The following is a 110,870-nucleotide window of genomic DNA, read 5'->3' on the forward strand; positions in this document are numbered from 1 at the left end:
CTCGGCATCGGCAACGGCCGCGCCACGGTTTGGACATGCGACCTCACCCATGGCTATATCTCGATCAACGCCGATTATCGGAGCTGAGGCATTCCGCTCTGTGTCATCCCGGCGGAGGCCGGGTCTCGGGCGTAGGACCGCCATCCCATGAGATTCCGGCCTCCGCCGGAATGACGCAGTTGGGCCCAAGGAGTCGACATGTCGCTGATCATCTGGGGCCGCCTCAACTCGCACAACGTCAAGAAGGTGGCGTGGGCTGCCGATGAGATCGGCATGCGGCATGTCCGCCACGATATCGGCGGCAGCTTCGGCTATACCGACGCCTATCTGGAGATGAACCCGAACCGGCTGGTGCCGACAGTCGAGGATGACGGATTCGTGCTGTGGGAATCGAACGCGATCCTGCGCTATCTCGCCAGCAAATATGCGTCAGAGCTCTGGCCGTCCCACCTCGAGGAGCGTGCTTCGGCCGATCGCTGGATGGACTGGCAGTTCGGCTATGCCGATGCGCAGCGGCCCGCCTTCCTCAACATGGTCCGATACGCTCCAGCGGATCGCGATCAGGCGGCGGTCGCCGCGTCGGCCAGGCGCTGCGGCGAGATGATGGCGATCCTCGACGCGGCATTGGCGCGCAAGCGCTGGTTGACCGGCGACGATTTCGGGATCGGCGACATACCGATGGGGGTCTATGTCCATAGCTGGTATACGCTCGACATCGAGCGGCCGGACTGCCCGCATGTCGCCGACTGGTATGCGCGGCTGCAGGCGCGGCCCGGCTATGCGGCCAATGTCATGATCCCGCTGACCTGATGCACAGCCTCTACCAGCCCGTCCTCGACCTCATGCGCGCGGTGGCGCGCGACATCATGATGCCGCGCTTCCGCAAGCTGTCGGCCGACGAATATGCGGAGAAGACGCCCGGCGATTTCGTGACGATCGTCGATCGCGAATCGGAAGCGCTGCTGAGCGAGGCGCTGGCGCGGCTGCTGCCCGGGGCGCGGATCATCGGGGAGGAGGCGGTCGCCGCCGATCCCGCGATCGTCGACCGGGTCGGCGAGGGTGTCGCCTGGATCATCGATCCGCTCGATGGCACCAATAATTTCACCGAGGGCAAGCCGCCCTTCGCGATCATGATCGGGCTGGCGGTCGATGGCACGCGCGAAGCCGGATGGATTCTCGATCCGATCGGCGGCCGGGTCTGCCATGCGGTGCGCGGCGGCGGCTGCTTCGTCGACGGCGTCGCGGTTCGGGCGCGGCGCTCGGACGGCCGGCTGCCGAAAGCGGCGATCGCCACCTATTTCATGCCGGAAGACCGCCAGGCGGACGTTCGCCGCCGCGCCGAGGGCCGGATCGAGATCGTCGACATCCCGCGCTGCGCGGGCGAGCAATACCCCCGGCTGATCCTGGGCCAGAACGACATCGCCCTGTTCGAGCGGACCCAGGTCTGGGATCATGCGCCGGGCGCGCTGATGCTCGAGGAAGCGGGCGGCAGGATCGCGCGCAACGACGGCGCGGACTATCGGCTCGACGTTCCGGGTCGCGGGGCGATCGCGGCGAGCACGCCCGAGATGTGGGACCTGGCGAAGGCCGTGCTGTTCGACTGAGAATTAGTTTTTATACGCTGCCGCTAAAACGAACCGCTCATGCTGAGTAAGGACTGAGCTTGGCGAAGCATGTCCTGAGCGCCTGCCTTGGCAGGCAGTCGAAGGGGCCGCATCGAAGTACGTCCTTCGAGACGCCACTTCGACAAGCTCAGTGGCTCCTCAGGATGAGCGGATGATACTATCGAACCATATGATCTGCCCTCCCGTGAAAGGGAGGGGGATAGCAGCGCTTATAGTTCGCTTTCGAGCCAGCCCTTGAGCTGGCTCTTCGGTGCGGCGCCGACCTTGGTGGCGGCGGGCTGGCCGTTCTTGAACAGGATCATCGTCGGAATGCCACGCACGCCATATTTGCCGGGGGCGTCGGGATTTTCGTCGATGTTGATCTTGGCGATGGTCACCTTCTCGCCCAGTTCGTCCGAAATCTCTTCGAGAGCGGGGCCGATCATCTTGCACGGGCCGCACCATTCCGCCCAGAAATCGACGAGCACGGGGCCTTCGGCTGCAATGACGTCGCTGTGGAAGGACGAATCGGTGATGGCTTTGGTCGGCATAGAAAGCTCCTTGAGGTTGATCTGGATGTAGGATGGCTGGAGGTTCGGCTCAACGGCCTGTCCGCTGCTTTTGCTCCTCGGCCCTAAAGCCGGGCTTGTTCGCCTGCAGCAGCGCTTCGGGCAGTTCGATGAGGTTCGGACCGGCGGTGTAGAGCAGTGCGGCCTCGATCGGCCGGCCGGGAAAGATCACGCGCAGCGCCGCCGCATAGGCCGCCATCTGGCGGATATGGTGCGCCGGAGCTGCGGCCAGGTCGGCGGGGGCGCGACGGCCGGTCTTGAAGTCGACGACGAGGATGCGATCGTCGCTCACCAACAGCCGGTCGACCGTGCCGGCGATCACCTCGCCGTCGACGACCGCGGCAATCGGCGCCTCGGCCAGCGCTTCGGAGGAGAAGATCGCGGAAAAGCGCGGGTCGGCGATCACCCGGCAGGCGTCGTCGGCAAGCTGGCGGGCATAGCCGGCATCGTCGACTCCCGCCGAGCCCAGCAGCCAGCGTTCCGCCACGGTCGCGCGATCTGACGGTGCGATTCCGGGCAGCCGCTCGAACAGGGCGTGGAGCAGGGTGCCGCGCCGGGCCGCCTCGCGCAGGGCTGCCGACGGAGGAGGATCGGCTATGTCGTCGGTGCCGATCGAGGATGGCGCCAGCGGCCGGGATGGGCGTGCCTCGACCGGGGCGGGGGCCCGCAGCCAGGCCGGTTCGGCCAGCCGCGGCGCTTCGCCGCGCGGGCGAGCGGGTGCGGCGGCCGTGCCCGGCTGCACCGTGCCATGATAATGGCGCGCACTGGTCCACAGCTCGTCGTCAACAGGATCGCAGCCGAGGCCGGCCATCGCCTGGTCGACCGCCTGGTACCAGCTGGCGGCGGGCGGCACGCCTTTCGCTCTTATGCCGAGCGCGCCGCCGATCACCAGATGCTCCTGGGCGCGCGTCAGGGCGACATAGAGCAGCCGCCAATGCTCCTGCCGCTCGCGGATCCTGAGGGCTTCGGCGTCCTCGCGCAGCGCATCGACCATCTCGTTGCGGCGCGGGCGCAGGATCGGCACCGGCAGCGATTCGTCGTCGAGCGCCCAGTCCAGCCTGCGATCGGGGCTGAGATCGGGATCGGCCGTGGCGTCGGCGAGGATGACGAGCGGCGCTTCGAGGCCCTTCGAGCCATGGACCGTCATCACCCGCACCGCATCGAGCGGCGCGGAGGGGTCGCGGATGATCTCGACATCGCCGCGGTCGAACCAGTCGAGGAAGCGCTGCAGGCTGGCGGTGGCGGTGCCCTCGAACTGGAGCGCGGCGCCGAGCAGTTCCTCGATCGGATCGCGCGCCTCGGTACCCAGCCGGCGCAGCAGCTTGCGCCGGCCATCGAGCGGCCCGGTGAGCAGATGCTCCAGGAAGCGATAGGGCGTGGTGAAGTCGGCGCGGCCGAGGATGTCGTCGAGGGCCGCGATGGTAGCGGCATCGCCCGAAGCGCGCACCGCATCGATCAACGCGCCCTTGCGGCGAAAGGCGACGCGATAGAGCCCCTCCTGGTCCCAGCCGAACAGCGGCGATACCAGGAGGGCGGCGAGGCTCAGATCATCCTCGCGCTGGACCGCGAAGCGGATCGCGGCGAGGAGGTCCCTGACGCCGAGCGGCGCGGTCAGGCGCAGCCGGTCGACGCCGGCCACCGGCACTTTCTCCGCGTGGAGCCGCGCCACGATCAGCGAGGCAAGGTCGGCGCGCCGCCGCACCAGGATCAGGATGTCCTCGGGCCGGATCGGCCGCTTCTTGCTCGCGAGCCACAGCCGGTCGTCGATCCACTGCTTCACCTGTTTGGCGAGACGGGTGGCGTAGGCGCGGGTGGCGCTGTCGGCGAAGCCCTCCTCGCCCTCGTCGTCGATCGCCTCGTCATGCGCGAGCGGCCGCCACAGCGTGACGCGGCCGGGGATGTCGTGATGTGCGGCATGGCGCTCGGCGGGGTTGAACAGGCCCATCGTCTCATGGCCCAGATCGGTGACGAGCTGGTCGACCAGCTCGAGCACCGCCGGCGCGGAGCGAAAGCTCCGGTCGAGTGACAGGTCGCGAAATTCACGCTCGGCGTGGAGTGCCTTCAACGCGAACTGGAGCCGGGCTCGTTCGAACTCGCGCGGGTCGGTGCCCTGGAAGCCGAAGATCGCCTGCTTGAAATCGCCGACGGTGAAAAGGGTGCGGAGCACCTGGCCGCGCGCGCCCGCGCCGGCGAAGAATTCCTCGGCGATCCGGTCGACGATCGCCCATTGCGCGGCATTGGTGTCCTGCGCCTCGTCGACGAGAATGTGGTCGGTGCTCTGGTCGAGCTTGAAGCGCACCCAGTCGCCCATGCCGGGCGTGTCGAGCAGGCGCACCGCGGCGCGGATCAGGTCGTCGAAGTCGACCAGCCCGGCGCTGCGCTTCGCCTGCGCATAGGCGGCGGCATAGGCTTGGCCGGCGCGCAGGCCGGCGGCGATCGTCGCGGCGAGCGCGGCGCGGATGCGCAGCGACAGCAGCGCGCCGATCTGTTCGGCGAGCCTGCCGCAATGATCGACATAGAGCGGCTCGGCGTCGATCAGCTTCTGCGAATATTTGCGCGGCTCGCCCGATTTCGTCAATGCGACGCCGATCAGATCGTCGAGCATCGCGGCGCGCGCTTTGGGCGAGGCAGCCAGGAAAGCGGCGACGATATCGGCATGCTCCAATCCGCTCTTGGTGCCCCAGGCGGCGTTGGCGGCGGCGAGCTTCTGCAGGCAATCGAGATCGAGTTCGGCGCAGCCCTTCTCGATCGCCTCCTCGACCTCGCCGAGCGGCGCGCCTAGCGCCCAGCGCAGCCGCGGTTCGATCGCCTCGCGCGCGCCGAGCCCGGCCAGCGCGTCGGGCGCGCGGGCGCAATCGAGCAGATAGGCTTCGACGCCGGCCTCGCCGAGGCGGAGGCTCAAGGCTTGCACGTCGCGGATCAGGGGAAGATCGCCGCCGCGGGTGGCGGCATCGAGCATGTCGGCGAGGGTGCGGCGCGCCAGGGCCGCTTCCTCGCGGCCTTCGATCGGGCGGAAGCCGGGGGTGAGCCCCGCCTCGGCCGGGAAGCCGGCAAGCAGCGTCTGGCAGAAGGCGTGGATGGTCTGGATGCGCAGCCCGCCGCCGGGCGCGTCGAGGACCCGCGCGAACAGCCGGCGCGCGCGCTTGAGCGCATCGGCATCGCTGTCCTCACCCAGGCGGGTCAGGTCCTGCGCGAGCTTGCGGTCGTCCTTCAGGCCGGCCCAATGCGCCAGCCGGCGGTGGATGCGCTCGGCCATCTCGGCGGCGCCGGCCTTGGTGAAGGTCAGGCACAGGATCGATTCGGGCGCCGCGCCGCCGAGCAGCAGCCGCAGCACCCGTGCGGTCAGCACATGGGTCTTGCCGGTGCCGGCCGACGCGGACAGCCAGACGAGCTCGCGCGGGTCGGAGGCGTCGCGCTGCTGCGGCTGGAGCGGATCGAGCGGTTTCAGGCGCGCGCTCATGCCCCAGCTCCTTCGCCGCGGCCTGCGTCGGCATCGCGGCCATACCATTCGTCGAGCCGCATCAGCTGGTCATAATCGGCATAGGGCGCATATTCGGGCGCGATCTTCGCGGTGAAGGGATCGCTGCCGGTCAGCCACCGCTCGACCGCCTGCCGCAATATCGCTTCGGCATGGGCGATGAAATCCTCGGGGGGAATGCCGCTCTTGCCGCCGGCCGGGCTGCGGACCTGCCCGAAGGCGTCCTTGTCCTTGGCGAGCGACCAATATTCGAAGGTCAGCGGCTTGCCCTGCACATCGTCGAACCCGCCGCGCGCGGCGATCAGCCCGAGCAGGCCGAGCTGCATCGCATAGCCGGCCTGGACCTGCGCGGCGCTGGGCGGCTTGCCGGTCTTGTAGTCGACGATCGCGAGCGTGCCGTCGGCGAGCCGGTCGATCCGGTCGACCTTGCCCTTGAGGGTGATGCCGGCGATGCTGGTCTCGCCATCGATCTCCGCCGCGATCGGCTTGCGGCCGGAGAGCGCGGCCTCGACCATCTGCGCGGCGACCCAGCGCAGCGCTTCCATCAGCCGGGGCTCCCACAGCGCACGCATCACCGGGTGCGCGGCCATGTCGGCAAGCATCGCCTCGGCGCGCGGCAGCAGCCTGGCGGAATCGCAGCCGTCCTGCTTCATCCAGGCTTCGAACACTTCGTGGACCGCGGTGCCACGCCAGGCCGGGGTGGGATCGGCGTCGACGGCATCGAGCGGGCGCAGCCTGAGCATGGCATCGGCATAGAAGGCGAAGGGATCGGCCTGCAGCCGGTCGAGCTTGGTGACGGCGATGACGGTCGGGCGGTCGGCAACCGGCGGCGTCGGAGCGGGGCGCCTGTACCACAGCCGGTCGGCCGGGCGGTCGAGCGCCGCCGCCCAGCTCGGCAGGCGATGCTCGCGGGTCATGCCGCCGGTCATCGCTTCGAGCCGCAGCCAGAAGCGCGAGGCTATGGTCGGCGCTCGGGCATCGCGCCGCGCGCGGGTGACGATCACCTCGGGCGCGCCCAGCGCCATCGCGAAGTCATGCGCCGACAGGCCGATGCGCCGCTCCAGGCCGCTCAGGCCCAGCTCGGCGCGGATGCGCGGGGCGAGCCAGGGGTCGGGGCTGGGCAGCGTCGGCCATATGCCCTCGTTGAGCCCGCCGAGCACCATCAGGTCGGCATGCTGGAGCCGCGCTTCGAGCAGGCCCCAGATCGAAAGGCGCGGATGGCCGCCCTGCGGCGGGCGGACCGCGACCGCATCCATCATCAGGCGCAGGGTCGGGGCGAGGCCGGCCGGCTCGAACGCGGCCGGGCCGAGCGGGGCGGCGGCTTCGAGATCGGCGATCAGATCGGCGGCGGCGCGGCCGTCGGGACCCGACCAGCCGGCGTCGCCGGAGAGGGTGGTGACGGCCTCGCGCAGCGCTGCGAGCAAGTTTCCCAGAGTCCCTTCGTCCCGAGCGAAGTCGAGGGACGTTGGCCGGGCGGAGCGTGTCTCGACTTCGCTCGACACGAACGGAGCAGTAAATACCTGTTCCAGCGGCTCCAGCAGCGCTTTCACCTCGGCCCACCAGCTCTGCGCCGGCGCCCTGGCCCGCGCCGAATAGCGGTCGCCATCCGCCAGGAAGCGGGTGATCCCGTCGAGGCCGCCGGGCGGGCGCGGCCCGCGCAGCGCCATGTCCAGCTTGCGCGCGCCATCCAGCCAGGCGCCACGGGCTTCGCCGCGGCGGACCAGCGGATGCTTGAGCAGGGCAAGCAACGGCACCGGCGCAAAGCCCTCGGCGGCGGCTTCGGCGATGGCGAGCAGCAGCGTGCCGGCGGGGGTCACCGACAGCGGCGTCCCGGCGCTGTCGTCGGCAACGATTCCCCAGCGCGCGAGATGCGCGGCGACGCGGCGCGCCAGGACGCGGTCGGGCGTCACGAGCGCGGCGGTGCGGCCGGGGGTCTCGATCGCCTCGCGCAGCGCCAGAGCGATCGTCTGCGCCTCCTCGGAAGGGTTGGCCAGTTCGATCGCGCGCACGCCGGTCAGGCGCCGTTCGGCCGGTGGCAAGCCATGCCATTTGTCGGTGAAGGCAGCGGGCGCCATCGCGTTGGCGATCGCCTTCGCCCGGATCGCCCGCGCGTCGCGTCCGCCGCCCCAGCGCCAGGTCTGGATCTCGTCGAGGCCGACGTCCATCTGGTCGAGCAGCAGCTTGAGCGCATATTGCGGATGGCTTTCGATCGGCCGCGGCGGCCGCGATCCGTCGTCGCGGGGCTGGTGCGGGCCGAGCGCCTCCCATTCCTCGCGCGGCGAGATGGTGTCGACGCCGGGCAGCACCACCATCCCCCGCGGCAGCCGCGCGACTATGCCGAGCAGCCTTGCCACCGCGGGCGTCGTGCTGCTGATGCCCGCCGCGATCACCGGGCCCGGGGGCGGGCTGGCGCGCCAGTTGCGGGCGACGCGGTCAAGCAGGCGGTTGCGGCGTTCGGCGAGGTCGATGCGGCCGCGCGCCTGGAGCAGCTGGGGCCAGCGCGTCAGGATCGCGTCGAGCATGTCGAGCGAGCGCTGCCAATGCTCCGACAGGTCGGGCAGATCGGCGAGGCCGCGCAGCTTCGACGGTGGCACCTGTTCGATCAGCAACTGGTCGAGGGTGCGTCCAAGCTCGCCCGCCAGGCGGATCGCCTCGCCGCCGTCGATCGGATCGCCGGCGGCGGCGCGCGCTTCGCCGGTCAGGCGGGCGAGGATCATCTGCCGTTCGAGCGGATCGATCGCGGGCGGAACAGGGTCTGCCCCGTCGGTGCCGATCGGATCGAGCAGCCCGCCAAGCCGTTCGTCGAGCTCGGGATCGCCGATCGCCACAAGCCGCGGCAGCAGCAGCCCACCCTCCGCACGACGCACGAAGGCATCGCTGATCGCGCGGGCGGCGCGGTTGTTGGGCACCAGGATCGCGGCCCGGGCCAGCTCCAGCGGATCGGGCCCATATTGCGCGATCAGGCCACCCGCGAGCGCGTCGGCGAAAGCGCGATGCGCGGGGATCGTGAAGACGGTGGGGGCGGTCATCGAGGCCACCTTAGGGCCAGTCGCTGTCGGATAGAAAGGGCGTCGACAGCGAACCGCTCGTCAACCGTCGCCCCAGCGAAGGCTGGGGTCCATGTCTGTCCTGCCTTGATGTGCCATCTGATAAGACGACAGAGATGGATGCCAGCCTTCGCTGGCACGACCCCTCATTTTTCAAGAGTGGGAGCTTAGCCGAACCCCAGTATGGCCTCGGTCTTGCCGATCGCGGGCGGCGTGCCGACGTCGAACCACAGGCCCTGGTGGGACAGACCATAAGCCCGGCCAGCGGCGACGGCGCGGTCCCACAGCAGGTTGAACGAGAAGGGGCCGTCCGGCAGGTCGGCGAACAGCCGCTTCGAGACGAGCTGCACCCCGGTGAACACGAAGGGCGCCACCTTGGCGGCCCGCCGCCTGCTGATGCGTCCGGCGGGGTCCATGTGGAAATCGCCGAGCCCGCTATGGCAGTTCGCGCGCGCCAGCGGCACCAGCAGCAGCAGCGCATCCATTTCCGCATCGTCCCAGCGGTCGGCGAGCAGCCGGATCGCATCGACCGGGCCGTCGATCCAGAGATTGTCGCTGTTGGCGATGAGGAAGCGCTCGTCGGCGATCAGCGGCAGTGCCTTGGCCACGCCGCCGCCGGTTTCCAGCAGCAGGCCGCGCTCGTCGGAAATCTGGACGTCCAGGTCGCCGGCCTTGCGCTTGAGGTGCGCCTCGAGCGAATCGGCGAGATAGTGGACGTTGACCACGACCCGGCCGATCCCTGCGCTGCGCAGCCGATCGAGGACATGGTCGAGCAGCGGCTTGCCGGCGACCTCGACCAGCGGCTTCGGGCGGGTCGCGGTCAGCGGGCGCATCCGCTTGCCAAGGCCCGCGGCCAGCACCATCGCGGTGCCGATCGGCGCCTGGACCGGGTTGGGGCGCAACGACATCGGCTTGGCGAAACTCATGCCGCGGTCCCTTGCCAATGCGCCGCCCGCGCCGCCGGCGGGACATGGGCGTCGAACCATGCCTGGACCGGCGCCAGCGCGGGATGCGCCAGATCGCGTTCCAGATAGGCCCACACGCGCGGCTGGAAGGCGAGGTAGCGGGGCTTGCCGTCGCGCTTCCACAGGCGCGTGAAGATGCCGAGGATCTTGGCGTTGCGCTGGGCGCCGAGCAGCGCATAGGCGGCGGCGTCGAACGGGCGGCGGGCGGCATAGCGCGCGATCATGGCCGCCTCCAGCGCATGTGGTACGTCGCGGCGCGCATCCTGGAGCAGCGAGACGAGGTCATAGGCGGCATGGCCGGCCAGCGCATCCTGGAAATCGAGCAGGCCGAGGCTGCCGTCGCCGAGCAGCATGATATTCTCGGCATGGTAATCGCGCAGCACGGTGATCGACTGGTCGGACGCGATCGGCGCAAGCGCTGCGTCCCATGCGGCCCGATAGGCGTCCGTGTCGCTGTCGAGCCCGACGGCGGGCATATACCACTCGGGGAACAACCCTGCCTCGCGCTGGTACACGGCCATGTCATAGGGCGGCAGGTCGCCGGGGCGGGCGGCGTGAAGATCGGCCAGCAGGTCGATCGCCTGGGCATAGATCGGGGTCTCCGCGGCGGGATCGGCTTCGATCACCTCCTTCATCCGGGCGTCGCCGAAATCCTCGAGCAGGATAAGCCCCCGGGCAAGATCCTCGGCGAGAATGCGCGGCGCGCGAAATCCGATTCGGTCGAGGTGGCGCGCTACGGCGAGAAACGGTCGGCTGTCCTCATGTTCGGGTGGCGCGTCCATCAGCACCGCGCTCTGCCCGTCGCGTTGGACGCGGAAATATCGGCGGAAGCTGGCGTCGCCGGCCAGCGGCAGGATCGCGGCACCACGCCAGCCGGCATCCTCCAGGAAGGCAGGGGCATGCGGGGGCGGAATCATCGGGGCGGCCATCGGCCTTCCCATGCCGCGGGCACGTGCCAAGTCAAGCGGCGCGCATCATCGCCGTCGCGCTCGATGCGGAGGCGGAGCGCATCGGGCCACAGCATAGCGCCCATCCGCTCGGGCCATTCGATCAGCAGCGCGCTGTCCTCACGCGCCTCGTCGAGGCCGAGCTCGACGATCTCGCCAGGATCGTCGATGCGGTAGAGATCGACGTGCCAGAGCGGCAGGCGGAGGTCCGGCGGGGCATAGGGGACGACGATCGGAAAGCTGGGACTGGGCACGTCGCCTTCGAAGCCCAGGGCCAGGATCAGGCCGCGCGCGAGGGTGGTCTTGCCGGCGCCGAGATCGCCATCGAGCGCGATCACGTCGCCCACGCGCACCAAGCCGGCCAGCGTGGCGCCGACGGCGCTGGTTTCGGCCGAGCCAGTCAGCCGCATGTCTGATCGGTCATCCCGGCGGAGGCCGGGATCTCGATAGGGGGGCGCGACATCGGCTCCGTCCCGGACGATCGAGACACCGGCCTCCGCCGGGGTGACGGAACGGGCGTGCGATACATCCTAAAGCGCCGCCTCGCCGTGGCGGCGCGGCAGATGGATGGTCACGGTAGTGCCACGGCCCGGCTCGCTCTCCAGCGCGATCGAGCCGCCATGCGCCTCGACCAGCTGGCGGGTGAGCGGCAGGCCGATGCCGATCAGCTGCTTGCCGTCCTCGTTATTGGCGTCGATGCGCGGATAGCTGTCGAAAACCCGCGCGCGCTGAGCGGCATCCATGCCCTGGCCGGTGTCGGAGACCGTCCAGATGATCATGTCCTCGTCGCCATGGACGCGGATCGTGACGCGTCCCTTGGGCGGGGTGTAGCTGATCGCATTGCTCAGCAGATGATCCGCGATCTGGCGCAGGCGGCGCGGATCGCCACGCATCAGGCCGAGTTCGGGCTCGATGTCGACCAGCAGCGATACCGGCTTCGCCTTGGCCGCCTTGCTCGCCGAGGACACCGCCTCCCTCAGCACCACGCCGACGTCGACATGCTCCTCCGAGAGCGGGAGATTGCCGGCGGCGCCCTGAGTGAGGTCGAGCACGTCCTCGACCAGCGACCCTAGCCGCCCGACCGACGACAGGATCGCCTTGACATATTCGCCCGCCACCGGCGGCAGATCGCCCGCATAGCCGGCGTCGAGCAGCTCGGCGAAACCGGCGATCGAGGTCAGCGGCACGCGCAGCTCGTAGCTCATATTGGCAACGAAGGCGGTCTTGAGCTTGTCGGCTTCCTCCAGCGCGTCGGCGCGGCCGCGCAGGGCCTCCTCGATCCCGCGCGAGGCGGTGATGTCGAGCAGGGTGAACAGCGCGTTGCCGTCGGGCAGCGGCACCACTGCGAAATCGAAATAGCGGCCGTCGGCGAGTGCCATCCGCCCGGTGCGGGCCTGGCGGTCGACGGTGGCGATGCGGACCAGGTCGCGCAGCAACTGCGCGCGCGAGGGGTCGGCGAGCTTGGCGGCGACCAGCTCGACCATCGCGTCGACGCGCAGATTCTGGGCGAGATCGGCGTCGGACAGGCCCCAGATGTCGCGGAAGCTCTGGTTCCAGATGTGCAGCCGCCCGTCGGACGCGAACACGCCGATCGCCTCGAACAGATTGTCGAAGGTCGCGGTCCTCACGCGCAGCAGCGTGTCGCGGGCGCTCGACAGCTGGACATGCTCGGTGCGGTCCTCGAAGAACAGCAGCAGGCCGCCATTGGGCAGCGGCTGCGCGACGACGCGCAGATGCTGGCCACCGGGCAGCATCCATGTCTCCTCGATCGCGTCGACCGCGTTGAACCAGCCGCGCCGCTCGGCCTTCCAGCCGGGAAAGTCGCGCGCTTCGGGCAGCCGCTGGGTTTCGCGCATCCGTTCGAGCACGCGATCGAACTCGGGGCGGTCGGCGAGCCATTCCGGGGCGAGCGAGAAGAACTGCAGGAAGGGCTGGTTGTAGAAGAGCAGGCTGCGATCGGGCGCGAACTGGGCGACGCCGGCCGACAGCCGGTCGAACAGTTCGCGCTGGGCCTCCTGGAAACGGCCGAGCTCGCCGCGGGTCTGCTCGAGATCCTGAATGTCGAAGGCGTAGCCGGCGACGCCATGCTCGCCCATCGGCACGTCCACGATCCGCATCGTCCGCCGCTGGCCGGAGAGCGTGACCGGCACGACATGGGTCTTGATCCGGCCGCTGTCGCGCGCGGCGAGCGCCGTCGCGCGCGGCGCACGGCCCTCGGCGGCGTCGATCAGTTCGATCCCGCGGGTGACGACATCCTCGGCGCTGGCGCCCTCGACCGCGGCGACATAGGCCGAATTGACCAGCGCCAGCTTGAGGTCGGGCCCGCGGTGCCACATCGGGAAAGGGGCGGCCTCGATCAGCGCCAGGCAGCTGTCTAGCGCATCGCTGATCGCCGTTGCCTCGGCCGAGAGACGGGCGATGGCGCCTTCGCTTTCGCTATTGTCGAACAGCCAGACGATCACGCCGTCACCGATCGGCGGCGTCGCCAGCCGGCCGCGCGCGAGCAGCACCCGATCGGTGCCGGCGAGATGGAGGGCCCGCTCGAACGGCCTTCCGGCCTGGATCGCGGCGGCGACATCGGCGGCGAGGCCTTCCGCGTCGACCACCGATATGCCGCCGACGCGGAGGTCCTGGCTGCCGGCCATGTCATCGATCGTGGCGGGCTGCCGGGCGAGGCCGAGCCAGTGCGCGAGGCGGGCATCGCCGGCGACGCGGCCGTCGAGCGAGACCCTGAACGGCACGGCCGGGGCGCTGGCGAGGAGGGCCGCCTGGCGCTCGATTTCGCGGGCGCGCGCCTTGGCGACGGCGTCGCGCCGCAGGCCCATGAGGATGGCCGCAACCGCGGCCGCGATCCACAGCGCGACGATGATCGCGAGCATCAGTGCGGCGACCGGGTCGAGCTGGATCATCTGCTGCATGGTCGACGCTTCTAAGGTCGGCATCGGCCTGCCGCAATGGCAACCGATGCAGCCGAAACGTCGCCACCTTCATTCCCGCGCCGGCGGGGATGAAGGTGGCGGTATCGGATATTAGTAGCGGTAATGGTCCGGCTTGAACGGGCCTTCGGTGCTGACGCCGATATAGCCCGCCTGCTTGGGGGTGAGCTTGGTCAGCTTGACGCCGAGCTTCTCGAGGTGGAGCGCCGCCACCTTCTCGTCGAGATGCTTGGGCAGGACATAGACCTGGTTCTTGTAGGTCTCGCCCCGGGTCCACAGCTCGATCTGGGCGAGCGTCTGGTTGGTGAAGCTTGCCGACATCACGAAGGACGGGTGACCGGTCGCGCAGCCCAGGTTCACCAGCCGGCCCTTGGCGAGGATGATGATCTGCTTGCCGTCGGGGAAGGTCACCAGGTCGGTGCCGGGCTTGACCTCGTTCCACGCATAGTTGCTCAGCGCCGCGATCTGGATCTCGCTGTCGAAATGGCCGATGTTGCACACGATCGACATCGGCTTCATCGCCGCCATATGCTCGGCGGTGATGACGTCGGCATTGCCGGTGGCGGTGACGAAGATGTCGGCGCGGGTCACGGCCTCTTCCATCGTCACGACCTCGAAGCCCTCCATCGCCGCCTGCAGCGCGCAGATCGGATCGACCTCGGTGACCATCACGCGCGCGCCGCCGTTGCGCAGCGACTGGGCCGATCCCTTGCCGACATCGCCGAAGCCGGCGACGCAGGCGACCTTGCCGGCGAGCATCACGTCGGTGGCGCGGCGGATCGCGTCGACCAGCGATTCCTTGCAGCCATAGAGATTGTCGAACTTCGACTTGGTGACGCTGTCGTTGACGTTGATCGCGGGGAACGGAAGCTCGCCCTTCTTGGCGATCTCGTAGAGGCGGTGAACGCCGGTGGTGGTCTCTTCCGAGACGCCCTTCAGATTCTTGACGGTCTCGGTCAGGTAGCCGGGGCGGCGGGCGATGAACGCCTTGAGCGCGCGCTGGAACTCGACTTCCTCGTCATTTTCCGGCTCGCCGAGCGTCGCGCCCGCCTCGAGCTTGGCGCCCCACAGCGCGAACATGGTGGCGTCGCCACCGTCGTCGAGGATGATGTTGGCGGTCTCGTCGCCCCAGTCGAAGATCGAACCGACATAGTCCCAATAGTCGGCCAGGCTCTCGCCCTTGATCGCGAACACGGGCACGCCGGTCGCGGCAATGGCGGCGGCGGCGTGGTCCTGCGTCGAGAAGATGTTGCAGGTCGCCCAGCGTACCTGCGCGCCCAGCGCGGTCAGCGTCTCGATCAGCACGGCGGTCTGGATCGTCATGTGCAGCGAACCGGTGATGCGCGCGCCCTTCAGCGGCTGCGACGGGCCGAACTCGGCGCGCAGTGCCATCAGGCCGGGCATCTCGGTTTCGGCGATGTTGATCTCCGCGCGGCCGAACTCGGCGAGGCTCAGATCGGCGATGACATAATCGTTGAATTCAGTCGCAACGGCGGTGGCCACCTTGCTTCTCCTTGGGGCTGTGGCAGCCGGAGTCACCGGCGGCGATGCTCGCGGCCTTAGCGGCAGGGGGTCGGGAATGCAAATATAAAGATATCTTTATATCCGCTGCCACATAAGAAGGAGCGTCCGGCCGGGGTCGATCAGCGCCCCAGTTCCGCCATCGCCTCATGCCCGCAGATCCCGCCGGGCAAGACCGGATTCAGGCCCTGGCGGGCGGCGATCATTTCGAGGCCTTCGCCGGAATTGGCCATCAGCGCCGCTTCTGCCGCTATGCTGCGCGCATCGTCGCACGTGTCGGCATTGGTGCGGCCGGCGCCATAGGCGTTGGCGAGCGAGGTAGCGAAACGGTCATAGGCGGTCTGGCCATAGACCGGCCCGGCCGTGCCGATGAAGAAGGCCTTGAGCTGGTCGTTGGCGGCGCCGATCGCTGCGCGGTTGCCGCGCACAAAGGCGTTATAGTTCGCCGAGATGTCGAAGCCGGTGGCCTGGCAGCGCAGCGTCTCGACCATCAGGAAGGTCTGGAGATCGCGGATATGTGCGGCGCTAACATGCTCCGCCGACCAGCAGCCGGCCGTGACCGGTGATGCCGCTGTCAGTATCGCGGTTACCGCGCACAGGATATTTCGCATCGGAGAACGCCTCGCCTCGCTGCCGGCTGCCCCCGTCGAGCCGCCAGACCATCAGCAAAGCTGCGCGATATTCTTTTCCTTAAGATTGAAGGTTTTGGTTAACGCCCAGGCGAACTCTTTTGAAATCAGTACGTTACCGGAATGAAATAGCTGGTGGGCGCTTTGTAGGTCGACCCGTCACGCCTGGCCGCTGGTGGCGGCGAGCAGGCGCGGGTCGATGCCGGCACGCCGCATCGCCAGCTCCCAGCGGCGCGGCGCGTCATTCTCGAACAGCAGCTCGTCGTCGCCGGGAGTCGCCAGCCAGCCATGGCGCCGCATCTCCTGGTCGAGTTGCCCCTCGCCCCAGCCGGCATAGCCGAGCGCGACCAGCCAGCGCTTCGGGCCCTGACCCTCGCTGATTGCGCGCAGCACGTCGAGCGTCGAGGTCAGCCCCCAGCGCTCGCCGACCTGGAGGGTGTCGCCGCCCGCCCAGTCGGTGCCGTGAAGGACGAAGCCGCGTTGCGGCTCGACCGGACCACCGACATGGATCGCGCAGTCGGGCGCTGCTCCCGGCGGAATGTCGAGCTGGTCGAGCAACTGGTGCAGGGTGATGCCGGGCAGCAGCCGGCCGACCCCGACGCCGAGCGCGCCATGCTCGTCATGGGCGCACATCGCGATCACCGCCTTGGCGAATCGCGGATCGCTGATGCCGGGCATGGCGAGCAGATATTGTCCGCTGAGAGAGGCTGGCGCATCCATCGCCAACTTTTATAGTCCTGCCGATGACGACGCAATCGGGGGAAGAGGCAGGCGCGCCAGGCCGAGCCGTGATGACGGTGGTAATCCCGGCCTATGGGGTTGGCTCGATGCTCGCCGACGCGATCGAATCGGTGATCGCGCAGGACCGGGCAGACTGGACCGTGATCGTGGTCGATGACGGCGACGCGCGGGTGGCGGAGCATGTCGCGCCCTATCTCGAGGATCCCCGGATAAATTTCCTCCAGACCGATAATGGCGGGCTGCCGACGGCGCGCAACCGCGCGATCGCCGCGGCGGACACGCCCTATGTCGCGCTGCTCGACGGCGACGACATGCTCGAGCCTGATTTCGTCTCGGCGATGGTCGCGGCGATCGAAGCCTCGCCGCGGATCGGCTTCGCGACCGGTGACGCCGTCTTCTTCGGCGCCGACCGGGTGGGCGAGCGCTTCTCGGCCTATTGCCCGCAGATCCTGCCCGCGACGCTGGAGCGGGTCATCCGCCGCGAGTTCAACATATTCGGCCTGACCGCGATGCGCCGCGAGGCGATACAGGCCATTGGCGGCTTCGATGCCGGGCTCAAGTCCTCCGAGGACCTCGACGCCTGGATCCGGCTGCTCGCGGCCGGCTGGGACCTCGCCTATGTGCCGCGCCCGCTGGCCCGCTACCGCCGCCGCGAGGGGCAGATGTCGGGCAACACGGCGGTGATGCTGCGCACCGCCCATGCGGTGATGGACAAGGCGCGACACTATCTCGCCGGCCAGCCGGAAGCGGCCGCGGCGGACGAGATGTGCGCGCGGATCGAGCGGGATATGGCGATCGAGGACGGCTTCCGGCGCGTCGCCGCCGGCCAGGTGCGCGCCGGCGTCGCCGACCTGATCCGCCTTGGTGTCGGCACTCGCAGCCCACGCTGGCGCAAGGCGCTCTGGCTGATGCGGATGGCACCCTTCCTGGCACCCTGGCTGCTGCGGCTACGCGAGCGGGTCTAGAACGCGCTTGGGAAGAACGGCTGGTGGTATTAGTCCATAAACTGCAACATGATCCGATTAGCCGCACATCGGACAGACACGAGGACAACATATGACGATCGCCACCGGAGCCCGAATTCCCGCCGCCAGCTTCAGGAAGATGACCGCCGAGGGCCCGGCCGAGGTCACCAGCGACGCGCTGTTCGGCGGCCGCACCGTGGCGCTGTTCTCGGTGCCCGGCGCCTTCACCCCGACTTGCTCGGCGCGCCACCTGCCCGGCTTCATCGACAAGGCCGAGGCTATCCTGGCCAAGGGTGTCGATGAGATCGTCTGCACCGCGGTCAACGATGCCTTCGTGATGGACGCCTGGGGCAAGTCCGCCGGCGCCGGAGGCAAGGTGACGATGCTCGCCGACGGCAATGGCGAGTTCGTCAAGGCGCTCGGCCTGACGATGGACGGGACTGCCGCCGGCATGGGCCTGCGCGGGCAGCGTTTCTCGATGATCGTCAAGGACGGCGTCGTCACGACCCTCAATGTCGAGGCGCCGCGCGATTATAATGTCAGCAGCGCCGAATATATGCTGGGTCAGCTCTGACGCCACTGCCGCACAGGAGGGACGCCTGTTTGCCATCTGCCCAGAGCCTGGCCATCGTCGAACAGCTCGACGCAATCTACCGCACATCGGTCTCCTGCCTTCGCGCCGCGCTGAACCTGTACATCCAGAGCGGCGCGCGGCCCGATCCCGCGCTGCGCGGCAACGGCGCCTTCGCCTATCCCGAGATCAGGCTGCGCTATGACGGCGCGCGGGACCCGGGCCCGCTCGGCCGCGCCTATGGGCGGCTCCAGGCGGCCGGCGACTATGCGATCGCCGTCACCCAGCCATCGCTGTTCGCGCCCTATCTCGCCCAGCAGATCGACCTGCTGATCGACGATTATGGGGTCACCGTGGAAGCCGGTGTCAGCACCACCGAAATCCCCTATAACTATGTGCTCGACGCCGGCGAGGATCTCGACCTGACCGGCGCCTCGCCAGTCGATCTGGCGCGGATCTTTCCTTCGACCGAACTGGCGCAGATCGGCGACGAACTCGCCGACGGCCTCTGGGTCCATGACGGCGACAGCCCGCGCCCGCTCGCGCTGTTCGATGCCCCGCGCGTCGATTTCAGCCTGGCCAGGCTCCGCCATTACACCGGCACGCCGCCGGGCCACGTCCAGGACTATATCCTGTTCACCAACTATCATCGCTATGTCGACGAGTTCGTCCACTGGGCGATCGACCAGCTCGACGGCGACAGCCGCTATACGCTGCTGAGCGGCGCGGGCGGCGTCGAGGTGCGGCCCGGCGATCCCGATCCGCGCGCCGCCATCGCCGACAGCGCGTGGCGGCGGCACCAGATGCCGGCTTATCATCTGGTCGCGCCCGACCGGTCGGGGATCACCCTCGTCAACATCGGCGTCGGTCCTTCCAATGCCAAGACGATCACCGATCATCTTGCGGTGATGCGGCCGGCCGCCTGGCTGATGATCGGCCATTGCGGCGGGCTGCGCCCCAGCCAGCGCATCGGCGACTATGTCCTCGCCCATGCCTATCTGCGCGACGACCATGTCCTCGACAGCGTGCTGCCGCCCGAAATCCCGATTCCGGCCATTGCGGAGGTGCAGCAGGCGCTGACCCACGCCGCCGAGATCGTCTCCGGCGAGAGCCGCGAGCAGCTCAAGCTCAGGATGCGCACCGGTACGGTGGTGACTTCGGACGATCGCAACTGGGAGCTGCGCTACACCGCCTCGGCGTTGCGCTTCAGCCAGAGTCGGGCGGTCGCGATCGACATGGAGTCGGCGACGCTCGCGGCCCAGGGCTATCGCTTCCGTGTCCCCTATGGCACGCTGCTGTGCGTTTCCGACAAGCCGATCCATGGCGAGATCAAGCTGCCCGGCCAGGCCAACCGCTTCTACGAACGCGCCATTGCCGAGCATCTCCAGATCGGCATCGCGGCCGTCGATCAGCTGCGCGGCGAGGGAGCACGCCTGCACAGCCGTAAATTGCGCGCGTTCAACGAGCCGCCTTTCCGCTGAACCCCCGCTAAATCGTTTCTTCCAGTTCCTCGGCGCTCGTCACGCGGTCCCGGCCGTCGAGTTTGGAACGATAGAGCGCCCGGTCTGCGCGTGCGAGCAGGGCGGCCAGCGAGATGTCGCCCGGACGCAGACCGGTCACGCCGAAGCTGGCGGTCATCGTGATCCTGGCGGGGCCGTCGACCGGCATCGCGGCGATGTCGCGACGGATGCGCTCGACGACGTCCAGCGCGTTCTGGGCGCGGGTGTTGACGAGCAGCAGCGCGAACTCCTCGCCCCCTATCCGGCCGATCAGGTCGCCGCGCCGGATAAGGCGTTCGAGTCTGGTCGCAAAATGGCGCAGCGCCCGATCGCCGTTATTATGGCCGTGGCGGTCGTTGATCGCCTTGAAGTTGTCGATGTCGGCGACCACCACGGCGAGCGGTTGGCGCTGGCGCTGGGCGTTGCGGATCGCCCGCTCGGCAGAATCCTCGAAGCCGCGGCGATTATAGATGCCGGTCAATATGTCGGAGGTCGCCAGCTGCCGCATGGTCTCCGCCAGGTCCGCCGCGACCAGGAAGACCGAAAAGATGCCCACGCCGATGAAGGCCAGCGGATAGAGCAGCAATAGCAGGGTGTGGACGATCATCAGGCTTTCGCTATAGCCGGCGGGGCCTTCGCCAAGCGTGACCCCCGCAGCTGCGAAGTCGATCGCGGCGAACATGATCAGCATCATCGCGACCGATCGCTCGGGCGGCGGGGCGGCCTTCAACGACCGCGCGACATTGGCGGCGCTGATCACCAGCATCGCGCCGCCAAAGAACAGCCACGCCGCTTCGCGCACGCCGCGATGATGGATGGCGAAGGTCAGGCCGGTGATCAGCACTCCTGCGGCGCATGCCGCGAGCAGCAGCGGCAGCAGCCGCGCGCTCGCACGCGCTCGTGCGACGAAGCCGACCGCGATCAGCGCGTTCGAGAGGCAGCTCAGGCCGGCGACAAGCGCGAACAGCAAGAGGTCGTCGGCCGCATAGAGCCGCATCAGCAAGCTGAAGAACCACTGTCCGGTGGCGATGGCAAATGCGATCGCCCAGATCAGTGCATGGCGCGGCCTGCCGAAGCTGTACCACGCGATCAGCATCACCGCCGCGAGCATCGCAGCGATGAAGGTCAACGCAATGATGTGGACCATCGCTGCCGTCATCGAGTCCCAAACACAACAAAGCCGAACGGCAAAGGCAGAACACGCCTTCGACGGTCGACACAATTCGATGTCGAATGGATCGCTGCACTGCAGCAGGCGGTTACAAAAGGCAATAGTCTACAACGAGTGCCACGCTCCGTTTCCGGTCATTCGCGCCATTTTGGAGTTTATTTCTGAAAGATTCCAGTGTTTCGCCCCTGCAGCAGTCAACCGTTTCTTGGCCAGTTCGAGTTCCAGGTCGCGGAAGCGGGCCGCTGCCGAATCGCTCCGGCAGCGGCTTCTTGCTCACCAGCCGCAGCGCTGTCCCTTGTTCTGCGCGTTGAGCCACCCGATCAGTGGCTTGAAATAGGCAAGCATTGCGGAGCCGTCGATCCGACGGCTGCCGGTGAACGCCTCGAGCGCGTCGGGCCAGGGCTTCGATGCCCCCATCGCCAGCATCGCGTTCAGTTTTTCGCCGACCTGCTTGTTGCCATAGAAGGAACAGCGATGCAGCGGTCCCTTCCAGCCGGCCTGGTCGCACGCGGCCTTGTAGAACTGGAACTGGAGGATGCGGGCCAGGAAGTAACGCGCATAGGGCGTGTTTCCCGGAATATGATATTTGGCGCCGGGATCGAACGCGTCGGCGTCGCGCGCCACCGGCGGGGTGATCCCCTGATATTGCAGGCGCAGGTCGGTCCACGCCTTCTCGTAGTTCGCCGGCTGGATCGCGCCGCTGAATACGCCCCAGCGCCATTTGTCCATCAGCAGCCCGAACGGCAGAAACGCTACCTTGTCCATCGCCTGGCGCAGCAGCAGGCCGATATCCTTGTCCGCGCTCGGCACGGAGGCGGGGTCGAGCAGGCCGATCTTCACCAGATAATCGGGCGTGATCGACAGCGCGACGAAATCCCCGATCGCCTCATGAAAGCCGTCATTGGCACCGTTCATGTAGAGATAGGGCTGCTTGTTGTAGGCGCGCTGATAATAGTTATGGCCGAGCTCGTGGTGGATCGTGACGAAGTCGTCCGACACCAGCTTCGTGCACATCTTGATGCGCAGATCGTCCTTGTTGTCGATATCCCAGGCGGAGGCGTGGCAGACGACTTCGCGATCACGCGGCTTGGTGATCTGCGATCGCGTCCAGAAGGTCTCGGGCAGCGGTGCGAACCCCAGCGACGAATAGAAGCCCTCGCCCGTCCGGACCATCTTCACCGGATCATATTTCTTCGCGACCAGCAGGTCGCCGATGTCGTAGCCGATGTCGCCGGCGCCCTTCGGCGCGACGACATCATAGATGTTGCCCCATTCCTGCGCCCACATATTGCCGAGCAGGTCGGCGCGGATCGGTCCGGTCTTCGCCTGGACGGCGTCGCCATATTTCGCGTTGAGCCGGGCACGGGTGTAGCAGTGGAGCGCGTCGTAGAGCGGCTTCACCTGGACCCAGAGCTTGTCCATCATCCTGGCGAAGTCGTCGGCGGGCATGTCGTAGCCCGCACGCCACATTGCCCCCAGATCCTTGTAGCCGAGATCGACCGCGCCCTTGTTCGCGATCTCGACCAGCTTGGCATAGTCGCCCTTCATCGGCCGGCCGACATTGTCGTGCCAGCTGACCCACATCTCCCTGAGTTCCGCCGGGTTGCGGTTCTTGCCCATCTCTGCCTCGATATCCGAGCCGTCGATGTCCTGGCCGCGCAGGGTCCCCCTGCCCTTGCCATAAGCGGACTGGAGCCGCGTCGCGATGTCGTTGAGCTCGCGGGCCGCGCCGGGCGTGTCGGGCGCGGGCAGGGTGATGCTCTGCTTCAGCATGTCGAGCTTGCGGCGGGTGTCGTAGCTCAGCCCCTTGAGCTCGTCGAAGCGCGCCGCGCCCTTGGCGAGGCGCACCTGCATCTCGGTCTGGTCGGCGCCGACCTTCGCGTTGACCGCGTCGGTATCGTCGGTGATGTAGGTGGCGTTGATCCAGGCCACCTGCGCTGCGAAGATGCCGTAGTCGTCGAGCTCCTTTTCGGCGGCCGCGACGAAGGCGTCCGCATCGGCCGTGGTGGCAGGCGCGGCAAGCGGGGCGGCTGCGCCGGGACCTTGCGCGGCGGCAGGTGCGGTCGCCAGCAGGACAGCGAGAGCAAGCGCGGACGATGCCGCCTTGATTGCAGATTTCATGGAATGATCCCTCGGTGAAGCGGTTGTGCTGACAGCATTGTCACCAGCCACCGGGGAACGGTCAAGCAGTGTATTGGCCCGCTGATACGCTATCGAAACCAGTCTGCGACCGCATCGCCGAACTGCGGCAGCGTCACCACGCTCATATGATTGCCCGGCACCTCGACCAGCGCGGCATTGGGCAGCGCATCGGCCAGCGCCCGTGCCGAGCCATTGTCGCGGTCCTCGGCACCTGTCAGGATCAGGATCGGCAGTTCGAACTCGGTGAGTGCCGCGCGCGGGATCGCGGGGAAGTGATCGAGCAGCAGGAGCAGCGCCCTGGCATCGCCGCCGGTGGTCTTGAGAAAGGCCTCGGCCATCCATTCCGACGAGAATTTCTGATGGGTGCCGGCGCCTTCCAGCACCGAGCGGAAGAATTCCACCCGGTCGCCGAGATCGAGCAGCCCCTCGAGTCCCATGCCCGCAAGCATCGCCCTGGCCGGACGAGCGCCGCGCAACAGCATGCGCGCGGCGGTGCGGGCGCCGAGCGAGTAGCCGCCGAGATCGTAGCTGCCGGGCGCGAGCCCCAGCTGTTCGATTAGCGCCAGATTGTCATTGGCGAGGATGTCGTGGCTGTAGCCGCCGGCGTCGTGCGGCTTCGCGCTTTCGCCATGCGCGCGCAGATCGGGCATGATCACCCGCCGCCCTTGCGCCACTAGTTTGGCGGCATGGCCATAGCGTATCCAGTTGGTGGCGGCGTTCGAGAACAGCCCGTGAATCAGGATCAGCGGCCGCGCATCGGCCGCCCCCATCTCGTGCCATGCCATCGCCGCGCCGTCGGCGCCCGCGAAGCTGTGGGTGGTGATCTCAGTCGGGGAGTTTGCCAACGGCCTTCATCCAGCGGTCGACGATCGCCGCATTGTCGCCGGTGCGGTAGCGCGGCAGGCCGCGCGTGTCGATCCACGCCTCGTGCAGCCCCTCCGCACCGCTATGATGCGACGGCGCGAAGCGCGACGGATCGTCGAAGCTGCCGATCGTGAGGTCGCAATTCTCGCTGTCCGGAAACTCGAACCCAAGTGGCGTGCCGCAGGTCGAGCAGAATGGCCGGCGCGCGATCGGCGAGCTGTGGTAGAAGTCGGGCTCGCTTTCCCACCGCACTGCCGTCTTCTTCAGGTTGAGGAAGGCGATCGAGACGCCGCCGGTGGCGCGCTGGCACATCCGGCAATGGCAGAGATAGGCCTCCGCCGAGTCGATGTCGGCGCGGTAGCGGATGCGGCCGCATTGGCAGCCGCCGGTCATGGTTTCGCTCATCCGGCCAAGATGGACCGAAATCGCGCCGCTCGTAAATCGAGCTTGGGCGAGATGCCCCGTCCGTGGGATAGTCGCAGCGATATTTCGAAAGGCATGGCCATGACCAAGACGATGCAATTTTCGCTCGCACCCGAAAAGCTTTGGCAGGCGATCAACCCGTGGACCTTATATCAGCAGGGCGCGCGGTTCGGCCTGATCAACATCGATCTGGGCCAGACGCCCCATCCAGAGATCGAGCAGGAGATACTGGACGAGGTGGGCAGCTACGGCCGCCAGCTCGGCCGGATCGGCGACGCGATCGAGATATTGATCAAATATGCGGATCTGTCGCGAATGGATGATGAGGAGAAGGAGGCGATTAAGATCCTCGAAGGTCAGCTCGCGCAGGTGAGCCAGATCAAGCGGCGCGGACAGGCGAAACCCTCCGCATAGCGCCGCGCCTCGGCTGTCGTGCGGATCGCCGGCGCGCCGAGGGCTGAGCAGCGGTGAGAGCGCGATGATCGCGATGGGCGACCATCATTGGGGTTGGCAGGCGGATGCGGAAATCTCGTCCTCGTAACCCCTGCGAAAGCCGGGATCTCCCTTCCCCCTTTGTAGGGAGAAGGAAGACAGATTCCAGCTTTCGCAGGAATGACGCCAAGGGTCCGCTGCCTATCCCTTCTTCAGGTGACGTCGGCCGAGCAGCTCGGCGATCTGGACCGCGTTGAGCGCGGCACCCTTGCGCAGATTGTCGGAGACGCACCACAGCACCAGGCCGTTTTCCACCGTCGGATCCTCGCGGACGCGGCTGACGAAGGTGGCGAAGTCGCCGACGCACTCGACCGGGGTGACGTAGCCGCCGTCCTCGCGCTTGTCGACGAGCATCACCCCGGGCGCCTCGCGCAGGATCTTCTGCGCGTCCTGGGCCGGCAGCTCATTTTCGAACTCGATGTTGATCGCTTCGGAATGGCCGACGAACACGGGTACGCGGACGCAGGTGGCGACGACCTTGACCTTGGGGTCCAGGATCTTCTTGGTCTCGACGACCATCTTCCACTCTTCCTTGGTGAAGCCATCGTCGAGGAAGCTGTCGATGTGCGGGATCACGTTGAACGCGATCTGTTTGGTGAATTTCTTCGGCGTCGCGGGGTCGCCGACGAAGATGTTGCGGCTCTGCTCGAACAGCTCGTCCATGCCTTCCTTGCCGGCGCCCGACACCGACTGGTAGGTCGACACGACGACGCGCTTGATCGTCGCGGCATCGTGCAGCGGCTTGAGCGCGACTACCATCTGCGCGGTCGAGCAATTGGGGTTGGCGATGATGTTGCGCGCCTTGTAGCCGTCGATCGCCTCCGGGTTCACCTCGGGCACGATCAGCGGCACATCCGGGTCCATCCGGTAGAGCGAGCTGTTGTCGATCACGGTGCAGCCCGCTGCGGCTGCCTTGGGCGCATAGATCTTGGTGGCCGTCGATCCGATCGCGAACAGCGCGATGTCCCAGCCGGTGAAGTCGAAATGCTCGATATTCTGGACCTTGAGCATCTGGCCGGTCTCGCCGAACTCGATCTGGTCGCCCTGCGACCGTGCGGAGGCGAGCGCGGCGATCTCGTCGATCGGGAATTCGCGCTCGGCGAGGATGTTCAGCATTTCGCGGCCCACATTGCCGGTGGCACCCGCGACGACGACACGATAGCCCATGATATTGTCTTCCTTGTTAAGGCGTCATCCCGGCGGAGGCCGGGATCTCAGGAGGCTGACGAGACCCCGGCCTCCGCCGGGAGACGCCTCATGTTGGTGATGAACCCGAATGGATAAACAAACGGCCGGTCTCCCTGGGGAGCCGGCCGCTTGCGAGGTTTGGTTTGGTTGCCTGGTCGATCAGGCTTCCTGGGCCTCGGCGGCCGGTTTATTGTCGCGGCGCTCCGCAATTCGCGCCGATTTACCGGTGCGGCCACGCAGATAGTATAGCTTCGCGCGACGCACGACGCCCTTGCGGACGACTTCGATCGAATCGACGTTCGGCGAATAGAGCGGGAAGACGCGCTCGACGCCCTCGCCGAAGGAAATCTTGCGCACGGTGAACGAGCTGCCCATGCCCCTGTTCGAACGCGCGATGCACACGCCTTCGTAATTCTGGACGCGGGTGCGCTCGCCTTCGACGACCTTCACGCCGACGCGGAGCGTGTCACCGGGACGGAAATCGGGAATCGACTTCGATTCCTTGAACTTGGCAATCTGCTCGGCTTCGAGCGTCTGGATGAGGTTCATGGCTCATCGCTCCTTCTTCTGTCGCCGCGCGCCAGAGGGAGACTTGACCCGAGCGCCCTCATGGCGCTCCCAAAGGTCCGGCCTCCTTAGCCTTGTATCGGTCTCGGCCATGGATTTTCGCCATGCCTCGATCCTCGCATGATCCCCAGATCGCAGCACCTCGGGGATCGTGCGCCCTTCCCACTCAGCAGGTCGGGTATAATGCGGATATTCGAGCAGCCCCGTTTCGAAGCTCTCGTCATCCCCGCTATCGGGGGCGCCCATTACCCCGGGAAGCAGCCTTATGCAAGCATCGAGCAGCACCATCGCGCCCATCTCGCCGCCCGACAATATATAGTCGCCGATCGAGACCGGCTCGATCGGCCGCGCCTCGAACAACCGCTCGTCGATTCCCTCGAAACGGCCGCAGAGAATCGTGACGCCGGGGCCGGCGGCGATTTCGCGCACGCGCGCCTGGGTAAGCGGAGCGCCACGCGGCGTCATCGCGAGAACCGGAGAGTCCGGCTGGCGATCGAGGGCGTGATCGACCGCACGCGCGAGGATGTCGGCGCGCATCACCATGCCCGCCCCGCCGCCCGCAGGCGTGTCATCGACCGAGCGATGCCTGTCGGTGGTGAAGTCGCGGATCTGGACCGGCTCGCATGCCCATTTGCCCTGGGCGAGCGCGCGGCCCGCCAGCGAGACGCCGAGCGGGCCAGGGAACATCTCGGGATAGAGGGTGAGGATGGTGGCGGCGAAGGTCATGCCGGCAAAGTCCAGTTCTCAACCTTTAGACCGGGCACGTCCGCGAAGTGCGCCACATTGTCCGTAACAACGACAAGCTCGTGCGACAGGGCATGCGCGGCGATCAGCCGGTCATAGCTGGCGCGCCGAAATGGGAGCGACGCATAGGTCATCGCCGCCTTCAGGTCGAAATCTAGCACCGGGACTTCTTCGAGAAATGCTTTTAGCTGCTCCAAGGCAGGCGGCTTTCCCTGTGCCGAGCCATAGGCGACTTCGGCCAGCGCGATGGCGGAGGTGACTAGGTCACCGTCGTCGCATTCGGCGGCGCGGGCGCGCAGCACATGCCCGGACGCCATCGCAAGGCGGATGATGATGTTCGAATCGAGGAGATATTTCACCCGCGTTCGTCACCCGCGTCGTCAGCTCCCCATAGCGGCCGTTCGTCGAACGTCCGATCGGCCGCATCGATGAGCTGCAGGTCGGTGGCCGAACCCCACACCTTGTCGATCGCGAACTTCCGCTTCGGCGTTTCGACGGGCCAGAACTCGTAATGCTGGTTGTCCTCAACCCTGAGTTCCATTTCGACGCCGGGTTCAAGCCCGAGCCCTGCCGGCAAACGCAGCGCCAGGGAATTGCCCGACTTGAAGGTGCGCGTCCGAAGATGCTTGATTTCCCGCGGCTTCAGCTCCGGCATTGAGCCAGCAATGCTTTCCACAGAGATTCGCTTTACTTCCGTCACGGCTTATTATCCCGATGTATATACAACGCGTATATACTACAGAACCCGCTTCGCGACAATGTCTGTGCAGATCGCCAGCAGCGCCCCCGCGACGAGCAGCATCGCCAGCATAACGCCCCATCCACCGATCATGAAGGCATCCCGCGTCATCAGCAGCGCGCCGAACAGGATCGCCGGCGGCAGCACCACCTGCGCGGTGGCGGCGGCGAAGCGGACCTGGAGCGGCAGGCCGCGCTTGCGCGTGCGCACCACGCCATAGGCGATGATCACCAGATAGACCGCGCCGATGGTCAGGAAGATGGCGGCAGGGTTCATTCGACGAACTCCGGGTCGATCAGCAGGCGATCGGGCTCGATCGTGACGGCCTTTGCGACGGGGACCATGAAGCGCTTGCCGTCGGGCTTCTCGATCTCGAGCACGTCGCCGGCACCGAAATCGTCGATCATGACCGCCGTGCCGACCGGCTCGCCCGCGGCAAGGCAGGGCAGGCCGATCAGGTCGACATGATAATATTCGCCTTCGCCAAGTGGCGGGAGCGCCGACCGCGCTACACCGAGCTCGGTGCCGCGCAGCGCCTCGGCGGCGTTACGGTCGGTGACCTCGGCGAAGCGCGCAACGGCGCCCGCCCCGGCTGGCCGGAGCGATTTGAGCGTGAAGGTTCGCCCGGCGCCCGAAAGCGACGGATAGGCCTTGAGGTCCTCGCTCAGCAGCTTGAGCCGCACCTCGCCCGTCACGCCATGTGCGCCGATGATGACGGCCAGCGTGATCGGGCGATCGGCGGTCATGCCGGCTTAAGCCTCGCTGCTTTCCTCGACAGCGGCTTCCTCGGCGGGAGCTTCCTCGGCGACTGGCGCCGGAGCTGCGGCCGCCTCGGCAGCGGCGTCGAGCTTGGCCTGGCGCTCCTCGGCACGCTCCTTGGCCTTCTCGCCGGGGACGCCCTTGTTCGGGTTGCTGCGGGCAGGGCGTTCCTTGACGCCGGCGGCGTCGAAGAAGCGGGCGACGCGATCGGTCGGCTGTGCGCCGACCGACAGCCAATGCTTGGCGCGCTCGGTGTCGAGCACGACGCGGTTGGCGTCATCCTTGGCGAGCAGCGGGTTGTACGACCCGATCTTCTCGATGAAGGCGCCGTCGCGCGGGCTGCGCGAATTGGCGACGACGATACGATAATAAGGACGCTTCTTGGCGCCACCACGGGCGAGACGGATCGATACGGACATTCGGGAAGTTCCTTTCTGGTAATCTGACGTAAGTGCTTATTTCTTCTTCATGAAATTCTGGAAACCGGGGGGCAGGCCCTGGGGATTGCCGGGCAGGCCGGGAAGACCGCCGCCGCCCGCCATCGGCGGCATGCCGCCGCCCCCGCCGAGCAGGCCGCCCAAGCCGCCGCCCCCGCCGCCGCCGAGCAGCGCGCCGAGACCCTTGAGGCCGCCCATCTTCTTCATCTTCTTCATCACCGTCGACATCTCCTGGTGCATCTTCAGGAGCTTGTTGACGTCCTGCACCGTGGTGCCGGAGCCCTTGGCGACGCGGATCTTGCGCTTGGCGTTGAGCAGTTCGGGGCGGGTGCGTTCCTTGGGCGTCATCGATCCGATGATCGCGTCCATCCGCACCAGCACCTTGTCGTCGGCCGCGCCCGACGCCATCGCCTGCTTGACCTGCTTGATGCCGGGCAGCATCGCGGCGAGCCCCGAAAGCCCGCCCATCCGCGACATCTGGCGCAGCTGGTTGCGGAGGTCGTTCATGTCGAACAGCCCCTTGGCCATCCGCGCGGCCATTGCCTCGGCCTCTTCGACCTTGATCGTCTCGGCGGCGCGCTCGACCAGGCTGACGACGTCGCCCATGCCGAGGATGCGGCCGGCGACGCGGCTCGGCTGGAACAGCTCGATGCCGTCCAGTTTCTCGCCGGTGCCGACGAACTTGATCGGCTTGCCGGTGACCGCGCGCATCGACAGGGCGGCACCACCGCGGGCGTCGCCGTCCATCCGGGTCAGCACGACGCCGGTCAGCGGCACCTGCTCGGAAAAGCTGCGGGCGACGTTGACGGCATCCTGGCCGGTCAGCGCATCGACGACGAGCAGGATCTCCTCGGGGTCGGCGACGCCGGCGACCGCCTTCATCTCCTCCATCAGCGCCTGGTCGACATGGAGCCGGCCCGCGGTATCGAGGATCAGGACGTCATAGCCCTGGAGCTTGGCCGACTGGAGCGCTCGCCGCGCGATATCAACCGGCTGCTGGCCCTGGACGATCGGCAGGGTGGTGACCGAGGTCTGGGTGCCGAGGATCGCGAGCTGTTCCTGCGCGGCCGGGCGATTGACGTCGAGCGACGCCATCATGACTTTCTTGCGGCCCTTTTCGGTGAGCCGCTTGGCGATCTTCGCGGTGGTCGTCGTCTTGCCCGAGCCCTGCAGGCCGACCATCATGATGATTGCCGGCGGACTGACATCGACATTGAGGTCCGACGCTTCCGAGCCGAGCATCTCGACCAGCGCATCATGGACGATCTTGACGACCTGCTGGCCCGGCGTGACCGAGCGCAGCACATTCTGGCCAACCGCCTGTTCGGTGACCTTGTCGACGAATTCGCGGACGACGGGCAGCGCGACATCGGCTTCGAGCAGCGCGATGCGGACCTCGCGCATCGCCTCGCGCACATCCGATTCGGAAAGCGCGCCGCGACCGCGCAAGCGGTCGAAGACCCCTCCCAGCCTTTCGCTCAGACTTTCGAACATGCACTTGCTCCTCTGCGCCGAAGCGCCGAAATTGCTGTCTTCAGGCGCAAAACGCAAAACGCGCCGACGGGCGAAACCTCGCCGGTCAGCGGGCGTCCATGGACGCGATCATTGCTTTGCTGTCTGTAAGACGAGGCGGCCTTTAGGCGCGAACCGGCGCAAAAGCAAGGATCGGCGCAGGCTCAAGCTCCTCTCCCACTTCGTGAAGGGGGGTGAATAGGAAAAGGCCCGGGCTGGAGTACCCCGGGCCTTCACCCTCTCCTGAAGCTTCGATGCTGCCGCCTATGCGGCGAACTGGTTCATCGTGTTGTGCGCGCCGCCGGCCTTGAGGGCCGCTTCGCCGGCGAAATATTCCTTATGATCGTCGCCGATGTCGGAGCCCGACATGTTCTGATGCTTCACGCAGGCGATTCCCTGGCGGATTTCCTGGCGCTGCACCCCCTTCACATAGCCGAGCATGCCGGCCTCACCGAAATATTCCCTGGCGAGGTTGTCGGTCGACAGCGCCGCGGTGTGGTAGGTCGGCAGGGTGATCAGGTGATGGAAGATGCCAGCGCGCTTCGCAGCGTCGCGCTGGAAGGTGCGGATCTTCTCGTCGGCTTCCAGGCCCAGCTCGGTGCCATCATAGTCGACGCTCATCAGCTTGGCGCGATCATAGGCCGACACATCCTTGCCCGCTTCGCTCCAGGCATCGAACACCTGCTGGCGGAAGTTGAGCGTCCAGTTGAACGAGGGCGAGTTGTTGTAGACCAGCTTTGCGTTCGGGATCACCTCGCGAATGCGGTCGACCATCGAGGCGATCTGCTCGATGTGCGGCTTCTCGGTCTCGATCCACAGCAGGTCGGCGCCATGCTGGAGCGAGGTGATGCAATCGAGCACGCAGCGGTCGGCACCGGTGCCTTCGCGGAACTGGTAAAGGTTCGACGGCAGGCGCTTCGGCTTCATCAGCTTGCCGCCGCGGTTGATCACCACGTCGCCGTTGATGCTGTTGAGATCGGTGACCTCCTCGCAGTCGAGGAAGGCGTTATACTGGTCGCCGAGATCGCCCGGCTCCTTGCTGTAGGCGATCTGCTTGGTGAGGCCGGCACCCAGCGAGTCGGTGCGGGTGACGATGATTCCATCCTCCACGCCGAGTTCGAGGAAGGCGTAGCGGCAGGCGCGGACCTTGGCGAGGAAGTCCTCGTGCGGCACGGTGACCTTGCCGTCCTGGTGGCCGCACTGCTTCTCGTCGGACACCTGGTTTTCGATCTGCAGCGCGCAGGCGCCGGCTTCGATCATCTTCTTGGCGAGCAGATAGGTCGCCTCGGCGTTGCCGAAGCCCGCGTCGATGTCGGCGATGATCGGCACGACATGCGTCTCGTAATTTTCCACGGCGTGGAGCAGCCGCTGCTCCTCGACCTGGTTGCCGGCCTCGCGCGCCTTGTCGATCTCGCGGAACATCATGCCCAGTTCGCGGGCATCGGCCTGACGCAGGAAGGTGTAGAGTTCCTCGATCAGCGCCGGAACGCTGGTCTTCTCGTGCATCGACTGGTCGGGCAGCGGGCCGAAGTCGGAGCGCAGCGCGGCGACCATCCAGCCGGACAGGTATAGGTAACGGCGCTTGGTGCTGCCGAAATGCTTCTTGATCGAGATCATCTTCTGCTGGCCGATGAAGCCGTGCCAGCAACCCAGCGACTGGGTGTAACTGGCTGGATCGGCGTCATAGGCGGCCATGTCGCGGCGCATGGTCGCCGCGGTGTGGCGTGCGATGTCGAGGCCAGTCTGGAAGCGGTTCTGCAAGCGCATGCGGGCAACCGACTCGGCGTCGATGCCATCCCAGCTGCCATTATAGCTGCGGATCAGCTGCTGCGTCTGGTTGATCTGATCTTGATAGGTCATCGCGGTGTCCTCGTGCTGTTGTAAGCGTCAGACACCCGAAAACCGCCAATGTCAGCACCGGCACGCCAAAAAATAAGGTGGTCTCGTCAGGTGCGTAGCTGCCTTGTTTTGAAAGCTTGTAAATATCTTACATCATGCGGCGGAGACTTCTGCGTCCCTGCGCGTTCGAAGCGGCATCCCAAAAGACAGGAGAATGTCATGGCCGATCTTTCGCGCATCAAGGAGCATATGGAGGTCATCGGCGCCGATGGCGTCCATGTCGGCACCGTCGATCATGTCGACGGCGACCGTATCAAGCTCACCAAGGCGGATAGCGGCCAAGGCAGTCACCGCGGCCATCATCATTATGTCCCGGGTGGCTTGGTCGCCGAAATCGAGGGCGACAGCGTCCGGCTGACGGCCAAAGCCGATGTCGCGGTCATGTTCGAGGAGGAGGCCTGACAGCGCGCGCCTGACCCGAGCGTTTTCTGCCGCGTTAAACTATTGGCAATCTAGCTTGCCTAGGCTGCGTCTTCGTTGAAATCCGGAGGCGTAATGAAAGGCAGGGCGATCAAGGAGGGCACGCAAGCGGGTCCGCCCGAAGATCGTCGCGACCTGCTGGCCGCCGGCGTGAGCGTTGCCGCGACCTTGCTCGTGATCGCCTCCGGCTGGTCGGTCGTCGCGTCGGTCTATCGATCGCTGCGCGGCGGCCTCTCGGTTTCCGACAATATCCTGGTATCGGTGTTGCTGCTCAACGTCGCGCTGACCGTCCTGGGCTGGCGGCGCTATCGGGCGCTCAAGCACGAGGTCGCGTTGCGCCGTGCCGCGGAGGCGCGCGCCAGCGAACTCGCGACCAGCGATCCGCTCACCGGCCTGCTCAACCGCCGTGCGCTGGGCGAAGGCGGCGCGCGGATGATCGAGTCCACGCTGACGCGCCAGCGCGCCGTCGCGATGCTGATGGTCGACCTCGACCATTTCAAGGCGATCAACGACCTGCACGGCCATATGGCCGGCGATCAGCTGCTGCGCGCCGCTGCCGAGGCGATGATGGCGCCACTGCCCCCGCACGCCATCGCAGCGCGGCTCGGTGGCGACGAGTTCGCCTGCGCCTTTCCGTTCGATCCGGCCATGGCCGCGGCGGTCGACAGCGTTGCTGACGCGATCCTCGCCCGCATGGCCGAACCATTCCTGGTCGGCGGGGTTGAAGTGCAGATCGGCGCGTCGATGGGCATAGCCCGTACCGAGGCGGGCTGTCGCACCATCGATACGCTGATGCGGCGATCGGATATCGCGCTCTACGCGGCCAAGCGCGCCGGGCGGAACCGCCGTGCCTGGTTCGACGGCAGCATGGAACGCGAGCTCGAGCTGCGCAACGAGATCGAGCTCGGCCTGCGTGCCGGCATTCCGACCGGCCAGATCGTGCCATGGTTCGAGCAGCAGGTCGACCTCGCCACCGGCACCCTGCTCGGCTTCGAGCTGCTTGCCCGCTGGGAGCATCCCGAACATGGGCTGATCGAGCCCTCGGCTTTCATCCCGATTGCCGAGGAATCCGGGCTGATCGGCGAATTGTCGATGTCGTTGATCCGCAGCGCGCTCGAAGAGGCGCGGCATTGGCATCCGGCTCTGCTGCTCGGCGTCAATATCAGCCCGGCGCAGATGCGCGATCCCTGGCTGGCGCAGAAGATCGTCAAGCTGCTGCTCGAGATGAATTTTCCCGCCGAGCGGCTCGAGATCGAGATCACCGAGGCGGCGCTGCTGGAAAATCTCGGCTTCGCCAGCTCGATCATTGGCAGCCTCAAGAACCAGGGCATCCGGGTCGCCCTCGACGATTTCGGAACCGGCTATTCCAGTCTGACCCATCTGCGGGCGTTGCCGCTCGATCGAATCAAGATCGACCGGAGCTTCGTGATGCGGATGGCGCGCGATCCGGAAGCGGCCGCGCTGGTGCGGATGATCATCTCGCTGGCCGACAGCCTCGGCATCGCCGCGATGGCAGAAGGCGTCGAAACCGGCGAGATCCACAGGATGCTGACCGGTCTCGGCTGCACGACGGGCCAGGGCTGGCATTTCGGGCGCGCCATCCCGGCCCGTGCCACCCGCGCCCTGCTCGCCGAGCGCGGGCTTCTGATCGCGGCAAGCCCCAGCGCGGTTGCTGGTGAAGTGGTGTCGATGCGCCAGGGCCGAAAGCGGCTCGCTTCGTAGAGCTGAAGCCGCAGCAGGCCTGGCGCCGCACGAAGTTCCCCGCCTTATGGACTTGCCCTGCGCTAGTCCCTAAATCGCGCGGCGATGATGGTCCGCTTTCACAAGATGCATGGTCTCGGCAATGATTTCGTCGTGATCGATGCGCGCGACCGCCCGGTGGAGATCACCGAGGCGCGCGCGCGCGCGCTCGCCGACCGCCGGACTGGAATCGGGTGCGACCAGCTGATCCTGCTCGAGCCGTCGGCGATAGCCGATGCGCGGATGCGGATTTTCAATGCCGATGGCGGTGAGGTCGAGGCGTGCGGCAACGCCACGCGCTGCGTGGTCAGCCTGCTCGGCGGCAGCGCGACCATCGAGACGCTCGGCGGGCTGCTGGGCGGACGCAGCGACGGTGGCACGGTGTCGGTCGAACTGGAGGCGCCGCGGTTCGACTGGGACGCCATCCCGCTGGCCTATGCGATGGACACGCGGGCAATGCCGGTCGCCTGGGAGGATCTCACCGCACCCATGGCCGCCAATGTCGGCAATCCGCACGTGATCTTCTTCGTTCCCGAATGCGATGCGATCGAGCTCGACCGGCTCGGCCCGCTGATAGAGACCGACCCGCTGTTCCCGGCGCGGATCAACGTCAATGTCGCAACGGTCGACGACCGGTCGAACATCCGCCTGCGGGTGTGGGAGCGCGGCGTCGGCCTTACCGACGCCTGCGGCACCGGCGCCTGCGCGACGGCGGTGTCGGCGATCCGCGCGGGTCTCGTCGATACGCCGGTGAAGGTGACCCTCCCCGGCGGCCCGCTGGTCATCGACTGGGCGCCCGGCGGCAGGATCACCATGTCGGGCCCGGCCACCCATGTGTTCACCGCGGAAGCGGAGCTGAGCGCCTTCGGATGAGCGGTCCCGAGCTGATCACGCTGGGCTGCCGGCTCAACATCGCCGAGAGCGAGACGATGCGGGCGCTGGCGGCCGACGGCGACGACCTGATCATCGTCAACAGCTGCGCGGTTACGGCGGAAGCGGTCAAGCAGGCGCGCAAGGCGATCCGGCAGGCGGCACGGCGCAGGCCCGAGGCGCGGATCGTCGTCACCGGCTGCGCTGCGCAGATCGAGCCCGCCAGCTTCGCGGCGATGCCCGAAGTGGCGCGGGTGATCGGCAATGCGGAAAAGGGCCGCCCCGACCTGTTCGGCTTCGAGCGCTCGGATGCCGCCGATATCCATGTCTCCGACATCATGGCGCTGCGCGAGACCGCGCCGCACATGGCGTCTGCCTTCACCGGCCATGCCCGCGCCTTTGTCGAGGTGCAGAATGGCTGCGACCACCGCTGCACCTTCTGCGTGATCCCTTATGGCCGCGGCAACAGCCGCTCGGTGCCGGCCGGTATCGTCGTCGAGCGGATCAAGGCCCTGGTCGAGCAAGGCCATGAAGAGGTGGTGCTGACCGGAGTCGACCTCACCAGCTATGGCCCCGACCTGCCGGGCGCGCCGACGCTGGGGATGCTGGTCGAGCGAATTCTGGCGCATGTGCCGGATCTCCGTCGGCTGCGCCTCTCGTCGCTCGATTCGATCGAGATCGACGACCGGCTGTTCGCGCTGGTGACGGGCGAGGCGCGGATCATGCCGCACCTTCACCTTTCGCTGCAGGCCGGCGACGACATGATCCTCAAGCGGATGAAGCGCCGGCACAGCCGGGGCCAAGCAGTGGCGATGATCGAGCGGCTGAAGGCGGCGCGGCCCGGCATCGCAATCGGCGCGGACCTGATCGCCGGCTTCCCGACCGAAGACGATGCGATGGCGGCGAATACCGCGGCGCTGATCGACGATTGCGACATCGTGTTCGGCCATGTCTTCCCTTATTCGCCGCGCAGCGGGACGCCGGCGGCACGGATGCCCCAGCTCGACCACGCGACGATCCGGCGCCGGGCGGCCCATTTGCGCGAACGGGCGCAGGCGCGGCAGGCGGCGTGGCTCGCCACCCTCGTCGGCAGCGAGCAGTCAGTGCTGGCCGAGCGCGGCGGCGCCGGTCATGCGGCCAATTTCGCGCGGGTGCGTTTCGAAGGCGAACCGCCTGAACCGGGGCGCGTCCTATCCACCATCATCACCGGCATCGATGCCGATGGCCTCAAGGGAAGATCCGCAGGCATGGCCGCATGAGCGACAAGCGCTGGCACGAGAAACTGTTTGGCGGCTTCCGCAAGACCTCCGACCGCCTGGGCGAGAACCTCACCGGCCTGTTCGGCAAGGCGGCGCTCGACGCCGCCACGCTCGACGAGATCGAGGAGGCGCTGATCGCGTCGGACCTCGGCCCGGTCACCTCCCGCCGCATTCGCGACCGGCTGGCCGGCGAGATGTTCGAGAAGGGGTTGGATGAGCGCGCGTTGCGCGAGATCGTCGCGCAGGAGATCGAGAAGGTGCTGGCGCCGGTCGCCAAGCCGCTGGAGATCGAGGCTTTCCCGCGCCCGCAGGTGATCCTGGTCATCGGCGTCAACGGATCCGGCAAGACCACCACGATCGCCAAGCTCGCCCACTGGCTCAAGGAGCAGGACTATGCGGTGATGCTGGTCGCGGGCGACACCTTCCGCGCTGCCGCGATCGGCCAGCTCAAGGTCTGGGCCGAGCGGGTCGGCGTACCGATCATCACCGGCAGCGAGGGCGGCGATGCCGCGGGCCTCGTGTTCGAGGGCGTCAAGCAGGGCACCGAAAAGGGCATCGACGTGCTGATCGTCGATACCGCCGGTCGCCTGCAGAACAAGACTGGCCTTATGGACGAGCTTGCCAAGATCAGGCGGGTGCTCGGCCGGCTGAACCCCGCGGCGCCGCACGACGTTCTGCTGGTGCTCGATGCGACCACCGGCCAGAACGGGCTGAGCCAGATCGAGATCTTCAAGGAGACGGCGGGCGTGACCGGCCTGATCATGACCAAGCTGGACGGCACCGCGCGGGGCGGCGTGCTGGTGGCCGCGGCCGAGCGCTACGGCATGCCGGTCCATGCGATCGGGCTCGGCGAAGGGGTCGACGATCTCAAGCCGTTCGACCCGGCGGAAGTTGCGCGCGCGATCGCGGGCCTGGAGAGGATCGGCAAGTGATGGGCGATGTGGCGTTGAAGAAATCCGAGCCCGGCGCGGGCATGCGGCTGGCGATCGATCTCGGGCCGCTGGTGGTCTATCTGCTGACCTATTGGCTCAGCAAGGACGTCATGATGTCGACCGGCGTCTTCATGGGCGCCACGCTGGTCGCGGTAATCGCCTCCTGGGCGATCTACCGGAAGGTATCGGCGCTGCTGCTGTTCTCGGGCGTGATGGTGCTGGGGTTCGGTGGGCTCACGCTGTGGCTGCACGACCCGAAGTTCATCCAGATGAAGCCGACCGCTTATTATCTGCTGGTCGCCGCCATCCTGGCGTTCGGGCTGCTCACCGGGCGGCCCACCATCAAGACGGTGCTCGGCCATGCCTATCCCGGTCTTACCGACCTCGGCTGGACCAAGCTCACCCGGAACTGGGCGCTCTTCTTCGTCGCAATGGCGATCGCCAACGAACTGGTCTGGCGCTCGACCAGCATGTCGTTCTGGCTCGGCTATAAATTATGGGGCGCGATGCCGGCCACGCTGTTGTTCGCGCTGGCCAATGTACCGATGCTGATGAAGCATGGACTGAACGCGGAAAAGGCCGAGGACGTCGCCCTGCCGCCGCAGGGATAGAGCATCGTGCGAGAAATCTGACGCATTCACAACAGCCGTCGCTGGGGGACGTGGTGAGATGATTCAGATTTCAGGCACGACGCTGTAGAGCGCGCCCTCTCCCCGAAGGGAGAGGCAGGCGGCGACATCAGGCTGCGATCTGATCGCCGCGCCGGACGGCATCACCCTCGATGTTCCGTGAGACGAAGTCCCAGTTGATAACCTGGCCGAGTACGGCCTCGGCGAACTTCGGGCGCTCGTTGCGATAGTCGATATAATAAGCGTGCTCCCACACATCGAGCGTAAGCAGCGGCGTGATGCCATCCTGGCCGATCGGGACGTCGCCATCGTGGAGCGAAGTGGTTTTCAGCGCATCGCCGGCGAGGACAAGCCATGCCCAGCCGCTGCCGAAATGGCCGGTCGCCTCGTCCGCCAGCTTCTCGATCATGGCCTCGTGCGATCCGAAGCTGGCATCGACCAGCTTCGCCAAGGCAGCCGACGGCCTGGTCGAGCCGGCGGGTGCGAGGCATTGCCAGAAGAAGTCGTGGTTCCAGATCTGGCCCGCATTGTTGGACAGTGGCTTGTCCCCGCTGCTCTTGGCGAGCGCGATGACCTCGACCAGCGACTTGCCGCCCAGGCCCTTCTCGTCGATCCAGCCATTGACCTTGTCGACATAGGCCTGGTGGTGCTTGCCATGATGATAGTCGAAGCTCTCGGCGGACAGCACCGGTTCGAGCGCCGCCTTGTCGAACGGCAGCGGGTGAAGCGAGAACGCCATAGTGAAACTCCTTGGTCGTCATGGGGATGGAACCACAACGGGTGCCGGGCCACGCAGGTCCCTGTTCCGAGGAATTTCGTCGGATTTCCGAGCCGCAGCACCGATCTTTATCATAACATGTGACAAACGAACTCGGGATTCCTACAGTGTGCGCCGAAGCGATCCGCAGGCCAAGGGAGCGGACGCAACCGCAGGGGAACGCTATGGACAAGTTTTTCGGTAATCTACATCTGGTGCTCGTCGTCGGACTCGTCGCCGCGATCGCGCTGATCGCCTATATTCACCCTGACCAGACGTTGCTGGTGAACTATGTGCTGCGCTGGCTGCACGTCTTCTTCGGCATAACCTGGATCGGCCTGCTCTACTATTTCAACTTCGTGCAGATCCCGACTATGCCGACCGTACCGGCCGAGCTGAAGCCCGGTGTCTCCAAATATATCGCGCCCAAGGCCCTGTTCTTCTTCCGCTGGGGCGCGGCGTTCACGGTGCTGACGGGCCTCGCGGTCGCGCATGTCACCGGCTATCTGATCGAAGCGCTGACGCTGCAGCCTGATTACCGGCTGATCGGCATCGGCATGTGGCTGGCGCTGATCATGGCGTTCAACGTCTGGTTCCTGATCTGGCCTGCCCAGAAGAAGGCGCTGGGGCTGGTCGAGGCCGACGCCGATACCAAGGCCAAGGCGGCGAAGACCGCGATGATCTTCTCGCGCACCAACACGCTGCTGTCGATCCCGATGCTTTATGCGATGACCAACGCCAATCTCGGCTGATCATTTATCAGCAATAGCGGAAAAATGGGCCGGGGGTGCGAACCTCCGGCCTTTTTCGTGCGTCCCTCCGGCGGAGCGCGGGATGTGGTCGTCGGGGACGGCGTTGCCGTCGCGAACCTCTACTGAGATCCGGCCTCCGCCGGGATGACGAGTGGTTTCAGGACGTTAACTGGGCCTGCGCCGCATCCACGCCCGTTTTGCCCAGCGAGCCACCCGCCGCAACGGCCTCGGCAGGCTGTCTAGCCGGCCGGGCGGGGAGATGTCGGTGCGCGAAGGGCGCTGGTGGCCGAGCTGCGGCCGCGCGAGCCAGGTCGTCAGGTCGGGGCGGCTGGCCCGGAACCAGCTATAAGCGCCGTCGACATGCATCGGGCCGCCCTCGGCGCTGCCGGGCGGGCGTTCCAGCATCGCCTCGAGATAGGGCACCAGCCCGGCTATCGCGCTGCGGCCGAAACCGATCAGGTGGGTGGTCCTGAGTGGCCGGGTGCAATCGGCGAGCAGCAGTGGCGTTGCGAGAGGATCGGCGGCACCCAGGCCCTCGGGGAGGTCATAGCCGCCATAGAAGATATCGCAGCCAAGTTGATCGAGCAGGTCGAGCGCGGGGGGCAGCAGTGCCTCGATGCCAGTGGCGAAGTCGCAGTCGTCCTCGGCGATCAATATCGCGTGGCAGCCGAGATCCCGCGCCTCGCGCAGCATGGCGAGATGGCCGAGGAAGCACCCCCGCGCGCCGGCATTGGGGAAGCCGCCGGCATCGCGCGGCCGGACCGCCGCGAACAGCCTGACTCGCGGGTCCTCCAGCGAGGTGCCGATCCGCTCGAGTTCGCCTGCCATCTCACGGCGGCGATCGTCGCGATCGGGCAGGTTGAGGACATAGAGCCGGTCGAAGCTGGCGAAGAGCCGATCGGCCGCGGTCATCCGGAACGGTCGAGCAGGTCGTGGCGGCGCAGCGCGTGGCGCAGCTGGTCATAGCTGAGCTTGAGCGCGAGCGCGGTCGCGCGCTGGTTGAAGCGGCAGCGCTTGAGCGCTGCCTCGAGCAGTGCCTTCTCGTGCATCAGCACCGCTGCGCGAAAATCGTCGCAGTCGTAATGCGCCGGCGCGGCAGGCGCCGCGGGCGGGGCTGCGGGCAGGGCGACACCCGTCTCCGCGGCGGGCTGGACTGACGGCTCCGTCTTGGCGGGGCGCCACGGGCTGTCGAACGGATCGAACTGGATCGCATCGACGGGCTGTTCGGAATCGTCCCAGCGATAGACCGCGCGCTCGACGACGTTGCGGAGTTCGCGGACATTGCCCGGCCAGTCATGGTCGGCCAGGGCCTGGGCGGCGGCGGGGCCGAAGCCGGGCCAGTGCGGCCAGCCGAGCTCCGATGCCATCCGCCGGCCGAAATGGTCGGCGAGCACCGGCACGTCGCCCTCGCGAGCCCGTAGCGGCGGCAGGGTCACCACTTCGAACGACAGCCGGTCGAGCAGGTCGGCGCGGAAGCGGCCCTTGTCGACCAGCTCGGGCAGATGCTCGTTGGTCGCAGCGACGATACGGACGTCGACCCGCACCGGCCGCGACGATCCGATCCGCGTCACCTCGCCATATTCGGTCGCGCGCAGCAGCCGCTCCTGTGCGCCGATCGACAGCGTCGCCAGCTCGTCGAGGAACAGCGTGCCGCCATCCGCCTCCTCGAAGCGGCCCTGCCGCGCCTTGGTCGCGCCGGTGAAGGCGCCCGACTCATGGCCGAACAGTTCGGCTTCGATCAGGGTTTCGGGAAGGGCGGCGCAGTTCATCGTCACCAGCGGCCCCGCCCAGCGCGGCGAGAGGCGGTGCAGGCGTTCGGCGACCAGCTCCTTGCCGGTGCCCCGCTCGCCGACCACCAGCACGGGCCGGTTGAGCCCGGCGGCGCGGCTCGCGCGCTCGACGGAATCGAGAAAGGCATAGGATTGGCCGATGAATTGCGCTTCGCGGTCCATGGCCGAGAATTGGCAAGAATTCCCAAGACTTGGCAATGGGAAAATCGTGCAGCCGGGCCGGCATAGTCCGAAAATCCCGCAATTCCATCGTTTTTGAGGTTGGCACAGTCCCTGCATTGCATCTCGCAACGCCGCCGCCATCGTACCGAGCGTAACCAAGGAGCTTGAAATGGGAATCTTCTCCCGAACCCGAGACATCATCGCCGCCAACGTCACCGACCTTCTCGACAAGGCCGAGGACCCCGCGAAGATGATCCGCATGATCATCCTCGAGATGGAAGAGACGCTCGTGGAGGTTCGCGCCTCGGCGGCTCGCACCATCGCCGACCAGAAGGAACTGCGCCGGCAGATCGCCAAGCTGGACACCGTCCAGGCCAATTGGCTGGAAAAGGCCGAGCTCGCGCTGTCGAAGGACCGCGAGGATCTCGCCAAGGCCGCGCTGACCGAAAAGCAGAAGGCAGCCGACCTCGCCGACCAGCTGAAGGATGAGGTCATATTGCTCGACGAGTCGCTCAAGGCATCCGAAGGCGATATCGCCAAGCTGCAGGGCAAGCTGCGCGAGGCCCGCGCCCGTCAGAACAGCATCGTCACCCGTCTCGAATCGGCGAACAACCGCGCCAAGATGCGCGAGATGTATGCCGGCCCCAAGGTCGACGACGCCTTCTCGCGCTTCGAACTGCTCGAGCGCCGCGTCGATTATGCCGAAGGCCGTGCCGATGCGGCGGGGATGGGTGCTGCGCCCAAGACCCTCGACGAGGAAATCGCCGAGCTTCGGTCGAGCGACAAGGTCGACGCCGAACTCGCCGCGCTGAAGGCCAAGGCCGCGGGCAAGGAGGGCTGATCCGATGGACAGCGATATCATCATCGCGCCGATCGTCGTCGGGATCCTGTTCATCGGTTTGCCCTGGCTGATCCTCCATTATGTCACCCAGTGGAAGAAGAATGGCGGCCTGACGGTCGAGGACGAGCGCCTGCTCGACAACATGCACGACATGGCCCGCAGGCTCGACGAGCGGCTGGGCACGCTGGAGCGGATCCTGGACAGCCAGGATCCGAACTGGCGGCCCCGACAGGCCGCCGAGCGCAGCCATGATGACGACTGGCGCCGCGACAACTGATCGCCGGCCGCCGCAGACAGACAGGAAGGGAAGTTCGCAATGTCAGCTCGCCGCACCAAATTCTACCTCGACAAGCGCAACAGCAAATGGCTGGGCGTCTGCTCCGGGCTCGCCGACTATACCGGCCTGGACGTCACCTTGATCAGGGTCGGCACGGTTATCCTCACCTTCATGACCTTCCCATGGGTGCTCGTCACCTATCTGGTGGTCAACTGGCTGGCCAAGGACAAGCCAGGCGAGTTCTACGACAGCAGCCGCGAGGACACGAAATTCTGGCAGGCGGTTCGGGCTCGGCCCGGCGCGTCGGTCCGCGATGTCCGCGCCCGCTTCCGTGACATCGATCGCCGCATCGCCGACATCGAGACGCATGTGACCAGCCAGAATTCGGCGCTGGCCCGCGAGATCGACGCGCTGCGCTGATCCGGGGCAGGTCTCGACTCGCTCGGGTTATGTCATTGATCGAAGCGGCAATACCGTTTGTCGAAAAGATCCGCCGACATTAGTGTAAATAATGATCGCCTCCAGCTTTGGGAATCATACGCCATGTCCGCCGAAACTCTTTTCCCCTTCGCGGTGCTCAGCCTGGTTCTGCTGGCGATCGTCGCCAGCGTCGCCAAGAAGTGGCTGGCCATCAAGGAGAAGCAGATCGGCGCAATGTCTGCCGATACCGCCGAGAAGGCCGCGCAATATGCGGCCCGGACCGAGCGGCTCGAACAGCGCGTTGCGGTGCTCGAACGCATCCTGACCGATCGCTCGACCGTGCTGGCCGACGAGATCGACCGGCTGCGCGACCAGCCGATCAACTGACATCCTGTTTCGGAGAGCCGAGATGAACCCGTTCGAAATGGTCGTGCTGATCGTCGCGATAACCGCGATCGCCAGCATCTTTCGCGCCAAATATGGTGTGGTCAGCACGAAGAAGGGCGAAAAGTTCGTCCGCCCCGACAATGGGGACAACGACCGCCTCCGCGAGGAGCTGCGCACGCTCAAGGAGCGGGTCGCGGTGCTCGAGCGGATCGCCACCGAAAACGACCGCGGGCTGACGCTCGATCGCGAGATCGAAGCGCTTCGCCACCGCGACTGAAAGGAAAGAGGAGCAGGACCATGCAGGACCCGATCTTCTGGCTGACGATCAGCGGCGCAGGCCTGGTCGGCCTCGTCATCCTCGCCTGGGCCGCGCTGAGCGGCTGGCGCGGCTGGCTCGACCTGCAGCGGCTGAAGCTCGAGGGCCGTCATGCCACCACCGCACCCGGAACACCATCGCCCGCGGCGCGGATCGAACTGGCCGACCTGAAGGAGCGCGTCCGCAAGCTCGAGGCGATCGCGGCGGGCGTCGATTTATAGGCCGTTCCTCGCCCTCGCCGGGGTGACGGATAGTGGAAAATCGGGTAGGCGCTCGCGCCATGACCGAGCCTGCCCGTTTTTCCGATATCGTCGACGAATATGAGTTCCTCGACAAGGATGACCGCTATCGCCTGCTGATCGATCTCGGCAAGGCGCTCGAGCCCATGCCGGATCCGCTGAAGACCGATGCGACGCTGGTGCGCGGCTGTTCGGCGGCGGTCTGGGTCTATCCGACCGTTCGTGACGACGGCACGCTGCACTTCCTGGCCGACAGCAACGCCGCGATCACCAAGGGGATCATCGCGCTGGTGCTGCTGACCGTGCAGGACAAATCCGCGGCCGAGATCCGCAGCATCGATGTCGCCGCCGCGCTCGAGCCGTTCGACCTGCGCAACCAGCTCAGCTCGAACCGAACCCAGGGGATTCCCAACATGATCACGTTGATCAAGTCGACGGCGGAGCGCTACGCATGAACCGGCGGATGGCAGTCGCGCTGATGGCGGCGGCCGTTGCGATGCAGGCCTGCGCGGCCGAACCGGCATCTACGCCGGCACAGGCCTTCGAAACCGGCAAGCTCACCATCGGCGGCCAGGCCTTCGCGCCGGCCGAGGTGCTCGATGCGCGCGCGCTGCCCGACATCAACAAGAAGGTCGGCATCCTGCTGACGCTGACGCCGCCGGCCGCCGAGCGGCTGGGTGAAATCACCGCGGCGCTGATCGGCAAGCCGATGTCGGTCGCGCTCGACGGCAACACGCTCGGCGGCGAACTGATCCGCAAGCCGCTGACCGACGGTACCATAGAGATCCCCGGCCGCTGGAACCTGACCGACGCCGAGGCGATCGCGCGGCGGATCTCCGGCAAGGATCCGTTGCCCGACGATCTGGGCGAATAAGCGCAGCCTTTCGGCTGCACCGGCGTTCTTCATCGTCCATGCAGCACGCCCCGATAGAGCATCTCGACACCGTCAATTCCGGCCCCGGCATCAGCCGGATCCGGCGCGGCAATGGGTGGCGGTTCATCGCGCCCGACGGTTCGATCATCCGCGACGTCGAGACGCGCATGCGGATCCTGGCGCTCGGCATCCCGCCGGCGTGGCGCAAGGTGTGGATCAACCCCGATCCGCTGGCGCCGGTCCAGGCCACCGGGCTCGATGCGGCCGGGCGCAAGCAATATCGCTATCACAGCCGGTGGCGCGAGCGGCGCGACGAGGAGAAATTCGCCGGGCTGCCCGCCTTTGCGGCGCACCTGCCGCGCCTGCGCAGGGTGGTGCGCAAGGCGCTCGAGAGCGACGATCCGTGGGAACGCGCGCGCGCCGCGGCGGTGCGGCTGCTCGATGGCTTCGCAATCCGGGTCGGATCGGCCGATTCCGCGGCGCGCGGCAGCTTCGGTGCGACGACGCTGCTCAACCGCCATGCCCGGATCAAGGGCGACGAGATCCAGTTGAGCTTCTACGGCAAGCACGGCATCCGCGCCGAACTGTCGGGCCGTGACGCGGCGCTTGCGGCGGCGCTTGCGGAATTGAAGAGCGCGGGCGCAGGGCAGCTCTTTTCGATGCGATCCGGGCTGCGGGTGCGGGCTTCGGACATCAATGAGTGGATATGCGAGCTGACCGACGGCACCGGCACCGCCAAGACCTTCCGCACCTGGCGGGCCTGCGCGGTTGCCGCGGGGATGCTGTCGCGAGGCCGCCGGACGTCGGTGAAGACCATGCTCGAGGAGGTCGCACGCCAGCTCGGCAATACGCCGGCGGTGTGCCGCAAATCCTATGTCGCGCCGGTGTTCGTCGACATGGCGAGGGCCGGGCGCTGGATCGAGACCGTGCCGTCGGAGCCGCGGGCGCTGCGCCCGAATGAACGGGCGAGCCTGGCAATGCTCACGGGCGAGCAGGAGCCATGAGCGGCGCGCTCAGTTGAAATCGGCGATGGTGTCGATCGCCAATTCCAGTTCGCCGAGCGAACAGGGCTTCCGCAGCACCTTGTCCCCGACCTCGGCCGGTACGATGTGCGAGAGGCCGCTGAAGTAGATCACCGGCATTTCCGGCCGCGCCTGGCGCGCCATCGCCGCGAGCTCCTGTCCGTCCGGTCCGCCGGGCATGTGGATGTCGGTGAGCAGCAGGTCGATACCGCCGTCGTCGATCGCCTCTGCGGCGCGGTGCCCGCCGATCGCCTCGATCACGTCATGGCCCAGGTCGCGCAGCAGATCGGCCGTCACGGAAAGCACGAGGCCGTCGTCGTCGACACACAAGATCCGCAATGATCATCTCCTTCCGGACGCAGATAGGTGGGTCGTAGCCGATGTTCGCCCCAGGGGTATTACTGACATCATTGTCATAAGTTAATGCCGGGAGGAAGGCCGGCACTGCAGGCAAGGTCAGCGGGGGCGGCGCTCCTCGGCGCGGCGGAGGATTTCGAACGCTGCCTGGACCGCCTGGAAGCGCACCGCGGCGGCGGCATCGTTCGGCTTCACATCGGGGTGGTTGGCCTTGGCGAGCCGGCGCCACGAGGCCTTGATCTCTTCGAAGCTGGTGTCCACCTCCAGCTCCAGCGTCTCGAAGGCGCGCAGCTCGTCGCGGCTCCAGCGGCCGTCGCCGGGTCCCGCCCAGCCATAATGGGCCTGCTCGGCATAGCCGGCCGAGGTGCGCCGCTCGTCCGACTCGCGCTGGGCGGCTTCCTCGGCGGACAGGCCGGTGAAATAGTCCCAGTTGCGATTATATTCCGCGGCATGTTCCTCGCAGAAATACCAGCGCTCGCGGCTGTTCGGCGATTTCGGCGCAGGGCGGTCGCCGGCCTTCTCGCAGCCATGCCGATCACACAGCCGCACCTTGGTCGCGCCGCGCTCGCCGCCATAGCCGCGCCAGCGGGGAAAGCCCCAGTCATTCGAACGAGAGGATGAACGCGCCATAGCCGGCCGTTGTAACCACTTTGGACCGAACGGGCCATGGCGGATTACCGTCGGCCGCGGCGTCGGGCGAAAATAATTTCCGGATGCGTAACGCGACATTTACCGCACCTGCGCTATGTCGATTCGGGTGAGCGGCGGCTGTCATGCTGCTCACGGATCCGGTCGTATTCGGGGTGTTGTTGCGTATGGCTTATGGAACTCTGCAGGAGGCTGCGCGTCCGCGCGCGGCCGAGACGATTGGCGCGCTGCTCGGCGATGAAGGCGGCAGGAGCCACCCCTATATAGCATGCAATATCTTCGCCCGGGGCCGCGAGGCCGCGCGCGATCTGGCGGATGCGGTGCATTTCATCGCCGACCTGCACGGCCGCCACCCCGGCATGATCGACCTGGCTCGAGAGAAGCCGCCGAGCGACGGGGTCCGCGCCTGGCTCGATGCCGCCGCGGAAGGCTTCGCCGCCGAGCGCGCCTATCTGATGCGCACCGTCGTCGCGGCCGGGCCGACCCCGAGCACCCCGGGCCAGGCCGAGTGCGAGGCCGCGGTCGCCGGACAGCGCCACGCCATCGAAATGCTCGGCCGCTCCGATCGCAACGGTTGCGCGCTGGGCGCGGCGATGGCGCTGGTGCTCGACTGGCGCGCCGCGCGCGGCGTGATCGACGCCGCCGCCCAGCGCTTCGGCGTCACCCTGACGCCTCCGGCGCTGCCCTCGGCGCGGCAGACCCTGGCGATCTTCGACGAAGCCGGCTCGCCCGCGGTAGAGCGCGCGATGCTGTTCGGCGCGCAGCAGCTGCTGCTCCAGCAGCGCGGGCTGTGGGACCTGCTCGAGGCAAGGGCGGCAGCGCGCCTGGCGATGTGACGGGCTGATCGCCCGGTCTCGTCGAAAGGGAAGAGGTGCGCGTGCGGGCTTGCCCGCCGCGCCGCCGCATCCTATCGCCCGACCCGACATGTAGCGGGAGACAGCGGCGTGCGCTTCGACGGGACCAGCAACTATATCGCCACCGCCGACCTCAAGGTCGCGGTCAATGCGGCGGTCACCCTGCGGCGGCCGCTGTTGGTGAAGGGCGAGCCCGGCACCGGGAAGACGGTGCTCGCGCACGAGATCGCCGCGGCCGCCGGCGCGCCGCTGATCCAGTGGCACATCAAGTCGACCACCAAGGCGCACCAGGGCCTCTACGAATATGACGCGGTCGCGCGGCTGCGCGACGGCCAGCTCGGCGACGAGCGGGTCCACGACATCAGGAACTACATCAAGCGCGGCAAGCTGTGGGACGCGTTCACCGCGCCCGAGCTGCCGGTGCTGCTGATCGACGAGATCGACAAGGCTGACATCGAGTTCCCGAACGACCTCCTCCAGGAGCTCGATCGCATGTCGTTCGACGTCTACGAGACCGGCGAGACGATCGCGGCGAAGGAGCGGCCGATCGTCGTCATCACCAGCAACAACGAGAAGGAGCTGCCCGACGCCTTCCTGCGCCGCTGCTTCTTCCACTATATCAAATTCCCCGAGCGCGAGACGATGCAGGCGATCGTCGACGTCCATTTCCCCGGCATCCAGAAGATGCTGGTGAGCAAGGCGATGGACATCTTCTACGAGATCCGCGACGTCCCCGGCCTCAAGAAGAAGCCGTCGACCAGCGAGCTGCTCGACTGGCTCAAGCTGCTGCTCGCCGAGGACATGCCGCTCGAGGTGCTCCAGTCGCGCGACCCGAAAAAGGCGATCCCGCCGCTGCACGGCGCGCTGCTCAAGAACGAGCAGGACATCATGTTGTTCGAGCGGCTGGCCTTCCTGGCGCGGCGCCAGGGGAACTGAGCGGACCGCGCGGTCTTTCTCGCCAAAGCGGATCGACCGCGGGATAAGCACGCTCTCCGAAAGAAAATACCCCTCGTCCACATGCTTGGACGTCATCCTGAACTTGTTTCAGGATCCACTTCGCCACACCGCGCCGTTTCCGAGCGGAATGGTGGATCCTGAAACAAGTTCAGGATGACCAGGCAGCGCAGACATCGCGCGCGATCAGACACATCTAACCGACCCGCTCGACGCTCAGCGTTCCCGCCGGCACCGGGCCGATCAGGTCGCGCGCGGGGACCGATCCGTCAAGCCATCCCGCCCAGTCGCGGCGATCGAGCAGGGCGACCTGGCGGCTGTGATAGGGCGCTACGTCCGGGCCGGGTTCGCAGGTCAGCATGGTGAAGGCCTCGCCGACCGTCTCGTCGGCCTTCCATAGCCCGGCGATCGCGAACCAGTCCTCGCCGTGCCAGCGGAACAGCCATTTGTCCTTGCGCTTCTTCGCCGGATCGGCGGGCGCGGTGAACTCGTAGAAGCCGTCGACCGGGATCAGGCAGCGGCCCTGCTTGGCGCTGTTGCGGAACTCGCGCCCCTCGCCGCGATAATTATAGACCGGCTTGCCGCCCGGCCCCGGCCAGCTCCAGCGGCGGGTGATAAGTTCGGCGTCGGACGGCGCATCGGCGACGGCGCGGACGATGACGGTGGGATCGGTGATCCGGAAGCTGTCGAGCGGCTGCATGTTGGGGAAGCCCTCGGGAAAGCGCAGCTTTATCTTCAGCTCGTTGAAGTCGTTGCGGAGCATGCCGAGTTCGATGCGGCGGGCGGCTTCATTGCACATGGAGAGAAAGTGGCGACGCCCGGCGCGGAGGGCAAGCGGGTGTTGGCTCCGTCGTCCTTCAGGGGGAGGTCGCGGCCCTGGAACGTTGTGCCAGGGCATCGAGCTTTACTCTGACGCACCCGACTCCGCTCATCCTGAGGAGAGACTGAGCCTGGCGAAGGCCTGTCTCGAAGGATCCTTCGAGACGCCATTTCGACTTCGCTCAATGGCTCCTCAGGATGAGCGGGTCAGATTATCCGCTCGCTGCTCTAGATGCGAACGATTCTTAACAGCTCCGGGTGCATGGGGTTGTGTGTGCGTTTTTTATCTTTTCTCGCGCGATGGGGCCTGCGGGGCGATCGGCGGGCGCCGCGCCGATGGCGGATGGGAAGCCCCCGCCCGCACCGCAAAAGGGTCTCGTGAAATATCCTGGTCATGAGAAGGAGCCGCCGCAGCGCGGATATACAGTCTGCGCAACGGGCTATCCCAGCGAACCAGATCCTACGCGTCAAGACCATATGGCGAACATTCTATGGCGGTTGCCGGAGCATTGTGCGCGGGGTTGACGTGAACGGAGGGATCGTCCGAGCATATCCCCGTCATCCCGGACTTGATCCGGGATCTCCTTTCTCTTCCTTGCTCGACTGTCGGGGCGTCGGCGAAAGGCAGCGAGATCCCGGATCGGGTCCGGGACGACGATGGCGCGGAGGGGAGCGCGTTCAGATGAAGCCGTCACCGCAACGCGCGTTACCCGAACCGAGTATCGCGTCCCGAAATCGTTGGAATCGCCGGATTGGGTGGCACCATTCGATTCGGGGTAATTCGGAAAAGTCTTTGGCCATTGCTGCACGGTCGTAGGATGGAGGACAGGAAGATCAGCGCGGCCCGAGGCCGTCGCGCGCCCAGCCAGACAGGGACGATGTGATGTCGGTGTTGAACGGTTCCCGTCAGGCCGCGGTCTGCGGCGCCCGCGATTGGCCGTCCCGTCCCGTGGCGCCGCGGCGATGATGGCAGCGTTCATCCGGCGGACCAGCAAGCGGCCCGGCGGCCATGATCGAACCTGGATGAGCGGAGGTCCACGCTCCGCCTGGAAGCGAAGGAGTATCAACATGCCACAGTTCGTGATCGAGCGGGACATGCCGGGGGCGGGGCGGCTCACCAAGGATGATCTCAAGGGCGCCTCGCAAGGATCCTGCAGCGTGCTGCGGGAGCTCGGCCCCGAAATACAGTGGGTTCACAGCTACGTCACCGATGACAAGATCTACTGCATCTACCGGGCGCCCAGCGAAGAATTGATCCGGCAGCACGCGACCAAGGCTGGATTGCCGGCGAACAGCATTGCGCAGGTCAGGGTGACGATAGACCCCACGACCGCTGAATGATCCACCGATGCGAAGCGGCACGCCGTGGCAGCACGGGGACGCGATCATCGAAGCCGATGACATGAGGATGGTGCCCGGCGGGGGTCACCTCAGATGAAGTCCCCCAGCCCATAATCCTGCGCCGCCGCGAGGGTCCGCAGCTCGACCGCGGAATCGACCGATCCGTTGCCGTCCGCGTCCCACAGCATGATCTTCTGGTGGATGACGGTGATGATCGCCACCTCGTGATCGCCGGCATGCTCGTCGAACAGGCGCTGCGCCAGCGTTTGGGCGCTCCCCACGAAATTGGGGGTGGCACCGGCATAGGGATCGCTGGAGCCCGTCAGGATTTCGCTCGGCAGGAAGCCCAGCGACAGATGGTCCGCGCCGGGCTCGAAATCCTCGACCCGGTCTATGTCGCCCGCGACCGGGCTGGTCTGTGGCCCGAACACGAAGATATCGTCGCCAGCGCCGCCGAGCAGCCGATCGATGCCGCGGTCGCCGATCAGCACGTCCTCGCCTTCGCCGCCGCTCAGCGTGTCATTGCCCTGCCCGCCGCGGAGCAGATCGTTGCCGGCACCGGCGCGGATGTCGTCATTGCCGCGATTGCCGTTGAGCGTGTCATTGCCGTCTTCGCCATGAAGCTGGTCGTTATCCGCCCCGCCGTTGATCCGGTCCGACCCGGCCTCGCCGTGAAGCTCGTCGGCGCCCGCATTGCCCTGGAGATAGTCGGACCCGGCACCGCCATAGAGGGTGTCGGCATCGTCGGGGCCGCCATTGGCGGTGCCGCCATAGAGATGGTCGTTGCCGTCGCCCGCGCGCAGCAGATCGCGGCCGCCGTCGCCGACCAGGATATTATGGCCGTGAAGGTCATAGATGCTGTCGTCGAGCATACTGCCGTTGAACGCGTCGTCGCCCGCGAAGATCAGCGCGAAGGGATCGTTCGGCGCATAGGTCGCCAGGTAGAAGGCCGGCGCACTGACGCTGAACCCGCTGACGTGGAAGACGAGGCTGCCGTTGCGGGCGATTTCGAGGCCGGTGATCGTGCCGGAGACCGGTTCGTCATAGCGGTTGTAGCGGACGTTGGAGCCGGCGAAGCTGTACCGCAGATCGTCAACCCGGATGACCAGCAGGCCACCCTTCTTCGTGACGATGTCCGCGTCGACGTCGGTCAACCGATCAAAGTTGAAATCCATCCGCAGCGCGCTGCCGGCCGCCGCCGTTACCGTGACCATATCGCCAATCTCCGAGACCCCCACCAGGTTCGGGACGACCGGATGAGGCGTCAAGCGCGCGGGCGGGGATAAGGATCGGAAATGGATGCGGTTGGGGCGAGGATGCGCCATCGCGGGAATGGCTGGAACAGGGTCGAAGGGAGAATGTTTGCAGTTAAGTATCGTCTCCCCGGAACTCGTGGCCAGGTTAGCGGGCGGGCGCAATTCCGAATCCCGTCATCCCGGACTTGATCCGGGATCCCACTTTTCTGCGCGGCGATGGAAAAGAAGCGAGATCCCGGATCACGTCCGGGATGACGCCATGGGGGCGGGGTGGTTCGGTTCAGCCTGTCGGGCGATGCGCCATTCACCGGGAACTCTGTGGGAGCGGCCCCTCAGTTGCCGTCCGTGTCGACCATGAACCACATCGGCTTGCCGCGCGATTCCGGCTCCCATCCGGCCAGCAGGGCGGCGCGGATGCCGCGCGCGACGATGGCATCGTTGATCTGGAGCCGGCCCCGCTGGAGGCCTTTCAGCAGGCGCTTGGGCGGGGGAATTCGATGAGGGCGCCGCATTGCATATCCTTCTGCAGCAGCGCGACGGTCATGCCCTGCCAGCCTTCGGACTCGCTCCACTGCGGCTCGCGCCGGAGTTCCCATTCATAGTGGACGCCGTCGACGGCGACGGTGCCGGCAAGCCTGTTAGTGTTGAGCATGGCGAGAGGCGTAGCATGGTTCTGGGTGCGGGGCATCCGATGTTGGACAGCCGCGCGCGGCGATACCTGCTACGCCGGGATGGAATTCCTGATCGCTCCAATCCGGCTCATTCCGGGCTTGTCCTTATTCCCGCCGCTGGCAGATTGATGCTGGGGAGGGGCTGTCATGGACGAAGCATTTCATAACCGGGTAGGAGGCGATCGCATCAATTCACGGCAAATCGACGAGTTGATCGGCTTGGCGCGCGGGCTCGTTGCCGATGGAGAGCTCAATCAGCGCGAAGCCGAGTTCCTGCAAAAATGGTTGGCAGCCAATTTGGGTATCAGCGAGCAACCCTTGATTGCGACCCTTTATAGACGGGTGGCCGAGGTGTTGAGCGACGGGACGCTCGATGCCGATGAGGCGGCAGAGCTTTGCGATACGCTTGATCGCTTTTCAAACCGGGATTTCGAGCTTGGCGAGAGCCTGAAATCCACCAGCCTTCCGTTGTGCGATCCGGCGCCAGTGCTGGTCTTCGATGGCCGATCCTATTGCTTCACGGGCACGTTCAACTACGGCCAGCGAAAGCATTGCGAGGCGGCGGTGCTGGAGCGCGGCGGGCATGCTGGCAGCCTGACGATGAAAACGAATGTGTTGGTGATTGGGGTTTACGCCACCGAGTCCTGGAAACATTCCTCCTTTGGTACGAAGATCATGAAGGCATGCGAATTGCGCAGCTCAGGCATGCCGATCTCCATAGTGTCAGAGGAACATTGGGCGAGGCATCTATAGAAGATCGGCGCGCCCGCTCGACGGTCAACGTGCTCGTTGGTACGGGTGGCTTCAGCAAACTGTCTCAGTCTAACAGTTAAGTATTGTATCCCCGGAACTCCCCCAAATGAGCATCGATCAAACGAATGTTTGTTGGCGCAATTTTTGTAGAGTTGAACGTCGGGCATGGGAAAGGGTTGCCCAGCACGGGTAAGATTGTCCATATTCTGTACGCTCGTACCAATCCACGGGCTTAGTCGGGACTGAGATGGCTGAAATAAAGATATATGCAAAGCCGGCGCAGCTATTCAGATACCGCCCGATGGGGACCAAAGCAGCGCAGGAGATAGCGGCCCTTCGAGATCGTTATATCTATTGCCCCGCGTTTTCGGACATGAACGATCCCATGGAAGGGACGCATCGCCTTTCTAACCGGTTTATCGACAATCCCAACAGCGAAAAAAGCCGTGCCAGAGTGCAGGCTGCTCTAGAAAAAATGGGCATCGCATCGATGTCCGAGGTCCATGATCATGAGCCCATGTGGGCGCATTATGCTGACCAATTCAAAGGCATTTGCATCCAATATAGTTTGAACCGGCTCCTTAAAGGGCTAGACGGAAACACTGCGATCACGCGCATGATGTATTCGGAGCAGGAACCAGTTTTGCTCAACGAATCCAGCAACTCAGTCGACCGGGCAAGGCTATGTTTATCGAGTAAGACAGTGCGCTGGTCGAGCGAACGCGAGTGGAGAATTTTTCGGGCAGAGAAGGGGCGCGCCCAGTACGCCGAAGCGAACGCGGTGACGAAAATATTTCTAGGCTCGCGGATTAGTGACCACGATCAAGAGTTAGTTCTCGACCTAGGAAGCGAGCTTAGCATTCCGATCGCTAAGATGGTTATTGATGCTTACTCGATAAGCTTCAAACCCCTAATTCGTAGGCTGAGACTGATAAAGCGTTGAGGTCGCGTTGAAGCTTCGCGCAGACGCTATTTTTGCAGCCTTGCCAGATTCAGCTTCTCAATGAGGTTAAATTCGATCCCACCATCGCCGTCGAATTGGGAAGTGACAACGTCGATCTGTTCAGCCGTCCACCCGCTATGTTCGCGAGAGACAAATGCGGCCAAAGCACAGATTAGATTGCTAAATCCATACACTTTATCGCCCCGTAGGTTGCGTCGAGCAACGCTGATCGCATCGGTGGTCCGACCTAATCTGTGGAGGCAAAAGAAAATCCCATAAGCTATTTCCGCATAGGGTGAAGCCCTATGGAGATAATGCGTGAGCATTTCTTCAAGATCTATCTTATCAACGTCGCCGAGGGCGGCATGATATCGCATAATACGCTCTAGATTATCCGACTTTAGCGGCTCTGCTTCTCCCGCGGGCCATATTAATGGAGGCACCTGGCCGGAGGTCGTCCATCCCAGGTTGGGTTCATGCTGCACACCAACACTTAGGCTGCCAAGTTTGCCTTCGCGCCGCCCCCGAACGCGATAATTCCGCCGTTCCTCATCCAGCACAAGAATGGCCAGCTTGCGGTGCGGACTCTCCAAATATCGATCTGTCCAATCCCAAGAGAGGATTTCTGAAGGAGCAGGCCTAGAGCGGATACCCATTGCCCCCTTCAATTTCTCCAACATTGGTATCCGCACATCGGGCATTGGCGTCCGACATTCCAACCTGATCTTCGGCAAGTTATAGCGAACGCCCCTGTCATCGACGGCGAAAAGCGAGATCGCCAGTGGGTGCCCGATCCGATTGACTGCACCTTTTAGAAATATACTCGCATTGCCCCATACGCCTTGGTCTGGGAAAACAGGATGTTCTGCTGAATGCAGCCCACCACCCGGCATAGGAAGTGCGAAATATACTTGCGTAGGGCGGGGTAATCGAGGCGTCCTTAATCCGATTGCTAGGATTTTAACCGGCTTATCTCGCCGATTCAGAACATGAAATGAAACGTGAAGCTGCGAAGAATAGGAACCGTCCCGTTGTTTTGCCGGGTACCACCATGACTGCTGATCATTGACGTGAAAGTTGAGCGATTTGCGCGATTCAGATCGAAGTCGCCGCCGCGCCCACCACCATCTGGAAGCATGCATGATTTGAAAGATGGCGATTAGCGAGAACAGACAACCCGTTCCCCATACACAGCCACGCCACGGTCGTATTGCTTCTAGATCGCTCGCCGCCAAACCGAGTCGTTCAGGCGGAAGCAGGAGAAAAAACCAAGACGTCAAGGCAATCGCTGCCGACACCCGTATCGGCATGGTGACGATCTTGGCCAAGTCGCCTATAGCTTCTTTGAACATGATCCCCGGTGTCCCCAATATCACTCCGCCATAGGTTACGCACCACCGGTCGGGAAACGTATCGCTGTCGAAAGCAACTCAATTCATGTGAGTATGGCTATTCAGCAGCCTGTGCACTCCTCGCCCCCGGCTGTAGCAACGGCTTGAGATATTGCCCCGTATAACTCCGCGGCTCCTTCGCCACCTTCTCTGGCGTCCCTTCCGCGACGATCTCACCCCCGCGCACGCCGCCTTCCGGCCCCAGGTCGATCACCCAGTCCGCGGTCTTGATCACCTCGAGATTATGCTCGATCACCACCACCGTATTGCCCTGCTCGACCAGCGCGTGCAGCACCTCGAGCAGCTTGCGGACGTCCTCGAAGTGCAGGCCGGTGGTCGGCTCGTCGAGGATGTACAGCGTGTTGCCGGTCGCGCGGCGGGAGAGTTCCTTGGCCAGCTTGACGCGCTGGGCCTCGCCGCCGCTGAGGGTGGTCGCCTGCTGGCCGACCTTGACATAGCCGAGGCCGACTTCGGCGAGCATCGCCATCTTGTCGCGGATCGGGGGGACGGCCTTGAAGAACTCGACCGCGTCCTCGACGGTCATGTCGAGGACGTCGGCGATGCTCTTGTCCTTGAACTTCACTTCGAGGGTTTCGCGGTTGTAGCGCTTGCCGTGGCAGACGTCGCAGGTGACGTAGACGTCGGGCAGGAAGTGCATCTCGATCTTGAGCAGGCCGTCGCCGGTGCAGGCCTCGCAGCGGCCGCCCTTGACGTTGAAGCTGAAGCGGCCCGGCTTGTAGCCGCGCGCCTGGCTTTCGGGGAGGCCGGCGAACCAGTCGCGGATGTTGGTGAAGGCGCCGGTATAGGTCGCCGGGTTCGAGCGCGGGGTGCGGCCGATCGGCGACTGATCGATGTCGATCACCTTGTCGCAATATTCGAAGCCGGTAACCTTGTCGTGCGCGCCGGCGATCACCCGCGCGCCATTGAGCGAGCGGGCGGCGGCGGCGTAGAGCGTGTCGACGGTGAAGCTCGACTTGCCCGATCCGGAGACGCCGGTGATGCAACAAAAGGTGCCGAGCGGGATCGAGGCGGTGACGTTCTTGAGGTTGTTGGCGCGCGCGCCGTGGACGGTGACCTTCTTGCCATTGCCCTTGCGGCGCTTCTTCGGGACGTCGACCATCCGCCGGCCCGACAGATAGTCGCCGGTCAGGCTGCCCTCATGGGCGAGGATGTCGTCGAGCGACCCCTGCGCGACCACCTCGCCGCCATGGACGCCGGCGCCGGGGCCCATATCGAGGATATAGTCGGCGGTGCGGATCGCGTCCTCGTCATGCTCGACGACGATCACGGTGTTGCCGAGATCGCGCAGCCGGCGCAGCGTCACCAGCAGCCGGTCATTGTCGCGCTGGTGCAGGCCGATCGAGGGCTCGTCGAGGACGTAGAGGACGCCGGAGAGCCCTGAACCGATCTGCGAGGCGAGGCGGATGCGCTGGCTCTCGCCGCCCGACAGGGTGCCGCTGGTGCGATCGAGGTTGAGATAGTCGAGCCCGACATTGTCGAGGAAGCCGAGCCGCTCGACGATCTCCTTGAGGATGCGCTCGGCGATCGCATTCTGCTGCGCGTTGAGATGCTGCGGCATCTCGCGGAAGAATTTGAGGGCGGGGCCGACCGCGCGGCGGGTGGACATGCTGATGTCCTCGCCGGCGATCTTCACCGCCAGCGCCTCGGGCTTGAGCCGGGCGCCGCCGCAGACCTCGCAATGCGCGGCCGACTGATATTTGCTCAGCTCCTCGCGCATCCAGGCGCTCTCGGTCGACAGCATGCGGCGTTCGAGATTGTGGATCACCCCCTCGAACGGCTTCTGCACGTCATAGCTCTTGCGGCCGTCGATGAAGGTGAGGGTGATCACCTTGCCTTTGGTGCCGTGGAGGACGACCTCGCGGATCTCCTCGGGCAGGTTGTGCCACGGTGTCGCGAGGTCGAACTTGTAGGCGCGGGCGACCGAGCTCAGCACCTGCATATAATAGGGGCTGGGCGGGTTGGACTTGGCCCAGGGCACGACCGCGCCCTGCTTGATCGACAGCGCCTCGTTGGGGACGACCAGCTGCGGATCGAAATAGAGCTTCTCGCCGAGCCCGTCGCAGGCCGGGCAGGCGCCCTGCGGCGCGTTGAACGAGAACAGCCGCGGCTCGATCTCGGCGATGGTGAAGCCGGAGACGGGGCAGGCGAATTTCTCGGAGAAGGTGATGCGGTTGGCGGGGATGCCGGCGTTCTTCATGCCGCTCTTGGCCCTCTCCCCTGCGGGGAGAGAGTCGGCGTATTGGAAGCTCGCCGGCATTTCGCGCACGCCTTCCGGTTGCGCCATAGCCTCAGCCACCGTGCCATCGACCAGATCGGCATAGGCCAGGCCGTCGGCCAGCCGCAGCGCGGTCTCCAGGCTCTGCGCGAGGCGGGTCTCGATGCCTTCGCGGATCACCAGCCGGTCGACCACCACCTCGATGTCGTGCTTGTATTTCTTGTCGAGCGCGGGGGCGTCCTCGATGTCGAAGCTGACGCCGTCGATGCGCACCCGGCTGAAGCCGCTGCGCTGCCATTCGGCGAGCTCCTTGCGATATTCGCCCTTGCGGCCGCGCACCACCGGCGCGAGCAGCAGGAAGCGGGTGCCCTCGCGCAGCTGCATCAGCCGGTCGACCATCTGGCTGACCGTCTGCGCGGCGATCGGCAGGCCGGTGGCCGGCGAATAGGGGACGCCGACGCGCGCCCAGAGCAGGCGCATATAGTCGTAGATCTCGGTGACGGTCGCGACCGTCGAGCGCGGGTTGCGGCTGGTGGTCTTCTGCTCGATCGAGATGGCGGGGCTGAGGCCCTCGATATGATCGACGTCGGGCTTCTGCATCAGCTCGAGGAACTGGCGGGCATAGGCCGAGAGGCTCTCGACATAGCGGCGCTGGCCCTCGGCATAGATGGTGTCGAAGGCGAGGCTCGACTTGCCCGAGCCCGACAGGCCGGTGATCACGATCAGCTTGTCGCGCGGCAGATCGACGTCGACGCCCTTGAGATTATGTTCGCGCGCACCGCGCACGCTTATGTGGGTCAGCATCGCGCAGGCGCCCGCTTCGGCATGTGAGTCAGCATCGGTATTTTGTTCCAGATTTGTTCGCGGTGCGCAAGGCGGGAGTCGCTGCCCCGTCCCCAATCTGGTGGGTGGGCCGGCATATCTCAACCCCGCATGGCCGGCGCCTCGACGCTGCGCGCGGAAAAGCTGGATTTCCGCGACGCGGCCTGCGATCCTGCGGCCTCACGTCCCGGTGGGGCAGGGCGATCGGGAGCGACATGGATCCGGAGAAGAAGAAGGAGATCGTCAAGACCGCGATCATCGTCGCGATCTTCATGATCCTGGGACTGGCGGCGGTTCACTATATGATCGGCGACCCGATGCAGTCGGGGCCGAAACCGGATTTGGGCTATTAGATTCTTCCCGTTCGTCCCGAGCGAAGTCGAGGGACCCGCCTGAGCGAAGCGAAGGCTCCTCGCTCAGGCTCGGACGGGTGTCTCGACTTCGCTCGACACGAACGGAGAGGTTTAAGCTAGGTCTGATTCCTCAGCTCGCGCTCAGCTCCAGCTTGCCGTCGCCCTCGTCGATCCGCAGCGTCGAGCCGTCGGGCACGTCGCCGCGCAGGATCGCGTCGGCGAGCGGGTCTTGCAGGTAGCGCTGCACGGCCCTCTTCAAGGGTCTCGCCCCATAGACCGGATCATAGCCGACCCGGCCCAGCCAGGTGCGGGCGCCGTCGGTCAGTTCGAGCCGGATCTTGCGATCCTTGAGCAGCTGCCCGACCCGGCCGACCTGGATGTCGACGATCGGTCCCATATGCTCGGCGGCGAGCCGGTGGAACAGGATGATCTCGTCGAGCCGGTTGAGGAACTCCGGCCGGAAATGGGCGCGCACCACGTCCATCACCTGGTCCTCGACGCTGTCGACATCCTGCCCGTCGGGCAGGTTGGACAGATATTGGCTGCCGAGGTTCGAGGTCAGGATGATCAGCGTGTTGGAGAAGTCGACGGTGCGACCCTGGCCGTCGGTCAGCCGGCCGTCGTCGAGCACCTGCAGCAGCACGTTGAACACGTCGCCATGCGCCTTCTCGACCTCGTCGAACAGCACCACCTGATAGGGCCGCCGCCGCACCGCCTCGGTCAGCACGCCGCCCTCCTCATAGCCGACATAGCCGGGAGGGGCGCCGATCAGCCGGGCGACGCTGTGCTTCTCCATGAACTCCGACATGTCGATGCGGACCATCGCCGACGAGTCGTCGAACAGGAAGCCGGCGAGCGCCTTGGTCAGCTCGGTCTTGCCGACGCCGGTCGGCCCGAGGAACAGGAAGCTGCCGAGCGGCCGGTTCGGATCCTGCAGGCCGGCGCGCGAGCGGCGCACCGCGCGGGCCACCGCCTCGACCGCATCCTTCTGGCCGATCACGCGCTTGCCGAGCTCGGCCTCCATCGCCAGCAGCTTCTCGCGCTCGCCCTCGAGCATCTTGTCGACCGGGATGCCGGTCCAGCGGCTGACCACCCCGGCGATGTCCTCGCCGGTCACCTCCTCGCGCAGCATCGCGCCCGCGGTGGCGCCCTCCGCCTCGGCGAGTTCCCTTTCGAGCTTGGGGATCACGCCATAGCTGAGCTCGCCCGCACGGGTGAGGTCGCCGCGCCGCTGCGCCTGGTCGAGCTCCATCCGCGCGGCATCGAGCTGTTCCTTGAGCTTGGCCTCGGCGTTGATCTTGTCCTTCTCGCCCTGCCAGCGCGTCGTCAGCTCGGCCGACTGTTCCTCGAGCTCGACGAGGTCGGCCTCGAGCGCGTCGAGCCGGTCCTTCGACGCGGCATCGGTCTCGCGCTTCAGGGCCTCGCGCTCGATCTTGAGCTGGATGATCCGCCGGTCGAGATTCTCGATTTCCTCGGGCTTCGACTCGACCTCCATGCGCAGCCGCGAGGCGGCTTCGTCCATCAGGTCGATCGCCTTGTCGGGCAGGAAGCGGTCGCTGATATAGCGGTGGCTGAGCGTCGCCGCCGCGACGATCGCGCCGTCCGTGATCCGCACGCCATGGTGCAGCTCATATTTCTCCTTAAGGCCGCGCAGGATCGAGATCGTGTCCTCGACGGTCGGTTCGCCGACGAACACCGGCTGGAAGCGCCGCTGCAGCGCGGCGTCCTTCTCGACATATTTGCGATATTCGTCGAGCGTGGTGGCGCCGATGCAGTGCAGCTCGCCGCGCGCGAGGGCGGGCTTGAGCAGGTTGCCGGCGTCCATCGCGCCCTCGGACTTGCCCGCGCCGATCAGCGTGTGCATCTCGTCGATGAACAGGATGATCTGGCCCTCGGCGCCCTTCACCTCGTCGAGCACGCCTTTCAGCCGCTCCTCGAACTCGCCGCGATATTTGGCGCCGGCGATCAGGCTGCCCATGTCGAGCGCCATCACCTTGCGGTCCTTGAGGCCGTCGGGCACGTCGCCATTGGCGATGCGCAGCGCCAGCCCCTCGGCGATCGCGGTCTTGCCGACGCCGGGCTCGCCGATCAGCACCGGATTGTTCTTGGTGCGCCGCGCCAGCACCTGGATGGTGCGGCGGATCTCCTCGTCGCGGCCGATCACCGGATCGAGCTTGCCCTCGCGCGCCGCCGCGGTGAGGTCGCGGGCGAATTTCTTGAGCGCGTCATAGCGATCCTCCGCGCTGGCGGTGTCGGCGGAGCGGCCGCCGCGCAGCTCGTTGATCGCGGCGTTGAGCGCCTCGCCGCGCACCCCCGCCTCGGCCAGCGCCTTGCCGGCCGGCGTTGTCGTGGCCAAGGTCAGCGCGAGCAGCATCCGCTCGACCGTGACATAGCTGTCGCCCGATTTCTGCGCGATCTGCTCCGCCTGGTCGAGCAGGCGGGCGAGGTCGTTGTCGATTCCCGGCGTCTGCTGCGCGCCGCCGCCGGAGACGGCGGGGATTTTGGCGAGCGCGGCATCGGTGGCGCGCAGGGCGACGCCGGCATCGCCGCCAGCGGCCTTGATCAGCCCGCTCGCCATGCCCTGCTCGTCCTCGAGCAGCGCCTTCAGAAGATGTTCGGGGGCGATCCGCTGATGGCTCATCCGGATCGCGACGGTCTGCGCCGACTGGAGAAATCCCTTGGCGCGGTCGGTGAATTTTTCGAGGTTCATGCCTGATCCCTGTTTCCTACCGTCGCCGATATGGTGTGGCTTTTGTGCAACACAAGGGTATGGGTTGATCGAATCGAGAGCGTATTAGCCGGATATTGCACCTTGCGCCCCAGCGGCTAGACTGACTCCCATCCTCCCCTTGCGGAAAGCTTCCCCCGATGCGTCGTCCCCTGTTCCGTTCGTTCACCGCACTGATGCTGGCGACCAGCCTCACCGCCCCCGTCATCGCCGCCGCTCCTGCTTCGGTGGCGACGCTGGTGAAGGCGGTCGACATTCCCTATGACAGCTTCACCCTTCCTAACGGCCTGCGCGTGATCGTCCATACCGACCGCAAGGCGCCGGTCGTCGCGGTGTCGATATGGTATCATATCGGCTCGAAGGACGAGCCCCAGGGCAAGACCGGCTTCGCGCATCTGTTCGAACATCTGATGTTCAACGGGTCGGAGAACGCCAACGACGATTTCTTCAAGCCGCTCGAATCGATCGGCGCGACCGACCTCAACGGCACCACCTGGTTCGACCGCACCAATTATTTCGAGACGGTGCCGACCGGCGCGCTCGACATGACGCTGTTCCTCGAATCCGATCGCATGGGCCACCTGCTCGGCGCGATCGACAAGGCGAAGCTCGATAACCAGCGCGGCGTCGTCCAGAACGAGAAGCGCCAGGGCGACAACGAACCCTATGGCCTGGTCGAATATGCCCAGCTCGCCGCGCTGTTTCCGGCGGGTCATCCCTATCATCACTCGACGATCGGCTCGATGGCCGACCTCGACGCGGCCAGCCTGGAGGACGTCAAGAACTGGTTCCGCGCCCATTATGGCCCCAACAACGCCGTGCTGGTGCTGGCCGGCGACATCGATGCCGCGACGGCGAAGGCCAAGGTGGCCAAGTGGTTCGGCGACATCCCGCGCGGGCCCGAGACGGCTAGGCCCGAGGTCGCGGTGCCGACGCTCAAGGCGCCGGTCGATCAGGTCATGAAGGATCGCGTCGCGACCACGCGCATCTATCGCAACTGGGTGGTGCCGGGCGTCAACGATCCCGACCTGATCCCGCTCGACATCGGCATGGACATCTTGGGCGGCCTGGCCTCGTCGCGGCTCGACAATGCGCTGGTGCGCAAGGCGAAGACCGCGGTGTCGGTCGCCGCCGGCGTCCAGCCGTTCGAGAAGATCTCGATGGTCGAGGTCACCGCCGACGTGAAGCCCGGCACCGACCCGAAGCTGGTGGCGAAGCAGCTCGACGACCTGATCGCCGATTTCATCAGGACCGGGCCGAGCGCCGACGAGGTGACCCGCGCCGCGACCAAGCAGGCGGCGGGCGAGATCGCCGGGCTCGAGACGGTCGGCGGCTTCAACGGCAAGGCGGTGACGCTGGCCGAGGGCGAGGTCTATTCGGACGATCCCGAGAAGTACAAGAAGGACCTGCTGGCCACGGCGGCCGTCACCCCGGCGAGCGTGCAGGCGGCCGTGCAGAAATGGCTGGGACGGCCGGCCTATCGGCTGGTGGTCGAGCCCGGCGAGCGGACCCCGTCCGATCTGGCCGCCGCCGGCGGCAGCGCGATCGGCGATTCCGGCGGCATGAGCCCGCGTTATTTTCGCGATCCGAAATATGAGGGCGGGGCCGCCGCGCCGGCGATCTCGATGACGCACCAGCCGCTGGCCGCGGTCGACCGCTCGTCGCCGCCGCCCGTCGAAGCGATCAACGACCTGACCTTCCCGGCGATCGAGCGGACCACCCTGTCGAACGGCATCCAGGTGGTGTTCGCGCAGCGCACGACGGTGCCGACGGTGCGCCTGTCGATGGTGTTCGACGCTGGCAACGCCGCCGATCGCAAGGACAAGCTCGGCACCCAGGGGCTGATGCTGGCGCTGCTCGACGAGGGCGCCGGCAAGCTCGACTCGATCGGCATCGCCGAGGCGCAGGAACGGCTCGGCGCGCAGATCAGCTCGAGCGCGTCGATGGACCGCACCAGCGTGTCGATGTTCGCGCTCAAGGCCAATCTCGCGCCGTCGCTCGACCTGCTGGCCGACATCGTCCAGCGGCCGACCTTCGCGCCGGCCGAGATCGAGCGGCTGCGCGGTCAGATCCTCGCCGGCATCGCCGCCGAGAATGCCCAGCCGCGCGGCGTGGCGCGGCGGACGCTGCCACCGCTGCTGTTCGGCGCCGCCCACCCCTATGGCGTGCCGCTGTCGGGCAGCGGCACCGAGGCGGGCGTCAAGGCCGTCACCCGCGCCGACCTGCTCGCCTTCCACGATGGCTGGCTGCGGCCCGACAATGCCAAGATCTTCGTGACCGGCGACACCACGCTGGCCGAACTCAAACCGCTGCTCGAGGCACGCTTCGGCCGCTGGGCCAAGCCCGCCGCACCCAAGGGCGCCAAGCTCTTCAAGATGGACAGGATGGCGCGCCCGTCGCGGATCGTACTGATCGACCGGCCGCAAAGCCCGCAGAGCTATATCATGGCGGGCGAGCTGCTGCCGACCAAGGGCACCGACGATCCGCTCGCGCTGGTCACCGCCAACGACGTGATCGGCGGCAGCTTCCTGTCGCGGCTCAACATGGACCTGCGCGAAACCAAGGGCTGGGCTTACGGCGCCTTCACCCAGGCGCAGATGCTGCGCGAGACGATGCCCTTCTACGTGATCGCGCCGGTCCAGACCGACCAGACCGGCCCGTCGATCGCGGCGGCGCTGGCCGACATGAAGGCGTTCCTGAGCGACAAGGGCGTCAACGAGGAGGAGCGCGAGCGCACCATCAACAACCAGATCCGCTCGCTGCCCGGCTCGTTCGAAACGTCGAGCGACCTGCTCGGCGCGCTGGTGACGATGGATACGCTCGGCCGTCCCGACGATTATTACACCAAGCTGCCGGCCCGCTACCGCGCCCTCACCGCGGCGCAGCTCGACCAGGCCGCGCGCGCCGCGATCCGGCCGGACGAGCTGATCTGGGTAGTGGTCGGCGATGCCGCCAAGGTCGAGCCGCAGCTTAAGGGCTTGGGTATCCCGGTCGAAAAGGCCATAGCCGGAAAATGACAGCTGAAATCTGGGACTGCATCACCAAGGCGCCGTTCGGCGAACAGGCCTCGGTCTTCACCATCGTCCGCGACGGCAACAGCTTCACCGGCAGCAATGTCGCCGACATCGGCGAGCTGCCGGTGGTCGACGGCCGGATCGAGGGCGACAAGCTCGTCTGGAAAATGCCGACGCGCAAGCCGATGCCGATGACGCTGGTTGGAAAAGCCGTGATCGACGGCGACCGCCTCACCGGCACGATCATCATGGGCGCGTTCGGCCGGGCCGAGATGTCAGGCGTGCGGCGGGGCTGACGAGCGCCCTCAGTCGAAGAACAGCTTCGTCACATGGCCCATCTTGCGGCCCGGCCGTGGCTGGCCCTTGCCGTAGAGGTGGAGGTGGGCCGCGGGGTCGGAGAGGATGATGTCCCAGTCGCCGGCCTGGTCGCCGAGCAGGTTGCGCATCTCCACCCGGACGGCGGCGCGCGTCGTGGCGCCGAGCGGCAGGCCGCAGATCGCGCGGATGTGGTTCTCGAACTGCGAGGTGACTGCGCCCTCGATGGTCCAATGGCCGCTGTTATGGACACGCGGCGCCATTTCGTTGAACACTGGGCCGGCGGCTGTGTCGAAATATTCGATCGCGAGCACCCCGACATAGTCGAGTTCCGCCACGATCTTCTCGGCCAGCGCGCGCGCCGCCTCGACCGTCGCCGGCGCGATCGGCGCCGGCACGGCCGACAGGGCGAGGATGCCGTCCTCATGGACGTTGAGCACCGGATCCCAGGTCGCGATCGCACCATCGGCGCCGCGCACCACGAGCAGCGAGAATTCACGTTCGAACGCGACGAAGCCTTCGAGCACCGCCGGCTGCCAGCCGATCGAGGCCCAGGCCTCGTCCGCGTCGGCGGCGGTCTTGAGCCGCGCCTGGCCCTTGCCGTCATAGCCGAAGCGGCGGGTCTTCAGGATCGCCGGAGCGCCGATCTGGGCGAGCGCGGCATCGAGATCCTCGCGGCTGGAAACCACCGCCCAGGGTGCCGGCCTGCCACCGAGCGCCTGGACGAAAGCCTTCTCGGTCGCGCGGTCCTGCGCCGTCGCCAGCGCGCGGGGATGCGGTGCGAGCGGTACCCGCAGGCCGTCGAGCGGGCCGACCGGGATATTTTCGAACTCATAGGTGATCACATCGACGGTCGCGGCGAAGGCGAGCAGCGCGTCCATGTCGTCATAGCCGCCCTGCACCCAGCGCGACGACACGTCGGCCGCCGGCCCGCTCGGCTCGGGCGCGTAGATCGCACTGCGATAGCCGAGATTGGCCGCGGCCATGCTCAGCATCCGGCCGAGCTGGCCGCCGCCGATGATGCCGATCGTCTTGCCAGGGGGGATCGTCGCCATGGCGTCAGTCATACGGCTCTATCGCGACGTCGGCCGTCTGCTTCGCGCGCCACGCCTCCAGCCGCTGGGCGAGCGCGGGATCATGGTTGGCCAGCATCGCCGCCGCGAGCAGCGCGGCGTTGATCGCGCCTGGCTTGCCGATCGCGAGCGTGCCGACCGGGATGCCGCCGGGCATCTGGACGATCGACAACAGGCTGTCCATGCCCTTGAGCGCCTTGGATTCGACCGGGACGCCGAGCACCGGCAGCCGCGTCATCGCCGCAGCCATGCCGGGCAGGTGCGCCGCGCCACCCGCGCCGGCGATGATCGCCTGCAGCCCGCGCCCGACGGCCGACCTGGCATAGTCGTAGAGCCGGTCGGGCGTGCGATGCGCCGACACCACCTTGGTTTCATGCGGCACGCCGAGCGCTTCGAGCGTGGCGGCGGCATGGCTCATCGTCTCCCAGTCGGAGCGGCTGCCCATGATGATACCGATCAGTGGTGCTTCGGCCATGTGAACCCCCAATCCCTGCTTTGGCTTTCGTGCCGTATTTTCCGTCATTCCGGCACAGGCCGGAATCTCGTGAGGATATGGCGAGCCCTTGCCTCCCGAGACCCCGGCCCCCGGCGGGAAGACGCTCCCTTGGCTATATCAGCGCTCCGACAGATAATAGCGATCCAGGGCGCTGAGATCGTCGGCCAACTCGTACACGATCGGCTGGCCGGTCGGTATCTCGAGCTCGGTGATCTCGTCGTCGGGGATATGCGACAGATGCTTGACCAACGCCCGCAGCGAATTGCCGTGCGCGGAGATCACCACCCGCTTGCCGGCCTTCAGATCCGGCGCGATCCGGGCCTCCCAATAGGGGATGACCCGCGCGATCGTGTCCTTGAGGCTTTCGGTCGAAGGGATCGCGATGTCGGCATAGCGGCGGTCCTTGCCGAGGTCGAACTCGCTGCCGGATTCCAGCACCGGCGGCGGCGTATCGAAGCTGCGCCGCCAGATCTTGACCTGGTCGTCACCATGCCGTGCTGCGGTCTCGGCCTTGTTCAGGCCGGTCAGCCCGCCATAATGACGCTCGTTGAGCCGCCAGTCCTTCTCGACCGGCAGCCAGAGCCGGCCCATGGCCTCGAGCGCGAGGTTCAGCGTCTTGATCGCGCGGGTCTGCAAGCTCGTATAGCACATGTCGAAATCGAGGCCCTTGGCCGCGAGCAGCTCGCCCGCGGCGGCGGCTTCGGCGACGCCCTTGTCGGTCAGGTCGACATCCCACCATCCGGTGAAGCGGTTTTCGAGATTCCAGGCCGATTGACCGTGGCGGATCAGGACGAGCGTCGGCATCAATTCCCCTATCTTCGCGGCGAAACGCGCCTCTTAATGGCCGGCTGCCGGCATGTCACCCTTGCAATGCCATATCGGTGACGCAAATCTGCCGTCCCTCGAGGAGCTCCAAGATATGCCGATTGCCGAAAAATCCATCCGCTACGATCATGGCGGCGTCGCCTTCGAAGCCTATGCGGCATGGGATGATGCGAGCCCCGTGCGGCGCCCGATCGTGCTGGTCGCCGGCACCTTCATGGGCCGAACCGGCTTCGAGGAAGCCAAGGCACGCAGCTTGGCGGAGCTCGGCTATGTCGCCGTGGCGATCGATCTCTATGGCGTCGGCCATTGGCCGGCGGACGCGGATCAGGCGCGCGTCGCGATGGACGCGCTCAACGCCGATCGGGCGCTGCTCAGGGGCCGGTTGCAGGCCGCGCTGCAGGCAGCGCGAGCGGTCGGGGCGCAAGGCGATCCGAGCCGCGTCGCTGCGATCGGCTTCTGCTTCGGCGGCAAGTGCGTGCTCGATCTCGCGCGCAGCGGCGCCGACGTCGCCGGCATCGTGAGCTTCCATGGTCTGTATGATCCGCCGCCTTTCGCGAATGGCGCCATCAAGGCGAGGATATTGGTGCTCCACGGCTGGAACGACCCGCTCGATCCGCCCGAGACGGTGCTGGGTCTGGCGAAGGAGCTGACCGAGGCCGGCGTCGACTGGCAGGTCCATGCCTATGGTCAGACCGTCCACGCCTTCACCAATCCGGCGCGCGAGGGCATGTACAGCCCGATTGCCGACCGCCGCAGCTGGCATTCGATGCGCTATTTCCTCGGCGAATTGTTCGGCTGAACACGCCAACTATGGCATTGACGCCTGATTTATTGCGGCGCAGCATTCGGGTCATGTCCAGCACGCCGCCCATCACGCAAAATCCCGATATCCGCTTCCTTGGCCGCCTGCTCGGCGATGTCATAAAGGCCTATGGCGGCGAACAGATTTTTCGGCGGATCGAATATATCCGTTCGGCCTCGGTCGATCGCGCGCGCGGGATCGTCCATGCTGACGATATCGATTCCGGGCTGGATGCGCTCAGCCTCGACGATACGCTCGCGTTCGTCCGCGGTTTCATGCTGTTCTCGATGCTCGCCAACCTGGCCGAGGACCGCCAGGGCGTCGCTGCCGAGCCGGGCGCCGACGTGGCCGCGGCGCTCGACCGGCTCGAGCGGCAGGGTATTTCGCGGTCGAGCGTCGTCGAGATGCTGGAGACCGCGCTGATCGCGCCGGTGCTCACCGCCCACCCGACCGAGGTGCGGCGCAAGAGCATGATCGATCATCGCAACAAGATAGCCGAGCTGATGATGCTCAAGGATATCGGTCGGGTCGAAACCGCCGATGGCGACCTGATCGACCAGGCGATCTATCGCCAGATCGCGCTGCTCTGGCAGACCCGTCCGCTACGGCGCGAGAAGCTCTACGTCGCCGACGAGGTCGAGACCGCGCTCGCCTATCTGCGCGACATCTTCCTGCCGACCCTGCCGGCGCTCTATTCGCGTTGGCAGCGCGCGCTCGGCCATCGGCCGGCCAGCTTCCTGCGGCCCGGCAGCTGGATCGGTGGTGATCGCGACGGCAATCCGTTCGTCAACGCGGACTCGCTGCGCCTCGCCCTATCGCGGGCGGCCGAGACGGTGATCGGCTATTATCTGCGCCAGCTGCACGAACTCGGCGCCGAGCTGTCGATCTCGACCGAGCTCGCGGAGGTCACCTGGGAGGTCGAAAAACTCGCCGAGGCCAGCGGCGACAAGAGCTCGACGCGCAGCGACGAGCCTTATCGCCGCGCCATCACCGGCATCTACTCGCGGCTGTCGAAGACCTATCAGCAACTCACCGGGCGGCTGCCCGCGCGCTTGCCGGCGACCAGCGCCGAGGAGGGCCCCTATGCCACGCCGGCGGAGCTCTGCGCCGACCTGATCGAGATCGCCCATGCGTTGAACCGCACCGGCGCGGGATCGCTGTCGGGCGGCGGTGCGCTCGGCCGGCTGATCCGTGCGGTGGAAACCTTCGGCTTCCACCTCGCGACGCTCGACATGCGCCAGAATGCCGATGTCCACGAACGCGTGATCGCCGACCTGCTGAACGTGGCCGGCGTCGAGGCCGACTATATGGCGCTCGATGAGGAGGCGCGGGTCGCGCTGATGCGGAGCGAACTCGCCTCCAAGCGGCTGCTGCGCACGCCGTTCGGCGCCTATAGCGAGGAGACGCTGTCGGAGCTGGAGATCGTCGCGGCGGCGGCGGAGGCGCACAAGCTCTATGGCCCGCAGGCGATCACCACCTATCTGATCTCGAAGGCCGAGAGCGTCTCCGACATGCTGGAGGTCAATGTCCTGCTCAAGGAAGCCGGGCTGTACGTTCCCGGCGATCCGCCGACCGCCGCGATCATGGCGGTGCCGCTGTTCGAGACGATCGGCGATCTCCAGCGCGCGCCGGAGGTGATGACGAAGTGGTTCGACCTGCCCGAGGTCGCCGCGTTGACCGCGGCGCGCGGGCATCAGGAGGTGATGGTCGGCTATTCGGATTCGAACAAGGACGGCGGCTATCTGACTTCGGTGTGGAGCCTGCACGAGGCGTCGAGTGCGCTGAAGCCGGTATTCGCCAAGGCCGGCACCGCGATCCAGCTGTTCCACGGCCGCGGCGGCGCGGTCGGGCGTGGTGGCGGATCGAGCTTCGCCGCGATCCTGGCGCAGCCGCACGGCACGGTGCAGGGCCGCATCCGCATCACCGAACAGGGCGAGGTGATCGCCGCCAAATATGGCACGCGCGAAAGCGCCGCGGCCAATCTTGAGGCGATGGCCTCGGCGACCTTGCTGGCCAGCCTGGAGGAAGCCGCGCTAAAGCCGGCTGACGCCACCCGCTTCTTCGCTGCGATGGACGAGATTTCGGGTGAAGCCTTCAAGGCTTATCGCGGGCTGGTCTATGAGACCGAAGGTTTTCGCACCTTCTTCCGACAAATGACCCCGATCGCGGAGATCGCAGACCTCAAGATCGGCTCGCGTCCCGCCAGCCGCACCAAGAGCGACCGGATCGAGGATCTGCGCGCCATACCCTGGGTGTTCAGCTGGGCGCAGGCGCGGGTGATGCTGCCCGGCTGGTACGGCGTGGGGCATGCCCTGAAGGCGCACAGGGATATCGGTCTGCTGCGCGAAATGCTCGAGGCGTGGCCGTTCTTCCAGTCGACCCTCGCGAATCTGGAGATGGTGCTCGCCAAGTCGGACATGGACCTGGCCGAACGCTATGTCGCGCTGGTTGAGGACCATGCGATGGGCAAGGCGATCTTCGGCCGGATCCGTGACGGCTGGCAGATGACCCAGGACTGCCTGCTATCGATAACGCGCCAGACCCGGCTGCTGCAGAAGAACCCCTCGCTTGACCAGTCGATCCGGCTGCGCCTGCCCTATATCGAGCCGCTCAACCTCCTCCAGATCGAACTGCTCAAACGCCACCGCGCCGGCGAGGACGACCCCCGCGTGCGCGAAGGCATCCAGCTGTCGATCAACGCGATCGCGACGGCGCTGCGGAACAGCGGTTAGCAAAGCCTCGGCATCGCCGCTCGACTCGCTGCGGTGCGAGCGGCATATTTTCGAGCATGACGCCGCTCGCTGCCCGCCTCGGTCTGAACCTGCCGATCATCCAGGCGCCGATGGCGGGCGTCTCCACGCCGGCTATGGCTGCCGCGGTCTCCAATGCCGGCGGGCTTGGTTCGATCGGTGTCGGCGCCACCGACGCCGCCGGCGCGCGGGCGATGATCGAGGCGGTGCGCGGCAGCACCAACCGGCCGTTCAACGTCAACCTGTTCTGCCATCGCCCCGCCCGCGCCGACCCCGGCAAGGAAGCGGCGTGGATCGAGACGCTGCGCCCGCTCTTCGCCCGCTATGACGCCGAGCCGCCGGCCCGGCTGACCGAGATATACCGCAGCTTCGTCGAGGACGATGCGATGCTGGCGATGCTGCTGGAGGCCCGGCCGGCGATCGTCAGCTTCCACTTCGGGCTGCCCGATGCTGAAAGGCTGAAGGCGCTGCGCGACGCCGGCATCTTCCTGATCGCCAGCGCCACCAGCCTCGCGGAAGGCCGCACGCTCGCTGCCGCCGGGATCGATGCGGTGGTGGCGCAGGGCTATGAGGCGGGCGGCCACCGCGGCCTGTTCGATCCCGCCGCACCCGACGAGCGCCTCGGCACGATCGCGCTCACCCGGCTGCTGGTCCGCACGCTCGACCGGCCGGTGATTGCGTCGGGCGGGATCATGGATGGCGCCGGCATCGCCGCTGCGCTGGCGCTCGGCGCCCAGGCGGCGCAGCTCGGCACCGCCTTCATCGCCTGCCCCGAATCCTCCGCCGAGGACGGCTATCGCGCGGCGCTGGCGGCGAGCGAACGGACCGAGATGACCTCCACCATATCGGGCCGTCCGGCGCGCTCGATCGCCAACCGCATCACCGCGCTGGCCGTCGATCCCGCGGCGATCCCGGATTATCCGATCGCCTATGACGCCGGAAAGGCGCTTCATGCCGCCGCCAGGACGAAGGGCGAGTTCGGCTATGGCGCGCAATGGGCGGGGCAGGCCGCGCCGCTCGCCCGGGCGTTGCCGGCGGCCCAACTGGTCGCGGAGCTGGCGCGGGAGATGCGAGCGGCAGCGGCGACGGCGGTGTCTGCCTGACGGTCAGGGATGGAATCCCGGCGCCGACTGACGCAAAGAGGACCGGACGAATCCGGCGCCGCTGGAGCGAGGATGGAGGATATCATGCGGGGCAGGGCGACAATATTCATCTGCGCGCTGCTGCTCGCCGCCTCGGCCCATGCCGAAGTGCCGATCGAGCCGGGCGACACCGCCAGCATAAGGTTGAGCCCGCAGGGCCAGCTCGCCTATCCGGTCGCGCTGCCCTTGCCGCATGCCCCCGCCAATCATGGCGCGATCCTGTCGGTCGATGTCGACGAGGGCGGTCGCTACCATGTCGCGCTCGGCGCGCCCGGCTGGGTCGATATGGTCCGCGACGGCAAGGCGCTGGAGCCGGTCGGCGACCGGCCGGGAGCACCCGGATCGGGCATCGCCAAGATACTCGACTATGAACTGGTCCCCGGACGCTATGTGCTGGCGCTGTCAGGCATGACGGCCGGCGAGGTCAGTGTCACGATCGGCCGCTGACCCGGCGCAGCAGGCAGAAGCCGATCCGATAGGTTATGATGCGCGGGCCGGCGTCGAACCGCGCCATCGCCCGGCGCAGCGCGGCCGGCGACAGCGGGCGATAACCGGGGGCGGGGGTGCCCGCGCCGATCGCCTTGAGCCCACGGAGGAAGCTACGGGCATCGTGTTGCGCTTCGGGCATGTCGACGATCTCGATGTCGCCTGACAGGAGCGGCGGGACCAGCGTGTGCAGGGCGCGCTCGTCGGGATAGTCGGGAGTGCCGGATGCCAGGCCCTCGGCGGCGAGCGCTGCGGTCCATTCCGGGAAGCTGTCCGCAGCCATCGTCGTGAAGGCCAGCAGCCCGCCGTCGCCCAGTCGCTCCGCAAGCCGCTTTATCGCGCCGGGTAGATCATGAAACCATTGGAAGGCGAGGTTGGAGGCGATCAGATCGAAGGCGCCGAGCGCCGGATCGACCGCCTCGCCGTCCGCCACCCGGAAGTCGGCGTCGAGATCCAGTGCCGCGCGCGCGCGCTCGACCATGGCGGGGGCGACGTCGGTGACGGTCCACCGCGCGGGCCCGATCGCCTCGGCGACCGCGCGGGTCAGGAAGCCGGTGCCGCAGCCCAGTTCCAGGATGCGCGGCCGTGGCGGCAGTGTTGCTGCGGCGATTCGCCGCCCCAGCGCCACGGCCGCCGCGCGCTGCACGGCAGCGTCCTCCTCATAGCGATGGGCTCGGCCGAAAGCGGCGGCGATCCTGGCCGGACGATCGAGCGGCGTGGCGGTCATCGGCGCGCCTAGAGCATCCGGGCGTCCAGGATGCAAGTCGCGCCGCTAAATACTATTGCAAGTCAGTCGCAATAGCGCTACATACCGAATCACGAGAGGTGCTGAACATGGTCGTCTGTGTCTGCAATGCCATCAAGGAATCGGACGTGCGCGCCGCGGTCCGCAGGGGCGCCAGCTGCCCGCGGTCCGCCTATGAAACGCTTGGCCGCCGCCCGCGCTGTGGACAGTGCCTGCCCTTCGCGCGCACCATCATCGAGGAAGAGGCCGTCGCCGCCTGATCGGTACAGAAAATCGTGTAATTGTCTGCGCATGCTCCTATCGTCGGGAGCGAACCAGATGCGGAGGCGAACATGAAGGGCGATGCAAAGGTCATCGAGATCCTCAACGAGACGCTCAAGAATGAGCTGACCGCGATCAATCAATATTTCCTGCATTATCGCATGCTTGGCCATTGGGGCATCGCGAAGCTCGCCAAGGCCGAATATGAAGAGTCGATCGACGAGATGAAGCATGCCGACCGGCTCGCCGAGCGGATATTGTTCCTCGATGGCCTGCCCAACTTCCAGATGCTCGGGCGGCTGCGGATCGGCGAAACGGTTGAGGAACTGCTCAAGGCCGACCTGGCGCTGGAGAATGAGGCGATTCCGCAGCTGCGCGAAGGCATCGCCTATTGCGAACAGGTCCGCGACTATGTCAGCCGCGACCTGCTCCAGTCGATTCTCGACGGGGAAGAGGAGCATGTCGACTTCCTCGAGACCCAGTTCGAGATGATCGCGCGGATGGGGATGCAGAATTACGTCCAGCTGCAGTCGAGCCCGGCGGGAGAGTAGGGGCTGGAAAGGCGCGAATTACGCCTGCTTGCGGCCAAATCCTGCCGCGACCGCAGGCCGGCGCATCGGCACCATGTTGTTCTTGAGTTCGCGCTCGAAGCAGGCAAGCGTCTCGATCAGCATCGGCCGCAATCGCAGGATTTCGGTATCGAGCGAATCGGGCGCGCTATGATCTTCGACGCAGCGGCGTGCGCTGTGCTCGATATGTTCGGCAAGCTTGCCGAGCGCCTCGCCGCCGAACTGGAGCGAATCGCCCTTCAGCGTATGCGCGGGGCGCACCATCGAGATCGCATCGCGTAGTTTATAGGCCTGCTCGACCGCGACCACGCACTTGGCGGCGTCATCGCGATAATAGCCGAGTATCGTGGCGAACTCATTGCCGATCAACGCACGTGTCTGGGCGAAAGTCGTCCAATTCACTACGCCGTTGCCCATCTGACCCATAGCTGTTCCCTGCTCGCCACCATCAGCTGCGAAGGATGACCATAGCGCAGGGACGTAAACGACAGGTTACCGCGAGAACCTTGTATTATTACGGATTTTTGCGAGTCGTTACGGCGTTGGCTGTGGCATTGGCGCCTCGACCAGCCAGGCGGATGGCTCGTCGGCCGTGGCGACCATCCAGCCCTTGGCCGCCGCCAGCGCGGCGATTTCGCCCGGCGCGATCGGATCGTCGGCGAGGATCAATATCGGCCCGCCAGGCTCGCGCATCGCCCTGGCGAGGCGCAGCACCGGCCACGGGCAGCGCATTCCCCGCGCGTCCAGCCGCCGCGGCGCCATCAGTCGAACGGATTCTTCGGCGCGCGCAAGGTCAGCCGTACCGGCACGGCACCGAAGCCGAGATCGCGCCTGATGCCGTTGACCAGGTAGCGGCGATAGCTTTCGGGCAGCTGGTCGACGCGGGTGCCGAACAGGATGAAGCCCGGCGGCCGGGTCTTGGCCTGGGTCAGGTAGCGCAGCTTGATCCGCTTGCCGCCGGGCGCCGGCGGTGGATTGGCCTCGATCGCCTTTTCGAACCAGCGGTTGAGTTGGCCCGTCGATATGCGCTTCGACCAGGCGTCGCGGCTTTCATAGGCGACCTGGAGCAGCTGATCGATGCCGCGCCCGGTGATCCCCGAGACGGTCAGCAGGGGCAGGCCCTTGACCTGCGCCAGCCCCTCGTCCAGCGCGGTGCGCACCCCCTGGAACAACGAGGGCGGATCGGCGGCAACGTCCCATTTGTTGAGCGCGATGATCAGGGCGCGCCCCTCCTGCAGGACCTTGTCGGCGATGCGCAGGTCCTGCGCCTCGAGCCCGAGCGTCGCATCGAGCAGCAGCACCACGACCTCGGCGAAATCGACCGCGTGGAGGCCGTCGGCCACCGATAATTTTTCGAGCTTGTCCTGCACCTTGGCGCGCTTGCGCATGCCCGCGGTGTCGATCAGCCGAATCGGGCGGACGGTCCCGTCCGGAGCGGTCCAGTCCCAGTCGATCGCGATCGAGTCGCGAGTGATGCCGGCCTCGGGACCGGTGATCATCCGCTCCTCGCCTAGGATCTTGTTGATCAGGGTCGATTTGCCGGCATTGGGGCGGCCGACGATGGCGAGCTTCAGCGGGCCGTTCTCCTCGTCCTCGCCTTCCTCCTCCTCGTCTTCGCCGTCGGGGCGGTCGATATAGGGGAGCAGCGCCTCGAACAGATCGGCCATGCCTTCGCCATGCTCGGCGCTGAGCGGGATCGGTTCGGCAAAGCCCAGTCCGAACGCCTCGATGACGCCGCTTTCGCCGGCCTTGCCCTCGGCCTTGTTGGCGACGACGACCACCGGCGTATCCTCGCTGCGCAGCCAGCGGGCGATCTCCTCCTCGAGAGGCACCACGCCCGCGCGCGCATCGATCATGAACAGCGCGACGTCGGCGCCGCGCACTGCGGCCAGCGTCTGCGCGCGCATCCGCCCCGGCAGGGTCTCGGCATCGTCGGTCTCATAGCCGGCGGTATCGATGATCCTGAAATCGAGCCCGATCAGCGTCGCATCGCCCTCGCGCCGGTCACGCGTCACGCCGGGCAGATCGTCGACCAGGGCGAGCTTCTTGCCGACAAGGCGGTTGAACAGCGTCGACTTGCCGACATTCGGGCGGCCGACGATCGCGACGGTGGGTAAGCGTTTCATGCGGGCGCCTTACAGCGCCCGGATGGTTTTTGTTAGCCCCCGAAGATTCGGGGGCGCCCTCAGACGCCGGGCGGCAGGCATCCGCCTGCCTTGGCTTCGCGCCAATAAGGCGCGGCGGCCGTTCGGCAGCTTCTCGACTACGCCTCGACCGGCACAAAGTCACAGTGGATCGAAGAGGCAAGCGCGTGCAGCGCGTCCGAGCGCTAGCGAGGAAGCCAAGCAGCACGGATGTGCTGCGCCCGGCGTTTGAGGGCGCCGCGCAGCGGCTACCTGTACGCGACCAGCCTGCCGCTGTCGGTCAGCACCAGCATCGTGCTGTCCGCCACCACCGGCGGCTGGTAGATCGGCGTGCCCAGCCGCGTGCTGGTGCCGATCGTGCCATCGGCGACGGCGACGTTGATGATATCGCCCTGCGTGCTCGTCAGGATCAGGCGTCCGCCGGCAAGCACCGGACCGGACCAGCCGATCGGCTTGTTGCGCTTCTTGGCGTCTTTGTAGCGAGCCAGCTGGGTCAGCCAGCGGACCTTGCCGCTGTTGCGCGCGATGCACAGCAGCTTGGAGTCGTCGGTCACCACGAACAGCCATTCGCCCGCCACCCAGGGCGTCTTGAGGCCGGCGATGTTGAGTTCCCACAGCCGCTGCCCGGTCAGGATGTCCATCGACACCATGCGGCCACCCTGGCCGACGGCATAGACGCGGCCCTGCTCGACCACCGGCGAGGCGTCGATGTCGACGAGGCTGGCGACCGAGGTGGTGATGCTGGTGCGCGACAGCGAGTCCTGCCACACGGCGCGGCCATTTTCGTAGCGATAGGCGGTCAGCTCGCCCGAGGAGAAGCCGGCGACGACGGTGCCCTGGCCGATCGCGGGGGCCGCCGCGCCGAACACCGCGGCGTTTTCGAGACTGCCGCTCGCGGTCCAGATGGTCTCGCCATTGGCTTCCTTGAGGGCGAACAGCTGGTTGTCCTGGCTCATCACATAGACGGTGTCGTTGCCGATCGACGGCGCGCCGCGCAGCGGGCCGCCCGGGCGCACGCTCCACAGCTGGTTGCCGGTACCCGCGTCGAACGCCGCGGCGTCGCCCACGCCGTTGGTCGCATAGACCTTGCCATTGTCATAGCTGACCCCGCCGCCGAACAGCGACGGCTTGTTGCCCTCCTTGTCGGTGACCGCCCTGGTCCACGCGGGCGCGCCGGTCTTCAGGTCGAAAGCATGGATCACGGCGTCGACGTCGAGCACATAGACCTTGCCGCCGCCGACCACAGGGCCGGCGCCGAGCCGCGCCTGCTTGCTCGATCCCGGGATCTTGCGATCCCAGGCGACGGCGAGATTCTGGCCGAGCGCGAGGTGGCCCATCGACTTGGCTGCATTGCCGCCCGGCTGGGTCCATTCCGGATTGACCTGCTCGGCGGGCGGCACGACCGGCACGCCCTCGAGGGTGGGGTCGATCTCGGCGCCGGTCTCGGCGGTCAGCACGGCGATGCGCTGTCCCAGCACCGGCGTCTTCGGCTTCTTGCCTTCGCCGCCGCCGAAAATGCCGCAGCCGCCCAGCGTGGTCGTCAGCGCCAGCGCCGCCGCCAGGGCGAAAAACTTCCGGTTCATGCAATCAGTCCTTGTCAGCAATATTGGCCGCCGCAGCCGGTTTGGCGTCGACATCGACACCGAGGCTGGTGGCGAGGCGTCCCGCGCGGGCGCGCAGCGTCGCCGGGGTCCGGGCATCACGGGCAACAGCGGCGAGCAGGCGTCCGGCCTCGGCTGGGCGATTCAGCTGGATCATCGCGATGGCGGTGAGTTCGCCCGCGGTGCCGAAGAAGCCGTTATCCTCGATCGTGAGCGGCTTCAGCCGGTCGATTACCTGCTGCGGCTTCAGGCCGTCATATTCGATCAGCGTCTGGCGGATCAGGGCGAGATCGCGATAGGGCTGGGCGGCATCCTCGTCGGCGGCGATGCCAGCATAGATGGCGGCGGCGGCCTTCGCGTCGCCCTTGTCGGCGGCCAGCGCCGCCTTGGTGAACAGCGCGGTGATGCGATAGCCGGGCCCGCCTTCCGCGATCAGCGTCTCGACCTTCTGGCCGGCGGCGGTCTTGCGGCCAGCCTGGATGTCGGCGATCGCCGCGCTCATCCGCTCGCCCTGCTCCTCGGCCTTGCGGGCGATCTCGGCGCGCCAGAACAGGAAGCCGGCGAAGCCGGCGAGCAGCAGGCCGACCGCGACCAGCGCGAGCGTGCCATAACGCTTCCACATCGTCTGGATCTGCTCGCGGCGCAGCTCATCGTCGACTTCACGCAGAAAGGCTTCTTCGGTGGGCGGCGTCGAGGCCAAGCATCATCTCCAGAACAAGGATCGCCGCCCTCTTAGCTGGCGTAAGCGCGCGGTGCCATAGTCAATAGATATGGTGGATGAACGCGGCCGCGCCGCCGCCGTGCGGCAAAGGGTTACGCCTTGGGCTGGTAGGTCTGTTCGATCGTCGGAAAGCTGCGCGCGCGGACCTCTCCGGCATATTGCGCGACCGCGGCATCGATCTTTTCGGCGAGCTGCTCATATTTCTTCACGAAGCGCGGCACCCGGTCGAACATGCCGAGCATGTCGTCGATAACCAGCACCTGGCCGTCGCATTCGGCCGATCCGCCGATCCCGATCGTCGGGATGTCGATGGCCCGGGTGATTTCCACCGCGATCGGCTCGACCACGCCTTCGACGACCAGGGCGAAGGCGCCCGCATCGGCGATGGCCCTGGCATCGCGCACCAGCTTGGCGCGTTCTTCCTCGCTGCGGCCGCGCGCGCCATAGCCGCCAAGCGCGTTCACCGCCTGCGGGGTCAGCCCGACATGGCCGACCACCGGCACGCCGCGCGCCGCCAGGAAGGCGACGGTTTCGGCCATGGCCTCGCCGCCTTCGAGCTTTACGGCCGCCGCCCCGGTCTCCTTCAGTATCCGCGCGGCCGAGCGGAACGCCTGCGCCGGGCTTTCCTCATAGGCGCCGAACGGCATGTCGATCACCACCAGGCTGTGATAGCTGCCGCGCACCACCGCCGCGCCATGGGCGATCATCATGTCGAGGCTGACCGGAACGCTCGACGGCAGGCCGTACAGCACCTGCCCCAGACTGTCCCCGACCAGCAGCATGTCGCAATGCGGATCGAGGATCTGCGCCATCCGGATCGTATAGGCGGTCAGCACCACGATCGGCTCGCCGCCCTTGGCCTTGCGGATCGCCGGCACGGTCAGCCGCTTCATCGGCGCGGGCGTCGGATTGGCGCGGCTGGTGGCGCTGTCTAGCTGGAAAGTCGACATCTTTGTTTAGCCCCTCAAACGCCGGGCGCCGACATCCGTCGGCTTGGCTTCCTCGCAATAAGCTCGGGCGGCCGTTCGGCCTTGCGGGACATTAGCATGTCCCGACGCCGGGCTCATCCTCCGCCTTCGAGGGGTTCGAAGAGATCGTAGGCGGCCAGCGGACTGCCGGGGGCAGTCTGCAGCCGGAGATCGGCTCGCCGAGCGAGCCGTGCGCGTGCAGCGCGCCCGAGCGATAGCGAGGATAGCCAAGGTCACGGATGTGACCGCCGGCGCCTGAGGCTCAACAAAAATCCCCTTAAATCATACCTAATGCCGCCATGTAGGTTTCGAGGATCATCGCCTCTTCCTCATGCTCGCCCTTCTTCTTCTTGCGGATGGCGAGGATCTTGCGGACGATCTTGGTGTCGTAGCCGCGGCCCTTCATCTCGGACATGACTTCCTTGATGTCGTCGGCGATGCCCTTCTTCTCTTCCTCGAGCCGCTCGACGCGTTCGACGAACAGACGCAGCTCCTGCGCCGCAATGCTGCCGTTGTCTTGGGTCGTGTCGGCTTCGGCCATGATTCGGATACCCCGTGAGATTCGTGAAGGCGCTGGCTGTAGAGAGTGCCGCCGGACCGCTCAACGGGGAATCATTCGAACCGCCTCCGATGCGACGAACCATGACGGAACGATGGCGGAAAGGCTTGCGATCTCTACCATTGCTTTTATCTGGGGCGCCTCCTTCGGCCCGGAGCAGATACGCCTAGTGGACAGCCAGATTACCCCCCGCCTGCGCAAGGTGCGCGTCCTCGCCACGCTCGGCCCGGCCAGCGCCTCGCCCGCGATGATCGCCAAGCTGTTTCGCGCCGGTGCCGATGCCTTCCGCATCAATATGAGCCATGGCACCCATGAGGATAAGCTGCCGGTCATCCAGGCGATCCGCGCGATGGAGAAGGAACTCGGCCGGGCGACGACGATCCTGTTCGATCTGCAGGGGCCCAAGCTCCGCGTCGGCAAGTTCGCCGACGGCAGCGTCCAGCTCGCCACCGGCAAGAGTTTCGTGCTCGACCGGGATCCGGCGCTCGGCGACGCCGGCCGGGTCGAACTGCCGCACCGCGAGATCTTCGAAGCGCTCGAACCGGGCGCGCGGCTGCTGCTCGACGACGGCAAGCTGGTGCTGCGCGTGCGCACCGTCCGCACCGACCATATCGAGACGCTGGTCGAGGTCGGCGGTACGCTGTCGAACAGCAAGGGGCTCAACGTGCCCGACGTCATCGTGCCGATGGCGGCGCTGACCGAAAAGGACCGGCGCGACCTGACCTTCGCCTGCGAACATGGCGCCGACTGGATCGCGCTCAGCTTCGTCCAGCGACCCGAGGATGTCGCGGAGGCGCGCAGCCTGATCGGCGGCAAGGCGGCGCTGCTCGCCAAGATCGAGAAGCCGGCGGCGGTCGACCGGCTCGAGGAGATATTGGAGCTGGCCGACGCGGTGATGGTGGCGCGCGGCGATCTCGGCGTCGAGCTGCCGCCCGAGCGGGTGCCGCCGATGCAGAAGCGCATCGTCGAGACCGCGCGGCGCATGGGCCGGCCGGTGGTGGTCGCCACCCAGATGCTCGAATCGATGATCCAGTCGCCCAGCCCGACCCGCGCCGAAGTGTCCGACGTCGCCACCGCCATCTATGACGGCGCCGACGCGGTGATGCTCTCGGCCGAATCGGCCAGCGGGCTATGGCCCGAGGAAGCGGTGGCGATGATGAACGCGATCGCGATGTCGGTGGAAAGCGACCCCGGCTATGCCGCGCGGCTCCACTTCACCGAAACCCATCCCGACGCGACCACGGCCGATGCCCTGGCCGAGGCCGCGGCGCGGATCGCCGACACCGTGTCGGCCAGCCTGATCGTCTGCTTCACCCTGTCGGGCTCCACTGCCCGCCGCATCGCCCGCGAACGCCCTTCGGTGCCGCTGATGGTGCTCACCCCGAAGCTCGCGACAGCGCGCCGGGCCGGCATCCTCTGGGGCAGCCATGCCGTCCGCACCCGCGATGTCGACAGCTTCGAGGAAATGGTCGGCAAGGCCCGCCGCATGGCGCTGCGCCACAAGCTGGCGAAGGCCGGCGACCGGATCGTCGTGGTGGCTGGCGTGCCGTTCGGGACGCCGGGATCGACGAATGTGATCCATGTCGTGCGGCTGACGGGGGATGAGTTGAAGGGCTATGGGGGTTAGGTTTTCCGGTCAGAACTTGCCGTTATATTCGCCGACCGCCTCCTCCGCCGCCGCCGCGAAACCGGGGTAGGCGGGCAGCGGGCATCGCGATCGGTGCCGTTGCGCGATCAGTGCCGCCGCAGCGCATCCTCGATGCTCACGAAGCTGATGATTGCCGTGAAGAAAATTCCCGCTGCGATGGGGATGACGAAATAATGGTCGCCGATAAATCCTAGCATGTCGTTCCTCCTATGCCTGAACCACGCCTTGCCCCGGTCTGGCGGCGGAGCCATTGATCCCGGTCAAATCGGGTTCGATTTCGGCCCGGTTGCGGCTATGGTCCGGTGATGATGCAGATCGATATCTGTGCCGACTGCGCGGTGCGCGATCAGGCGCTGTGCGGCAGCCTGACCGACGCCGAACTCGCCTCGCTCAACCGCATCGGCCGCCGCCATCGAATCGCGCGCGATGAAACGATCGCCTGGGCTGGTGATGAGAATATCGTCTGCGCAAATCTGCTGTCGGGCGTGCTGAAGCTCGGCGCTACCACCGCCGGCGGTGACGAACATATCGTCGGCCTGTTGTATCCGGCGGATTTTGTCGGGCGCCCGTTCGCCGAGCAGGTCGACTTCAGCGTCACGGCGCTGACCGACGCCGAGCTATGCGTTTTCCCCCGCGCGCCATTCGAACAGGTGCTTGGTGATCATCGGCGGATGGAGCGGCTGCTGCTCGAACGCGTGCTCGCGGCGCTCGGCGATGCGCGTGCGCGGATGGTGAGCCTTACGCGCGGTTCGGCGGCGGCCAAGGTGGCAGGCTTCCTGCTCGACATGGCCGACCGCGCGAAGGCCACCGGCTGCCGCGCTGCGCCGGGCGGGCCGCTGACCTTCGATCTGCCGCTGGCGCGCGGCGAGATGGCGGCAGTGCTGGGCCTGACGATCGAGACGGTCAGTCGGCAGATGACGGGCCTCAAGCGCGCCGGGATCATCGCCCTGCCGGGAGGTCGGGCGGTGACGATCCTCGACCGGCGGGCGCTGCATGTGCGGGTAGAGGATCAGGCGCGCTAGCCTGGATGATTGCCGCCGCGGCCCGACTGGCGGGATAAGTGGCGCCGGCCTTGCGGCTCATGGGAACCGATCGAGGCCTATGCCATATACAAGAGCCTAGTCGATGGAGCGACAGTGCGATGAGCCACCCGCGCCGGTGCATGGCTGACTTCGCGAAGCTGCGGAAGCGCATGGTCGCCACCCAGATCGTGCGCCGGGGCGTGCGCGACAAGGCCGTGCTGGCGGCCATGCGCGAGGTGCCGCGCGAGCGCTTCGTGCCGGAGGGCATGGAAGAGTTTGCCTATGAGGATTCGCCGCTGGCGATCGGGCACGGCCAGACGATCTCGCAGCCCTATATCGTCGCGGCCATGATCGAGGCTGCGGAGATCGACGCCGACGATCGCGTGCTCGAGGTTGGCGCGGGATCCGGATATGCCGCAGCCGTGGTCGGTCGCATCGCCGCCAGGGTGTTTGCGGTGGAGCGGCACGAGACGCTTGGCAGGCTGGCGCGGCAGCGCATCGAGGCGCTCGGCTATGGCAATGTCGAGGTGCATATCGGCGACGGCAGCCTGGGCCTCCCGCAACAAGCGCCATTCGATGCCATCATCGTCTCGGCCGGTGGACCCGAGGTGCCCCGCGCGCTCAAGGCCCAGCTCAAGGTCGGCGGCACCCTGGTGGTTCCGGTAGGCGAGCGGGGAAGCCAGTCGCTGTGCAAGGTGACGCGCACCGGCGCCGGGAGCTACGAGGAGGAAAATCTCGGGGCGGTCACATTCGTGCCGCTGATCGGCGAGCAGGGTTGGTCCGAGGATGAGCATCGCGCAGGCGCGGCGCGGACAAAGGTGCCGGGAGGTGGTCGCTGAAGCGGCGCAGCCGCTGATCCCTTCGCAGAATGATCAGCTTCCGAGCAGGCCCAGCCGCCGCAGCTCTTCCGCCAGCGGCCCTGCGCCTTCGAACAGATGCCCCAGCATGCCCGCCGCCTGCGCGCCGACGACATTCTCCGCCCTGTCGTCGATGAAGATCGCCTCGCCCGCGATGAGAGCGAACCGATCCAGCGCCAGTGCGTAGATCGCGGGATCGGGCTTCACCAGCCGCACCTCGCCCGAGACGAGGATGTCCGTGAACAGGTCGAAGATCGCCGCCTCGCGGGCACGGAATGGCGGCCAGAATTCATGGCTGAAATTGGTGATGGCGTAGAGCGGAATGCCGCTGCCGTGCAGGGCGCGGACAATCGCCTCCATGCCGGGCAACAGGCCGGCGACGGTCTCGGAGAAGCGGGGGCCGAAGGCGGTGATGGCCTCGGCGAAGCGCGGCCAGGCGGCGATCAGTTCGGCGCTGGTCTCGGCGAAAGGCCGGCCGGCATCATGCTGGCCGTGCCAATCGAGATTGACGACATCGCGCAGGAACAGCTCCAGCTCGTGCGCGGGCACGAGCTGTTCAAAAAATTGCCGGAGGTTCCAGTCGTAGAGCACATTGCCGACATCGAAGATGACGGCGCGCGTGCGGCGCTGTGGCAGCGGATCGATTAGCCCTGACGCGCCTTGAAACGGCGGTTGGTCTTGTTGATCACATAGGTGCGGCCACGACGGCGGATCACGCGGTTGTCGCGATGACGGTCCTTCAGCGACTTAAGGGAATTGCGGATCTTCATGGCCGTAACGCCTGCCTTCACTCTGTCTGATATCGGAAAAACGAGGCGCTCCCCTATGGCGGCGGCTGGAGGGAGTCAAGTTTGTTTTGCCCTCAGACGCCGGGCGCAGGGCATCCGCCCTGCTTGGGCTTCCTCGCTTTCGCTCGGACGCGCTGTGCGCGCTTGTCTCTTCGAGCCACGCAGCGTCTCGCTCGCGGTGGTGTTGCAGCGACACTGGCGAGTCCTGAGATCAAGCCCGGCGTCGGAGCCCGGCCAGGGCTCCGCAAGGCCGACCGGCCGCCGCGCCTTATTGGCGCGAAGCCAAGGCAGGCGGATGCCTGCCGCCCGGCGTTTGAGGGGCGGTTGCTTGCAACCATTAAGCCTATATGCAGCGAAAATGTTGCTGATGCGTTTCGATGCTATGCATCGCTGGAGGGATGAATACATGATCGCCAACAACTTCGCCGCCAGGGCCATGATGATCGGAACGGCGCTCGCCCTTGCCGGATGCGCCGCGCAGACGCCAGAGATGCGGGTCACCCGCTTTCATCTGGGCCAACCGATCGCGCCGGGCGCGGTGGTCGTGGAGCCGCGCGATCCCACCCTGGCGAAGGATCTCGAATTCCAGACCTATGCCCGCATCGTGCAGGGCGAGCTCAACCGGCTCGGCTTCAACATCGCCCCGAACCTCGCCACGTCCGAACTGGTGGCCGTGACCGAAGTCAGCCGCTCCTGGCGCCCGGCAGGCGAGGCGCAGCGTTCCTCGGTGTCGATCGGCGTCGGTGGGGGCAGCGGCGGCGGCTGGCGTGGCGGCACCAGCGTCGGGCTCGGCGGTGCGGTGAGCTTTCCGATCGGGCAGGCGCGGCAGCGCATGGACGTGCTGACGCAGCTGTCGGTCCAGCTCAAGCGGCGTTCCGAGGGCACCGTGATCTGGGAAGGCCGCGCCGAAGCGGTCGCGCGCGACGGCAGTCCCCAGGCCAATCCCGAAGCGGCCGCGGCGCGTCTCGCCGCGGCGCTGTTCCAGGGCTTCCCCGGCCAGTCGGGCGAGACTATCACGGTGAAATGACCACTCCCCAAAGCATCGGTGTTTCCAGCGGCTTCGACAGCGGCAACATCGCCCTGATCCGTCGCGACGGCACCGTTCTCGACCTCGCCATCGTCAAGGATCATCAGTCCGATTTCTACCAATGGTTCCACTTCAGGCTGACCGGCGCCAAGGGCCAGCCGGTCAGCCTGCGCATCACCAATGCCGGCGGATCGGCCTATCCCGACGGCTGGAAGGACTATAACGCCTGCGCTTCGATCGATCGGCAGCACTGGTTCCGGGTGCCGACCAGCTTTGCCGACGGCGTGCTGACGATCGCTTTCACGCCCGGGGCCGACAGCGTCTGGCTGGCCTATTTCGCGCCCTATTCGATGGAGCGGCATCACGACCTGGTCGCCAGGATCGCAGCCGCGCCGGGAGTCCGCCATGAACGGCTCGGCGCTACGCTGGATGGCCAGGATATCGACCTGCTGACGATGGGCGACGGCCCGCGGCAGCTATGGTTCTACGCCCGGCAGCACCCCGGCGAGTCGATGGCGGAATGGTGGATGGAAGGGGCCCTCGAGCGGCTGATCGATCCGTCCGATCCGATCGCGCGCAGCCTGCGCCAGCGCGCCACCTTCCACATTGTCCCCAACATGAACCCCGACGGTTCGCGCCGCGGTCATCTGCGCACCAACGCCGCCGGCATCAACCTCAACCGCGAGTGGCACGAGCCCAGCCTCGATCGCAGCCCCGAGGTCGTGCATGTCCTGCGCCGGATGGATGCGACCGGCGTCGATTTCGCAATGGATGTCCATGGCGACGAGGCGATCCCCTATGTCTTCATCGCCGGCTTCGAGGGCATCCCGAACTGGACCGAGGAGCAGGGCCGGCTCTATCATCTGTTCCGCGACACGCTGGCGCGCCGCACCCCCGATTTCCAGACGCGCTACGGCTATCCGGTGGCGTCGGCCGGCAAGGCCAATCTCGCGATGTCGACTAACCAGCTCGCCAACCGCTTCGGTTGCGTGGCCGCGACGCTGGAGATGCCGTTCAAGGACAATCGCGACCTGCCCGACCCCGAACGGGGTTGGTCGCCGGAGCGGTCCAAGCAGCTCGGTGCGGACTGCCTAGGCGCGCTCCACGAAATGCTGGACGCCCTGCCGATGCGCGGTTGATCAGCCCGCCGCGGGCCGTTCGGCGCTCGCTTGCAGCATGCTCACGCTGGCCTCGTCGAGCGGGCGATCGAATCTGCAGCCAGCCTCGCGGCCGTCTGCCCAGACGATGCGCGCGTCGACCAGCCCCTTTCCGGGCAGCGAGATGCGGATCGAGGTATCGGGCGCGAGATCCTGATAGAGCCGCAGCCGCGCACCGCTCATCGATATGTCGATGATCCGGCAGGGCGACCGGGACGCCGAAGAAGCATGGCGCAGGTTGGTGTCGAGCGCGCTGGCATTTCGCGACGCGGCGCGGCGGCACGGCCCCTCGCGCAAAAGCACTTCGGACGAAAACATATGCAAACTCCCCCGGGGCGTGGACGCAAGTCGCATCGCTCGCTCCGGGAAACTACTTAATCGGGAATGGCCAATCGGGCAACGGAGGAGGGGAGGCTCGCCATTATCCGTCACCCCGGCGGGGCCCGGCTCTCTGTCGTCAAGGACGGAGGATTCGATCAGGCCTCGAGTTCGATGTCCCAGTAGAGCCAGTCGCGCCAGCTCTGGTGGAGATAGTGCGGCGGGAAGCTGCGGCCGTTTTCCTGGAGCTGCCAGCTGGTCGGGCGAAACGGCGATTCGAAGAGCCGCATGCGTGCCTGCTGGGGGGTGCGCCCCCCCTTGCGCAGGTTGCACGGCGCGCAGGCGGTCGAGACATTTTCCCAGGTGGTGCGTCCGCCGTGCGCGCGCGGAATGACGTGATCGAACGTCAGGTCCGCCAGCGAACCGCAATATTGGCAGGAGAAGCGATCGCGCAGGAACAGGTTGAACCGGGTGAAGGCGGGATGCTCGGACTGCTTCACATATTGCCGCAGCGCGATCACCGAGGGCAGCTTCATGGAGAAACTGGGGCTGTGCACCTCGCGCTCATATTGCGAGACGATGTCGACGCGTTCCAAAAAAACCGCCTTAATAGCGGTTTGCCAGTTCCACAACGATAAGGGGTAATAGCTCAACGGCGTATAATCGGCGTTGAGCACGAGCGCTGGACAACTGTCCGGATGTCGCATGAGATCGGAATGGTACATGAACGAACCAGAGCCTTCTGCACGAGATGGAGAACTCCACCCGGGCCAGCCCACAGCCTTCCGTTCGCACACCGGAACGCCTATGGCCGAACCGGCCGCGCCCTCGTGGCCACCCTTTCGCTCGAAAGCGTGACATGGGCATGACAGCATTTCCGTCGACTCCTCGTCAAGAGTCCGAATGCACGAAAGTGTAATTTCCCGATTTGCGCCGAGCCCGACCGGACGGCTGCACCTCGGCCACGCCTTTTCGGCGCTGCTGGCGCATGATTTCGCGCGGTCGCGCGGCGGACATTTCCTGCTGCGGATCGAGGATATCGACCCGACCCGCTGCCGTCCCGAACATGTCGACGGAATAATAGAGGACCTGCGCTGGCTGGGGGTGGAATGGGATGGCGAGCCGCTGTTCCAGTCGACAAGGCTGCCGCTCTATCGCGCCGCGCTGGACCAGCTGCGGACAGCGGGCCTGGCCTATCCCTGTTTCTGCACCCGTGCGCGGATTGCCGCCGAGGTCGCGGCGAGCGCGAGTGCGCCGCACGGACCGGATGGACCGATCTATCCGGGGACATGCCGCTCGCTGGGCGATGCCGAGCGGGCGGGACGGATCGGCGCGGGTGAACCGCATGCCTGGCGCCTGGACATCGCCATGGCCGCGGTGCGGGCGGGCCCGCTGACCTGGCATGACGAGGCTGCCGGCGCTGTGTCGGCGACGCCGGAAATCCATGGCGATGTCGTTCTCGCGCGCAAGGACGCGCCGACCAGCTACCATCTCGCGGTCACCGTCGACGATGCCGCGCAGGCCGTCACCGATGTTGTCCGGGGCGCGGACCTGTTCGCGGCGACGCATGTCCACCGCCTGTTGCAGGCGCTGCTCGGCCTGCCGACGCCGCGCTACCATCATCATCGGCTGCTGACCGACGGGAAAGGTGAGCGGCTCGCAAAACGCGCGGGCGCGCCGACGCTGGCCTCGATGCGCGCCGAGGGCGTGGATGCGGCGGCGCTCTGCGCAAGCCTGAGACGTCAGCCCTCGTTGGCATGACGGGCTGAGGAAAACAGCAGGGGTGTAATTCACCGGCTGTCGCGCTACATGCTGTTCATGGGAAACACGCTCTTCTTGATCCTCATCGTCGCGGCCATGATCGCGACCGTCGTGGCGCTGGTGCGGGGGATCATCACCTTCCTGCGAACCACCGAGGCGGACCTGAAGGGCGACGGGATCAGCCAGTCGGGGCTCAAGCAGAACCGCATGATGCGGCAGCGCATCGCGTTCCAGGCGATCGCGGTGATCCTCGTCATCCTGTTGCTGATCATGAGCCGCGGCGGCTGAGCCACCGGCGATGGTGCGCCTCAACAGGATCTACACGCGCGGCGGCGATGCCGGCGAAACCGGGCTGGTCGACGGATCGCGCCTGCCCAAATATGCGCCGCGCATGGCCGCGATCGGAGACGTCGACGAGCTGAATTCGGCGATCGGCGTCGCGCTGACGCAGGCCCTGCCGCAAGAGGCTCGCGCCCAGCTCGGCCGTATCCAGAACGAGCTGTTCGATCTGGGCGCCGATTTCGCGACTCCCGGCCCCGACTTCGCGCCGTCGGACATGGCGCTGCGCATCGTCGCGTCGCAGGTCGAGCGGCTCGAGCGCGAGATCGATGCGATGAACGAAGCGCTCGATCCGCTGCGCAGCTTCATCCTGCCCGGCGGATCGCCTGCAGCTGCGGCGGTCCATCTCGCCCGCGCGACCTGCCGCCGGGCCGAGCGCTCTGCGGTGGCGGCGAACGCCGATGTCGGCCTCAACCCGGTGGGGCTCGCCTATATCAACCGCCTGTCCGACCATCTGTTCGTGCTCGCGCGTTACCTCAACCTTGGCGGCGAGGGCGATATCCTGTGGAAGCCCGGCGCCACCCGGGCCTGAAAAGCCGCCCGATCAGAACTTGACCTGCACGCCGGCATAGAAGCGGCGGCCGAACGGGTCGTAGACGTCGGCAGCGGTGGTCGTTCCGGTGATCGAGCCGAAGAACAGCCCGTCTTCCAGGATCGGCGGCTTGCGGTCGAACAGATTGTCGACGCCCACGAAGAACTCGAACTGCTCCTTGTCGCCGGCGCGGGCGCGAAACTGGACATCGTGATAGAGACGCGCCTTGATGTTGTTGTGCGACACCGCCCGCGCGGCCTGCTCCGGGGTCAGGCCGGCGCTGTTGATCAGGAAGTCGAGGGTGCCCTCGGGATCGAACTCCTCGATCGGCGTATCGACCATCTTGCTCAGATAGGTGGTCGTCCAGTTCAGGCTGATCGGCCCGAAGCTGTAATTGATCGTCGCATTGATCTTGTGCTTGAACACCTCGCCATATTCGAGGTTGCCGAGGCCGCTTTGGACCGGCGCGGACGGATCGGATTGGGTCTTGTACTTGAGGGTCCGCGTATAAAGGATGTTCAGCGCCAGCCGGTCGTCGGTCATCAGCCCGAGCCTGCGATTATAGGCCAGGTTGAAATCGATGCCGCGGGTGCGCAGGTTCGCGATGTTGATGTTCTGCGCGTTGACGGTGGTGATGAAGCCGCTGTTCGGATCGCGGATGACGTTGTTGCAGAATTGCGACAGGCCGGTTGCGAGGCACTGCTGGATGGAGGTCTGGCGCGGTATGATGCCGATGGCGTTCGACACCTTGATGTCGAAATAATCGGCGGTCAGGCTGAAGCCCCGCAGCGCGTTCGGCGATATCACCGCACCGAGCGTCAGCGTCTTGCCCTTCTCCTCCTGCAGATTGCGATTGCCGCCGTCGAAGCCGTTGATGCCCTGCAGATCGGCCTGCCCATATTCGAAGCTACCGTTGCGCGCGATGGCCGCCGCGACCGCCGGAATGTCGCGGCATGCCGCCGCGAAATCGCCGCCGCCGCTGGTGGCGGTGATGCCGTTGCAGGGATCCTGCACGGTCGGGAAGGTTTCGGATGGTGCCGAGAACAGCTCGCTGATGTTCGGTGCGCGGTTGGCGACGGCATAGTTGCCGCGCAGCCGCAGCCCCTCGACCGGCGAATATTCGGCGCCGGCATTCCAGCTGAACACATTGCCGATCGTCGAATAATGCGAATAGCGCGCCGCGCCCTGCACGCTGAGAGAGCGGACGAAAGGCAGATCCCTGAGCAGCGGGATGTCCACCTCGCCGAACAGCTCCTTCACGGTATATCTGCCGATCGTGTCCGGCGTCAGGTTGCCCGAGTTGAGGCCGGCATTGGTCAACTCGTCCCAATTGTCGACGCTCTTCTCGCGGCGATATTCGGCGCCCACTGACACCTTCAGGTCGCCATAGGGCAGCTTCACCACCGTGCCAGAGACATTCGCAGTGACGACGAGCTGGGTATTCTTGACGTCGTCGCTGCGCGGGACCGCGGAGCGCACATAGGCCGATGCCTCGGGCGAGGCGCTGTTGTAGCCGAACAGGTTGATCGGCACGCAGCCGGCTGCCCGCGCGGCGGGGTCGCGGCACAGGATCGCGCCGGTCGGATCGCGCACCGCATCGAGCGCAGCGGCATATTTCGTCAGGTCGACGTCCTGGGTCTGGGTATGGTCCTTGAGCTGGCCGTAGACCGCGGAGATCTCGTAGTTCCACTGGTCGGCGATGTCGCCGCGGACGCCGCCGGCAATGCGGAAAGTGTCGCGGCGGTTGGTGTTGCTGCGGGTGAACACCTCGGTCTGGCGGCGCGCGAAGCTGATCGAGGTGATGTCGTTGGTCGGATCGGCATCGCCGTTGCGCGCGGCGATGGCCGCCGCGACCGAGGCCGGGATGAACGGATTGTCGATGCCATAGCCCAGGGCCAGGTCGGGCTGAGGGATGCCTGCACCGGCACCGAACGGCGCGGCCTCGATCTGGGAGGATGACCGCGTATGGGCGTAGGTGCCTTCGATGAACGCTGTGACATGGTCGGTCAGCTCATATCTGGCCGATGCCGCGCCCAGATAGCGCTCCACCGGGGTCGATATGCGGCGCACCGAATTGCGGTTATAGCCGTAGCCGACCGGAAAACCGGTCACGAGGCTGTTGTCGGGGTTGAAGGTGAAGTTGTCGGTTGGCGTGCCGTCCGCCGCCGTCAGGATCTCGGGGGAATCACCGACCAGCACGAAGCGGCCCTGTGCGGGGAATGAGCTATAGGCTTCCGGGCCGCAGGTGAAGAGGCAGTCCTGCGCCGAAATCTTGCGCTTGCGCGACAGCAGGCCGTAATCGCGGTCATAGGTGAAGTTGGCGATGACCGATCCGCGGTCGTCGGGTCCGAACGCCATGCCGCCGGTCAGGCTGGCCGAATAGCGCCGGTTGTCGCCGCGCGAGGTCAGGCCATATTGGGCTCGAGCCACCAGGCCGTCGAGCTTGTCCTTCAACACGAAGTTGACGACGCCGGCGATGGCGTCCGAACCGTAGACCGCCGACGCGCCGCCCGTCACCACCTCGACGCGGTCGACGAAATCGGTCGGGATGTTGTTGACGTCGACGATCGACGTGCCCGCCACGCCCGGCACGAAACGGCGGCCGTTGACGAGCACCAGCGTGCGCGCGGTGTCCAGGTTGCGCAGGTTGATCGTCGAGATGCCGTTTCCGGTAGTGTTGAAGTTGCTGTTGGTGGTGCTGATGCCGGGAATGCCCGCCTGCGGCAGCTCCTGCACCAGGTCCGATACGTTGGTGACACCCTGATTCCGGATCTGGGGCGCGCCGACCACGGCGATCGGTGTGGCGGCCTGGAGTTCGGGCCGCGCGATGCGCGAACCGGTCACGATGATGACGTTGTTCTCGTCATACGCGGCGGCGCTTCCCGCCGCAGGGGGCCGGCTGGTCTGCGGCGCCGCCTGGCTGTGGGCCGGAGACGCCAGCATGATGCCGACAGCGAATGGCGCCGCGCCGGCGGCGMGCGCGGCGCGACGGATCTTGTTTTGAAAGCGGTTCACGACAATCCCTTTGCTGGCCGATGAAGACCGGTCGGGACGACGATTCTGACGCGGAAATCGCTACCGATCCGGCCTTGGCTGATGGTCGTGTCTGCGCATTGGTGCGGAGACGGTAAATAACAAAAATTATTATATTACAGGGATTTAATCTCGATAATCACACAGAATGTCGCACCGTATGTGAAATGGCCGCACCCGGCTTAGATGCTTCGTTAGGCACCGATGTGGAGGGGGCGATTGAGTTTGCGACCGCGGCCGAATATCGCTGATGCTGTGAACGGCTTCGCCCCCAGCCTGAACCCGGCGCTCGACTGGTCGCGGCTCGCCGAGGCCTATCGTCGCGACGGCAGGGTCCGCATCGACGACTTGCTCGATCCTGCCTCGGCCGATGAGCTCGAGCGCGTGCTGCTGGCAAGCGATGCCTGGCTGCAGATGGTCAATTCGGGCGACAAGCTGTTCGAGCTTTCGCGCGAGGTGCGGGCCAGCTTCGACGCCGACCGCTCCGCAGCGCTGCAGGCTGCTGTCGACGAGGCGGCGCGCTGGGGTTTTCAATATCGCTATGAGGCGCTGCGCGTGCCCGATGCTCCGGCCGAGCGCAGCGCGGCGGGACGGCCGATCGATCGCTTTGCGGCGTTCCTGTCGTCCGAGCCGGTGCTGCGGTTCCTGCAGGCGGTGACCGGGCAAGCCGCGATCGGCTTCGCCGATGCCCAGGCCACCCGCTACAACCCGGGCGATTTCCTGACCGGCCATGACGACGAGGTGGCGGGCAAGAACCGCGTGGCTGCCTATGTCTATGGGCTGACGCGCCGCTGGCGGGTCGAATGGGGCGGGCTGCTGCTGTTCCACGAGAGCGATGGACAGGTCAGCGGGCTGGTGCCGGCGTTCAACAGCCTGACGCTGTTCAGCGTGCCGCAGCCGCACAGCGTGAGCATCGTCACCAGGTTCGCCGGCGCGCCGCGCCTGTCGATAACCGGCTGGCTGCGCGCCGGGCCGCCATGAAGACCTTGCCCGCGCCGCCGGCGCATCGCATGCTGGCGCGATGAGCGGGGGAGCAGAGACCGAGCTTGTCGCGAGCCAGGCCCGCGCCGCGGCCGGGGACAGGCCGCGCGCCGCCGCGCTGTGGCGGCAGGTGCTCGCGCAGGATCCCGGTCATCCCGAAGCGCTCAATGCGGTGGCGAACTGGCATTTGTCGCAGGGAGAGGCCGGAGAAGCGGTGCCGCTGCTGGCCCGTGCCGTGGCCGCCGAGCCCGGGCAGGCGGCGCTGCACTTCAACCTGGCGACCGCGCAGGGCGGCCTGGGGCGTTATGACGACGCGCTCCGGGCGCTGGATGCGGCGCTGGCGATCGATCCCTATTTCGTCCAGGCGCTGTTCCATAAGGCGGCGCTGCTGGATCGGGTCGGGCAGCGGGTCGAGGCGGCGGCGATCTATCGCAACTATTTCGACTGCATGCCGCCCCAGCTGCGATCCGATCCCCGGATGGCCGGGGCGGTGGCGCAGGCGCAGGCAGCGATCGACGCGGACAATGGCAAGCTGCGGGCCATCGTGGCGGAGACAGTCGACACCGCGGACATCTCGCCCCGCCTCGTCGAGGCGATCGGCCTGCTCACGGGCGAGGCGCGGCGCTATGTCCAGCAGCCGACCTTTCTGACGGTGCCGCGGCTGCCGGCGATCCCCTATTTCGACGCGGCCGATTTTCCCTGGCTCGCCGATCTCGAAGCCGCCGCCGAGGATGTGCTGGAGGAACTGCGCGGCCTGCTGGCGGCGCCGGACGAGCCGGGCTTCGAACCCTATGTCGCACGCCCCGCCGGGGTTCCGCTAAACCAGTGGGGCGAGCTCAACCATTCGAAGCGCTGGAGCGCGTTCCACCTGTGGCTGAACGGCATTCGACAGGACGCGAATTGTGCGCGCTGCCCGCGAACCGCCGCGCTGGTCGAAAGCCTGCCGCGCATTGTCGTGCCCGATCGCGCGCCCAACGCGTTTTTCTCGGTGCTGCGCGCCGGCGCGCGCATCCCGCCGCACACCGGCGTCACCAACATGCGGGCGACGATCCACCTCGGGCTGATCGTGCCGCCGGGATGCGCCTTCCGGGTGGGCAACGAGGTGCGCGCGTGGCAGGCCGGCAAGGCCTGGGCGTTCGACGACACGATCGAGCATGAGGCGTGGAACGAGAGTGGCGAGGATCGGGTTATCCTGATCGTCGATGGCTGGAATCCCTTTATCGAGCTTGCCGAGCGGCCGGGGCTGACCGGCCTGCTCACCGCCTATGACCGCCATCGCGGCCGGGCGCCGGGCTGGGCCGAGGGCGCGTAACTCCCCTGCGGCGTTGCATCGAGGAGCGCTGCGGTACGGGGTTGGATGAACCGCGTCCGACGTGGCGTGATTCGTGACGAGGGGCGCCGTCTGCGCCTCGCCTGAAGACGACGGCCTCACGCATCATCCTTTTTGTTCGTCATCCCAGCGGAAGCTGGGATCTCTCTTGGCACCTGCTCAAAAAGTCACCGCAGAGAGATTCCAGCTTTCGCTGGAATGACGGCGGTGGGTAAGTCCTGTGCTCGCACAAAAAAGGGGTGGCGATTGCTCGCCACCCCCATTTTCAATGAAGTTCCGAAGCTTAGAATTTGAGCTTGGCGCGCATGAAGAAGGAGCGGCCGAGCACGTCGTACAGCGTCGGGTAGGTGTTCGACTGTTCGCCGTTGCCGCCATTCTGCTGGCTGGCAGCGAGCGGGGGCTTCTTGTCGAACAGGTTGCTGACACCCGCGGTGAGGGTGATGTTGTCGGTGGCTTCGACCTGGCCGGTCAGGTCGAAATAATTCTGCGCCTTCAAGGTCTCCGAACCATAGAGGATGCTGGGATCGTCGTCGGTCGCCTTGCCGATGTAGCGCCACAGCAGCGACAGCGTGACCGGGCCGGTATCCAGCGTGGTGCGGAAGGTATGGCGCCATTTCGGCGTCGGAACGAAGCACTGGAGCACGCCGAACTTGCCCTGGCAGTCGACCAGGGTCGACGGAATGCCGACCACGGTCTGGATCGTCGACTTCGTCAGGTAGGAACCCTTGAGGTCGAAGGACAGCCGCGACTCTTCGCCGAGGAAGGTCGCGCCCAGCGGAACGGTGTAGTCAACCTCGACGTCGATACCGGCGTTCAGCAGGCCACCCGAGTTGGTGTAGAGATCGCTGAAGCTGTCGATCTCACCGAACGAGTTGCGGCGGATGACGTCCGAACCACAATAAGCCTGGTTGAAGTCGACAAAGCAGAGGTTGCCGATCGTCTGCGTGCCGATGCCGGGCACGATGAAGTCCGTGATCTTGATGTGGTAATAATCGACCTTGGCGTGGAACCGGGGCAGGAAGCTCGGCTGAAGCACCACGCCAACGGTGTAGGTCTTTGCCGATTCTTCCGTTAGATTGGCATTGCCGCCCAGGAAGGTGACCGGATTGACGTTGTTCGGATCGCCGAGCGCGAGGCGGGCCGGTGCCGGACCGTCGAGGATCGCGGCGGGAACGCCCTGCGCAAGGCAGATGTCGCGCAGCGTTCCGGTCGGAGCCGCCGCCGTCGAGCAGCCATCGGCATTGCCGGCGAAGGTGACGGTGTTGCCCAGGTAGAGCTCGTTGACGCTCGGTCCCCGGATCGCCTTTTGGTAGTTCGCGCGGAACAGGATGTCCTTGATCGGCGCAAACTCGACGCCGCCGGCAAAGGTGAACACATTGCCGGGAGCATTTGAGTAATGGGTTGCGCGGGCCGCTCCGTTCAGTTCGAGGCTGTAGATGAAGCTGTCCTTGATCAGCGGGACGCGGATTTCTCCGAAGAACTCGCGGACGCTGTAGCGGCCCGAGGTTGCCTGGCCGGGGTTGAAGCCCGCCACGTTGCCAGAGGACAGATACTGGTCCGGCGTGACCGAACCGCTCTCACTGCGCCATTCGACGCCGAATGCGACGCCGACGCCGCCGGCCCCGAAATCGAAGAGATTGCTGTTGGTGATCGACAGGTTGGCAACCTGGGTGACATATTGCTCGAGGTTGGTTGCGCCGATGCCGAGATAATCGATCGCACCCTGGCTCAGATTACCCTGGCCGAAGATGTTCGCCGGAACGCAACCGGCGGCGCGCGCGGCGGCGTCACGACACTGGAGCACGCCGCCCGGTCCGAACTCGGTCGAGGTCGCGGCCAGGAAGTTGCTGATCGCGACGTTGCCAAGTTGGCGCTGCGAGTTCTTCGTGCGCGAATACATGTACGAGCCGTCATAGGAGAAGCCCGCCGCGATATCGCCTTTCATGCCAGCCACGACGCGGAAGGCATTGCGCTCGTCGAAATTGGCGCGCGGCCCAAGCTGGGTGGTGCGGTAGTTGAAGTTGGACTGCACATAGCCGTCACCGTCGGCATCGAGCGAGGCCAATGCCGCACGGAAAGCCGGGGTGAAGAAGGGTGACTGCGTCTGCAGGGTCAGCGGGCCGATCACGCCGTCACCGAACGGCGAGCCGTTGCTGATCGGCGTGGCAGCGAGCTGCGCAGTCACCCGGTTATTGACGAACTGCGCCTCCATATAGGGCGTGAAATGCTCGTTGATCTCATATTGCGCCATGCCGGCGACGAGGAAGCGCTCCTGCGGCACCTGGAGATAGTTGATCGGCGAGAAGTTGTAGCCGTTGGCGGCGACGTAGCAGCGGTTTGCACCCGTGTCCGTGAAGTCCTGGATGTCGCAAGGCAGACCGGTGGCAGCACCGAGACCGAGGATATTGACGCGGCCCTGCGGCACCGAAGGCGAACCGCCGGCGGCGAAGGGCGGTGAGCCATCCTCATTGTCGCTGAGGGCGTTGGTTGAGAAGGCGCGGTCGCCGGCGAAGGTCGACCTGCGCTTGGTATATTCGGTGAACAGGGTGACGTTGCCGCGGCCCTCATCGAAATTGGTGCCGATGGTGCCGTTGATGTCCCACACCTGCCCGTCGCCGCGCGAGGTGACGTCATATTCGCTGTTCAGCTCGACGCCGCTAAAATCGCGCTTCAGGATGAAGTTGACGACGCCGCCGATCGCGTCCGAGCCATAGACGGCCGATGCGCCGCCGGTCGTGACATCGACCCGCTTGATCAGCGAAGCCGGGATGGTGTTCAGATCGACGACCTGATTGACGTCGTAGGACATGTAGCGCTTGCCGTCGACGAGGACGAGAGTGCGCTGCGAACCGAGATTGCGGAGATTGACGGTGGCAACGCCGCCGCCCGGGTTGTTCGAGGTCGACGACTGGGTCGCGGTGATCTGCGGAAGATCGTTCAGCACCTGCTCGACGTTCGCCGATCCGGCCCGCAGCTCGATGTCCTGCGTGCCGACGATCGAGATCGGGCTGTTCGCCGTCAGGTCGGGACGCGCGATGCGCGACCCGGTGACGATGATGACATTCTCGGATCCTTCATCGGGCGCCGCCTGCGCGAACGCTGGCGTCGAGCCCATGAGCAGGCTCAGCGCGATCGAACCCGCGCTTGCGCCAAGCCCGAAGCGGCCCATCTTCTTCATGTTGTTGGTCACTTTCCAGTCCCTTTTCTGGAGTGAGCGGGGGGAGATCTTCTACCCGTGCTCAACCTTCGAAAATGGCGCGGCGCTGGCACGCCGCCCTCCATTCCTTTCAGGCATGTCGGCAGATGTGCAAGAAATCCGATCAGACTGTAAAGCGGAGGTTAATCCCGCGGGCATCTTGCAACGCCGATGTCGCCTTTTTGCAACAGTCGCGAAATGTCGTTGCTGTGATACACCAAAAGATGGTTATATTGTTTCACACTCAGGAGAAACGCGGTGAAATATGCGCCCGTAACGACAATCTTCGCAGCGGCAGCGATGCTGTCGGCGACCGCGGCGGCGGCAGAAAAGCCACGCAACCGGCCCGAGCTGTTTAGCAAGGTGATAGACTGCCGATCCATTACGGATAACTCCCAGCGTCTTGCCTGCTACGACCAGTCGGTCGGCGCGCTCGAAGCCGCGGAGCAGCGCAAGGACGTCGTGGTGGTTGACCGCGAGCAGATGCGCGAGACGCGCAAATCGCTGTTCGGCTTCACCCTGCCGAAAATAGGCCTGTTCGGCGGTGGCAGGGAAGAGGCTCAGGAAGATGTCAGCGAGATCCAGACCAGCATCGGCTCGGTGCGCCAGATCGCCAGCGATCGCTGGTCGCTCGTCCTGCCGGATGCCGGCACCTGGGAGACGATGACGCCGGTGAAGTACGAACCGCGAGCAGGCCAGAAGATCCGCATCTCGAAGGCGATGATGGGCAGCTATCTCGGTTCGTTCGGATCGAACAAGGGCGTCCGCTTCCGCCGGGTGGATTGAGCTAGATGTGAGCGTCCCGCCTTTGATATGAACTGCTCATCCTGAGTAGGGGCTGAGCTTGCCGAAGCCCCGTATCGAAGGACGTCCTTCGATACGCCATTTCGACTTCGCTCAATGCCTACTCAGGATGAGCGGGAAATGCTTCAGATTAAGAGCACGCGGCTCTAGATCGAATATCCCAGCCGCTCCGCCCAGGGCGCGAGCACCGGCAGCACCGGTTCGAGATGGCGGCGATACCGCTCCCAGCGATAGGCTGCGCGCGTGTAGATCGGCTCGCTCACCTGGGCGTAGCTTGCGGTGGCGATGTGGCTGCGGCGCGCGGCGCTGCCACGGTTGTCGAGCACTTCGTCGCGCCAGGCCAGGCCGAGGAAATCGAGCAGCGGCCGTATCTCGCCGGCGAGGTCATCGACCATGCGCTCGTAGCGGACATGATGGACGCGCATCGGCAGCAGTGCCTCGGCGCGCGTCCAGGCCTGCATCGCGAGGTCATATAGCCGCGCCGCACTGTCCAGTCCGTGGAACTGGACCATCGCGCGATTGACCTGGAACCGCGCCATGAAGCAGCTCAGCACCACATCGCAGGGGTGGCGCTCGGCCATGATGATGCGCGCATCGGGGAACAGCCGGTGGATCAGCGGCGCCCTTGCGAGGTGGAGCGGAAATTTATCGACGATGGTGCGGCCGTCGAGCGGCTGGATCGCTGCCGCTTCGGCGAAATAGGCTCGTCGCAGCCGCGCGGCCTCATCGCTCTGGAGCGTGGCAAGCCGGGCCGGATCGCCCAGCATCGCCTCGACCCGCTCGAGCATCGGCGCTTCTTCGAAGACCTGCAGCTCGGCCAGGTTCATCAGCAGCGTGTCGAGCAGCGTCGTACCCGAACGCGGGAAGCCGAGGAGGAAGATCGGGGCGGGCGGATCGTCGGCAAGCGCGAGCGGAGTCCAGCGGGCGACCGCCTCCGGGGTGAGCCGCTCGACGACCTGCGCGACCTGCGCGGGAAAGTCCTGCGATCTCGCGAATGCCGATGCTGGCCCCAGCGCGGCGAAGCGGTTCATCTCGGCAAAGGCGGCGAAGGCGCGATCGGTGTCGCCCAGACGGTCGCAAATCTCCCCGATCAGTTGCGCGTGGCGCGATGGCTCGGTGCCTGGAAAAGCCGCCTCGGCGCGGACCAGCGCTTCGGCGAAGCGGCCTTCGCGCTTGAGCAGCCATGCCTCGACGAAGGCGATCTCCGCGCCGTCGATGCCGGCTGTGTGCGCCTGCCCGACCAGCGCGCGCATGTCGCCGAGCCGGTTCAGCGTTTCGAGCAGCATGCCATATTCAAGATAGGCCGGCGCATGGCGGGGATCGACCTGCAGCGCCATGCGATAGGCGGCCTCGGCTGCGCCAAAATCCCCGACGGCGCCTTCGGCGAGGCCCAGCTCCACCAGCAGCGGCACGTCGCGCGGGAACAGCTTGGCCGCAGCTCGCAGTCCCGACTGACGCTCGCTATGCCGCACCCCCTGGGCCAGCGCCTTGGAACGATGGATGTGGAAGGCCGGTTCAGCGCGCAGCCTTATCGCCTGGTCGAATGCGTCGACCGCTCCACCGATATCGCCCGCCGCCGACAACAGCAGGCCGAGATTGTCCCAGCTTTCATAATCCTGCGGAAAGCCGGCGAGCACCCGGCGATAGCCGGTGATCGCCTGCTCGGCGCGGCCCTGCTGCTGGTCGACGAACGCGGTTATGCGAAGCAGCTGCGGCGCGGTGCCGACCGCGGCAACCCGGCGCGCGCCCTCGAGATCGCCGCTGTTGACCAGCGCGAAGGCGAGGCTGGCGCGGAGCTGCACGGCGTCGGGCGTCTCGCGCAGCGCCGCCTCAAGGTGCGGCACCGCGTCGCCATAGCGTCCGGCCTGCAGCGCGGCCATGCCGAGCAGCCCTTCCAGCGCGCCGCTGCGCACGCCGCTCGCCGCAATCCGACGGCCCAGCGCCTCAGCGCCGGCAAAGTCGCCGCGCTGGTACAGCGCATAGGCCTCGCGCAGCGCGTCAGCGCTCGCCATCGGAACCTGTCGGGTCAGCCGCGGGTATCGGGCCCGCCAGCGGCGCCGGATCGATCCGCGCATCGCGCCACTTCATGCCCCAGTGGAGATGCGGCCCGGTCGCGCGCCCGGTCATGCCGATCGCGCCCAGCGGCTGGCCCTGGCGAACCGTCTGCCCCACCGTCACGTCGATCCGCGACAGATGGAGGAAGGCCGAGTTCAGGCCCATGCCATGGTCAATCATCAGCAGATTGCCCTCCAGCGTGAACGGGGCGGCCGCCGCGAGGATCACCACGCCGTCGGCCGGGGCGACGATCTGCGTTCCCGTCGGCCGTGCGACATCGACTCCCGTGTGGAAAGCGCCGGGTTCGCCGGCATAGATGCGCTGCGATCCGAACACGCCGCTGATCCGCCCGGTCACCGGCCAGATGAAGCGGCTGCGCCAGCCGGTGGCGCCGCTGTCGATCGCACGGGCGGCAGCGATCTGCTCGAGCTCGATCTTGCGCTTGGCAAGGAACTCCGGGGTCGGCGTCGTGCCGCGCGGCAGGGTGGGCAGCGATTCGATCTGCCAGCTGCGCGGCGCAATGGTCAGCGTGCGGCGATGAATCGCGCCGTCGGCCAGCTGCGCCTCGAGCATGGTCGTGGCCGTCTGGTCGCGATCGAAGGCGATCAGGAAGCGGCCGTCGGCCGCGAAGCCGATCGCCTTGCCATCGAGCAGCAGGGTGCGGCTGCCCGCAGGGACCGTCCCGAAGGCGAGCCCGCCCTGGATCAGCGCTCCCGATAGGTGAAAATCGGCATTGTCGACCACGACCGGCGCGGCAGAGGGCGCGGGCGGCGGCGCAGGCGGGATGACGGTCGGGGTGCAGCCCGCTAGCAGCGATGCGATCAGCGCGGCACCCAGGCCGCACCGGCCTTCGTTCAAGCCTTCCGCTCCGCCTCGGTCGCTTCAGCCGCCCCGGCATAGGCCTCCTGCCGGGCCACGCTCCAGTAGCGCAGCTCGTCGAGCGGGATCGCAGCGCCCGATACCGCGCACAGCACATGATCACCCGGCACCAGCACGCGAAACCCGTTGGCGGTATAATCGAGCTTGGCGAGGCGGCCCGCGTTCATCAGCATCTTCGGCTCCTTCGCAACATATATGGGATCGGCCATCCCATCCTAGAGCATGATCGTTTGAGGTGGAAGCGCGTGGCGCTTCCGCCGAAAGCGTGAATCATGCTCTGTCAATGATTTGGACCTTGGTCGAATCAGCACGCCGCCGCCGCGTTTCTCGACGCGGACATAGCCGCGCTGGAGCGGCTTGTCGGGATGGAGCTGTTCGGCGATCCGCCACAGCCGGTCGAGCGTGGCATGGGCCTCGTCGATCCGGGCCCTGATCGGCCGGTCGTTGAGCCGCACCGCACCGAGCCTGTCGCTGGCGCGCGCGAGACGCTGGGTCAGCAGCGCAGGTCGCAACGCCCCGGCTGCATGGGCGAGGTCCCCGCGCGCCACGGCGAGGCGGCGGTCGAGCGCGCGGGGCAGCCGGTCGGCGATGTCGTCGAGCCGCTGCTGCTGCCCTGCGAACAGGCTTTCGAGCGCCGGAAAGCGATCGGCCACCGCCGCGAAACGCTCGGCGGCCCGCTCGCGATAGCGCTGTGCCAGCCGCTCGGCGCGCGCGCCCAGCTCGCGGACGTGGTGGGCCAGATCGGCGCGCACCGGCACCGCCATCTCGGCGGCGGCGGTGGGGGTCGGCGCGCGACGGTCGGCGGCGAAGTCGGCCAGCGTGGTGTCGGTCTCATGGCCGACCGCCGAGATGACCGGAATCGGCGATTCGGCGATCGCGCGGACCACTTCTTCCTCGTTGAACGCCCAGAGATCCTCGATCGAGCCGCCGCCTCGCCCGACGATCAGCAGGTCGGGGCGGGGAACCGGCCCGAGTTCGCCCAGCGCGCCGAAGCCGCGCACCGCGCAGGCGATCTGGTGCGCCGCGGTTTCGCCCTGGACCGCGACCGGCCAGAGGATGACATGGGTAGGGCAGCGGTCCTCGAGCCGGTGGAGAATGTCGCGGATCACCGCGCCGGTGGGGGATGTCACCACCCCGATCACGCGCGGCATGAAGGGCAGCGGCCGCTTGCGCTCGTCGCTGAACAGGCCCTCGGCGGCGAGCATTCGGCGGCGCTGGTCGAGCAGCGCCATCAGCGCGCCCTGGCCGGCAAGTTCCATCCGGTCGATGACGATCTGATATTTGGAGCGACCGGGATAGGTGGTGAGCTTGCCGGTCGCGATCACCTCGATCCCGTCCTCCGGGCGAAAGCGCATGGCCGCGGCCTGGCCCTTCCAGATCACCCCGTCGATGCAGGCGCGCTCATCCTTGAGGCTCAGATAGCAATGGCCCGAGCTGTGCCGCTTGAACCCCGAAATCTCCCCGCGCACGCGGACATGGCCGAAGGCATCCTCGACCTGCCGCTTGAGCGCTCCCGATAATTCGGTGACGGTGAGCGCGGGTGCGTTGTCGCCCGGCTGCTCCTCGGCTAACAGGCGGGGCCCGTCGCTTGGGGCATCTCCGGGGAGAAGTTCGTTCATGATCGTCCTGCTGTTGGGATCGGGTGGCCGCGAACATGCGCTGGCCTGGAAGCTCGCGCAATCCGAACGCCTTACCAAGCTCTACGCCGCACCCGGCAATCCCGGCATAGCCCAGTGCGCCGAATGCGTCGATCTCGATCCGACCCATATCGATTCGGTGCTGGCCTTTGCGCGCGACGAGAATGTCGGGCTGGTCGTGATCGGGCCGGAGGCACCGCTCGTCGCGGGGCTCGCGGATCTGCTGCGCGAGAATGGCATCCTCACCTTCGGGCCGAGCAAGGCCGCGGCCCAGCTCGAGGGCTCGAAGGGCTTCACCAAGGATCTCTGTCGGCGCGAGCATATCCCGACCGCGGCCTATGGCCGCTTCACCAGCGCCGGCTCGGCCAAGTCGGCGCTCGACAGCTTCGGCCTGCCGGTGGTGATCAAGGCCGACGGTCTTGCGGCGGGCAAGGGCGTGGTGATCGCCGAAAGCCGCTACCAGGCCGAGGAGGCGATCGACGACATGTTCGGTGGCAGCTTCGGGACCGCCGGCGCGGAGGTGGTGGTCGAGGAGTTCCTCACCGGCGAGGAGGCGAGCTTCTTCGCGCTGACCGATGGCACCACGGTGGTGCCGTTCGGTTCGGCGCAGGATCACAAGCGCGTCGGTGACGGCGATGTCGGGCCGAACACGGGCGGCATGGGCGCCTATAGCCCCGCGCCGGTGCTGACCCCCGAGCTCGAGGCACGGGCCATGCAGGAGATCGTCGAGCCCACCGTGCGCGCGATGGCGGCGATGGGAACACCCTATTCGGGCGTGCTCTATGCGGGCCTGATGCTGACCGAGAGCGGCCCGAAGCTGATCGAATATAATGCGCGTTTCGGCGATCCCGAATGCCAGGTGCTGATGCTCCGCCTCGAGGAGGACCTGATCACGCTGCTGCTCGCGATCGCGGAGGGGCGGCTGGCGGACCTGCCGCGCCCGAGCTTCTCGCCCAATACCGCGCTGACGGTGGTGATGGCGGCGAGCGGTTATCCGGGCACGCCGGCCAAGGGTGGCGCGATCCGCAACATCGTCGAGGCGGAGGCCAAGGGTGCCAAGGTCTTCCACGCCGGCACGGCCGAGGGACCGGCGGGGCTCGTCGCCAATGGCGGGCGGGTGCTCAATGTCACTGCGCTGGGCAAGGATATCGGCGAAGCACGCGATACGGCCTATGCCGCGGTCGATGCGCTCGATTTCCCGAGCGGATTCTGCCGGCGTGACATCGGCTGGCGTGAATTGGCACGGCAGCGGAACGCTTGAAGCATTCCCGCATTGGATAAGAAGATCAGAGTGAGAAGGACGGGGAATGTCTAACACCACCCTCATCATTGCCGCCATCATCGCGCTATTCGCGGTCGTCGGGCTGTTCGTGCTGGTGCGCAAGCCGACCCAGCGGGTGTCGCTGTCGGAAAGCGCGCCACTGCCCCGGACGCCGCCGCCCGCAGCGCCGGCCCGCCCGGCCGAGCGGCACGGCCTGACCGATAGTGCTGCCGCCGCGGTGCTCGACGTCTCGGGCCAGATGATCGGCATCGATGCCCATCCCGACCAGCCGGCCGACGACCTCACCCGGATCAAGGGGCTGGGGCCGAAGGCCCAGGCGGTGCTGAACGGCATCGGCATCCGCAACTATGCCCAGCTCGCCGATCTTGACCCCGCTCAGGCGGCCGAGGTCGACGCCCGGCTCGGCGCGTTCAAGGGCCGCATCTTCCGCGACCGCTGGATCGACCAGGCGCGCTATCTGGAAAATGACGACAAGGCGGGTTTCGAGGCCGAGTTCGGGAAGCTGGGGTAGGCGGTGGGCTTAAACCGGACTGACCGGAAGCGACCAATCCTCGTCATTTAGCACCGGATCGGATCGAACGGCCGCACCCGACCCATTTGCGGACAGTCGTTCTGTTGATAGTCTCCCTTATGGATGGCGGCTATCAGTCGAATAATTCACTGGGCGGTAAGTGGGGCTGTGGTTTGGCGACGTTAGTGGGTCTCCCACTAATCAGCCTTGCTATCGTCGTGAGCGCCCTCGGGGATTGCGCTCCAGACACGCCGTGTAATCACGATCTTGATTGGCTACTGATATTGACCGCGCTTGCCATCGCAGCCACGGTTGGTTTCGGTAGCCGCGCACTTATCAACTGGATAATCCGCCGCCGCTCTCACGGCAGCTAGCCACCCCTTCGCGGTCATCCCTGTCCAGAACGGATCTTGTGGCGGCTGCCGACCCCATCGCGGTCGTTCCGAAGTCGGGCGTGAACCCCTAAAGCCGTCATTCGTTCAATGCGCCCGTTGCAAGATGGCCCTTCCACGGATACCCGATGCAGCAATATAGATAAGTCAGGGCAACGATGCATCCTTGGTATAGCTTTGCGCGACAGTTCAGACTGCTGTTGTTGGGGGCAATCCTAATATGGATATTCCTCGGCCATCTCTATGTGGGCCTGCTCGGGAATGCGATTTTCGTCTTGGCAATTCCCCTAACTGGCTTGCTGGTGGTGCGACTAATGCGGTGCCAGAACTGCGGGGTCAGCCTCTTTTATGTGCGCGACACGGGCAATAATCAGGCGTTCCGGCTTAACAAATGGTTCGACGCTCATGTAAACCGTCGTCTTGAGCCTAGCCCGATTTGCGAGAACTGCGATAATCAGAATGGGTGGTGACGACCGGAACTGTACGTAGAGTTTTGAGCAGAGGTCCGGAAGAGGCGGAAGCTCCTGTCCTCGGCATTCTGAACCATGTCCGTTTCAGCGCTTCCGCGTTCCGAAGCGGACCGTCGCAAATCCACCCCTTCCGGACGTTCCCGTTCTATGGTTCGCCCTAGCGCGTCGGTGCCGTGTGCCCTCATTCCAGGTTCACGATGGCCGGGTCTTCGGCAGCTTCCCGGCAGGGTCAAACACCTCTACCCGGTGCGGCAGCGCAGGCCCCCAGCGCCACAGCACAAGGTTCTGGTCGTCCGCCGTCGCGCCGTTGGCGAAGCTCGGGACCAGGATGCCGGCGCAGCCATCCGCCAATAGCCGCCGTACCACGCCCCAGGATGCGGGATCTCGCCGCGCGATCAGCGCATCGCCCCACGCACAGCACAGGTCGCTCAGTGCAACGCCCAGCGCCGCCCGGTCCGCATCGGTCCTCAGATCGATGATGTCCGCGCAGTCGACGTCGTAGCTGCACAGCACATAGGGCGTCAGCCGGTGCGCGAAACCACCGGATACCTCGCGGAACACGGTGGTGAAGTTGAGCGAGAGATACAGCGTGTCCAATCCCGGCCAGTTGAACCGGCGGCCCTTGAGAGCGGCACCGGCACCCGACAGCGGGCTCCAGGCCCAGTTGGGATCATGCGCCCGGAAGCACTCGCCTTTGAACCTCAAGCGTATCCGCCGGTCGCCAGGTGATCGACATAGTCCCGCACCGCTGTCGCGTTGCCGGACTTCACCAGCGCTTCGGCGGTTCGGCCGCCGAACGCCGGGATGGGCTCGGCGCGATACCAGGCCATGGCCTGGGCCGCGCCACCGGCCCAGGCCTGGACGAGGTTGATGATCTCAAGCATTTCGCGGACCCGACCCTGGGCCTTGGGACCGTCGCGGCGGCTCGCTTTCTGGAACACTTCGCGGGCGAGGCCGGCGGTGTCGGCGAGTTGCGCCTTGGACATGCTGAAGGCTTCGGCCACGTCATCGACCTTCACCGCGCCGCGATCATCCATCAGGCTGGTGATCGAGAAACGCACGGCGGCGGTGGGCTTCTTGGCTGCTTGCGTCATCTGCCGCTCCTTTGGCCGATATTACGGACAATATGTAGGCGGATGGCTCTGGATGCAAGGCGCCGCAGCGTCACCCCATCCCCTTCAGCGCGGCGAATTTCTTCACGGCCGCGGCCGCGCCTTCCGGATCGTTCCACACCGCACCCGACACCGCCAGGAAATCCGCCCCTGCCGCGATCAGCGGCGCGGCGTTGCCGGGCGTGATGCCGCCGATGGCGACGCAGGGCAGCTCGAACAGCGTCGACCACCAGCCGAGGATCGAGAGCTCGGGCCGGTGCTCGGTTTCCTTGGTGGTCGTGGGGTAGAAGGCGCCGAAGGCGACATAGTCGGCGCCGGATTCGCCGGCCTCCATCGCGAGATGGCGGCTGTCATGGCAGGTGACGCCGATCTGCGCGTCGGGGCCCAGCACCTCGCGGGCTTCGCGCGGGTCGCCGTCATCCTGGCCGAGGTGGACGCCATCGGCGCCGAGCCGCTTGGCCAGGCCGATCGAATCGTTGACGATGAACGCCACCTCGCGCGAGGCGCAGACTGCCTGGAGCGGCCCGGCCAGTTCGGCGATGCGGTGGTCGTCGATGCCCTTGAGGCGCAGCTGGAACGCCGCGACCGGCCCCGCATCGAGCGTGGCCGCCAGCGTCTCGGCAAAGCCCATGTCGATCGCCGGCGGCGAGATCAGGTAGAGCTTGCACGCGCCGCGGCGCTCGTCGCGCTCGAAGCGGTCGGCGAAGTGGGGGTCGAGCGAGAGGGACTCGCTGTCGTCATCGAAATCATCGTTCATGCGAGCCCTCTAGCCCAATATCGGCGTTGACCGCCATATGATCCGGATCGGCTGCTCTGGCTGGAACTATCGCCACTGGCGGGGCCGCTTCTATCCCGAGGGTGTGCCGGCCAGGCGCTGGTACGCCCATTATGCCGCGCAGTTCGACACGGTCGAGATCAACAACAGCTTCTACCGGCTGCCAAAGCCCGAAACCTTCGCCGCCTGGGCCGACGCGGCGCCGCCGGGCTTCTGCTATGCGGTCAAGGCGCCGCGCTTCATCACCCATATGCGCAAGCTCAAGGATGCTGGCGAATCGGTGGCGCGGTTTCTCGATCATGCCCGCCATCTCGGCGCCACGCTGGGCCCGATCCTCTACCAGCTGCCGCCGCGCTGGCATGCAAATGCGGAGCGGCTCGCGGCGTTTCTCGTGCTGCTGCCGCGCGACCTGGCCCATGTTTTCGAGTTTCGCGACCGGAGTTGGATGAGCGAGGAGATATTGGCGCTGCTCGATGGCGCCGGTGCCGGCTTTTGCGTGCACGACATGGCCGGGCTGGCAACCGAGCGCTGGGCTTCGGGGCGGATCGCCTATGTCCGCTTCCACGGCGCCGGCGGCAAATATGCCGGGCGCTACGAACCGGCCGCCCTTGCCGACTGGGCGCGCTGGATGCGCGCGCAGGAGGCGGAGGGCCGGACGGTCTGGGGCTATTTCAACAACGACATCGACGCCCATGCGATCGCCGATGCGCTGGCGATGAAGGCCCTGATCGGTCCCTCCCCCTGAGGTGCCGAGGTTCGTATGAAGAGATCATTTGAAAACAGGACTTACCCCAAGCCCGTCATTCCAGCGAAAGCTGGAATCTCTCTGCGCTGACCTGTTGAGCAAAGTGCCAAGAGAGATCCCAGCTTTCGCTGAGATGACGAACAAGAGGAAAATATGTGAGGCCGTAGCCCGTGAGAGGCGGGCCTAGAGAAATCAGCCGACCTTCTTCGTCGATGCCGTGTAGATCTCGCCGATCGCGCCGCCCAGCGAGGCGTCGAACTCGGCCGGGGTCATCTGGTGGCGAAGATCCTCGAGCAGGGCGCGGCTGAAGCTGGCGATGATGCCGCGATTCTTGGCGAGCTCGGCGCAGGCTTCGGGGCGCGCATAGCCACCCGACAGCGCGACCACGCGCAGCACGCGGGGATGGTCCACCAGCGGATCGAACAGGCCGGGCTTCGCCGGCAGCGACAGCTTCAGCATCACCTTGTCGTCGCCCGGCAGCGCATCGAGCGCCTTGAGCAGCTCCTCCAGCAGGATCTGGTCGGCCTCGGCACGCTCGGGGCTCTTGATGTTCTGCTCGGGCTCCAGCATCGGCATCAGCCCGGCGGCGAGCACCTGCCGGCCGATTTCGAACTGCTGCTTGACGATCGCGGCGATGCCCTCGCGGTTGGCGAGGTTGATCACCGAGCGCTCCTTGGTGCCGAACACGCCGAGCTTCTTCGAACGGCTGAGCAGCGCGTCGAGCTCGGGCATCGGTTTCATCAGCTGGACGCCGTTCTTCTCGTCCTCGAGACCCTTGTCGATCTTGATGAAGGGCACCACGCCGCGCTCGATCAGCGCCTGCGGCACCGGCTTGCCATCGGCCTGGCCGTCCATCGTCCGCTCGAACAGGATCGCGCCGATCACCTTGTCGCCGGTAAAGGCGGGCGAGGTGATGATGCGGGTGCGCATCTGGTGGATCAGGCCGTACATTTCCTCTTCGCTCGACCAGGCGCCTTCCTCGATTCCATAGCCCTTGAGCGCCTTCGGCGTGGAACCGCCGCTCTGGTCGAGCGCGGCGATGAAGCCGTTTCCGTCGGCGATCTTCTTGGTCATGTCCTGGTTGAGCATGTGGGATATTCTCCAATTGGGGTGGGCTTGAAAGTTATGGGCCAGCTCAGGCCGGTCGGCGAAAGGCAGTCAGGTTGATGGCGATCGAGACACGCTCGCGGCCGCCGAGATAGGGCTTCACGCCATGGCGCAGCCAGCCGGGAAACATCAGCAGCCGGCCCGAGGCCGGGCGGAACAGCTGCTCCGGCTCGGCGATCGTCGAATCCGGGCGCGGGCGAAAGCGCAGGTCGGGGCCTTCCATCAGCAGCATCGGCATGCGCGGATCCTCGATGATCAATTCACCGCCCAGCCGCCGGTCGCTCGATCCGGCATAGCCGTCGTCGACATAATAGACCGCGGACCAAAAGGCGCCCGCATGGCAGTGGAACTGGTTGGAGGCGCCGCGCGGCGAGATATTGGCCCACATCTCGGGAAGCCAGGCGAAGCGCGGCGCATCG

General features: G+C 66.3%; 111 protein-coding genes and 1 pseudogene (2 of these 112 only partly in view). 51 read left to right on the plus strand and 61 right to left on the minus strand.

What is annotated here, in order from left to right; all coding sequences use genetic code 11:
- The 3 genes from argJ to AC1DQK_RS05355 form a co-directional block, all read left to right on the plus strand.
- A protein-coding gene (gene argJ, locus AC1DQK_RS05345) for a bifunctional glutamate N-acetyltransferase/amino-acid acetyltransferase ArgJ (protein WP_477868164.1) crosses the window boundary here: on the plus strand, positions 1-87 show its 3' end. It extends 1,140 nt beyond the left edge of the window; the window shows 87 of its 1,227 coding nt (coding positions 1,141-1,227); its start codon lies beyond the left edge, outside the window; the stop codon is at positions 85-87.
- 111 nt (positions 88-198) lie between these two features.
- Positions 199-810: a glutathione S-transferase family protein gene (locus tag AC1DQK_RS05350; RefSeq protein ID WP_477868166.1), complete on the plus strand. Its 612-nt coding sequence runs from the start codon at positions 199-201 to the stop codon at positions 808-810.
- Positions 810-1,604, plus strand: coding sequence for an inositol monophosphatase family protein (locus AC1DQK_RS05355; protein WP_477868168.1), 795 nt, complete (start codon positions 810-812; stop codon positions 1,602-1,604). Before AC1DQK_RS05350 ends, AC1DQK_RS05355 begins: the two co-directional genes overlap by 1 nt.
- Before the next feature lie 230 nt (positions 1,605-1,834).
- On the opposite strand, the gene trxA is transcribed toward AC1DQK_RS05355, so the two are convergent.
- The 10 genes from trxA to AC1DQK_RS05405 form a co-directional block, all read right to left on the minus strand.
- Positions 1,835-2,155, minus strand: coding sequence for a thioredoxin TrxA (gene trxA, locus AC1DQK_RS05360; protein WP_477868170.1), 321 nt, complete (start codon positions 2,153-2,155; stop codon positions 1,835-1,837).
- A 49-nt stretch (positions 2,156-2,204) separates the two neighbouring features.
- Entirely contained in the window at positions 2,205-5,633 is a 3,429-nt protein-coding gene (gene addA, locus AC1DQK_RS05365) for a double-strand break repair helicase AddA (protein WP_477868172.1), read from the minus strand.
- Positions 5,630-8,680 (minus strand): double-strand break repair protein AddB, encoded by a 3,051-nt coding sequence (gene addB / locus AC1DQK_RS05370; protein WP_477868174.1) that lies wholly within the window; start codon positions 8,678-8,680, stop codon positions 5,630-5,632. Before addB ends, addA begins: the two co-directional genes overlap by 4 nt.
- Before the next feature lie 185 nt (positions 8,681-8,865).
- Complete coding sequence (locus AC1DQK_RS05375; protein WP_477868176.1) at positions 8,866-9,624, minus strand: nucleotidyltransferase family protein; 759 nt, start codon at positions 9,622-9,624, stop codon at positions 8,866-8,868.
- Positions 9,621-10,580, minus strand: a complete 960-nt coding sequence (locus AC1DQK_RS05380; RefSeq protein ID WP_477869236.1) for an aminoglycoside phosphotransferase family protein — start codon at positions 10,578-10,580, stop codon at positions 9,621-9,623. The genes AC1DQK_RS05375 and AC1DQK_RS05380 overlap by 4 nt, the downstream gene beginning before the upstream one ends.
- Positions 10,577-11,020 carry a tRNA (adenosine(37)-N6)-threonylcarbamoyltransferase complex ATPase subunit type 1 TsaE gene (gene tsaE, locus AC1DQK_RS05385; RefSeq protein ID WP_477868178.1) on the minus strand — a complete coding sequence of 148 codons (444 nt, stop codon included), beginning with the start codon at positions 11,018-11,020 and terminating at the stop codon, positions 10,577-10,579. Before tsaE ends, AC1DQK_RS05380 begins: the two co-directional genes overlap by 4 nt.
- A 120-nt stretch (positions 11,021-11,140) precedes the next feature.
- Positions 11,141-13,528 (minus strand): sensor histidine kinase, encoded by a 2,388-nt coding sequence (locus AC1DQK_RS05390; protein WP_477869238.1) that lies wholly within the window; start codon positions 13,526-13,528, stop codon positions 11,141-11,143.
- A gap of 111 nt (positions 13,529-13,639) precedes the next feature.
- A complete protein-coding gene (gene ahcY, locus AC1DQK_RS05395) occupies positions 13,640-15,049 on the minus strand; it encodes an adenosylhomocysteinase (protein ID WP_477868180.1) in 1,410 nt (469 codons plus the stop codon).
- 140 nt (positions 15,050-15,189) lie between these two features.
- The gene (locus AC1DQK_RS05400) at positions 15,190-15,678 is read right to left on the minus strand and encodes a hypothetical protein (protein ID WP_477868182.1); all 489 of its coding nucleotides are present in this window, start codon (positions 15,676-15,678) and stop codon (positions 15,190-15,192) included.
- Positions 15,679-15,855: 177 nt separating this feature from the next.
- Positions 15,856-16,416, minus strand: coding sequence for a YqgE/AlgH family protein (locus AC1DQK_RS05405; protein ID WP_477868184.1), 561 nt, complete (start codon positions 16,414-16,416; stop codon positions 15,856-15,858).
- Between the two features lie 23 nt (positions 16,417-16,439).
- Here AC1DQK_RS05405 and AC1DQK_RS05410 point away from each other — a divergent pair, with 23 nt between their 5' ends.
- The 3 genes from AC1DQK_RS05410 (at position 16,440) to AC1DQK_RS05420 (ending at position 19,454) form a co-directional block, all read left to right on the plus strand.
- Positions 16,440-17,402: a glycosyltransferase family 2 protein gene (locus AC1DQK_RS05410; RefSeq protein WP_477868186.1), complete on the plus strand. Its 963-nt coding sequence runs from the start codon at positions 16,440-16,442 to the stop codon at positions 17,400-17,402.
- 91 nt (positions 17,403-17,493) lie between these two features.
- Positions 17,494-17,976: a redoxin family protein gene (locus AC1DQK_RS05415; protein ID WP_477868188.1), complete on the plus strand. Its 483-nt coding sequence runs from the start codon at positions 17,494-17,496 to the stop codon at positions 17,974-17,976.
- Positions 17,977-18,005: 29 nt separating this feature from the next.
- Entirely contained in the window at positions 18,006-19,454 is a 1,449-nt protein-coding gene (locus AC1DQK_RS05420) for an AMP nucleosidase (protein ID WP_477868190.1), read from the plus strand.
- A 7-nt stretch (positions 19,455-19,461) separates the two neighbouring features.
- Here AC1DQK_RS05420 and AC1DQK_RS05425 read toward each other — a convergent pair whose 3' ends face one another.
- From AC1DQK_RS05425 to AC1DQK_RS05440, 4 genes are all read right to left on the minus strand, one after another.
- The gene (locus AC1DQK_RS05425) at positions 19,462-20,631 is read right to left on the minus strand and encodes a GGDEF domain-containing protein (RefSeq protein ID WP_477868192.1); all 1,170 of its coding nucleotides are present in this window, start codon (positions 20,629-20,631) and stop codon (positions 19,462-19,464) included.
- Positions 20,632-20,916: 285 nt separating this feature from the next.
- Positions 20,917-22,764 carry a M2 family metallopeptidase gene (locus AC1DQK_RS05430; protein ID WP_477868194.1) on the minus strand — a complete coding sequence of 616 codons (1,848 nt, stop codon included), beginning with the start codon at positions 22,762-22,764 and terminating at the stop codon, positions 20,917-20,919.
- 89 nt (positions 22,765-22,853) lie between these two features.
- Positions 22,854-23,630: an alpha/beta fold hydrolase gene (locus AC1DQK_RS05435; RefSeq protein ID WP_477868196.1), complete on the minus strand. Its 777-nt coding sequence runs from the start codon at positions 23,628-23,630 to the stop codon at positions 22,854-22,856.
- Positions 23,611-24,054, minus strand: coding sequence for a GFA family protein (locus tag AC1DQK_RS05440; protein WP_477868198.1), 444 nt, complete (start codon positions 24,052-24,054; stop codon positions 23,611-23,613). The genes AC1DQK_RS05435 and AC1DQK_RS05440 overlap by 20 nt, the downstream gene beginning before the upstream one ends.
- Positions 24,055-24,153: 99 nt before the next feature.
- Here AC1DQK_RS05440 and AC1DQK_RS05445 point away from each other — a divergent pair, with 99 nt between their 5' ends.
- Positions 24,154-24,486 (plus strand): hypothetical protein, encoded by a 333-nt coding sequence (locus AC1DQK_RS05445; RefSeq protein ID WP_477868200.1) that lies wholly within the window; start codon positions 24,154-24,156, stop codon positions 24,484-24,486.
- Positions 24,487-24,705: 219 nt separating this feature from the next.
- Here AC1DQK_RS05445 and AC1DQK_RS05450 read toward each other — a convergent pair whose 3' ends face one another.
- The 10 genes from AC1DQK_RS05450 to AC1DQK_RS05495 form a co-directional block, all read right to left on the minus strand.
- Positions 24,706-25,731 (minus strand): aspartate-semialdehyde dehydrogenase, encoded by a 1,026-nt coding sequence (locus tag AC1DQK_RS05450; protein ID WP_477868202.1) that lies wholly within the window; start codon positions 25,729-25,731, stop codon positions 24,706-24,708.
- A 180-nt stretch (positions 25,732-25,911) separates the two neighbouring features.
- Positions 25,912-26,301: a 50S ribosomal protein L19 gene (rplS, locus tag AC1DQK_RS05455; RefSeq protein ID WP_340314310.1), complete on the minus strand. Its 390-nt coding sequence runs from the start codon at positions 26,299-26,301 to the stop codon at positions 25,912-25,914.
- Positions 26,302-26,304: 3 nt separating this feature from the next.
- A complete protein-coding gene (trmD, locus tag AC1DQK_RS05460; protein ID WP_477868205.1) occupies positions 26,305-27,045 on the minus strand; it encodes a tRNA (guanosine(37)-N1)-methyltransferase TrmD in 741 nt (246 codons plus the stop codon).
- Entirely contained in the window at positions 27,042-27,422 is a 381-nt protein-coding gene (locus tag AC1DQK_RS05465; protein WP_477868207.1) for a PIN domain-containing protein, read from the minus strand. Before AC1DQK_RS05465 ends, trmD begins: the two co-directional genes overlap by 4 nt.
- Positions 27,419-27,718 carry a hypothetical protein gene (locus AC1DQK_RS05470; protein ID WP_477868209.1) on the minus strand — a complete coding sequence of 100 codons (300 nt, stop codon included), beginning with the start codon at positions 27,716-27,718 and terminating at the stop codon, positions 27,419-27,421. The genes AC1DQK_RS05465 and AC1DQK_RS05470 overlap by 4 nt, the downstream gene beginning before the upstream one ends.
- An 81-nt stretch (positions 27,719-27,799) precedes the next feature.
- Complete coding sequence (locus tag AC1DQK_RS05475) at positions 27,800-28,078, minus strand: hypothetical protein (RefSeq protein ID WP_477868211.1); 279 nt, start codon at positions 28,076-28,078, stop codon at positions 27,800-27,802.
- Positions 28,075-28,548, minus strand: a complete 474-nt coding sequence (gene rimM, locus AC1DQK_RS05480; protein WP_477868213.1) for a ribosome maturation factor RimM — start codon at positions 28,546-28,548, stop codon at positions 28,075-28,077. Before rimM ends, AC1DQK_RS05475 begins: the two co-directional genes overlap by 4 nt.
- 6 nt (positions 28,549-28,554) lie before the next feature.
- The gene (gene rpsP / locus AC1DQK_RS05485) at positions 28,555-28,980 is read right to left on the minus strand and encodes a 30S ribosomal protein S16 (RefSeq protein WP_477868215.1); all 426 of its coding nucleotides are present in this window, start codon (positions 28,978-28,980) and stop codon (positions 28,555-28,557) included.
- A gap of 36 nt (positions 28,981-29,016) precedes the next feature.
- Positions 29,017-30,492 carry a signal recognition particle protein gene (gene ffh, locus AC1DQK_RS05490; RefSeq protein WP_477868217.1) on the minus strand — a complete coding sequence of 492 codons (1,476 nt, stop codon included), beginning with the start codon at positions 30,490-30,492 and terminating at the stop codon, positions 29,017-29,019.
- Between the two features lie 282 nt (positions 30,493-30,774).
- A complete protein-coding gene (locus AC1DQK_RS05495; RefSeq protein ID WP_477868219.1) occupies positions 30,775-32,370 on the minus strand; it encodes an isocitrate lyase in 1,596 nt (531 codons plus the stop codon).
- Between the two features lie 198 nt (positions 32,371-32,568).
- Between AC1DQK_RS05495 and AC1DQK_RS05500 the strand changes: the two genes are divergently transcribed.
- From AC1DQK_RS05500 to AC1DQK_RS05525, 6 genes are all read left to right on the plus strand, one after another.
- On the plus strand, positions 32,569-32,811 hold the full coding sequence (locus AC1DQK_RS05500; RefSeq protein WP_477868221.1) for a DUF2171 domain-containing protein: 243 nt from the start codon (positions 32,569-32,571) through the stop codon (positions 32,809-32,811).
- A gap of 93 nt (positions 32,812-32,904) precedes the next feature.
- A complete protein-coding gene (locus AC1DQK_RS05505) occupies positions 32,905-34,551 on the plus strand; it encodes a putative bifunctional diguanylate cyclase/phosphodiesterase (protein ID WP_477868223.1) in 1,647 nt (548 codons plus the stop codon).
- An 84-nt stretch (positions 34,552-34,635) separates the two neighbouring features.
- Positions 34,636-35,442, plus strand: coding sequence for a diaminopimelate epimerase (dapF, locus tag AC1DQK_RS05510; RefSeq protein ID WP_477868225.1), 807 nt, complete (start codon positions 34,636-34,638; stop codon positions 35,440-35,442).
- Positions 35,439-36,698, plus strand: a complete 1,260-nt coding sequence (mtaB, locus tag AC1DQK_RS05515; RefSeq protein ID WP_477868227.1) for a tRNA (N(6)-L-threonylcarbamoyladenosine(37)-C(2))-methylthiotransferase MtaB — start codon at positions 35,439-35,441, stop codon at positions 36,696-36,698. Before dapF ends, mtaB begins: the two co-directional genes overlap by 4 nt.
- Positions 36,695-37,630 (plus strand): signal recognition particle-docking protein FtsY, encoded by a 936-nt coding sequence (gene ftsY / locus AC1DQK_RS05520; protein WP_477868229.1) that lies wholly within the window; start codon positions 36,695-36,697, stop codon positions 37,628-37,630. Before mtaB ends, ftsY begins: the two co-directional genes overlap by 4 nt.
- Positions 37,630-38,241: an inner membrane-spanning protein YciB gene (locus AC1DQK_RS05525; protein ID WP_477869240.1), complete on the plus strand. Its 612-nt coding sequence runs from the start codon at positions 37,630-37,632 to the stop codon at positions 38,239-38,241. The genes ftsY and AC1DQK_RS05525 overlap by 1 nt, the downstream gene beginning before the upstream one ends.
- A gap of 127 nt (positions 38,242-38,368) precedes the next feature.
- Here AC1DQK_RS05525 and AC1DQK_RS05530 read toward each other — a convergent pair whose 3' ends face one another.
- Positions 38,369-38,998 (minus strand): superoxide dismutase, encoded by a 630-nt coding sequence (locus tag AC1DQK_RS05530; RefSeq protein ID WP_477868231.1) that lies wholly within the window; start codon positions 38,996-38,998, stop codon positions 38,369-38,371.
- A 203-nt stretch (positions 38,999-39,201) separates the two neighbouring features.
- Here AC1DQK_RS05530 and AC1DQK_RS05535 point away from each other — a divergent pair, with 203 nt between their 5' ends.
- Positions 39,202-39,768, plus strand: a complete 567-nt coding sequence (locus tag AC1DQK_RS05535) for a urate hydroxylase PuuD (protein WP_477868233.1) — start codon at positions 39,202-39,204, stop codon at positions 39,766-39,768.
- A gap of 165 nt (positions 39,769-39,933) precedes the next feature.
- On the opposite strand, the gene AC1DQK_RS05540 is transcribed toward AC1DQK_RS05535, so the two are convergent.
- Together AC1DQK_RS05540 and pspF are read right to left on the minus strand one after the other, a co-directional pair.
- On the minus strand, positions 39,934-40,680 hold the full coding sequence (locus AC1DQK_RS05540; RefSeq protein WP_477868235.1) for a glycosyltransferase family 25 protein: 747 nt from the start codon (positions 40,678-40,680) through the stop codon (positions 39,934-39,936).
- A complete protein-coding gene (pspF, locus tag AC1DQK_RS05545; protein WP_477868237.1) occupies positions 40,677-41,720 on the minus strand; it encodes a phage shock protein operon transcriptional activator in 1,044 nt (347 codons plus the stop codon). Before pspF ends, AC1DQK_RS05540 begins: the two co-directional genes overlap by 4 nt.
- A gap of 169 nt (positions 41,721-41,889) precedes the next feature.
- Between pspF and pspA the strand changes: the two genes are divergently transcribed.
- The 9 genes from pspA (at position 41,890) to AC1DQK_RS05590 (ending at position 46,078) form a co-directional block, all read left to right on the plus strand.
- Positions 41,890-42,561 (plus strand): phage shock protein PspA, encoded by a 672-nt coding sequence (gene pspA / locus AC1DQK_RS05550; RefSeq protein WP_477868239.1) that lies wholly within the window; start codon positions 41,890-41,892, stop codon positions 42,559-42,561.
- 4 nt (positions 42,562-42,565) lie between these two features.
- Positions 42,566-42,838 carry an envelope stress response membrane protein PspB gene (pspB, locus tag AC1DQK_RS05555; RefSeq protein ID WP_477868241.1) on the plus strand — a complete coding sequence of 91 codons (273 nt, stop codon included), beginning with the start codon at positions 42,566-42,568 and terminating at the stop codon, positions 42,836-42,838.
- 39 nt (positions 42,839-42,877) lie between these two features.
- Positions 42,878-43,258, plus strand: coding sequence for an envelope stress response membrane protein PspC (gene pspC, locus AC1DQK_RS05560; RefSeq protein ID WP_477868243.1), 381 nt, complete (start codon positions 42,878-42,880; stop codon positions 43,256-43,258).
- A gap of 123 nt (positions 43,259-43,381) precedes the next feature.
- Complete coding sequence (locus tag AC1DQK_RS05565; RefSeq protein WP_477868245.1) at positions 43,382-43,645, plus strand: hypothetical protein; 264 nt, start codon at positions 43,382-43,384, stop codon at positions 43,643-43,645.
- A gap of 22 nt (positions 43,646-43,667) precedes the next feature.
- The gene (locus tag AC1DQK_RS05570) at positions 43,668-43,922 is read left to right on the plus strand and encodes a hypothetical protein (RefSeq protein ID WP_477868247.1); all 255 of its coding nucleotides are present in this window, start codon (positions 43,668-43,670) and stop codon (positions 43,920-43,922) included.
- Positions 43,923-43,942: 20 nt separating this feature from the next.
- Complete coding sequence (locus AC1DQK_RS05575; protein ID WP_477868248.1) at positions 43,943-44,182, plus strand: hypothetical protein; 240 nt, start codon at positions 43,943-43,945, stop codon at positions 44,180-44,182.
- A gap of 59 nt (positions 44,183-44,241) precedes the next feature.
- Positions 44,242-44,655, plus strand: coding sequence for a SufE family protein (locus AC1DQK_RS05580; protein ID WP_477868250.1), 414 nt, complete (start codon positions 44,242-44,244; stop codon positions 44,653-44,655).
- Positions 44,652-45,074: a SecDF P1 head subdomain-containing protein gene (locus tag AC1DQK_RS05585; protein ID WP_477868252.1), complete on the plus strand. Its 423-nt coding sequence runs from the start codon at positions 44,652-44,654 to the stop codon at positions 45,072-45,074. The genes AC1DQK_RS05580 and AC1DQK_RS05585 overlap by 4 nt, the downstream gene beginning before the upstream one ends.
- Positions 45,075-45,112: 38 nt before the next feature.
- Entirely contained in the window at positions 45,113-46,078 is a 966-nt protein-coding gene (locus tag AC1DQK_RS05590; protein WP_477868254.1) for a DNA topoisomerase IB, read from the plus strand.
- A gap of 9 nt (positions 46,079-46,087) precedes the next feature.
- On the opposite strand, the gene AC1DQK_RS05595 is transcribed toward AC1DQK_RS05590, so the two are convergent.
- Together AC1DQK_RS05595 and AC1DQK_RS05600 are read right to left on the minus strand one after the other, a co-directional pair.
- Positions 46,088-46,435 carry a response regulator gene (locus AC1DQK_RS05595; protein WP_477868256.1) on the minus strand — a complete coding sequence of 116 codons (348 nt, stop codon included), beginning with the start codon at positions 46,433-46,435 and terminating at the stop codon, positions 46,088-46,090.
- Positions 46,436-46,552: 117 nt separating this feature from the next.
- On the minus strand, positions 46,553-47,083 hold the full coding sequence (locus AC1DQK_RS05600; protein ID WP_477868258.1) for a J domain-containing protein: 531 nt from the start codon (positions 47,081-47,083) through the stop codon (positions 46,553-46,555).
- Positions 47,084-47,226: 143 nt separating this feature from the next.
- Here AC1DQK_RS05600 and AC1DQK_RS05605 point away from each other — a divergent pair, with 143 nt between their 5' ends.
- Both AC1DQK_RS05605 and AC1DQK_RS05610 read left to right on the plus strand, forming a co-directional pair.
- Positions 47,227-47,937, plus strand: a complete 711-nt coding sequence (locus AC1DQK_RS05605; RefSeq protein ID WP_477868260.1) for a DUF6975 family protein — start codon at positions 47,227-47,229, stop codon at positions 47,935-47,937.
- Between the two features lie 108 nt (positions 47,938-48,045).
- Positions 48,046-48,891 (plus strand): AAA family ATPase, encoded by an 846-nt coding sequence (locus AC1DQK_RS05610; RefSeq protein ID WP_477868262.1) that lies wholly within the window; start codon positions 48,046-48,048, stop codon positions 48,889-48,891.
- A gap of 214 nt (positions 48,892-49,105) precedes the next feature.
- Here AC1DQK_RS05610 and AC1DQK_RS05615 read toward each other — a convergent pair whose 3' ends face one another.
- On the minus strand, positions 49,106-49,708 hold the full coding sequence (locus AC1DQK_RS05615) for an SOS response-associated peptidase family protein (protein WP_477868264.1): 603 nt from the start codon (positions 49,706-49,708) through the stop codon (positions 49,106-49,108).
- Positions 49,709-50,796: 1,088 nt separating this feature from the next.
- Here AC1DQK_RS05615 and AC1DQK_RS05620 point away from each other — a divergent pair.
- The gene (locus AC1DQK_RS05620) at positions 50,797-51,069 is read left to right on the plus strand and encodes a DUF4242 domain-containing protein (RefSeq protein ID WP_477868266.1); all 273 of its coding nucleotides are present in this window, start codon (positions 50,797-50,799) and stop codon (positions 51,067-51,069) included.
- Positions 51,070-51,158: 89 nt separating this feature from the next.
- Here the strand turns inward: AC1DQK_RS05620 and AC1DQK_RS05625 are convergent, their stop codons facing one another.
- Both AC1DQK_RS05625 and AC1DQK_RS05630 read right to left on the minus strand, forming a co-directional pair.
- Positions 51,159-52,283, minus strand: coding sequence for a calcium-binding protein (locus tag AC1DQK_RS05625; RefSeq protein ID WP_477868268.1), 1,125 nt, complete (start codon positions 52,281-52,283; stop codon positions 51,159-51,161).
- Positions 52,284-52,657: 374 nt separating this feature from the next.
- Positions 52,658-52,977, minus strand: a pseudogene (locus tag AC1DQK_RS05630) (hypothetical protein).
- Between the two features lie 166 nt (positions 52,978-53,143).
- On the opposite strand from AC1DQK_RS05630, the gene AC1DQK_RS05635 reads away from it, so the two are divergent.
- On the plus strand, positions 53,144-53,749 hold the full coding sequence (locus AC1DQK_RS05635; RefSeq protein WP_477868270.1) for a BRCT domain-containing protein: 606 nt from the start codon (positions 53,144-53,146) through the stop codon (positions 53,747-53,749).
- Between the two features lie 247 nt (positions 53,750-53,996).
- Positions 53,997-54,692 carry a DUF2971 domain-containing protein gene (locus tag AC1DQK_RS05640; protein ID WP_477868272.1) on the plus strand — a complete coding sequence of 232 codons (696 nt, stop codon included), beginning with the start codon at positions 53,997-53,999 and terminating at the stop codon, positions 54,690-54,692.
- Between the two features lie 26 nt (positions 54,693-54,718).
- On the opposite strand, the gene AC1DQK_RS05645 is transcribed toward AC1DQK_RS05640, so the two are convergent.
- Positions 54,719-56,044 carry a hypothetical protein gene (locus AC1DQK_RS05645; RefSeq protein WP_477868274.1) on the minus strand — a complete coding sequence of 442 codons (1,326 nt, stop codon included), beginning with the start codon at positions 56,042-56,044 and terminating at the stop codon, positions 54,719-54,721.
- 97 nt (positions 56,045-56,141) lie between these two features.
- On the minus strand, positions 56,142-59,123 hold the full coding sequence (uvrA, locus tag AC1DQK_RS05650; RefSeq protein WP_477868276.1) for an excinuclease ABC subunit UvrA: 2,982 nt from the start codon (positions 59,121-59,123) through the stop codon (positions 56,142-56,144).
- Positions 59,124-59,356: 233 nt separating this feature from the next.
- Here uvrA and AC1DQK_RS05655 point away from each other — a divergent pair, with 233 nt between their 5' ends.
- Positions 59,357-59,494, plus strand: a complete 138-nt coding sequence (locus AC1DQK_RS05655; protein ID WP_477868278.1) for a hypothetical protein — start codon at positions 59,357-59,359, stop codon at positions 59,492-59,494.
- Positions 59,495-59,624: 130 nt separating this feature from the next.
- On the opposite strand, the gene clpB is transcribed toward AC1DQK_RS05655, so the two are convergent.
- On the minus strand, positions 59,625-62,204 hold the full coding sequence (gene clpB, locus AC1DQK_RS05660; RefSeq protein ID WP_477868280.1) for an ATP-dependent chaperone ClpB: 2,580 nt from the start codon (positions 62,202-62,204) through the stop codon (positions 59,625-59,627).
- 158 nt (positions 62,205-62,362) lie between these two features.
- On the opposite strand from clpB, the gene AC1DQK_RS05665 reads away from it, so the two are divergent.
- Together AC1DQK_RS05665 and AC1DQK_RS05670 are read left to right on the plus strand one after the other, a co-directional pair.
- Positions 62,363-65,239, plus strand: a complete 2,877-nt coding sequence (locus AC1DQK_RS05665) for a M16 family metallopeptidase (protein WP_477868282.1) — start codon at positions 62,363-62,365, stop codon at positions 65,237-65,239.
- Complete coding sequence (locus AC1DQK_RS05670; RefSeq protein WP_477868284.1) at positions 65,236-65,532, plus strand: hypothetical protein; 297 nt, start codon at positions 65,236-65,238, stop codon at positions 65,530-65,532. Before AC1DQK_RS05665 ends, AC1DQK_RS05670 begins: the two co-directional genes overlap by 4 nt.
- Positions 65,533-65,541: 9 nt before the next feature.
- Here the strand turns inward: AC1DQK_RS05670 and AC1DQK_RS05675 are convergent, their stop codons facing one another.
- The 3 genes from AC1DQK_RS05675 to gpmA form a co-directional block, all read right to left on the minus strand.
- Positions 65,542-66,606: a 5-(carboxyamino)imidazole ribonucleotide synthase gene (locus AC1DQK_RS05675; RefSeq protein ID WP_477868286.1), complete on the minus strand. Its 1,065-nt coding sequence runs from the start codon at positions 66,604-66,606 to the stop codon at positions 65,542-65,544.
- A gap of 4 nt (positions 66,607-66,610) precedes the next feature.
- Complete coding sequence (gene purE / locus AC1DQK_RS05680) at positions 66,611-67,099, minus strand: 5-(carboxyamino)imidazole ribonucleotide mutase (RefSeq protein ID WP_477868288.1); 489 nt, start codon at positions 67,097-67,099, stop codon at positions 66,611-66,613.
- Between the two features lie 138 nt (positions 67,100-67,237).
- A complete protein-coding gene (gene gpmA / locus AC1DQK_RS05685; protein WP_477868290.1) occupies positions 67,238-67,924 on the minus strand; it encodes a 2,3-diphosphoglycerate-dependent phosphoglycerate mutase in 687 nt (228 codons plus the stop codon).
- A 115-nt stretch (positions 67,925-68,039) separates the two neighbouring features.
- Between gpmA and AC1DQK_RS05690 the strand changes: the two genes are divergently transcribed.
- From AC1DQK_RS05690 to AC1DQK_RS05705, 4 genes are all read left to right on the plus strand, one after another.
- Complete coding sequence (locus AC1DQK_RS05690; protein ID WP_477868292.1) at positions 68,040-68,744, plus strand: dienelactone hydrolase family protein; 705 nt, start codon at positions 68,040-68,042, stop codon at positions 68,742-68,744.
- Between the two features lie 53 nt (positions 68,745-68,797).
- Positions 68,798-71,479, plus strand: a complete 2,682-nt coding sequence (gene ppc, locus AC1DQK_RS05695; RefSeq protein WP_477868294.1) for a phosphoenolpyruvate carboxylase — start codon at positions 68,798-68,800, stop codon at positions 71,477-71,479.
- A gap of 56 nt (positions 71,480-71,535) precedes the next feature.
- A complete protein-coding gene (locus AC1DQK_RS05700) occupies positions 71,536-72,600 on the plus strand; it encodes an NAD(P)H-dependent flavin oxidoreductase (RefSeq protein WP_477868296.1) in 1,065 nt (354 codons plus the stop codon).
- An 84-nt stretch (positions 72,601-72,684) separates the two neighbouring features.
- A complete protein-coding gene (locus tag AC1DQK_RS05705; protein ID WP_477868298.1) occupies positions 72,685-73,086 on the plus strand; it encodes a hypothetical protein in 402 nt (133 codons plus the stop codon).
- On the opposite strand, the gene AC1DQK_RS05710 is transcribed toward AC1DQK_RS05705, so the two are convergent.
- Positions 73,070-73,852, minus strand: a complete 783-nt coding sequence (locus AC1DQK_RS05710; RefSeq protein ID WP_477868300.1) for a methyltransferase domain-containing protein — start codon at positions 73,850-73,852, stop codon at positions 73,070-73,072. The genes AC1DQK_RS05705 and AC1DQK_RS05710 overlap by 17 nt on opposite strands.
- A 107-nt stretch (positions 73,853-73,959) precedes the next feature.
- Here AC1DQK_RS05710 and AC1DQK_RS05715 point away from each other — a divergent pair, with 107 nt between their 5' ends.
- Both AC1DQK_RS05715 and bfr read left to right on the plus strand, forming a co-directional pair.
- A complete protein-coding gene (locus tag AC1DQK_RS05715; RefSeq protein ID WP_477868302.1) occupies positions 73,960-74,130 on the plus strand; it encodes a (2Fe-2S)-binding protein in 171 nt (56 codons plus the stop codon).
- Between the two features lie 72 nt (positions 74,131-74,202).
- On the plus strand, positions 74,203-74,682 hold the full coding sequence (gene bfr / locus AC1DQK_RS05720; RefSeq protein ID WP_477868304.1) for a bacterioferritin: 480 nt from the start codon (positions 74,203-74,205) through the stop codon (positions 74,680-74,682).
- 18 nt (positions 74,683-74,700) lie between these two features.
- On the opposite strand, the gene AC1DQK_RS05725 is transcribed toward bfr, so the two are convergent.
- From AC1DQK_RS05725 to AC1DQK_RS05755, 7 genes are all read right to left on the minus strand, one after another.
- Entirely contained in the window at positions 74,701-75,126 is a 426-nt protein-coding gene (locus AC1DQK_RS05725) for an Hpt domain-containing protein (protein ID WP_477868306.1), read from the minus strand.
- Positions 75,127-75,234: 108 nt separating this feature from the next.
- Positions 75,235-75,462, minus strand: a complete 228-nt coding sequence (locus AC1DQK_RS05730; protein WP_477868308.1) for a sulfurtransferase TusA family protein — start codon at positions 75,460-75,462, stop codon at positions 75,235-75,237.
- Complete coding sequence (gene der, locus AC1DQK_RS05735; RefSeq protein ID WP_477868310.1) at positions 75,462-76,826, minus strand: ribosome biogenesis GTPase Der; 1,365 nt, start codon at positions 76,824-76,826, stop codon at positions 75,462-75,464. The genes AC1DQK_RS05730 and der overlap by 1 nt, the downstream gene beginning before the upstream one ends.
- Positions 76,827-77,092: 266 nt before the next feature.
- On the minus strand, positions 77,093-78,427 hold the full coding sequence (locus AC1DQK_RS05740; RefSeq protein WP_477868312.1) for a PQQ-like beta-propeller repeat protein: 1,335 nt from the start codon (positions 78,425-78,427) through the stop codon (positions 77,093-77,095).
- A gap of 4 nt (positions 78,428-78,431) precedes the next feature.
- The gene (locus AC1DQK_RS05745; RefSeq protein WP_477868314.1) at positions 78,432-79,145 is read right to left on the minus strand and encodes a tetratricopeptide repeat protein; all 714 of its coding nucleotides are present in this window, start codon (positions 79,143-79,145) and stop codon (positions 78,432-78,434) included.
- Between the two features lie 113 nt (positions 79,146-79,258).
- Entirely contained in the window at positions 79,259-80,116 is an 858-nt protein-coding gene (gene panB, locus AC1DQK_RS05750; RefSeq protein WP_477868316.1) for a 3-methyl-2-oxobutanoate hydroxymethyltransferase, read from the minus strand.
- A 295-nt stretch (positions 80,117-80,411) separates the two neighbouring features.
- Entirely contained in the window at positions 80,412-80,675 is a 264-nt protein-coding gene (locus AC1DQK_RS05755; protein ID WP_477868318.1) for a DUF2312 domain-containing protein, read from the minus strand.
- Positions 80,676-80,862: 187 nt separating this feature from the next.
- On the opposite strand from AC1DQK_RS05755, the gene pyk reads away from it, so the two are divergent.
- The 3 genes from pyk to AC1DQK_RS05770 all read left to right on the plus strand — a co-directional run bounded on the left by pyk (position 80,863) and on the right by AC1DQK_RS05770 (position 84,202).
- Complete coding sequence (gene pyk, locus AC1DQK_RS05760) at positions 80,863-82,320, plus strand: pyruvate kinase (RefSeq protein ID WP_477869242.1); 1,458 nt, start codon at positions 80,863-80,865, stop codon at positions 82,318-82,320.
- Positions 82,321-82,646: 326 nt separating this feature from the next.
- Positions 82,647-83,363, plus strand: a complete 717-nt coding sequence (locus AC1DQK_RS05765) for a Crp/Fnr family transcriptional regulator (protein WP_477868320.1) — start codon at positions 82,647-82,649, stop codon at positions 83,361-83,363.
- A 140-nt stretch (positions 83,364-83,503) separates the two neighbouring features.
- Positions 83,504-84,202 (plus strand): protein-L-isoaspartate(D-aspartate) O-methyltransferase, encoded by a 699-nt coding sequence (locus AC1DQK_RS05770; RefSeq protein ID WP_477868322.1) that lies wholly within the window; start codon positions 83,504-83,506, stop codon positions 84,200-84,202.
- 33 nt (positions 84,203-84,235) lie between these two features.
- Here AC1DQK_RS05770 and AC1DQK_RS05775 read toward each other — a convergent pair whose 3' ends face one another.
- Both AC1DQK_RS05775 and ykgO read right to left on the minus strand, forming a co-directional pair.
- Positions 84,236-84,856, minus strand: coding sequence for an HAD family hydrolase (locus AC1DQK_RS05775; protein ID WP_477869244.1), 621 nt, complete (start codon positions 84,854-84,856; stop codon positions 84,236-84,238).
- 8 nt (positions 84,857-84,864) lie between these two features.
- Positions 84,865-84,990 (minus strand): type B 50S ribosomal protein L36, encoded by a 126-nt coding sequence (ykgO, locus tag AC1DQK_RS05780; RefSeq protein WP_003046794.1) that lies wholly within the window; start codon positions 84,988-84,990, stop codon positions 84,865-84,867.
- A gap of 424 nt (positions 84,991-85,414) precedes the next feature.
- Here ykgO and AC1DQK_RS05785 point away from each other — a divergent pair, with 424 nt between their 5' ends.
- Positions 85,415-86,035 (plus strand): DUF4136 domain-containing protein, encoded by a 621-nt coding sequence (locus AC1DQK_RS05785; RefSeq protein ID WP_477868332.1) that lies wholly within the window; start codon positions 85,415-85,417, stop codon positions 86,033-86,035.
- The gene (locus tag AC1DQK_RS05790) at positions 86,032-87,174 is read left to right on the plus strand and encodes a M14 family metallopeptidase (RefSeq protein WP_477868334.1); all 1,143 of its coding nucleotides are present in this window, start codon (positions 86,032-86,034) and stop codon (positions 87,172-87,174) included. The genes AC1DQK_RS05785 and AC1DQK_RS05790 overlap by 4 nt, the downstream gene beginning before the upstream one ends.
- Here AC1DQK_RS05790 and AC1DQK_RS05795 read toward each other — a convergent pair whose 3' ends face one another.
- The gene (locus AC1DQK_RS05795) at positions 87,175-87,510 is read right to left on the minus strand and encodes a PilZ domain-containing protein (protein WP_477868338.1); all 336 of its coding nucleotides are present in this window, start codon (positions 87,508-87,510) and stop codon (positions 87,175-87,177) included.
- Between the two features lie 158 nt (positions 87,511-87,668).
- On the minus strand, positions 87,669-88,235 hold the full coding sequence (locus tag AC1DQK_RS05800; RefSeq protein ID WP_477868340.1) for an HNH endonuclease: 567 nt from the start codon (positions 88,233-88,235) through the stop codon (positions 87,669-87,671).
- Positions 88,236-88,413: 178 nt separating this feature from the next.
- Here AC1DQK_RS05800 and gluQRS point away from each other — a divergent pair, with 178 nt between their 5' ends.
- Genes gluQRS through AC1DQK_RS05815 form a run of 3 tightly spaced genes read left to right on the plus strand, consistent with a single transcriptional unit; the run spans position 88,414 to position 90,142 of the window.
- A complete protein-coding gene (gene gluQRS / locus AC1DQK_RS05805) occupies positions 88,414-89,271 on the plus strand; it encodes a tRNA glutamyl-Q(34) synthetase GluQRS (RefSeq protein ID WP_477868342.1) in 858 nt (285 codons plus the stop codon).
- A 57-nt stretch (positions 89,272-89,328) separates the two neighbouring features.
- Positions 89,329-89,559 carry a twin transmembrane helix small protein gene (locus AC1DQK_RS05810; RefSeq protein WP_477868344.1) on the plus strand — a complete coding sequence of 77 codons (231 nt, stop codon included), beginning with the start codon at positions 89,329-89,331 and terminating at the stop codon, positions 89,557-89,559.
- Between the two features lie 10 nt (positions 89,560-89,569).
- Positions 89,570-90,142 (plus strand): cob(I)yrinic acid a,c-diamide adenosyltransferase, encoded by a 573-nt coding sequence (locus AC1DQK_RS05815; protein ID WP_477868346.1) that lies wholly within the window; start codon positions 89,570-89,572, stop codon positions 90,140-90,142.
- Positions 90,143-90,154: 12 nt separating this feature from the next.
- Here the strand turns inward: AC1DQK_RS05815 and AC1DQK_RS05820 are convergent, their stop codons facing one another.
- Positions 90,155-93,157, minus strand: coding sequence for a TonB-dependent receptor plug domain-containing protein (locus AC1DQK_RS05820; RefSeq protein ID WP_477868348.1), 3,003 nt, complete (start codon positions 93,155-93,157; stop codon positions 90,155-90,157).
- A 273-nt stretch (positions 93,158-93,430) separates the two neighbouring features.
- Between AC1DQK_RS05820 and AC1DQK_RS05825 the strand changes: the two genes are divergently transcribed.
- Entirely contained in the window at positions 93,431-94,156 is a 726-nt protein-coding gene (locus AC1DQK_RS05825) for a 2OG-Fe(II) oxygenase (protein WP_477868350.1), read from the plus strand.
- A 40-nt stretch (positions 94,157-94,196) separates the two neighbouring features.
- A complete protein-coding gene (locus AC1DQK_RS05830; RefSeq protein WP_477868352.1) occupies positions 94,197-95,468 on the plus strand; it encodes an aspartyl/asparaginyl beta-hydroxylase domain-containing protein in 1,272 nt (423 codons plus the stop codon).
- Between the two features lie 301 nt (positions 95,469-95,769).
- Here the strand turns inward: AC1DQK_RS05830 and AC1DQK_RS05835 are convergent, their stop codons facing one another.
- Positions 95,770-98,676 carry a TonB-dependent receptor domain-containing protein gene (locus tag AC1DQK_RS05835; protein ID WP_477868354.1) on the minus strand — a complete coding sequence of 969 codons (2,907 nt, stop codon included), beginning with the start codon at positions 98,674-98,676 and terminating at the stop codon, positions 95,770-95,772.
- Positions 98,677-98,940: 264 nt separating this feature from the next.
- Here AC1DQK_RS05835 and AC1DQK_RS05840 point away from each other — a divergent pair, with 264 nt between their 5' ends.
- On the plus strand, positions 98,941-99,468 hold the full coding sequence (locus tag AC1DQK_RS05840) for a hypothetical protein (protein ID WP_477868356.1): 528 nt from the start codon (positions 98,941-98,943) through the stop codon (positions 99,466-99,468).
- Positions 99,469-99,632: 164 nt separating this feature from the next.
- Here AC1DQK_RS05840 and AC1DQK_RS05845 read toward each other — a convergent pair whose 3' ends face one another.
- The 4 genes from AC1DQK_RS05845 to xseA are packed head-to-tail and all read right to left on the minus strand — an operon-like array spanning position 99,633 to position 104,039.
- Complete coding sequence (locus AC1DQK_RS05845) at positions 99,633-101,498, minus strand: tetratricopeptide repeat-containing sulfotransferase family protein (RefSeq protein WP_477868358.1); 1,866 nt, start codon at positions 101,496-101,498, stop codon at positions 99,633-99,635.
- A complete protein-coding gene (locus AC1DQK_RS05850; RefSeq protein ID WP_477868360.1) occupies positions 101,485-102,399 on the minus strand; it encodes a M23 family metallopeptidase in 915 nt (304 codons plus the stop codon). Before AC1DQK_RS05850 ends, AC1DQK_RS05845 begins: the two co-directional genes overlap by 14 nt.
- Positions 102,396-102,593 (minus strand): DUF2093 domain-containing protein, encoded by a 198-nt coding sequence (locus AC1DQK_RS05855; RefSeq protein WP_477869246.1) that lies wholly within the window; start codon positions 102,591-102,593, stop codon positions 102,396-102,398. Before AC1DQK_RS05855 ends, AC1DQK_RS05850 begins: the two co-directional genes overlap by 4 nt.
- 42 nt (positions 102,594-102,635) lie before the next feature.
- Positions 102,636-104,039 carry an exodeoxyribonuclease VII large subunit gene (gene xseA / locus AC1DQK_RS05860; RefSeq protein WP_477868362.1) on the minus strand — a complete coding sequence of 468 codons (1,404 nt, stop codon included), beginning with the start codon at positions 104,037-104,039 and terminating at the stop codon, positions 102,636-102,638.
- Here xseA and purD point away from each other — a divergent pair.
- The gene (gene purD, locus AC1DQK_RS05865) at positions 104,038-105,318 is read left to right on the plus strand and encodes a phosphoribosylamine--glycine ligase (RefSeq protein ID WP_477868364.1); all 1,281 of its coding nucleotides are present in this window, start codon (positions 104,038-104,040) and stop codon (positions 105,316-105,318) included. The two genes, xseA and purD, sit on opposite strands and share 2 nt — an antisense overlap.
- A 46-nt stretch (positions 105,319-105,364) precedes the next feature.
- Positions 105,365-105,850, plus strand: a complete 486-nt coding sequence (locus AC1DQK_RS05870; RefSeq protein ID WP_477868366.1) for a hypothetical protein — start codon at positions 105,365-105,367, stop codon at positions 105,848-105,850.
- A gap of 1,054 nt (positions 105,851-106,904) precedes the next feature.
- Here the strand turns inward: AC1DQK_RS05870 and AC1DQK_RS05875 are convergent.
- The 3 genes from AC1DQK_RS05875 to thiE all read right to left on the minus strand — a co-directional run bounded on the left by AC1DQK_RS05875 (position 106,905) and on the right by thiE (position 108,581).
- Positions 106,905-107,417: an RES family NAD+ phosphorylase gene (locus AC1DQK_RS05875; protein WP_477868368.1), complete on the minus strand. Its 513-nt coding sequence runs from the start codon at positions 107,415-107,417 to the stop codon at positions 106,905-106,907.
- The gene (locus tag AC1DQK_RS05880; RefSeq protein ID WP_477868370.1) at positions 107,414-107,806 is read right to left on the minus strand and encodes an antitoxin Xre/MbcA/ParS toxin-binding domain-containing protein; all 393 of its coding nucleotides are present in this window, start codon (positions 107,804-107,806) and stop codon (positions 107,414-107,416) included. Before AC1DQK_RS05880 ends, AC1DQK_RS05875 begins: the two co-directional genes overlap by 4 nt.
- A 70-nt stretch (positions 107,807-107,876) precedes the next feature.
- Positions 107,877-108,581, minus strand: a complete 705-nt coding sequence (gene thiE, locus AC1DQK_RS05885) for a thiamine phosphate synthase (protein WP_477868372.1) — start codon at positions 108,579-108,581, stop codon at positions 107,877-107,879.
- Between the two features lie 37 nt (positions 108,582-108,618).
- On the opposite strand from thiE, the gene AC1DQK_RS05890 reads away from it, so the two are divergent.
- On the plus strand, positions 108,619-109,344 hold the full coding sequence (locus AC1DQK_RS05890; RefSeq protein WP_477868374.1) for a DUF72 domain-containing protein: 726 nt from the start codon (positions 108,619-108,621) through the stop codon (positions 109,342-109,344).
- A gap of 192 nt (positions 109,345-109,536) precedes the next feature.
- Here AC1DQK_RS05890 and AC1DQK_RS05895 read toward each other — a convergent pair whose 3' ends face one another.
- The gene (locus AC1DQK_RS05895) at positions 109,537-110,433 is read right to left on the minus strand and encodes a fructose bisphosphate aldolase (RefSeq protein WP_477868376.1); all 897 of its coding nucleotides are present in this window, start codon (positions 110,431-110,433) and stop codon (positions 109,537-109,539) included.
- 46 nt (positions 110,434-110,479) lie between these two features.
- Positions 110,480-110,870: the 3' portion of a TIGR02466 family protein gene (locus tag AC1DQK_RS05900; RefSeq protein ID WP_477868378.1), read on the minus strand. The gene runs 257 nt beyond the window's last position; the window shows 391 of its 648 coding nt (coding positions 258-648); its start codon lies beyond the right edge, outside the window — the gene reads right to left on this strand; it ends in the stop codon at positions 110,480-110,482.

It is taken from the genome of Rhizorhabdus sp. P4_G5, assembly GCF_056401065.1.

Excerpts from the sequence above, each read along its gene's own strand:
- AC1DQK_RS05350 (WP_477868166.1), top strand. The coding sequence starts at position 199 with ATGTCGCTGATCATCTGGGGCCGCCTCAACTCGCACAACGTCAAGAAG.
- AC1DQK_RS05355 (WP_477868168.1), top strand. The coding sequence starts at position 810 with ATGCACAGCCTCTACCAGCCCGTCCTCGACCTCATGCGCGCGGTGGCG.
- trxA (WP_477868170.1), bottom strand. The coding sequence starts at position 2,155 with ATGCCGACCAAAGCCATCACCGATTCGTCCTTCCACAGCGACGTCATT.
- addA (WP_477868172.1), bottom strand. The coding sequence starts at position 5,633 with ATGAGCGCGCGCCTGAAACCGCTCGATCCGCTCCAGCCGCAGCAGCGC.
- addB (WP_477868174.1), bottom strand. The coding sequence starts at position 8,680 with ATGACCGCCCCCACCGTCTTCACGATCCCCGCGCATCGCGCTTTCGCC.
- AC1DQK_RS05375 (WP_477868176.1), bottom strand. The coding sequence starts at position 9,624 with ATGAGTTTCGCCAAGCCGATGTCGTTGCGCCCCAACCCGGTCCAGGCG.
- AC1DQK_RS05380 (WP_477869236.1), bottom strand. The coding sequence starts at position 10,580 with ATGATTCCGCCCCCGCATGCCCCTGCCTTCCTGGAGGATGCCGGCTGG.
- tsaE (WP_477868178.1), bottom strand. The coding sequence starts at position 11,020 with ATGCGGCTGACTGGCTCGGCCGAAACCAGCGCCGTCGGCGCCACGCTG.
- AC1DQK_RS05390 (WP_477869238.1), bottom strand. The coding sequence starts at position 13,528 with ATGCAGCAGATGATCCAGCTCGACCCGGTCGCCGCACTGATGCTCGCG.
- AC1DQK_RS05400 (WP_477868182.1), bottom strand. The coding sequence starts at position 15,678 with ATGCGAAATATCCTGTGCGCGGTAACCGCGATACTGACAGCGGCATCA.
- AC1DQK_RS05405 (WP_477868184.1), bottom strand. The coding sequence starts at position 16,416 with ATGGATGCGCCAGCCTCTCTCAGCGGACAATATCTGCTCGCCATGCCC.
- AC1DQK_RS05410 (WP_477868186.1), top strand. The coding sequence starts at position 16,440 with ATGACGACGCAATCGGGGGAAGAGGCAGGCGCGCCAGGCCGAGCCGTG.
- AC1DQK_RS05415 (WP_477868188.1), top strand. The coding sequence starts at position 17,494 with ATGACGATCGCCACCGGAGCCCGAATTCCCGCCGCCAGCTTCAGGAAG.
- AC1DQK_RS05425 (WP_477868192.1), bottom strand. The coding sequence starts at position 20,631 with ATGACGGCAGCGATGGTCCACATCATTGCGTTGACCTTCATCGCTGCG.
- AC1DQK_RS05430 (WP_477868194.1), bottom strand. The coding sequence starts at position 22,764 with ATGAAATCTGCAATCAAGGCGGCATCGTCCGCGCTTGCTCTCGCTGTC.
- AC1DQK_RS05440 (WP_477868198.1), bottom strand. The coding sequence starts at position 24,054 with ATGAGCGAAACCATGACCGGCGGCTGCCAATGCGGCCGCATCCGCTAC.
- AC1DQK_RS05445 (WP_477868200.1), top strand. The coding sequence starts at position 24,154 with ATGACCAAGACGATGCAATTTTCGCTCGCACCCGAAAAGCTTTGGCAG.
- AC1DQK_RS05450 (WP_477868202.1), bottom strand. The coding sequence starts at position 25,731 with ATGGGCTATCGTGTCGTCGTCGCGGGTGCCACCGGCAATGTGGGCCGC.
- rplS (WP_340314310.1), bottom strand. The coding sequence starts at position 26,301 with ATGAACCTCATCCAGACGCTCGAAGCCGAGCAGATTGCCAAGTTCAAG.
- trmD (WP_477868205.1), bottom strand. The coding sequence starts at position 27,045 with ATGACCTTCGCCGCCACCATCCTCACCCTCTATCCCGAGATGTTCCCT.
- AC1DQK_RS05470 (WP_477868209.1), bottom strand. The coding sequence starts at position 27,718 with ATGCCGGAGCTGAAGCCGCGGGAAATCAAGCATCTTCGGACGCGCACC.
- AC1DQK_RS05475 (WP_477868211.1), bottom strand. The coding sequence starts at position 28,078 with ATGAACCCTGCCGCCATCTTCCTGACCATCGGCGCGGTCTATCTGGTG.
- rimM (WP_477868213.1), bottom strand. The coding sequence starts at position 28,548 with ATGACCGCCGATCGCCCGATCACGCTGGCCGTCATCATCGGCGCACAT.
- rpsP (WP_477868215.1), bottom strand. The coding sequence starts at position 28,980 with ATGTCCGTATCGATCCGTCTCGCCCGTGGTGGCGCCAAGAAGCGTCCT.
- ffh (WP_477868217.1), bottom strand. The coding sequence starts at position 30,492 with ATGTTCGAAAGTCTGAGCGAAAGGCTGGGAGGGGTCTTCGACCGCTTG.
- AC1DQK_RS05495 (WP_477868219.1), bottom strand. The coding sequence starts at position 32,370 with ATGACCTATCAAGATCAGATCAACCAGACGCAGCAGCTGATCCGCAGC.
- AC1DQK_RS05500 (WP_477868221.1), top strand. The coding sequence starts at position 32,569 with ATGGCCGATCTTTCGCGCATCAAGGAGCATATGGAGGTCATCGGCGCC.
- AC1DQK_RS05505 (WP_477868223.1), top strand. The coding sequence starts at position 32,905 with ATGAAAGGCAGGGCGATCAAGGAGGGCACGCAAGCGGGTCCGCCCGAA.
- dapF (WP_477868225.1), top strand. The coding sequence starts at position 34,636 with ATGATGGTCCGCTTTCACAAGATGCATGGTCTCGGCAATGATTTCGTC.
- mtaB (WP_477868227.1), top strand. The coding sequence starts at position 35,439 with ATGAGCGGTCCCGAGCTGATCACGCTGGGCTGCCGGCTCAACATCGCC.
- ftsY (WP_477868229.1), top strand. The coding sequence starts at position 36,695 with ATGAGCGACAAGCGCTGGCACGAGAAACTGTTTGGCGGCTTCCGCAAG.
- AC1DQK_RS05525 (WP_477869240.1), top strand. The coding sequence starts at position 37,630 with ATGGGCGATGTGGCGTTGAAGAAATCCGAGCCCGGCGCGGGCATGCGG.
- AC1DQK_RS05530 (WP_477868231.1), bottom strand. The coding sequence starts at position 38,998 with ATGGCGTTCTCGCTTCACCCGCTGCCGTTCGACAAGGCGGCGCTCGAA.
- AC1DQK_RS05535 (WP_477868233.1), top strand. The coding sequence starts at position 39,202 with ATGGACAAGTTTTTCGGTAATCTACATCTGGTGCTCGTCGTCGGACTC.
- AC1DQK_RS05540 (WP_477868235.1), bottom strand. The coding sequence starts at position 40,680 with ATGACCGCGGCCGATCGGCTCTTCGCCAGCTTCGACCGGCTCTATGTC.
- pspF (WP_477868237.1), bottom strand. The coding sequence starts at position 41,720 with ATGGACCGCGAAGCGCAATTCATCGGCCAATCCTATGCCTTTCTCGAT.
- pspA (WP_477868239.1), top strand. The coding sequence starts at position 41,890 with ATGGGAATCTTCTCCCGAACCCGAGACATCATCGCCGCCAACGTCACC.
- pspB (WP_477868241.1), top strand. The coding sequence starts at position 42,566 with ATGGACAGCGATATCATCATCGCGCCGATCGTCGTCGGGATCCTGTTC.
- pspC (WP_477868243.1), top strand. The coding sequence starts at position 42,878 with ATGTCAGCTCGCCGCACCAAATTCTACCTCGACAAGCGCAACAGCAAA.
- AC1DQK_RS05565 (WP_477868245.1), top strand. The coding sequence starts at position 43,382 with ATGTCCGCCGAAACTCTTTTCCCCTTCGCGGTGCTCAGCCTGGTTCTG.
- AC1DQK_RS05570 (WP_477868247.1), top strand. The coding sequence starts at position 43,668 with ATGAACCCGTTCGAAATGGTCGTGCTGATCGTCGCGATAACCGCGATC.
- AC1DQK_RS05575 (WP_477868248.1), top strand. The coding sequence starts at position 43,943 with ATGCAGGACCCGATCTTCTGGCTGACGATCAGCGGCGCAGGCCTGGTC.
- AC1DQK_RS05580 (WP_477868250.1), top strand. The coding sequence starts at position 44,242 with ATGACCGAGCCTGCCCGTTTTTCCGATATCGTCGACGAATATGAGTTC.
- AC1DQK_RS05585 (WP_477868252.1), top strand. The coding sequence starts at position 44,652 with ATGAACCGGCGGATGGCAGTCGCGCTGATGGCGGCGGCCGTTGCGATG.
- AC1DQK_RS05590 (WP_477868254.1), top strand. The coding sequence starts at position 45,113 with ATGCAGCACGCCCCGATAGAGCATCTCGACACCGTCAATTCCGGCCCC.
- AC1DQK_RS05600 (WP_477868258.1), bottom strand. The coding sequence starts at position 47,083 with ATGGCGCGTTCATCCTCTCGTTCGAATGACTGGGGCTTTCCCCGCTGG.
- AC1DQK_RS05605 (WP_477868260.1), top strand. The coding sequence starts at position 47,227 with ATGCTGCTCACGGATCCGGTCGTATTCGGGGTGTTGTTGCGTATGGCT.
- AC1DQK_RS05615 (WP_477868264.1), bottom strand. The coding sequence starts at position 49,708 with ATGTGCAATGAAGCCGCCCGCCGCATCGAACTCGGCATGCTCCGCAAC.
- AC1DQK_RS05620 (WP_477868266.1), top strand. The coding sequence starts at position 50,797 with ATGCCACAGTTCGTGATCGAGCGGGACATGCCGGGGGCGGGGCGGCTC.
- AC1DQK_RS05625 (WP_477868268.1), bottom strand. The coding sequence starts at position 52,283 with ATGGTCACGGTAACGGCGGCGGCCGGCAGCGCGCTGCGGATGGATTTC.
- AC1DQK_RS05635 (WP_477868270.1), top strand. The coding sequence starts at position 53,144 with ATGGACGAAGCATTTCATAACCGGGTAGGAGGCGATCGCATCAATTCA.
- AC1DQK_RS05640 (WP_477868272.1), top strand. The coding sequence starts at position 53,997 with ATGGCTGAAATAAAGATATATGCAAAGCCGGCGCAGCTATTCAGATAC.
- AC1DQK_RS05645 (WP_477868274.1), bottom strand. The coding sequence starts at position 56,044 with ATGTTCAAAGAAGCTATAGGCGACTTGGCCAAGATCGTCACCATGCCG.
- uvrA (WP_477868276.1), bottom strand. The coding sequence starts at position 59,123 with ATGCTGACCCACATAAGCGTGCGCGGTGCGCGCGAACATAATCTCAAG.
- AC1DQK_RS05655 (WP_477868278.1), top strand. The coding sequence starts at position 59,357 with ATGGATCCGGAGAAGAAGAAGGAGATCGTCAAGACCGCGATCATCGTC.
- clpB (WP_477868280.1), bottom strand. The coding sequence starts at position 62,204 with ATGAACCTCGAAAAATTCACCGACCGCGCCAAGGGATTTCTCCAGTCG.
- AC1DQK_RS05665 (WP_477868282.1), top strand. The coding sequence starts at position 62,363 with ATGCGTCGTCCCCTGTTCCGTTCGTTCACCGCACTGATGCTGGCGACC.
- AC1DQK_RS05670 (WP_477868284.1), top strand. The coding sequence starts at position 65,236 with ATGACAGCTGAAATCTGGGACTGCATCACCAAGGCGCCGTTCGGCGAA.
- AC1DQK_RS05675 (WP_477868286.1), bottom strand. The coding sequence starts at position 66,606 with ATGGCGACGATCCCCCCTGGCAAGACGATCGGCATCATCGGCGGCGGC.
- purE (WP_477868288.1), bottom strand. The coding sequence starts at position 67,099 with ATGGCCGAAGCACCACTGATCGGTATCATCATGGGCAGCCGCTCCGAC.
- gpmA (WP_477868290.1), bottom strand. The coding sequence starts at position 67,924 with ATGCCGACGCTCGTCCTGATCCGCCACGGTCAATCGGCCTGGAATCTC.
- AC1DQK_RS05690 (WP_477868292.1), top strand. The coding sequence starts at position 68,040 with ATGCCGATTGCCGAAAAATCCATCCGCTACGATCATGGCGGCGTCGCC.
- ppc (WP_477868294.1), top strand. The coding sequence starts at position 68,798 with ATGTCCAGCACGCCGCCCATCACGCAAAATCCCGATATCCGCTTCCTT.
- AC1DQK_RS05700 (WP_477868296.1), top strand. The coding sequence starts at position 71,536 with ATGACGCCGCTCGCTGCCCGCCTCGGTCTGAACCTGCCGATCATCCAG.
- AC1DQK_RS05705 (WP_477868298.1), top strand. The coding sequence starts at position 72,685 with ATGCGGGGCAGGGCGACAATATTCATCTGCGCGCTGCTGCTCGCCGCC.
- AC1DQK_RS05710 (WP_477868300.1), bottom strand. The coding sequence starts at position 73,852 with ATGACCGCCACGCCGCTCGATCGTCCGGCCAGGATCGCCGCCGCTTTC.
- AC1DQK_RS05715 (WP_477868302.1), top strand. The coding sequence starts at position 73,960 with ATGGTCGTCTGTGTCTGCAATGCCATCAAGGAATCGGACGTGCGCGCC.
- bfr (WP_477868304.1), top strand. The coding sequence starts at position 74,203 with ATGAAGGGCGATGCAAAGGTCATCGAGATCCTCAACGAGACGCTCAAG.
- AC1DQK_RS05725 (WP_477868306.1), bottom strand. The coding sequence starts at position 75,126 with ATGGGTCAGATGGGCAACGGCGTAGTGAATTGGACGACTTTCGCCCAG.
- AC1DQK_RS05730 (WP_477868308.1), bottom strand. The coding sequence starts at position 75,462 with ATGGCGCCGCGGCGGCTGGACGCGCGGGGAATGCGCTGCCCGTGGCCG.
- der (WP_477868310.1), bottom strand. The coding sequence starts at position 76,826 with ATGAAACGCTTACCCACCGTCGCGATCGTCGGCCGCCCGAATGTCGGC.
- AC1DQK_RS05740 (WP_477868312.1), bottom strand. The coding sequence starts at position 78,427 with ATGAACCGGAAGTTTTTCGCCCTGGCGGCGGCGCTGGCGCTGACGACC.
- panB (WP_477868316.1), bottom strand. The coding sequence starts at position 80,116 with ATGTCGACTTTCCAGCTAGACAGCGCCACCAGCCGCGCCAATCCGACG.
- AC1DQK_RS05755 (WP_477868318.1), bottom strand. The coding sequence starts at position 80,675 with ATGGCCGAAGCCGACACGACCCAAGACAACGGCAGCATTGCGGCGCAG.
- AC1DQK_RS05765 (WP_477868320.1), top strand. The coding sequence starts at position 82,647 with ATGATGCAGATCGATATCTGTGCCGACTGCGCGGTGCGCGATCAGGCG.
- AC1DQK_RS05770 (WP_477868322.1), top strand. The coding sequence starts at position 83,504 with ATGGCTGACTTCGCGAAGCTGCGGAAGCGCATGGTCGCCACCCAGATC.
- ykgO (WP_003046794.1), bottom strand. The coding sequence starts at position 84,990 with ATGAAGATCCGCAATTCCCTTAAGTCGCTGAAGGACCGTCATCGCGAC.
- AC1DQK_RS05785 (WP_477868332.1), top strand. The coding sequence starts at position 85,415 with ATGATCGCCAACAACTTCGCCGCCAGGGCCATGATGATCGGAACGGCG.
- AC1DQK_RS05790 (WP_477868334.1), top strand. The coding sequence starts at position 86,032 with ATGACCACTCCCCAAAGCATCGGTGTTTCCAGCGGCTTCGACAGCGGC.
- AC1DQK_RS05795 (WP_477868338.1), bottom strand. The coding sequence starts at position 87,510 with ATGTTTTCGTCCGAAGTGCTTTTGCGCGAGGGGCCGTGCCGCCGCGCC.
- AC1DQK_RS05800 (WP_477868340.1), bottom strand. The coding sequence starts at position 88,235 with ATGTACCATTCCGATCTCATGCGACATCCGGACAGTTGTCCAGCGCTC.
- gluQRS (WP_477868342.1), top strand. The coding sequence starts at position 88,414 with ATGCACGAAAGTGTAATTTCCCGATTTGCGCCGAGCCCGACCGGACGG.
- AC1DQK_RS05810 (WP_477868344.1), top strand. The coding sequence starts at position 89,329 with ATGGGAAACACGCTCTTCTTGATCCTCATCGTCGCGGCCATGATCGCG.
- AC1DQK_RS05815 (WP_477868346.1), top strand. The coding sequence starts at position 89,570 with ATGGTGCGCCTCAACAGGATCTACACGCGCGGCGGCGATGCCGGCGAA.
- AC1DQK_RS05830 (WP_477868352.1), top strand. The coding sequence starts at position 94,197 with ATGAGCGGGGGAGCAGAGACCGAGCTTGTCGCGAGCCAGGCCCGCGCC.
- AC1DQK_RS05845 (WP_477868358.1), bottom strand. The coding sequence starts at position 101,498 with ATGGCGAGCGCTGACGCGCTGCGCGAGGCCTATGCGCTGTACCAGCGC.
- AC1DQK_RS05855 (WP_477869246.1), bottom strand. The coding sequence starts at position 102,593 with ATGCTGATGAACGCGGGCCGCCTCGCCAAGCTCGATTATACCGCCAAC.
- purD (WP_477868364.1), top strand. The coding sequence starts at position 104,038 with ATGATCGTCCTGCTGTTGGGATCGGGTGGCCGCGAACATGCGCTGGCC.
- xseA (WP_477868362.1), bottom strand. The coding sequence starts at position 104,039 with ATGAACGAACTTCTCCCCGGAGATGCCCCAAGCGACGGGCCCCGCCTG.
- AC1DQK_RS05870 (WP_477868366.1), top strand. The coding sequence starts at position 105,365 with ATGTCTAACACCACCCTCATCATTGCCGCCATCATCGCGCTATTCGCG.
- AC1DQK_RS05880 (WP_477868370.1), bottom strand. The coding sequence starts at position 107,806 with ATGACGCAAGCAGCCAAGAAGCCCACCGCCGCCGTGCGTTTCTCGATC.
- thiE (WP_477868372.1), bottom strand. The coding sequence starts at position 108,581 with ATGAACGATGATTTCGATGACGACAGCGAGTCCCTCTCGCTCGACCCC.
- AC1DQK_RS05890 (WP_477868374.1), top strand. The coding sequence starts at position 108,619 with ATGATCCGGATCGGCTGCTCTGGCTGGAACTATCGCCACTGGCGGGGC.
- AC1DQK_RS05895 (WP_477868376.1), bottom strand. The coding sequence starts at position 110,433 with ATGCTCAACCAGGACATGACCAAGAAGATCGCCGACGGAAACGGCTTC.